Raw genomic sequence first — 114,007 nt, forward strand, 5'->3', positions numbered from 1 at the left:
TAAAGCCCTGCCCCGTTCAGCCGCTATCGGGGATAGGAGCGCCTGATACACAGCCGCGCTCAGTGCCATACCGAGGCGGCCGGGTCGCATCCACCCATGGAAGGAGTCGATATGGACCGAAAAGGAAGACGCGGGCCCGCGCGGGTGCGCCGGCTCGGACTATCGTTGTGGCTCGCGGCCGGCATTGCCGGCACCGCAGCCGCGCAATCCGGCACCATCAGATTCCAGGGGGCCATTACGGAGCCCTCCTGCGGGTTCCAACGGGGCGCACAGATGGTCCGCGCCACCTGTCTGTCGGCAACGGGGCAGCCCGTCAGCATCGATCTCGGCACCGCCAATGCCGGCAGTGAAGCGAGCACCAGGGTGGGTGCCGCCCTACTGAGGCTGGAGCCGGTTCCCGGCCGTCATGGCGCCGCAGACGCCTACGTCGTCTTAGCTACGTACATGTAAAGGCGCGTCGCAGGCTTGCGCCGGGGGCACGCGTGGCGGTCCCCGACGTGACTGGCTGCCCGCTAGCGGCTCGCCCGGATCAGGTCGGCCGCCTTCTCGGCGATCATGATCGCCGGCGCGTTGGTATTGCCCGCGACCAGCGTGGGCATGATGGAAGCGTCGACCACGCGCAGCGCCGGATCCACCACGGCCATCTCGTCCACCCCCATCTTGCAGGTGCCGACCGGATGGTAGACGCTGTCGGTACGCTCGCGCACAAAGGCCTCGATGACCTGCTGGCTGCCCTCGCCCGGACCGAAGTCGTCGGTGAACAGCTCGCGGCCGCCGGCACTGGCCAGCGCCTCCTGGGCAAAGATCCGGCGGATCGCGCGCACGCCTGCCACCATGCCGGTCATGTCCTCTTCATCGCTCAGGAAGCGCGGATCGATCAGCGGCGCCTCGCGCATGTCCCGCGAACGCAGGCGCACTTCACCGCGGCTCTTCGGACGCAGCACGCAGGCGTGGCACGAATAGCCGTGGCCCAGCTTCTTCCTGTCGCTGCCATGGTTGAGCAGTGCCGGAATGAAGTGCAGCTGGAGGTCCGGTACGACCAGGCCCGGCCGGCTCCGGACAAAGGCGCCGGCTTCCGCGAAGTTGCTGCTGGCCATGCCGGTACGCTTGCGGCGGTAGCGCAGCAGCTCCATCGAAAGCTTTGCAAAGCCGGGCAGCGAATGGCCGAACAGGTCCAGCGAATGCACCTGCTTGTTGAGAATGACGTCCGGATGGTCCTGCAGGTTCTTGCCCACGCCCGGCAGGTCGGCCACGACGCCGATGCCCAGTTCGCGCAGCTCCTGTGCCGGTCCCACGCCCGATGCGAGCAGGAGTTGCGGCGAGTTGAATGCGCCCGCGCTGACAACGACTTCACGCCGTGCCGCGAGCTTCTGTTCCACGCCGCCGCGCACCACGGTGAGGCCTGTCGCACGCGCGCCCTCGAAGTCGATGCGCAGCACCTGCGTCTCGACCAGCACCGTCAGGTTGCGCCGGCCACCGCTCAGGGTCTTGTCGCCGGCATTGCCCTGGTGCAGGTAGGCGCGCGCCGTGTTCCAGCGCTCGCCCCGGTGCTGCGTGACGTGGTACAGGCCCGCGCCCTCCTGCTCCGCCCCATTGAAGTCGCCGTTCGCCGGGTAGCCGGCCTGGATCGCGGCCTGGACAAAGCGGATCGAGAACGGATTGGGCGAGCGCAGGTTGCTGACCCGCAGCGGCCCCGAGCCGCCGTGCCAGCGGTTGTCGTCGCGGCCGCTGTAGTCCTCATGGTGTTCGCTGCGCCGGAAGTATGGCAGCACCTCTTCATAGCTCCAGCCGGTGCAGCCCAGACGCGCCCAGTCGTCAAAGTCGTTGCGGTGGCCACGGATATAGACCATGCCGTTGATCGACGAGCTGCCGCCCAGGCCCTTGCCGCGCGGCTGGTAGCCCTGGCGGCCGTTGAAGCCCGGCTGCGGCGCAGTGTAATAGCCGTAGTTGCGCGGCCCGGGATTGCGCACAGTGGATGCCATGCCGATGGGCATCCAGACGCTGATGTGGTGATCGCTCGGACCGGCCTCGATCAGGGCCACGGTCACGGCGGGATCCTCGGCCAGCCGCGCTGCAATGGCGCAGCCCGCCGAGCCCGCGCCCACCACCAGATAGTCAAAGGTTTCCATGTATGCGTTCACTCCCTCATGCATCCACGGCACAGCCGGCGACCGACTTGTACTCCAGGAACTCTGCCAGGCCATAGGCGCCAAATTCGCGGCCGTTGCCCGACGCCTTGTAGCCGCCGAACGGCGCGTTGAAGTCCATCCGGGCACCATTGATCTGCACCGAGCCCGCACGCAGCTCACCCGCCACGCGGCGCGCGCGCGCCGGGTCGCCCGACCAGACATAGGCGGCCAGTCCGTACGGCGTGTCGTTGGCAATGCGGATGGCCTCCGCCTCGTCGTCATAGGGAATCATGACCAGCACCGGCCCGAAGATCTCTTCGCGGGCAATGGTCATGTCGTTGTCGACGTCGGCGAACACGGTCGGGCGGTTGTAGTAGCCCTGCGCGAGCCCGTCAGGCCGGCCGGGACCGCCCGCGATGACACGCGCGCCCTCGCCGATACCTGCTTCGATCATGCGCTGCACACGTTCATACTGGGCCCGGTTCGAGCTGGGGCCCAGCTTGCTGTCCGGCGAGGCGGGGTCGCCCACCGTCAGCGCCTGCGCCGTCGCCTGCGCAATGGCGATGGCCGCCTGGTATTGCGCGCGCGGCACCAGCATGCGCGTGGGCGCCGTGCAGGTCTGGCCCGAGTTGAGCATGCAGCTCACCACGCCCGTCGACACCGCTGCCTTGAGATCGGCGTCATCCAGGATCACGTTGGGCGACTTGCCGCCAAGTTCCTGCGCCACGCGCTTGACCGTGGGCGCGGCCTGCACGGCTACGTCGACGCCGGCGCGCGTCGACCCCGTGATCGAGACCATATCCACGCCCGGATGCCGCGACAGTGCCGCGCCCACCGCGGGACCGGTCCCGAACAGCATGTTGAACACGCCTGCCGGCGCGCGGGCTTCATGCACGATCTCGGCAAAGATGCGCGCATCCAGCGGCGCGATCTCGGACGGCTTGAGCACCACCGTGCAGCCCGCCGCCAGCGCGGGTGCGACCTTGGCGGCGATCTGGTTGACCGGCCAGTTCCATGGCGTGATCAGCGCCGTCACGCCGACCGGCTCGCGCACCACCTGCGTGGTGCCGCTGGCGGTGACGAACTCAAAGGCTTCCAGCGCGGCGATGGCCGACTGCAGCTGCACCAGGCCCATCGGCGCCTGGTACTCGCGGCACAACCACAGCGGGGCACCGATCTCCGTGCTGATAGCCTCGGCGATCTCGCCAATGCGCGCCTTGTAGCCATCGGCAATGCGGCGCAGCAGCGCCAGGCGCTCCTCGCGGCTGGACCTGGACCACGACGGGAAGGCGTCGCGCGCGGCGGCCACGGCGCGGTCCACATCGGCCGCGCCGCCCATGGCGACCATGCCGATCACAGCCTCCGTCGCGGGGTTGACGATATCCGCCAGCGAGAAACCGTCGGCGGGAGTCACCCACTCGCCCCCGATATAGAACGTATTGAGATGGTGCATCGATCGTAGCTCCTGAAAGTGGGGGCGCTTCAGAAAGGTTTGTCGCCGATGATGGTCGCGCGCATCATGCGGCGCACCGCCGGGTAATAGTCCTGCACGGCGTAGTGCTGCGTCGAACGGTTGTCCCAGAACGCAATGATGTTGGGCCGCCACTTCAGGCGGACCTGGTATTCGGGCACCGCGGCCTGGCGGAACAGGTACTGCAGCAGGTCCAGCTCGCCGTAGCGGAAGTCGAAGCCCACGCGGAACTGCGCCTTCTCGCCGAAATTGGCGAGGTGCGTGACGAAGCCTTCGTTGACATAGAGGATCTTTTCGCCGCTCTCCGGGTGCGTGCGCACGACCGGGTGCGTGACCGCCGGGAACTTCTTGCGGTTGATCTCGCGCTCCTCGGGCGTCATGCGCGCGCCGAAGCCTGGCATGATGTCGTGCACGGCGTCGAGGCCTTCGATCCGTTCCTTGACCGCGTCCGGCAGCGCCGCATAGGCACGCGCCATGTCGACCCAGATCGTGTCGCCGCCGGACTCCGGGCATTCCACACAGCGCAGCATCGATGCCATCGACGGCACCTCGCGCCAGGAAACGTCGGAGTGGTAGATGTTCTCGCGGCCGCGCATGTCCTTGCTGCCGCCCAGCAGGACCAGTTCCGGATGATCGGCGTGGTGCGGGAACACCGGATGGACTTCGAGTTCCCCGAAGCGGCGCGCGAGCTGGACGTGCTGGGCCGGGGTGATGTCCTGGTCGCGGAAGAACAGCACCTTGTGGCGCACCAGCGCCTGGCGCAGCGAGGTAAGGGTCGCGTCGTCGAGCGGCTCGCGCAGGTCGATCCCGTCGACCTCGACACCGATCGTGGGCGTCATGCGGGTGACGGAGAACCCATGGTAGCCCGCGGCGGCGGGCTCTGCGGATACTTCCTTCCGCTGGATTGCAGCATTGCTATTGGTCATCTGGTCTCCTCGGATACTCGGATACTCGGATAAGGGTGCAGGACCGTGGCAAGGATATGCCGCGCCACGGCAGGGTTCCCGGCGGCCCTCGCGTCAGTCCAGGCGGATGTTCGAAGCACGGATCGCTTCGGCCCAGTACGTTTGCTCGGCCTTGACGACATCGGCAAAGGCCGCGGGCGTGCTGCCCTTCAGGACGATGCCCAGATCCACCATGCGCGCGCGGAAATCCGAGTTGGCGAGCGTGCGGTTGACATCCGCCGAGACCTTCTCGACGATCGCGCGCGGCGTCGCGGCCGGCGCGAACATGCCGACCCATCCCTGCCGCTCCAGCCCGCGCACGCCGGCTTCGGCGAATGTCGGCACATCGGGCAGCAAGGGCGAGCGCGCCGCGCCGGCCACGGCCAGCACACGCAGCTTGCCGGTGGCGGCATGCTGGCGCGCACTGACCGCGGCGATCATGCCGGCCGGAAGCTGCCCGCCCAGCAGGTCATTGATCAACGGCGCTTCCCCCTTGTAGGGCACATGCGTCAGCGCGACGTTCGTATTGCGCGCGAAGATCTCCATGTACAGATGGCCGCTGGAACCCAGTCCGTACGATCCATAGGCGAGCGGCTTGCCCTGCTTGCCGATATAGTCGATGAGCTGCTTCACGCTGTTCACGCCCAGCGAGGGCTGCACGACCAGCGCAAGGTTCGAGGTTGCCAGTTCCGAAATCGGCGCGAAGTCGCGCACCGGGTTGTACGGTGCCTTGCTGTACAGGCTTGGCGCCTGCACCATGCCGGTCAGCGTCAGCAGCAGCGTGTGGCCATCGGGCTCGGCCTTGGCCACCATGTCCGCGCCGATCATGCCGCCGGCGCCGGGCCGGTTATCGACGATCACCGGCTTGCCCCAGGACCTGGCGAGGCTTTCCGCAATCTGCCGCGCCACCACGTCGCCGGTACCCCCCGCCTGGTAGGGGTACACAACCCGCACCGCACGCGACGGGTAGCCCGCCCCATTCGCCTGCGCCCTGGCGCTGAAGCTGACCCCGCCGAGCGCAGCGCCCGCCAGTCCGAGTCCCAACTGCTGCAAAACCTTTCGTCTTTGCTGCTGCATCTTGGTGTCTCCACATTGTCGTTTGTTCTTCCGCGTGCCGGGCGGCACGGGTTCGACTGACTGCGCTGCGGCTGCAGCCGGCCTCTGGCGGGCCTGGTCGTGCAGCCACAGTCCTGCATACTGCGAAGGTCAGAGCGTGCGCGCGATGATCTCTTTCATGATCTCGTTCGAGCCGCCGTAGATCTTGCCCACACGGGCATTCACGTACATCCGTGCGATCGGATACTCCATCATGTAGCCGTAGCCGCCGTGCAGCTGCAGGCATTCGTCGATGATCTCGCAGCTGGTCTGTGTGCCCCACCACTTGGCCATGGCCGCCGTCTCGGGATCGAGTTCTTCGCGCAGGACCTTGGCCATGCAGTCGTCCACGAAAGCGCCCGCGATCACGGCCTTGGTCTTGCACTCGGCGAGCTTGAAGCGGGTGTTCTGCATGTCGAGCAGCGTGGCGCCGAACACCTTGCGTTCGCGCACATACTCGGTAGTCAGCTCGACCGCACGCTCCATCGCCGACAGCGCACCGAGCGCGATGATCATGCGTTCCTGGGGCAGCTGCTGCATGAGCTGGTAGAAACCCTTGCCCTCTTCCGTGCCGAGCAGGTTTGCGCATGGCACGCGCACGTCGTCGAAGAACAGCTCGGCGGTGTCCTGCCCCTTCTGGCCGATCTTCTCGAGGATGCGGCCGCGGCGGAAGCCGGGCAGGTTCTCGGTCTCGACCACCACGATCGACACGCCCTTGGCGCCCTTGTCCGGATCGGTCTTGCAGACCACCAGGATCAGGTCGGCCAGGAAGCCGTTGGTAATGAACGTCTTCGAGCCGTTGAGCACGTAGTGGTCGCCGTCGCGCACCGCCCGGGCCTTGATGCTCTTGAGGTCGGAGCCGGCGCCCGGCTCCGACATGGCAATGGCCGCGACCATCTCGCCGCTGGCCATCTTCGGCAGCCAGTGGCGCTTCTGCGCTTCGGTGCCATAGCGCAGGATGTAGTGCGCCACGATGCCGCTGTGGACGTTGGTGCCCAGGCTGCTCACGCCGGCGCGCGACTGCTCCAGCGTGATGATGGCCTCATGCGCGAAGTTGCCGCCGCCACCGCCGTACTCCTCGGGAATGCTCGCGCACAGCATGCCCATCTCGCCGGCCGTGCGCCAGACCTCGCGGTCCACGTGCTGCTGCTTCCACCAGCGGTCCTCGTGCGGAACCAGTTCGCGCTCGATGAACTTGCGGATGCCGTCCTGGAACATGGCCAGGTCGTCCGTGATCCAGGGTCGTTGATTGAATGCCATGATGTCGCTCCTGCCCGATCAGGGACGGCCGCCGCCGCAGATCAGCACCTGGCCGGTGATGTAGTTGGATTCCGGAATGCACAGCAGGTACACGGAGCCAGCCGCTTCGGCCGGGGTGCCGCCGCGGCCCAGCGGGATCATGGCTTCGATATTCTTCATCAGCTGCGGATTCACGCCGACCTTGATCTCGTTGCCGCCGATGTTCAGCGTCGAGGTATTGTCCGCCCCGGCGGTGGCCTCGGTGAGGCGGGTCTTGATCAGGCCGAAGGCCACGCTGTTGACGTTGACCTTGTAGCGGCCCCACTCCTTGGCGAGCGCCTTGGTCAGGCCGTTGATGGCGGCCTTGCCGGCCGAGTAGTTGGCCTGGCCGGCGTTGCCCATCACGCCCGAGACCGACGAGATATTGACCACCTTGCGGAACACTTCCTGGCCGGCCTCGGCTTCCTTCTTCGCGGCTTCGCGGAAGTAGTCGGCGGCCGCGCGCAGGATGCGGAACGGCGCGGTAACGTGCACGTCCATGATGGCCGACCATTGCTCGTCGGTCATCTTCTGGATCACGTTGTCCCACGTATAGCCGGCATTGTTGACGATGATGTCCAGCCGCCCGAAGGTCTGCAGCGCGGTACCCACGAAGCGGGTGCCGAAGTCGGCTTCGGTGACGCTGCCCACGCACGCCACTGCCTTGCCGCCGGCGGCGACGATTTCCTGCACCACGGCCTGCGCCGGCTCGGCGTCGAGGTCGTTGATGACCACGGCCGCGCCTTCGCTGGCGAGCTTCAGCGCGATCTCGCGGCCGATACCGCGGCCCGAACCCGAAACGATTGCGACCTTGTCGACAAGCTTGCTCATTTCCCAATGCTCCTTTGCTGATCTGTTGAATGTCCCGCCGGTGCGGCGCCGCGTCAGGCAGCCAGGGCGATCAGTGCCTCGCCCGACAGCTTGGTTTCGCCCGCCTGGTTGCGGGTCTGCAGTGCCACACGCACGGTGCGCGTGGCGTCGTCCTTCTCCACTACCTTGCCGGTGCAGGCGATTTCATCGCCGACATGCGTGATGGCGGCAAAGCGCACCGAGAAGCTGCGGATGGCCTCCTGCGGCACCCAGTTGGTCAGCAGGCGGCCGAGGTAGGCCATCGACAGCATGCCGTGCGCGAACACGTCGGGCATGCCGGCCTGCCGCGCGAAGTCGATATCGACGTGGATGGGGTTGTGGTCGCCCGAGGCGCCCGCATACAGCGCCAGCGTGAGCCGGCTCAGCGGCGGCGCGGTGAAGGACGGCAGCTCCGTGCCGACCGCGATCTCATCAAACCGGAGGGTCTGCATGGCTGTCTCCTTAGCTGTTGCGCACGACGATGGTGCTGCGCAGGTCGGCGACCGGTTCGCCCTTGGCATCGGTCACGCGGGTTTCGCGCACCACGAACTCCAGCGCGCCGCCCTTCTTGTCGTAGATGTCGGCCACGCGGGTCTCGAAGGTCAGGCGCTCGCCCGCATAGGCCATGCGGCGATACTCGAAATGCTGCTGGCCATGCAGGACCTTGCCGATGTCGATGTTCAGCCGCTCGATCATCGCGCGCGGATTGGGCGACTCCATCTCCAGGCAGAACAGGAACGTCGGCGGCACCGGCAGGCCCGGATAGCCCGCGGCCTCGGCTGCGGCGAGGTCGATGTAGCGCGCGTCGGTCTGCCCCGTCGCCCTGGCGAAGAAACGCAGGCGCCCGGCCTCCACGTCGACGGAGTGGCGCGAGATCACTGCGCCGATATGCATCTTGTCAATCATCTTGCGGCTTCCTTTCCTGCTTACTGCTGGCGTTCGTATAGCGTCACCACGCAGGCGCCGCCGAGGCCCAGGTTGTGCTGCAGCGCCAGGCGCGCGCCGTCGACCTGGCGGTCGCCGGCCTTGCCGCGCAGTTGCCAGACCAGTTCGGCGCATTGCGCGAGACCGGTGGCGCCGAGCGGATGGCCCTTGGACAGCAGGCCGCCGGACGGATTGGTGACCACGCGGCCGCCGTAGGTGTTGTCGCCGTCGACGATGAACTTCTCGGCGGTGCCGACCGGCGTCAGGCCAAGGCCTTCATAGGTGATCAGCTCGTTGGCCGTGAAGCAGTCGTGCAGTTCGACCACGTCGATGTCGGTCGGCGCCACGCCGGCCTTCTCGTACACGGCAGCCGCGGCGGCGGCGGTCATGTCGTAGCCCACCACCTTGCGCATGTCGCCTTCGTCGAAGGTGCTGTTGCGGTCCGTGGTCATGGCCTGCGCGGCGATCCTCGCGCGGGCGTCCAGGCCATGCTTGCGCGCGAACGCCTCCGAGCACAGGATCGCGGCGGCCGCGCCGCAGGTCGGCGGACAGCACTGCAGGCGCGTGAGCGGATCGAACACGGTCGGCGCCGCCATCACCTCTTCCAGCGTCACGGTGTTGCGGAACACCGCGAACGGATTGCGCGCGGCATGCTGGCGGGCCTTGACCGAAATGCGCGCGAAGGTGTCGGGGCGGATGCCGTATTCCTTCATGTACGCGCGGCCCGCACCGCCGAAGAACTGGGCCGCGCGCGGCGCCTGCTCGTCGAAGCCCTGGACCTGCGCCATGGTCTTCGCGAAACGCTCCATCGGACCCGGACGGTCGGTATAGGCGCCCTTGAGCGCGCCCGGCACCATCTGCTCGAAGCCGACCGCGATCGCGCATTCGATCGCGCCGCTTTCCACCGCCTGGCGTGCCAGGAACAGCGCGGTCGAGCCGGTGGCGCAATTGTTGTTGACGTTGATGACCGGGATACCCGTCAGGCCGACGCCGTAGATGGCTGCCTGGCCGGACGTGGAGTCGCCGAACACGTAGCCCACATAGGCCTGCTCGACCAGCGCGTAGTCGATGCCGGCGTCGGCCAGCGCGGCCTTGGCGGCGTTGGCGCCCATCACGCCATAGTCATCGCTGGCGCCCGGCTTGGTGAAGGGAATCATGCCGACGCCGGCTACTACCACTTTGTTGCTCATGTCGAGCTCCTGCTCAGAATGGAAATTGAAGGGAGGCGGCCGCTTCAGTTGACCTGCCGGGCGTTGTCTTGCCAGTAGGGAGCGCGCAGGTCGCGCTTGAGGATCTTGCCGGCCGCGGACAGCGGCATCTCGCCACGGAACTCGATGCTCTTCGGGCACTTGTAGCCGGCGATGAACTGGCGGCAGTGCTCGCGCAGCGCGGCTTCGTCCGCCTGCGCGCCGGGCTTGAGCACGACCACGGCGTGCACGGCTTCGCCCCAGCGCGCATCGGGCACGCCGATCACGGCGCACGACGCCACCGCCGGATGGCGCGAGAGCACGTTCTCGACTTCCGCCGAATAGACGTTCTCGCCCCCGCTGACGATCATGTCCTTGAGGCGGTCGACGATGAACAGGTAGCCGTTTTCATCCATGTAGGCGCCGTCGCCGGTGTGCAGCCAGCCGCCGCGCAAGGTCTCGGCTGTTTCGGCGGGCTTGTTCCAGTAGCCCTGCATGACATTGGGGCCGCGCACCACGATCTCGCCCACCGAATTGCGCGGGACTTCAATCCCCTGCTCGTCGACGATCTTCACGGTGACGCCGAAGCCGGGGCGGCCGGCCGAGCGGTACAGGCCGCTGGCGCGGCCTTCCGGGCCATGGTTGGCCGGCGGATTCACGGAGACCACCGGGGCAGCCTCGGTCAGGCCGTAGGCGTGATAGAACTGCACCTGCGGCAGCGCGGCCAGCGCCGCGTCGAGCAGGCCGGCGCTGATCGGCGAGGCGCCGTAGTTGATGCGCTGCAGGCCGCTCAGGTCATGGCTCGCGAAGTCGGGATGGGACAACACTGCCTGCAGCATGGTCGGCACCAGCAGGATCTCGTTGACCTTCTCGCTCACCATGGTCTCCAGCACTTCCCTGGCATCGAAGGCCGGGATCAGCGCGTGCGTGGCGCCGGCGATGAACAGCGTCACGGCCTTGGCCATGGCGGCGGTATGGAACAGCGGGCAGGCGTGGAGGGTGATGGTGTCTTCGGGGCACGGGTACTGGGCCATGCGCGAGATCGCCGATGACCACAGGTTCATGTGCGACTGCATCACGCCCTTGGGCTTGCCCGTGGTACCGCCGGTGTACATGATGGCGGCAAGGTCGTCGCCGCCGCGCAGCGCGTCATCGACCGGCGCGGCATCGGCCACCAGTTGCTCGTACGACAGCATGCCGTCCGGCGCCGGGCCGTCGCCGGCGTGGATCAGCAGCGGCTTGCGGCTGGCGCCGGCCACAATGCCCGCCACCAGGGGCAGGAAGTGGTCGTCGACGATCAGGATGCCGGTGTCGCAGTCGTCCAGCGAGTAGACGATCTCCGGCACGCTCCAGCGGGTATTGACGGGATTGAGCACGCCGCCGCCCCACCAGACGGACAGCATGTATTCGATGTAGCGGTCGGAGTTCAGCGCCAGCATGCTGACGCGGTCCCCTTCGGCCATGCCGAGCTGGCGCAGGGCGCCGGCCAGGCGCGCGACGCGGTCGCCAAGCTGGCGGAAGGTCTGGCGGCGGGTACGGAAAACGGTGGCGGTGCGATCGGGCGTTTGCTGCAGGCAGCGGTGCAGCCCCTGGGTCAGGTACATACTGCGAAGTCTCCGGTGGCGCGGTGGCGCGGTGTCGCGGTGTCGCGGCGGCGGACGTGGCGCCCCGCTGTAGTCGGCCACTTTAGGAGCCGCCGGATGGCCTGTCGTCGGCCGAAGGGAGGAAAATCCCGCCAGCCGCCAAATCGTCCGAAAGAACTACGACAGGCGTACATCACCGTGGAACAATCGCGTTTTTCCTGAGTCAGACACCTGAAATGCGTATGATTCATCACAAATCACGCAATATCGCAGGGCGACTCGCCGAATCAGCCATGCGCACAGGAGTAGAGGAGATTCCCTTGCCCGCCGACCCCGCCTCGACCGGAACCATCAGCGAACCTGGCCTGCCGGGGCTGGTGGCGTCCAAGCTGGTGCCTCCGGCCAGCGGCCCGGCGACGCTCGCGCGGCCGCAGCTGGTGCAGGGCATGCTCGATGCCAGCGCCGCACGCCTGATCCTGATCCGCGCGGCCGCCGGCTTTGGCAAGACCACGCTGATGCAGCAGTACGCCGCCCAGTGCGCGGCGCGCCAGCGCGGCACGGCATGGCTGCGCGTGGACGGCGGCGACAACGACCTGCAGCGTTTCCTGGTCCACCTGGACGCCGGCCTCCAGGCCCTGCATGGCAAGCGCAAGGCCGCGCGGCCCCCCGCTCCCGCCAGTGAGCCGGCCGGGCCGTGGCTGGCGCACCGCATCATCGAACAAGTCGCGGGCGCCGTGCTGCCGCTCAGCATCCTGCTCGACGACTTCGAGGCCGTGCAGAGCGCCTCGGTCCTCAATTTCGTGCAGCAGCTCATCGAGGCCATGCCGCCATGCGGGACGCTGGTGATCGCCTCGCGCGTGACTCCCGAGATCGGCCTGGGGCGCATCCGCGCGCGCGGGCACCTGCTCGAGATCCATCCGGCGCAACTGCGCTTTACGCTGGAGGAAGCCACCGCCCTGATCCGCGAACGCTGCCACCTGCCCCTGAGAGACAACGAGATCGCCACCTTGCATCGCTGCACCGAAGGCTGGGCCACGGCGATCTACCTGGCCACGCTGTCGCTGCAGACCCGCACGGACCACGCGGCTTTCGTCGCCTCGTTCTCGGGCACCAACCTCGAGCTGGCCGAATACCTGGCCGAGGACATCCTGGCGCAGCAAACCGAGGCCTGCCGCACCTTCCTGCTCGAGACCAGCGTGCTGGGCCAGCTCAGCGCGCCGTTATGCGACGCGGTCACGGGCCGGCAGGACAGCCGCGCGATGATCGACTATCTCGAGCGCGCCAACCTGCTGCTGTTCCCGCTGGACGGCGACCGGACCTGGTATCGCTATCACCAGCTTTTCGCCAGCTTCCTGCAGCACCGCCTGGACCTGCAGCAGCCCGGACGCGCCACGGCGCTGCACCGCGCCGCCGCACACTGGTATCTCGAGCAGAACCGGCCGGTGCCGGCGGTGGACCACCTGCTCCAGGACGGGCTGCACGAGGAAGCGCTGCCCGAGATCGCGCGCCATGCCGATGCGCTGCTCAACGCCGGGCGCGTGCGGCTGCTGGTGCGCTGGCTGGACCAGATTCCGCCGCAAGCGCTGGCGCGCTATCCGCGCCTGCGGCTGGCGCGTGCGTGGGCGCTGCTGCTCAACCGGCGCTACCCCGATGCCCAGCAGGCCATCGAATCCATCCAGGCGGAACTCGACGACAGCGCCGCCAGCCAGCGGCTCGCCGTGGAGGCGGAAACCATCCGCTGCGTACTGCTGGTCATGACCGACCAGGTGGAAGCCTGCCGCCAGGCCAGCATGGGCCAGATCAACCGGCTCGGGCCGGAGGACCTGTTCCAGTCCTGCATCCTGGCCAATTCGCTCGCGTACAGCCTGATCTGCACGCACCGCTACGACGACGCGCGCGGCGTGCTGTCGCGCGCGATCCAGCGCGGCGCCGATGAGCGCTCGGTATTCATGCGCAGCATCGCCGATTGCCTCGAGGGCATCATCGACCTGGTGCAGGGCCGCCTGGGCAACGCGCTGGCGCGCTTCCACACCGCCTCCACGCGCACCTGGGACGACGCGCGCGGCGACATCACCGGCGACAAGCCCGCCATCGACACCTCATGGGCGCTGGCCCTGTATGAGAACGACGCGCTCGACGAGATGGCCCGGCTGCTGGCCGACGCACTGCCCTACACCAAGGCCAACGGACCGCCCGACTCGGTCATCGGCTGCCACGTGATGAGCGCGCGCCTGGCGCTGCTGCGCGGCGACAAGGAGCAATGGCTGCGCGTGCTGGCGGAGCTGGAGCAGCTCGGCCAGCAGGTCAACGCCGAACGTTCGGTGTGCTCGGCATGGCTGGAGCGGGCCCGCGTGGCCACGCTCGAGGGCCGGCTCGAGGCCGCCGAGCAGGCGCTGCGCGCGGTCGATCTCTATGGCGGCTGGGAAGCGCTCGATACCGCCGGCCACGCCAGCGACATCGACCGGCCGTCGATCGCGCGGCGCCGGCTGGAGATCGCGCAGGGACAGCATGCCCAGGCACTCGCCGCGCTGGACGCGGCCATTGCCGCCGCCACGGCGCAGCAGCGCTACTGGCGCCTGATCAAGCTACGCATCCTGCGCGCCGCGGCGCTGGACGGCCTGGCGCGGCATGACGAAGCGCTGCAGGAGATCACCGAAGCGTTGCGCCTGGCGAGCCATGAAGGCTTCCTGCGCACGTTCCTGGATGAAGGCGACCGGGTGGCCGCGCTCGTGCGCAACTGGGCATCGGCACACCAGGCGCACGCAGCCAGCCTGGGCATCGCACCCCAGTTCGTCACCCGGCTGCTCGGCAAGCTGCCCGGCGCCTCCCCCGGCCACGACGCCGAGCCCGCGCTGGTGGCCGGCCTGTCGGACAGCCTCACGGCGCGCGAACTGGAGGTGCTGCAGATGCTGTCGGCGGGCCTGCGCAACCGCGCCATCGCGGAGCGGCTGTTCCTGTCCGAACTGACGGTCAAGTCACACCTGCGCAAGATCAATACGAAGCTCGGCGCACAGAACCGTACCGAAGCGGTTGCCATCGGCCGCGCGCGCGGGCTGATTCCCTGAGGGCAGGACGCCGGCCTGCGTACCGGTATGCTGAGCCCCGCGCGCACGCGCGCGCGGCGAACTTGCGCGCCGCCTGCTCGACGCAGGATATTCAGATCATCATCGGACAATCGGATGTGAAGCCATAACTGCTGCCCGCGCGTTGCGCGCACATTGCGCGGGCGGCGTTCCTGATTACGCTCATGTCCGACGAAGCACCATGCAGGTAGCCGTGGCAGTCGCCACCAGTTCCCCGTCCTGGCGCAGTTCCCCGACCACGTTGCAGACATTGCGGCCGCGCCGCTCCAGCCGCGCGCGCCCTTGCAGCGGGCCTGCCTGCGCGGGCCGCAGGAACGAGAGATTCAGGTTCAGCGTCGAGCAGAATTCGCCATCGGCCAGCGTCGCGGTGACGAGCATCGCGGTCACATCGTCCAGCATGGCGCCCAGCATGCCGCCCTGCACCTGGCCAGCCGGATTGAGGAAGGCCTCGGTGGCCACGTAGTCGGATTCGAGCGAGCCGCCCTCCGGATCGGCGCGGCGGACCACTCCCCCCAGCAGGCCGGCAACAGCCGGCAGCGGGGCTTCGCCGCGCAGCATCCTCGTGAAATAGTTGACGTTGCTCATCGTATGCATAGGGGTCAACGGCCGGTAAAGCGCGGCACGCGCTTTTCCCGCCATGCCAGTGCGCCTTCGCGCAGGTCGTCGGAAGCATCGGCCGCGGCGATGTCTTGCGCCAGCCCGTCGGTATCGAGCTCGCCGCGGGCAATGCGGTTCAGGTGCTTCTTCATGCCAAGCAGCGCCAGCGGCGCCATGCCCGCCAGTGCCTCGCTCCAGTGCGCCGTCAGTGCGCGCAGCGCTTCGGGACATTCTTCCAGCCGATCCAGGTACCCGCACGCCAGCATGGCGGCCGCGTCGAACTTGTCGGCCATCAGCAGGATGCGCTTGGCCGTGGCCAGGCCCAGCCGCGTGACATAGCGCTCCATGCCGCCGCGGTAGAACAGCAGGCCCAGGCGCGCGGCAGGCACGGAAATTTCCGTGCCGACCGCGCCGAAGCGGAAGTCGCACGCCAGCGCCAGGTCGGTGGCGCCGCCATAGACGCCGCCATGCAGCACGGCAATCGTGACCGGCCGCGCCTGTTCGAGCGCGTTGGCCAGTGCCTCGAAGCGGGCACTGGCATCGGCGCCGCCAAGGCGGCCGATATTGAACCCGCTGCAGAAATGCCGGCCCTGTCCCTCGATGCGCAGCACGCGTATGCGGCTGTCCGCGTCCACGGTCTGCAGGTACTGGCGCAACAGGTCAAGGTCCCCCGGCTCCAGCCGGTTCGCCACCTCGGGGCGGCGCAGGGTGATGACCGCGATATGGCCGTCGACGGCCAGTTCCGGCGGCTGTCCTTGCGGGGTCTCGCTCATGGCATCCGGCCTCGCTCAGTGAAAGCCGTAGATCCGCATGGTGGTCTCGCCCGCCTCCACCCGCCTGAGAATGGCGGCTTCGGTGGCCTCGCGGTCCTGTGCCTTGCGAACAACCTCCGCCGCGCGGCCGCGCGGCACCACCACCACGCCGTCACGGTCGCCCACGACCAGGTCACCCGCCTCCACACGAGCACCGCCGACCAGCACCGGCGCATTGAGCCAGCCGATCGCGCCGTAGTCCTTGCCGGTACCGCGGATGCACAGGCCGCGCGCGAACACCGGAAAGCCGATCTTCTCGAGCAGCACGCCGTCGCGCACGCAGCCGTCGATGACCAGCCCGCCGAGGTGCTTCACCTTGGCGGCAGTGGTCATGATCTCGCCCCAGTAGCCGTGCTCGTAGGCACCGCTCACATGCACCACCAGCACGTCGCCGGGCTGCGCGATGTCGATGGCGCGGTGCAGCCAAAGGTTGTCGCCGCCAGGCGAATGGACCGTCAGTGCCGGGCCGCAGATGCGGAACTCCGGTGCCACGGGCTTGATGGCCGGCGACACTACGCCGATCTTGCCGCCCGCTTCATGCAGCGTGGCGGTGGGCAGCGCGCGCGCATCGTTCACGATCCCGGCGCTGACCCGCTCGAATTCACGGATCATGGTGCTGCTTGCGTCGTGTTCCGCCATGGTCAGGCTCCCTTGGTCTGCAGCTGGTGGTAGCGGAACTGGCGGCGCGCCTCGTCCAGGCGCATGCCGCCACGCACGGCTTCGCGGATCGCGTTTTCGGCGTGCTCGATCTGCTCGGCGGTGTCGAGCACCGCGGCTTCGTGCTCGCGCGGGATGACCACCACGCCATCGGCGTCACCACGCAGGATGTCGCCGGGCTGCACGCGCGCATCGCCGATATTGACCACCACGTTGGTGGCTTCCACCTGCACGCGGTCCTTGCCCGTGCGCATCCAGTGGTCCTTGCTGAACACCGGGTAGCCGAGCTGGCGGCACAGCGCAACATCGCGGCACACACCGTCGATCACGGTGCCGGCAATGCCGCGGCGGTGCGCGATCTCGGTCAGGATGTCGCCCCAGACCGTGGCATTGTCGCGGCCGCCATTGTCGAGCACGAGGATGCTGCCCGGGGGCACGTCGTCTATGTAGTCGCCCACGGTGCCCGGCGGGTTCGATGTCGGGCCGTACAGCAGTGTGTAAGCGCGGCCAGCCGTGGCGAAGCCCTCGCCACGGGCCTTGATGCGGTAGCACTGGCCGGCGATGCCGTGCTTGTCCAGCGCGTCGCTCAGCGTGGCGGTATCCAGCTTCGCCGCGCGCGCGACGTTGATGTCCTGTGGTTCGCTCATCTCTCTCAACCCTTCAGCATGTGTTCGTAGTTGCCGCCCATGACTTCCCCGATGGGCGTGCCGCCCAGGATGGCCTTTGCCATCACGGACTCCTTGCGCACGATGGCTTCGGCCGTCTCCAGCACGCGCGCGATGTCACGGGCGGCGATGAAGATCACGGCACTGCGGTCGGCGACCACGTAATCGCCCTCTTCCACCGTCACGTTGCCGATCTGCACAGGCACGTTGGTGCCTTGCTCCACCACTCGGCTGCGCGCAGTGAACGCGGTCAATGCGCGGCTGAACACGGGGAAGTCGAAATCGAGCGCTTCATCGATATCGCGCACCGGGCCGTCCGCCACGACGCCGGCGACGCCGCGCGCCTTGGCCCCGAGCGACAGCAGCCCGCCCCAGCTTCCCGCCTCCACGCCGGTGCGCTGCTCGACGACGATGATGTTGTCCGGGCCCGCCTGTTCGATGGCCGTGCAGCCGAGATGGCGCGTCGGGCCGGGCGGCGGCGCGCCGGTGCCGAGCTTGACGGTGATGGCCCGGCCGGCAATGCGCCCCGCGCCGGAGCGCTGCGGCAGGCCCGTCACGGTGCCTGGCAGCTGGAGCTTGTCGAGCGCGTCGGATACCGCGCAGCAATCGAGCCGGCGCAGGCGTTGTACGTTGGATTCGGTTTCACTCATGGTCGTTGGTATGGCTTTGGTTCGGTTATTCAATCCAGCGTCTGCCAGGCCGCGAAGCACAGGCCCGTGCCGGTCAGCGCAGGCGTGCGGTAGCCCGGGACATAGGAAACCCATTCAAGGTCGAGGTCGCGCACGGCCTCGACGGCGATCAGCCAGTTGCGGATTTCGGAGCTGCCCGCCTGGAGCTGGCGCGGATCCAGCGAGGCGAGGAAGCCGGTGTCCTTGCGGCGGATGGCGTCGATGATCGCGTTGTCAAGCTCGGCATCGACCACGAAGTGGCTCAGGCCGCCCGAGGCCAGCACGCCCACGCGCAGGTCTTCGGGATAGGCGGCAATCAGCTCGCGCAGCGCGGCGCCAAGCTGGATGCAGCGGCGCGGCGTGGGCTGGTTGGGCGGGTCGAAGGTGTTGACGATGACCGGCACCACTGGCAATTCCAGCCCCTGCAGGTAGCGGCGGTGGATGAACGAGAACGCATGGCCTTCGAACTGGCCGCGCTCGAGCCCGTCCATCGCGGTGATGTCGAAATCGCGGTCGCACAGCGCGCGGATCAGCCAGCGGCCCATGTCGGCGTTGACCGGATAGTCGCGGTCGGCGTCGGGCTCCTGGCGAACCATGCGGGCCTTCTTGTACCAGCCGTCGGAGGCGCTTTCCTCGCGCTTCGCATTACGGATGGTGTCACCGTAGTAGATCGCGAAAGCCGGGTTGTTGGTCGTGCGGAACAGCTCGGTCTGGTCATCGCCAACCACCAGCAGCACGTCGAGCCGCGCGGCGCGGATGCGGTCGCGCAGCTCGTCCATGGCCGCTTCGGCCTGGTCGTAGCGCTCGCCCATGCGCTCGGGCGTCACCATGGACTCGGCATCGTCCGGGGCGATCGCGAGCAGCGCTTCATAGGTAGTCGGGTTGCCAGCGCGGTCGAAGTAGTGCGGGTTCTTCGGATCGACCTGGCGGAAGCCGTGTTGCCAGTCTTCACGCTGGCAAACCAGCATGATGCTGTGGGAAGAGCCGAATGCGGCGACGAGTCTTGCCATGGAAGTGTCCTTCGTTCAAACGATGTAGGCGGCGCGCAGCTCGCCCACCTGTGCCGCGCTGTAGCCAAGCTCGCGCAGGATGTCGTCGGTATTGGCGCCCTGCTCCGGCGCGGGCTGCGGCGGCAGGTCGCGCGGATAGCGCGACAGGCGCATCGGCTGGCCGACCAGCGCGACATCGCCAAGCTCGGCGTGCTGCATCGGCCAGGCCACGCCAAGGTGCTTCACCTGCGGATCGGCAAACACCTGGTCCACGCGATGGATCGGGCCGCATGGCACGCCGGCCTTCAGCAGCCGCTCGGTCCATTCGGCCGTGGTGCGCGTGCGCAGTGCGGCTTCGATCGCCGCGTTGACCCTGTCACGGTTGCGCACGCGTTCCGGATCGGAACCCAGGCCGGGCTCGTCGACAAGGTGCGGCACTTCCAGCGCCTCGCACAGGCGCTTCCACATGGTCTGGCCGATCGCGGCGATATTCAGGTAGCCGTCGCTGGTGGCGAACACGCCCGTGGGCACGGTCAGCGGATGTTCGTTGCCGGTCTGTTCGGGAATCTTGCGGTCGACCAGCCACTGCGCGGCCTGGAAGTCCAGCATGGCGATCTGCGCTTCCAGCAGCGAGGTCTGCACCCACTGCCCTTGGCCCGATGCCTCGCGCTCCAGCAGCGCCGTGAGGATGCCCATGGCGCAGAAATGGCCCGCGCACAGGTCCGCGAGCGGGATACCGACGCGCATCGGGCCTTCGCCCGGCTTGCCGGTCACGCTCATCAGCCCGCCCATGCCCTGCGCAATGGAGTCGAAGCCGGGCCAGCCCGCGTAAGGGCCATCCTGGCCGAAGCCGGAAATGCTGGCGTAGATCAGCCGCGGGTTCACCGCGCGCAGCGCGTCCGGGCCGATGCCGAGGCGGTGCTTCACGTCGGGGCGGTAGTTCTCGATAAAGACGTCGGCGCGGCTGACCAGCTCATGCAGGATCCGCACGCCCTCGGGCGTCTTCATGTTGAGCGTGAGGCTTTCCTTGTTGCGGTGCAGGTTCTCGTAGTCGGCGCGGTTATGGTCGCGTCCGCCGATCATGTCGTCGCCGCCCGGCGCGCCCGGCGGGATCTCCAGCTTGATCACGCGCGCGCCCATGTCGGCGAACAAGCGCACCGCGGTAGGGCCGGCACGCACGCGCGAGGCGTCGAGGATGGTGAAGCGGGACAGCGGGCCCTTGCGCTCGCCCGTGTCGTGTTCGTTGTGTCGGGTGTCAGCCATGGTCGTTGCCTCTGGTCTTTATGCCGGGGTGAACATCGGCACGGCGTAGCCGCCGTCGCTCGGCTTGAACACGACCTTCACGCGCTGGCCGATCTCGATCTCGCGCGGGTCGCAGTCCACCAGGTTGGTCATCATCGTCACGCCTTCGTCCAGCCGGACGTAGGCGAGCGTCCACGCGGCCTCGCCCTTGCCCATGGTGCTGAACGAGTAGACCGTGCCGAAGCCGCTGGCATCGCGCCATTCGGTGCGGTCGGACTGGCAGTGCGGGCAGATGTCGCGCGGGTAGTAGTGCGGTGCGTGGCAGTCCAGGCACGATTTCAGCAGCAGGCGGCCGGCGTCCGCGGCTTCCCAGAACGCCTGGCTTTCCGGCAGCGTGCGCGGCGCGGGGATCTTGCGCGGGCCGGCGGGCGGCGCCTTGGCCGCGGCGTTGGCCGGAGTGGCGGGTGTGTTCATGGTGTTCATTCCCTTTCAAGAATCAGCGTGGCCGCGGTATGGCGCGAAGCCAGCGCGCCGCCGATGCCGCTGGCCAGTGCCAGGTCGCAGTTGCCGACCTGCACCGCGGGATGCGCCTCGCCGCGCAGCTGGCGCACCGCCTCGATCACCTTGGTGACGCCGCCGCGGTTGGCCGGATGGTTGTTGCACAGGCCGCCGCCATCGGTGTTGAATGGCAGGCGTCCCACGCCGGAAATCAGGCCGCCGTCGGCAACGAACTTGCCGCCCTCGCCCTTCTTGCAGAAGCCCAGGTCTTCGAGCTGCATCAGCACGGTGATGGTGAAGCTGTCGTACAGCGACGCGTACTTGATGTCGGCGGGCGTGACACCGGCCTCGGCGAATGCGGCCGGGCCCGACCACGCGGCGGCAGACCACGTCAGGTCGATATGGCCGCCCATGGCGTGCTTGGGCGCTTCGCCGGTGCCGCGCACCTTCACCAGCGGGCGCTTGAGCTGGCGGGCGATCTCGGGGCGCGCCACGATCAGCGCCCCGCCGCCGTCGCTCATCACGCAGCAGTCCAGGCGGTGCAAGGGGTCGGCGACCATCGGTGAATTGACTACGTCTTCCACCGTCACCACGTTGCGCAGCATGGCGTACGGATTGTGCTGGGCGTGATGCGACGCGGCCACCTTGATCCACGCGAGCTGCTCGCTGGTGGTGCCGAACTCGTACATATGGCGTTTCGCCACCATCCCGTAGAGGTTCTGCGTGGCCGGGCCGAAGGGCAGCTCGAAGGCCACGTCGGGCGCGTCCGGGTCCGGCGCCCTCAGCGCCAGCGCGGCACCGGCTGCGCGGGGGCGCCCCGCCAGCGTGATCAGCGCGACGTTGCAGCGCCCCGCGGCGATGGCCTCGGCGGCATGCGCGACGTGCAGAATCGGCGCGGAACCGCCGCATTCGGTGGAATCCACGTGGCGCGGCTTCAGGCCGAGGTATTCCACGATCGTGGTGGTCCCGAGGCCGGGCGCATCGCCAGCGCAGAAGTAGCCGTCGACATCGGCGGCGGTGAGGCCGGCGTCGGCCAGCGCGCCGCGGGCCACATCGGCATGCAGTCGCGCGACCGACAGGTCATCGGCTTTGCGTGTGGGATGCTCGTACGCTCCCACGATGTAGGCGGATCCGTTCAGGGTCATGATGAGGCAGGTACTTGGGAAGAGATGCCGGGCGCCGTTCCGGGCGTCACTGGTCGGGGGTGAAGCCACTGGCCTTGATCACCGGCCCCCAATAGGCGAGTTCCTTGCGCTGGAGGCGGTCCAGCTCCGCGGCCGGCCGGAAGTCGGGGTGCAGCGTGGCGCGCGTCTGCAGCGTGGCGCGCACGTCAGGCATGGCAAGGACCTTGCCGAGCGCCGCCTGCATGCGGTCCAGTTCTGCCTTGGGCGTGCGAGCCGGAGCCCAGATGCCGGCCCAGGCTTCGCCGCTGTCGACCGCCACGCCCTGCTCCGTCGCCGTGGGCACGCCCGGCAGCAGCGGCGAGCGCGCCGCGCCGAATACGGCAATGATGCGAACCTTGCCGCTCTTGGCATGCGGCAGGATGTCCCCCGCGGTCATCACGGCCGATGAAAGCTGCCCGCCGAGCAGGTCGGTGACGAGCGGGCCGTTACCCTTGTAAGGCACGACGTTCATCGGGACACCAATGGCCTTGCCAAACTGCAGGCCGGTGAAGTGCGTCTGCCCGCCCAGGCCGGCGGTGCCAAACATGGCCTTGCCGGGGTGCGCCTTCACCCATTCCACGAAGCCCTTCATGTCGGTGACGCCCGTCTGGCTGCTGACCACCAGCGCCAACGGATAGGAAATCACCACCGCGACGGGCGTCAGGTCAGCCAGCAGGTCGTACTTGAGCGTGGCGGGCGGGTACAGCAGCGTGGGGAAAATGGCGGTGGCATTCGGCGCGACCATATAGGTCAATCCGTCCGGCGCGCTGTGCTTGAGCATGCCGGTCGCCACGCGGCCACCCGCGCCGGGACGGTTGTCGACGATCACGGTCTGGCCGAGTTCGCCCTGCAGCTTCTCGGCCAGCACGCGCGCGACGGTATCGGTGGAGCCGCCTGGCGGGAAGCCGACCAGGAACTTGATTGGCTGCTTCTCCTGCGCCTGCGCGCCGCAGGCGAATGCCAGGCCGAGTGCCAGCACACCGCAAGCTGACCTTAGGGTATGGATGAGGGCCATCGTCTTTGTCTCCTGTGTGTATTTTTTGAACCGGCCAGGCGCCGCTTAGCTTTGCCTGGCCTGCCTGGCGAAACTCGCCAGGTGGTACCCGGCATCGCCGAACAGCTGGTTGATGACCATCAGGCGCTTGGCGTAGTGGCCGACGCGGCATTCGTCGGTCATGCCCATGGCGCCGTGCATCTGGATTGCCCACTGCCCGACCTGCCGGCTCGCCTGGCAGATCACCGTCTTGGCCGCCGAGACCAGCCGGCGGCGCTGCACCGGATCGCCGTCGGCGACCGCCATGGCGGCCACGCAGGCCATCGACTTGCACTGTTCGAGCGCGATCAGCATGTCCGCGACACGGTGCTGCAGCACCTGGAACTTCGCCAGCAGCGAACCGAACTGCTTGCGCGTTTTCAGTTGCTCCGCGGTCAGGTCCAGCAGGGCTTCGAGCGCGCCGACGGCCTCCGCGCATAGCACGGCATTCGCGCGGTCAGCGGCGGCAACGATCACCGGCAGCGCGGCGCCAGCCTGGCCCAGTACCGCGTCGGCACCGGCGCCGACTTCGCGCAGCGTGAGGTGCGCGGCGCTGCGGCCATCCAGCGTGCGGAACTCGCGCACGGCCAGGCCTGGCGCGTCGGCCGGCACCAGGAAAAGCGTCACACCCTGCTCGTCGGCGGCATCGCCGGCGGTGCGCGCCGCCACGATGAAGGCATCGGCCTGCGCGCCATCGAGCACGAGCGACTTGGCACCGTCGAGAACCCAGCCGTCGCCATCAGGGCGCGCCAGCGTGCTGACGCGCGACAGCTCATAGCGGGCGTCTGCCTCGCCAATGGCCAGGGCCAACCGTGCCTCGCCCTCTGCCAGGGCCGGCAGCCACTGCTGCCGCTGCGTTGGCGTGCCGGCCTCGTCGAGCAGTTGCCCGGCCAGCACCACGCTTGACAGCCACGCACCGCCACCAAGCGCCCGGCCTAGTTCCTGCGCCACGAGCATCATTTCGGTCGGCCCCTGCTCGCTGCCGCCCATGTCTGCCGCGAGCGGCAAGCCGAGCAGGCCAAGGTCGGCCATGGCGGCCCAGCGCGCGGCGGCCTCCTCGGCGGTCTCGGCGTCGCCACGTCGATGCGCGGGGTACTCGCCGTCGCAGAAGCGGCGCACCGCATCGCGCAGCGCGATATGTTCGTCGTTGAGTGAAAAATCCATGGTCTCGGTACGGTGTCAGGCCGCGAGGAAGGCCTTGCTGATCAGGTTGCGCTGCACTTCGTTGACGCCGCCATAGATCGACAGCTTGCGCGCGTCGAGGTAGTTGGCCGCCAGCGCCGACAGTTCGAGCGGGCTGGCGGGTTCGTCCAGCTCGCCGCGCAGCGCCGACTCCTCGAAGGGCACGGCATGCGGGCCCGCCACTTCCACGAGCAGTTCGTAGATGGCCTGGCGCAGCTCGGTGCCGCGCACCTTGAGCATCGACGCCTCCACCGCCGGCACCCGGCTCTGCTGGTTGGCGCTGAGCAGGCGCAGCGCGGTGAATTCCAGCGCCAGCAGTTCGATCTCGAACTGCGCCAGGCGCGACTGCAGCACCGGATCGCCGTCCAGCCCCTCGCTGGCCGCGAGCGCTCGGGCGCGTTGCAATTGCTGCTTGCACGAGCCGATGCCCGCGATGCCGGTGCGCTCATGGCCCAGCAGGTATTTGCCATAGGACCAGCCCTTGTTCAGCTCGCCCACCAGGTTCTCCACCGGCACCCGCACATTGTCGAGGTAGCACTCATTCAGGTCGGTGCCGCCTTCGAGCATGCGGATGGGCCGGACCTCAACGCCCGGGGTATTCATGTCGATCAGCAGGAACGAGATGCCCTCCTGCGGCTTGGCCGCGTTCGGGTCGGTGCGCACCAGCGCGAACATCATCGAGCACCAGTGCGCATATGAGGTCCACACCTTGTGGCCATTGACCACGAAATGCTTGCCGTCCGGTTCCAGCACCGCGGTGGTCCGCACCGCCGCCAGGTCGGAGCCGGCGCCGGGCTCGGAAAAGCCCTGCGCCCACCACGTATTGCTCTGGCGGATGTCCGGCAGGTACTTCGCCTTCTGCTCGGGCGTGCCGAAGGCGATCAGCACAGGCCCCAGCATCTGGATGCCGCTGGCGATGATGCGCGGCGCGCCGCCCAGCATCGTTTCCTCGTCGAAGATATAGCGCTGCACGTGGCTCCAGCCCGGTCCGCCATGTTCCACGGGCCAGCCCGGCGTCAGCCAGCCGCGCGCTTCGAGGATGCGGAACCAGGTCACATAGTCGGCGTGTTCCAGCCGCAGGCCGAGTTCGACCTTGCGCCGGATGTCCGCGGGCAGCTTTGCCTTGACGAAGTCGCGCACCTCCTGTCGGAACGCTTCGTCAGCGGGGGAAAAAGTCAGCTTCATAGTGTGTGTGCCGGGGGTTCAGGCTTGCGGGGCGCAGACGACCAGCGCATCGAGCGCGAGCACGCGGTCGGGATAGGCCACCAGCGGGTTGACATCGATCTCGGTGATCGCGGGGTTCGCGCGCATCTGCGCGCCGATCAGCGTCACGGCCCGCGCAATGGCCGCCACGTCGACTGCCGCCGCGCCGCGGATGCCACGCAACAGGGACGCCGCCTTGAGCCGGCCCAGTTCCGCGATCACATCAGCTTCAGCGAGATCCGCCGGAATCAGCCGCACATCCTTCAGCGCCTCGATCCACACACCGCCCAGGCCCACCAGTACGACCGGCCCCCAGCCTTCATCGCGTCGTGCGCCAACCACCAACTCCAGCCCGCGCGGGCCCATCGCCTCGACCAGCACACCGTCGAGCGTCAGCCCTGGACGGTGGGTGGCGATGTTTTCCTGCAGGCGGCTCCAGCCGGCACGCAGCGCAGCTTCATCGGTCAGGCCGACGATCACGCCGCCCACATCGCTCTTGTGCGGCAGCTCGCTTGCCTGCGCCTTGATCACCACCGGGTAGCCGATGCGCGCGGCAATCGCCGCCGCTTCGTCGGCACTCGTTGCCAATGCACCTTCGGGCACAGTCAACCCGGCTGCGGCCAGCCACGCCTTGCCCTGATATTCCGCGAACACGCCCGAAGGCGGAACCGTGCCGGGCAACCGCACCGCCGCGGGAAGCGACTGGCTGGCCCGATCGGCGCGCTGCAGCGCTTCGCCATAGGCCGACACCCGGGCAAGCGCGCGCAGCGCGCGGTCGGGCGAACGGAAGAACGGCACGCCGCTGGCGCGGATGGCGTCGACAAAGAAAGGCTCGATCGGGCCGCTGTCGCCGGTCACGACCAGCACTGCCGGCTTGCCGGCGCGGGCCAGCGCCGGGACGATGTGCTCGGCCTTGTCGCGCTGCGCTACTTCGGGCCCTGCGGGAATGCTGAGCACGATGCTGCCCACGGCCGCGTCGGACAGCATGGTCAGCAGCACTTCGCCGACCAGGCCGGGGTTGCGCACGCCGATGGTGGTGTAGTCGAGCGGGTTCTCGGCCACCGCGTAGTCCGGCAGCATGGCCTTGAGGCGTGCCGTCGTCTCCTCGCCGAGGGGCGGCAACTCCAGTCCCAGCCCGTCGCAGAAGTCCAGCGCGACGTTCTTCATCGCGCCGGACCCGGTCATAAAAGCCGGGCCGCCGGCAGGCGGCACCGGGAAACGCAGCAGGATCGCTGCAGCGTCGACAAGCTCGTCAGGGGTGTCGACGAGCACGACCGCCTCGCGCGCGAGCGCCACGCAGGCGGTGGCGTGATCGCCGGCCAGCGCGCCAGTGTGGGACTGCGCCGCTTCGCGCGCCTTCTCGCTGCGGCCCGGCATCAGCATCACGATGGGCTTGCCGGCCTGGCGGGCCTTGCGCGCCAGCGAGAGGAAGGTACGAGGGCGCCGCACCTGTTCGGCGTACACGGCCAGCACACGGGTCTGCGGGTCGTCGATGTAGTGGGCAACGAAATCCTCTACGCCGAGCGACGCCTCATTCCCCGTGGAGACCACGGCGGTCAGCGGCAGTGCGCGCCCGACGAAGGCGTCGCGCATGTTCGCCGCCATCGCCCCGCTTTGCGCCACCACGCCGATACCCGGGCGACCGCCGCACGGATAGGGCTGGACGGCCTCGAAGGTCACGGGCACGCCGGCCTCGAAATTCGTGAAGCCCATGCAGTTCGGCCCGAGCAGCAGCATGCCGGCGTCGTGCGCCGCGGCGGCCAGCTGGTCCTGCCGCTCACGGCCGGCCTCGCCGGTCTCCGCATAGCCGGACGCGAACAGGACCGCCGCGCGGGTGCCCTTCGCGGCCAGGCTGCGCACGGCATCGAGCACGCCCGCCTCGGGAATCGCCAGCACGGCCAGGTCGATCCCGGCGGGAAGTTCATCCACCGTTTTCACACAGGCGCGGACGTTGATCTCGGTACTGCTGCGGCTGACCAGGTGAATGGCGCCGGCGTAGCCGAAGCGCTCGAGGTTAGCCAGCACGAACCCGCCAAACGACCGCGGGTCCGCCGAAGCGCCGACGATACAAACGGAGGCCGGACTGAGGACGCTGGTCACGGCGGCCACCGTGGCTTGCGCCGCCGGTCGAGGCCGTCCGGCCTGCGGAAAATCAGAGGTCTTCATGGGTTGAGTCTTCCTGGAAAGGGCGTTTGCCTTGCGTTGAAAGAATTCTGGCATACCATAACCGTAGTTTCAATACACCAGAAAACACTTCATCTCGAACAATCATAGGGAGTTTCCCTTAGACGGGCGGTATCTCCAGCCTTTTAAAAGCAAGCGGGGAAGTCGGTGACACCGCTACCGAAAGGCCCTTAAAGCCCCTTTCTCCGCTGCTCTGCATCGGGCTGGAATCCATATCTGGCGCCGGATTTCGGAAAATCTCCAGCCTCGCGCGGGGAGACCGAAGGCACTGTCCCGCTCTTCAGCATAGGGAACAAACGGCGCACGATCGCGAACGCCACTCACCGGCACCATTGATCACGTCTTTGCATACCAGTATTTTTTTGTTGTATATTTTGACGCGACAACGAGATGCTTATACGCATTTTTCCGTATGCAACCGACCCTTCCGATGCCCACACCCACGCCTGCCATCCGCCCGAGCCGGGCAGAGGACATCCGTGCCACGCTGGAGGCCGAGATCGAAGCCGGTGTCCTGTGTCCCGGCGCGCCGCTTGACGAGCGCGAACTGGCGCAGCGCTTCGGTGTATCGCGCACGCCGGTGCGTGAAGCGCTGCAGCAGCTGGCCGCGCACGAACTGGTCAGCATTACCCCGCGCCAGGGCGCGGCGGTCGCGCGCCTGTCCGTCGGCAAGGTACGGGCAATGCTGGAATACGTGGGCGAGCTGGAATCCCTGGCAGCGCGGCTGGCCGCCCGCCGCGGCGACCAAGCGCTGCATGCTGCGCTCGACGCCGGCCTGTCGCTGTGCCGGCGCGTCGCGGCGACACCCGGTGCAATCGGCTACGCCGCCGCGAATGCGGCCTTTCACGAAGCCATCTACCAGGGCTGCCGCAACGAAATCCTCGCCGGCCATATCCGCGTGGCGCGGCGGTGCCTGCAACGCTATCGCATGCGCGACTTCGCCTCCGGGCAGCAGGTGGCGAAGTCCCTGGAAGACCACCAGCGCATCGCCGATGCGATCCGCGCCGGCGACGAGCAGCAGGCTGCCGCCGCCATGGCCTTCCATGTGCCCGCGGGCACCACCGGCTTTGCCGAATTCCTGGCGACCGTGCCGGCCCATTTCTTCGAAGGCGGCCATGCCGCCGCGTCCTGACCACAGTCCCCCAATACCCCAGGCATCCCATGACCAGACCTCTCCGCTCGCTCGATGTGCCCGGCCTTGCGCACAACGCTCCCATTCCCACCGGCGCCCGCGTGGGCAATGTCATCTGCACCTCCGCCATCTCGGGCAAGGATGCGGCCACCGGTGAACTGCCCGCCGGAGCGGACGCACAGGCCGCGCACGCGTTCCGCAATCTCGCCGGCGTGCTGGCGGCCGGCGGCGGCAGCGTGGCGGACGTGGTGAAGCTCACTGTCTACGTGAAGGACAACAGCGTGCGCGACGCCATCAATGCCGAATGGCTGCAGTGCTTCCCCAACCCCGAAGACCGCCCCGCGCGGCACATCGTCGTGCATGACCTGCAGCACGGCATGCTCCTGCAACTCGAATGCCTGGCCGTCCTGGCCGGTGCCAACCAAGGCTGAACACCATGATCATCGATTCCCACGCCCACGTCGTCATGCCCCCGGAGAGCTTCCGCTACATGGCGGAACTCATCGGCGGACGCGCCAATCCGTCCACCACGCCGAAGATTCCGGATGCCTCCGTACGCAAGGCGGCCGAAGAACTGGTGCGCAGCATGGACGCCGTCGGCACCGACGTGCAGTTCATTTCTCCGCGCCCCTACCTGCAGATGCATTCGGTCAAGCCGGGCCGCGTGACGGAGCTGTGGTCGCGCCACTGCAACGACATCATCGCGCGCTTCGTCGCCATGTTCCCGGACCGCTTCCGCGGCGTGGCCGGCCTGCCGCAGCACATGCTGGAATCGCCGGCCGAGCGCGCCGTGCCGGAACTGGAACGCTGCGTGAATGAACTGGGCTTCGTCGGCTGCCTGATCAATCCGGATCCGACCGAGAGCGAAGGCCCGACGCCGCCGGGTCTTGGCGATCCGTTCTGGTATCCGCTCTACGAGGCCATGACGCGCCTGGACGTGCCGGGCCTGATCCATTCCGCCGGCAGCTGCAGCGCGCGCGAGTCGTACACGCTCAAGTTCATCAACGAGGAAAGCATCGCCGTCATCTCGCTGCTGAATTCGAAGGTATTCCAGGACTTCCCGACCCTGAAGATCGTGGTGGCGCACGGCGGTGGCGCGATTCCCTACCAGATGGGCCGCTTCCGCTCGTGGTCGGTGCGCAAGGGCGAAACCGTCACGTTCGACGAGCAACTTCGCAAGCTGTACTTCGACACCTGCAACTACTCGACCGAAGCGATCGACCTGCTGCTGAAGGTGGCCGGCACCGACAACGTGCTGTTCGGCACCGAGAAGCCCGGCACCGGCAGCGCGCGCGACCCGCTGACCGACCGCGACTATGACGACATGAAGCCGGTGATCGAAGGCATCTCGTGGCTGACCGATGCGCAGCGCAAGAACATCTTCGAATGCAATTGCAGGCGCCTGTACTCGCGCGCCTTCCGCACCGACGAGGAGTGCTGACATGCCACTGACCCGCGAAGACAACGACCTGCTCACGCGCGTGGAGAATGGCGCGCCGATGGGCGAGATGATCCGCCAGCATTACTGGATTCCGGCCGTGCCCTCGGCCAAGCTGGTGGCCGACGGCGCGCCGGTGCGCGTACGCCTGCTGGGCAGCAACTACGTGGCGTTTCGCCGCACTGACGGCGCGGTGGGCGTGCTCGACGAACTATGCCCGCACCGCAAGACCTCGCTGCTGATGGCGCGCAACGAGGACAACGGCCTGCGCTGCATCTTCCACGGCTGGAAGCTCGACACCAGCGGCGAGGTCATCGAGGCGCCGAACCACGTCGGCGACCAGGCGCAGTTCTGCAAGCACGTGCGCGTGAACCGCTACGGCGTGCAGGAGCGCGGCGGCATCGTGTGGGTATGGCTGGGCAAGGGCGAGACGCCGCCGAAGTTCCCGGACCTGCCCTTCACTTCGCTGCCCGAGGACCAGCGGTCGGTCACCAGCCAGGAAGTGCCGACCAACTGGGTGCAGGGCGTGGAAGCGTCGATGGATTCGTCCCACGTCGGCGTGCTGCATGAATCCACCACGCAGATCACCGCGGGCTCTGGCAACCAGCGCCTGCACATGACGAAGGCACTCGCGCCGCGCCTGGAATTCGAAGACCGCCCTTACGGCTACCGCTATGCCGCGTTGCGGCCGCTGCCCGACGACCAGTTCTATGCGCGCGTGAACAACTTCGTCATGCCGTGGTACGGCATCATCTGCGCGCCCGATGAAAAGGGTCCGAGCACGGTGTTCTTCTCGACGCCGGTGGACGATGTCACGCACCGCGCTTGGTTCGTGCATTTCAATCCGCACCGCCCGCTCGGCATGACCGTCATGTCGGCCACGCCTGATGTGTGGAACTTCCCGCCGCTGCCGCCGGGCACGCCCGCCGACAACTGGGGCCAGAACCGCGACCTGATGCGCCGCGGCCACGCCACCGGGTTTCCGCAGCACCTGGGCACCGAGGACTTCGCCATGTTCATCGGACAAGGGCCGATTGCCGACCGCACCACCGAGCAGCTCTGCTCGGCCGACGGCGCGGTGCTGCGCGTGCGCCAGGCGCTGTTGAAGTCGGTCCGCGAGTTCGTGGCCGGCAAGACCCCGATGCTCGCCGACAACCCGGACCTCGACTACAGCCGGATCGTCTCGGTCGGCGGCGTGCTGCCCGCGGGCGAAGACTGGCGTTCGCTGACCACGGCGCCCTGAGCGGCCGGCGCAAGACTGAAAAGAAGACGGAGACAACAATGACCAGCCCCCGCTTCCGCTCGCGCCGCCAGCTGTTGCTGGCGGCGTGCGCAGGACTCGCCGCGCCCGCGGCTTCGTTCGCACAGTTGCGCGGCAAACCCGCCATCCGCATCCTGTTGGGCCTGCCGCCCGGTGGCGGCACCGATGCCATCGCGCGGTTCTTTGCTGATTCGCTGCCTGCGCTGCTCGATCAGCCGGTGATCATTGAGAACCGTGTTGGTGCTGGTGGCAGGCTGGCAGCCGATGCGCTGAAAACAGCCCAGCCGGACGGTCTCACCTACATGATCGCGCCCAATGCGACACCGACCTTCCAGACGCTGGTATTCGGCAAACAACTCAAATGGGATCTGTGGAAGGACTTCGAGCCGGTGGCAGGACTTGTCTCCTTCCCATGTGGCATGGCGGCCGGCACCAGGACGCAGGCGAGCAATGCTGCAGGCTTTGTACGCTGGGCCAAGGCCAATCCGGACAAGGCCAACTTCGGTGTGCCCGGACTCGGAGGCCAGAACCATTTCCTTGGCATCCAGTTCGCCAGGAGCGCGGGAATTGACCTGCCAGTGGCTCCATACAAGGGTACGCCTCCGATGATTACCGATCTCCTCGGAGACCACATCGCTAGCGCTATCACACTGCTGGAGGATTTGCGCAAGTACCACCAATCGGGGCGCGTCCGGCTGCTCGGCATTTTCAGCGACAAACGTTCCGTGTTGGCGCCAGACATCCCCACGATGGCCGAACAAGGCTTCGACGTTACCCAAGGTGACGGCTGGACTGCGATGTGGGCGCCGGCCCGCACGCCGGCAAGGGAGATCGCGCGCATACAGACGGCGCTGCGCACCATCCTGTCTTCGCCGCAATCGCGCGATTTTCTGATGAAGCAGCTTGCGGTCGTACCAGACTACCTGGATGGCCAGCAGATGGCTCGCCGCCAGCGCGCCGAACTTGAAACCTGGGCGCCTGTCATCAAGGCCTCCGGCTTCCGCGCAGAGCTCTAGAGGCAAGAGGGACACGATATGCTGAGCGAGGAAAAGAATCGCCTCTTGACCAATGTCGGCGCGGGTACACCCATGGGCGAGGTGCTGCGTCGCCACTGGCACCCGATCGCGGGCATCGATGAACTGGAGCGCGAGCCGATCAAGCCTGTTCGGCTGATGGGCGAGGACTTGGTGCTCTACAAGGACCTGAGCGGTAACTACGGCTTGGTGGACAGGCACTGCGCCCATCGCCGGGCCGATCTGGCCTATGGTTACGTGGAAACTGACGGCTTGCGCTGCAACTACCATGGCTGGTGTTACGACCATCGCGGCCGCTGCGTCGAGCAGCCCTTCGAGCAAGTGGTCGATCCGGCGGGCAGGCTACTGGACCGCGTGCGCCTCAAGGCCTATCGCGTTGCCGCCAAGGCCGGCATGCTGTGGGCGTATCTGGGGCCGGACCCGGCTCCGCAACTGCCGGACTGGGAGCCCTTCAGCTGGGCCAATGGCTTCGTCCAGGTGGTATTTGCCGAGGTCCCCTGCAACTGGCTGCAGGCGCAGGAAAACTCCATCGACCCCGTGCACTTCGAGTGGATGCATGCGAACTGGGGACGGCGGCTGCGCGGCGACCTGGGACAGCGGGCGCCGCGGCATCTGCGGCTCGCCTTCGAAGAGTTCGAGCACGGCTTCCTCTACAAGCGCATCAGCGAGGATACCGACGAGCGCCACCCGCTGTGGACCATCGGACGCGTCTGCCTGTGGCCGAACGGCTTCTTCCTCGGCGACCACTTCGAATGGCGCGTGCCGGTCGACGACACCAACACGCTGAGCGTCACCTGGTCCTTCATCCGTGTCCCGCGTGAAGCGGAGCCCTTCGTGCAGCGGGAGATTCCAAGCTGGACGAGCCCCACCCATGATCCGGCCACGGGGCGCTGGATCTCCAGCCACGTCATCAACCAGGACATCATCGCCTGGGTCGGGCAAGGACCGGTGACGGACCGCACGCGCGAGAACCTGGGCGCCAGCGACAAGGGCATCGCCATGATCCGCCGGCGGCTGCTCGACGATATCGACTCGGTAGCGCAAGGGCGCGACCCCAAGGGCGTCATCCGCGACGCGCAGGCCAACCACCGTCTGGTGCTGCCGTGCGATTCACGCGACTTCTTCCTCAACGGGCTGCCCCGCGCCGAATACGAGTGCCATCCGAAGTGGAACAAGCTGCTACGCCACTTCATCTTCCACGCCGGACAGCCGGAAGCCGTCCGGCGTGCCTACGAGGCCGCCACTGGCGTCGCGATCGAGGACATCGACGTCGTGGATATCTGAGTGCCGGCACCTGCCCCGCTGCGATGCCCATGGCCGCTGGTGCCAAGCCTGGAGAGAATCAATGAACCCTACCGAAACCCTGCAACTGCGCGTCAGGTCGATTACCTGGGAGGCCGATGGCATCCTCAGCTACGAACTGCGCGCCGAGCCGCCGCTCAAGGAACTGCCAGTCTTCGACGCCGGCGCCCACATCGACCTGCACCTGCCCAACGGGCTGATCCGCAGCTACTCACTGCTGAACAGGCCCGACGAGCGGCACCGCTACGTCATTGGCGTCAACAAGGATCCCCAGAGCCGCGGTGGCTCGCGCTACCTGCACGAAACGCTACGCCCCGGCGACATCCTCACCGTCTCCCCGCCACGCAACAACTTCCCGCTGGAAGAAGGCGCGCCGCTGAGCGTGTTCATCGCGGGCGGCATCGGCATCACCCCGATCTTCGGCATGATCCAGCGCCTGCGCACGCTCGGCCGGCCCTGGCGCCTGCACTACGCGGCGCGCACGCGCAAGCAGGCTGCCTTCATCGACGCGCTGGAGGCCATGAATGGCCGCGACTGCGCCAACGTGCACGTCGCCTTCGACCGCGAGGCGGGGGGCAAGATGCTGGACATCCCTTCCATTGCAGCCGACCTGCCAGGCAACGCCCACATCTATTGCTGCGGCCCGGTGCCAATGCTCGACGCCTTCGAGGCGGCAACCCAGGCGCTTCCACCAGCGCGCGTACACCGCGAGTACTTCGCCGCGCGCGAGGCCGCCGCCACCGAGGGGGGCTTCGTCGTGGAACTGGCGCGCAGCAAGCGCAGCCTCGAAGTGCCAAGCGGAAAGACCATTCTGGACTGCCTGCTCAGCGAGGGCATCGAACCACCCTACTCGTGTCAGGAAGGCGTATGCGGCACCTGCGAGGTGCGCGTGCTGGAAGGTGTGCCGGATCACCGCGACCTCGTGCTGAGCGAAGCCGAGCGCGCCACCAACCAGCGCATGATGATCTGCTGCTCCGGCGCCAAGAGCCGCAAGCTCGTGCTGGATCTCTGAGCGGTGCGCGGCAGCCCCCATATTCAAGAAGGAAGCAAGACCATGAGCAATGAACTGGTGACTTATGAACTCGACGGCAACGTCGCCCTGATCGGCCTTAACCGCCCCGACAAGCGCAATGCCATCAACGAAGACGTGGTGTGGGCCCTGCACGATGCCGTCGTGCGTGCCGGCGAGGAAGCCGACGTGGGCGTGCTGTTCGGCCACGGCAGCAACTTCTGCGCGGGACTGGACCTGAAGGAAGCGCTGGCGCGCGCCTCGGGCGAGCAGCCGCGTCCGCGCAAGCGCACGCGCCATTCCTGGCATACCGTGTTCGACGGCATTGCGCGCGGGCCTATCCCGTTCGTCGCGGCGCTGCACGGCGCAGTGGTGGGCGGCGGGCTGGAACTTGCCACGGCCGCGCATATCCGCGTCGCGGACGAATCGGCGCTGTTCGGCCTGCCGGAAGGACAGCGCGGCATCTTTGTCGGCGGCGGGGGCACCGTGCGCATCCAGCGCGTGGTGGGCTACACCGTCATGGCCGACATGATGCTGACCGGCCGCCTGCTCAATGCGCAGGAAGGCGAGCGCGAACACATCGTGCGCTACGTGGTGCCGCAGGGCCAGGCGCTGGCCAAGGCGCGCGAACTGGCCGCGCTGGCCGCACGCAATACCGCCGACACGAACTGGCGCATCACCAACGTGCTGCCGCGCATCAACGACCTGTCGCACGACGACGGGCTGTTCGTCGAGTACCTGACCTCGAACATCCCGCGCCCGCCAGAGGCGGCCGAACGCCTGCGCGACTTCGTCGAAGGCCGTGCCAAACCCCTCGCCGGCCCCGGCGCGAAATCAGAATGAGCCAAGCAACGCCATGACGACCACCACGATTCCATCGAGCGCCGATGCCGTAGCACAGGCCACGGCAGACTATGTCCGCTTCGCCCAGGCTGAAGCGGCCCATATCCCGGACTTCCCGCAGGACCTGCCGCTGCGCCCCGTCAACCACGTTGCCGTGATTGGCGCAGGCACCATGGGCGGCGGCATTGCGATGGCGCTGGCCAATATCGGCATTCCGGTCACGCTGATCGACAGCAGCCAGCAAGGACTGGATACCGGCCTGCGCCGCGTGCGCGACAACTACGCCGGCAGCGTCTCGCGCGGCAAGCTGGAAGCGTCAGCCATGGAAGCCAGGCTTTCGCTCATCAAAGGCTCCATTACCCTGGTCGATGCCGCGTCCGCCGACATGGTGATCGAAGCCGTCTTCGAGGACATGTCGCTGAAGCAGCAGGTGTTCCGCGAACTCGACGCGCGGTGCAAGCCTGGCGCCATCCTGGCGACCAATACCTCCGGGCTGGACGTCGATGCCATCGCGGCGGTCACGCGCCGCCCGCAAGACGTGGTCGGCGCCCATTTCTTCAGCCCGGCACACGTGATGCGCCTGCTCGAAGTGGTGCGTGCCCGCGACACCGCGCCGGACGTGATCGCCACGCTGATGGATCTGGGACGGCGCATGGGAAAGACCGCCGTGCTGGCCCGTGTCTACCCCGGCTTCATCGGCAATGCGCTGTTCCGCAACTACACGCGCGAAGCGCATTTCCTGCTCGAGGAGGGAGCGCTTCCTCATGAGGTCGACCAGGCCCTCACCGGTTTCGGCTATGCCATGGGCATCTTCGCCGTGCACGACATGGCCGGCAATGACGTGGGCTACCAGACCCGCAAGGCGCAGATGGCGACACGGCCGCAGGACCGGCGCTGGAACGACCTGATCCTCAAGCTGACCGAACTTGGGCGCCTGGGACAGAAAAGCGGCAAAGGCTGGTACCGCTATGAACCCGGCAGCCGCCAGCCGCTGCGCGATCCGGAGGTCGAAGCCTTCATCGAACAGGAATCCGCGCGGCTCGGCATCGCACGGCGCCCCATCGGCGCCGGGGAGATCATCAAGCGCTGCGTCTACGGCATGGTCAACGAGGGCGCGAAGCTGCTCGAAGCCGGCGTGGCGCTGCGGCCCAGCGACATCGACACCGTCTACCTGACCGGCTACGGCTTTCCCGCGCGCCATGGCGGCCCGATGTACTACGCCGACCGCATCGGGCTGCGCGAGGTGTACGCCGACATCGAGCGCTTCCACGCGCAGCACGGCTACTGGTGGGAACCGGCACCGCTGCTGGCCCGGCTGGCGCGCGCAGGGAAGACTTTCGCCGACTACCAGCGCGGTCACGCGTGAGGCCGCGGGCAGCCATTTTCACGGCCTGGTCCCGCACTCCCGTTGCATTCCTAATACGGATTAACGTATACCACTATTTTTTATAAACATACCAGTAAGCGATAGTTCTGCCACTTCCCGAATCGCGGAAATGACAGCCAAAACATGGAGGAGAACAGCATGAAAAGAAACCTGGTCGGCCTTGCCTGCGTCATCGCCAGCGCCACCGCGGCCGCGCAGACGTCGGGCGTCACGCTGTACGGTGTGGCCGATGCCAACATCGAATACACCAACAACAACCTGGGAACGGGCCCGGACGGGCATTCCAGGGTTGGCGTGAACTCGGGCGGCCTGTCCCCGAGCCGCTGGGGCCTGCGCGGCACGGAAGACCTGGGGGGTGGCAAGCAGGCAATCTTCGCACTGGAAAGCGGCTTCACCCTGGATAACGGCGTTTCCACGCAAGGCGGGCGCCTGTTCGGCCGCCAGGCGTGGGTCGGCCTGCGCAGCGCCACGCAGCAACTGACGCTGGGCCGGCAATATACTTCGCTGTTCCTGATGATGGCCAACTACTCGCCCACGGCGTATGCCACCACGTATGAACCCGTGGTGGGCATTGCCGGCTCGAACCTGCGCGAAGACAACATGGTGAAATACCATGTCGACCTGGGCCCGCTGACGGCCGAAGCACACTGGGCCTTTGGCGAGCAGCCCGGAACGGTCACGGGTTCGTCGGCCTTCGGCGGCGGCTTCGACTACCGTTTCGGCTCGTTCGGCATTGCCGGTGCCTATGACAGCCTCAACAGCGCCAAGACCGCCGATTACACCCGCACGCAGAAGGCAGCGCTGGGCCTGCGCTACCAGATCACGCCGGCGCTGCTGGCCCAGGCGGCGTACCGGTACAACAACAACGGAACGCGCGCGGCCAACACCGCTGCGCGCGACGACCTGTGGTGGTTTGCGCTGAACTACCAGGCAACCGGGGCGCTGCTGCTCACGGGTGCGTTCTACTACGACAACGTCAAGTCGCAGTACACAGCAACCAGCCAGACCAATCCGAGCAACCCGTGGCAGGTCACCTTCATCGCGGATTACTCATTGTCCAAGCGCACCGATGTCTACCTCAGCACGGCATACACCAAGAATGCGTCGCTGAACTTCGAAAGCCTGAATGGCGCCGCAGCCGCCTACCAGATCGCACCTAACGAGCACAACCAGTTCGGCGTCGCCGTGGGTATGCGGCACAAGTTCTGAGTTGCCGCCCGCGTGGCGGATCAGGCCGCCCGCGGGGCGGCGGGCTTGCGGCCACGCCTGGCGCCGCCGCGGGGTGCGGCGCTCTTGGCGGTGGTCGCCTCGCCGCCGCCCTCGCCCTCGAGGTAGCTGGCCGGCAAGGTAGAAAGGAACTCCGAGAATCCGGTCGTGCCAACCGGCGCGTGTTCAAGCATGGCCGCGTGCGCGGCGGCTTCATCGCCGCTCAGGATGGCCTCGGCAAGCCGCTGGTGGTCTTCCAGCACGCGCTGCCGGCGCGCCGGCGTTTGGAAGATGCGCGGGCGGTAGCGCTGCATCAGCCGGCGGATACCCTGGATCTGCGCCACCAGGTATTCGTTGTGGCTACCCGCATAGACCGTGTCATGGAACTCCGCATTGGCCTTGGCAAAGCGCTTGCCATCGTCTTCGGCATGCGCCTGCTCGCATTCGGCGCGGGCCGCCTTCAGGCTGGCGCGCTGATCATCGTCCATGCGGCGCGCGGCCAGCTTCGCCGCCACGGCTTCCAGCTCGCCAAGCAGCTCCAGGGTTTCGCGCAACTGCGTGATCGACAGGCGCGACACGAATACGCCCACGCGCGGCACGATGCGGACCATGTTCTGCACGGACAGCTGCTGCAGCGCCTCCCGCACCGGCGTGCGGGAAACGCCGAAGCGCTCGGCCAGCATGCGTTCGTCCAGCGGGGTACCGGGCGGCATGTCGCCATCCTCGATCTCGCGCTGGATCGTGGCCTTGATCTCGCCGGCCATGCTCTTCTTCTCGGACTGTGTCATCTGGTCTGGGGGTAAGCCGTCTTTGCTGCACAGTATACCGAAACAGGATACTGGCATGCCATCCGGCGCCGAAAAGAAACAGACGAAACAGACATGACATGCCCCGCGTGCTGGTCCCGACCGCCTCACCCTGCACGTTTGTGCATCACGCCTGGCGCAGGTTCTCCAGCATGTCCCGGACCATTTCCTCCAGCCCGTATTGCCGTGCCCAGCCCCAGTCGGTGCGCGCCACCGAATCATCGATCGAATCCGGCCAGCCCTGCGCGATCGCCTGCCGGTAGTCCGGTTCGTAGCGCACCTCGAACCCCGGCACCTGCTTGCGAATCGCCGCGGCAATCTCGGCCGGCGTGAAGCTGACGCCGGCAATGTTGTAGCTGCCGCGTTCGGTGAGCTTGTCCGCCGGCGCCTCCATCAGTTCGATGGTCGCGCGGATGGCGTCGGGCATGTACATCATCGGCAGCCGCTCGTCTTCGCGCAGGAAGCAGGTATAGGGCTCGCCTTTCACGGCCGAGTGGAAGATGTCCACGGCATAGTCGGTGGTGCCGCCGCCTGGCGGCGTCTTGTGCGAGATCAGGCCCGGATAGCGCAGGCTGCGCACGTCCACGCCATGGTTGTCGTGATACCAGCGGCACCAGCCCTCGCCCGCCTGCTTGGAAATGCCATAGACGGTCGTCGGCTCCATCACGGTCTTCTGCGGCGTGTGCTCGCGCGGCGTGGTGGGACCGAAGGCGGCAATGGAACTCGGCCAGAACACGCGCTCGATGCCGAACTGCCGCGCGTGCTCGAGCACGTTCAGCAGGCTGGTCATGTTGAGGTTCCACGCCCATTGCGGCGCCTTCTCGCCGGTGGCCGACAAGGCTGCCGCGAGCAGGTAGATCTGCGTGATGCCATGGCGTTCGACGATCGTCGCCAGCCCGCCGCGGTCGGTGGCGTTGAGCATCTCGTGCGTCAGGTGCACATGGCGCCCGGTCGGCACCACGTCGGACGTGATGACGCTGGTCCTGCCATAACGCTCGGCCAGCGCCAGCGCAAGCTCGGAGCCGATCTGCCCGTTCGCGCCGACGATCAGGATTTTCGGTGCCGCGTCGCTCATCGGACCAGCCCCAGTTCACGGCCGGCCTGGCCGAACGCATCGAGCGCGGCCTGCAATGCCGCTTCGTCGTGCAGCGCGCTCATCTGCACGCGGATGCGCGCCTGCCCCTTCGGCACCACGGGATAGAAGAAGCCCACCACGTACACACCCAGCTCCAGCAGCCGTTGCGCGAGTTTCTGGGCCTTTTCCGCGTCGTAGACCATGATCGGGATGATCGGGTGCTCGCCCGGCTTCACGTCGAAGCCCAGCGTTGCCAGGCCCTTGCGGAAGAACGCGGTGTTGCGCTCCAGCCGGTCGCGCAGTTCCGTGCTGCCTTCCAGGATGTCGAGCACGGCGATCGACGCGCCCACGATGGCCGGCGCGACGGTATTCGAGAACAGGTACGGCCGCGAGCGCTGGCGCAGCAGCGCGACCACTTCCTTGCGCGCGCTGGTGAAGCCGCCGGACGCGCCGCCGAGCGCCTTGCCCAGCGTGCCGGTGATGATGTCGATCTTGCCGAACAGGCCGCGCAGTTCATGCGTGCCGCGCCCGCGCGCGCCCAGGAAACCCGTGGCATGGCATTCGTCGATGCCGAGCAGCGCGCCATGCGCGTCGCAGAGGGTGCGCATCTTGTCCAGGCGCGCAATGGTGCCGTCCATGGAGAACACGCCGTCGGTAAACACCAGTTTGTAGCGCACGCCATCGGCCTCGGCCTGCGCCAGTTGCGCGCGCAGATCGTCCATGTCGTTGTGCTTGTAGCGGTAGCGGCGTGCCTTGCTCAGGCGGATGCCGTCGATGATGGAGGCGTGGTTGAGTTCGTCGCTGATGATGGCGTCTTCCGCGCCCAGCAGGGTTTCGAACAGCCCGCCGTTGGCATCGAACGCGGAGCCGTAGAGGATGGTGTCCTCTGTGCCGAGGAAACTGGCCAGCCTGGCTTCCAGCGTCTTGTGCAGGTCCTGCGTGCCGCAGATGAAGCGCACCGAACTCAGGCCGAAGCCGTGCGTGCGCAGCGCCTCGTGCGCGGCCTCGATCACGCGCGGATGCGAGGACAGGCCAAGGTAGTTGTTGGCACACAGGTTGATGACCTCGCGGCCGTCAACGGTGCGCACGCGCGCGCCCTGCGGCGTGGCGATGACGCGCTCTTCCTTGTACAGCCCGGCCTGGCGGATGGCATCAAGCTCGGCACGCACGGATGCGTAGAATGCCTCGGCACTCGACATGGTTTGGCTCCCGATGCTAGGATCTGATCGATAAATCGAACACGTTCGTCATAAAGAACGTTTTGTGCAATATAACGAACGACACGCCGTGACGCAACCCCCCGTCCAGAATTCGCAGGCCGATGGGCCGCCCGCCGTTGGCGCCGCACTGCAGGCGCTGCGCCAGCAGCAGCAGCTTTCGCTCGACGACCTGTCGCGCCGGGCCGGCGTGTCCAAGTCGATGCTGTCGCAAATCGAACGCAACCTGACCAACCCGACCGTGGCGGTGCTGTGGCGCCTGGCGAACGCGCTGGGCATCAACCTCGCGGAGCTGCTGTCCGCCGACGCGGGCGGCCGTGCGGCAAGCGGTATCGCGCTGGTGCAGCCGCACGCCATCCCCTCGCTCAAGAGCCCCGACGGGCACTGCGAACTGAAGATTCTCGGCCCGATCGAACTGGCCGGGCGCTTCGAGTGGTACGAGCTGACGATCCAGGCCGGCGGCGTACTGGCGTCCGAGGCCCACGAGGCCGGTACGCAGGAGCATCTTTCGGTGCTGAGTGGCGCCATGTCGGTGCAGGCCGGAACGGAAGAAAAGAAGCTGCGGCATGGTGAAACGGCACGCTATGCGGCTGACGTGCCACACGCGATCCGCAACGGCGGCAAGGCGACATCGACCGCTTTATTGGTTGTAGTGCACCCGGCTTAACTGCGGCAAGCCCGGAACGTCATCACATGCGGAACCGGGCCACTGTCCCGGCGTCAAACGGCTTAGTCCTCGGAAACGTGCCGACGCGCCCGCAGCATCGCGCCGCATCGGTGCATGACGCAGGCATGCGTCTTGCGTAATCCCCGTGGCTTCGAACGCGCGGCACTCCGCCGCGCCAGTCCCCAGCAAAGCGACCCCCTGCATCCAAGGAGACGAACGTGCTGAGCCCGCATGAACTCGCGACACTGCTGCTGATCAGCGGCGGCCCCGAATCCCTCGATACCACTGACTCCCGGCAGATCGACCCGGTCGACCTCCACGCACTTGTAGACAAGGAACTCGTCCAGCTCGAGATCCTGCATGGCCACAGGCAGAGTCCGCGCCTGACGAGCAACGGCCATTCGATGCTGCGCGCCATGGGTTGTGGCCGCTGAGCCACTCGCGCTCCAGTCCGCAGAAGGGCGCCCGGCGCGGCGCCGACCTCGCCAGTCCGCCCGCGCCGGCTCATATCACCGAACGCCTATACTGACCCGCATCGGCCCACGCATGGGTGCGTGCGGGTCTGGCTTCGGATCCCGACATTTCAACGCGAGGTAGTTCCTACTCTTCCCCGAGCGGCTCGCAGACCGGCATTCCTGCCCGGCTGGACTGCCTGCCCTGGTCCCGCTGGCACTGGCGCGTCGTGCTGGCGCTGGGCATCGCGTGGGTCCTCGATGGCCTCGAGGTCACGCTGGTCGGCTCGGTCGGTGCCGTGCTCGAACGGCGCGACACGCTGGCGCTGAGCGCGACCGAAGTCGGCTGGACGGGTTCGCTCTATGTCGGCGGCGCCGTGCTTGGCGCGCTGGTGTTCGGCCGCATGGCCGACCGGCTTGGCCGCAAACGCCTGTTCCTGGCCACGCTGCTCGTATACATGGTGGCGACGCTGGCCACGGCTTTCTCACCCGGCTTCGCCATGTTCGCGCTGTGCCGCTTCTTCACCGGCCTCGGCATCGGAGGCGAATATGCCGCCATCAATTCCGCCATCGACGAACTGATTCCCGCGCGCGTGCGCGGCCGCGTCAACCTGGCCATCAATGGCAGCTTCTGGCTGGGCGCGGCGCTTGGCGCCGGGCTCAGCCTGGTGCTGCTCGACCCGCGCTTGCTGGGACCGGTGTGGGGCTGGCGCGCCTGCTTCGCGCTGGGCGCGGTGCTGGCCTTCGCCATCATGCTGGTGCGCCGGCGCGTGCCGGAAAGCCCGCGCTGGCTGGCCACGCATGGCCGGCTGGCCGAGGCGGAGCAGATCATTGCCAGCATCGAGGCGCAGGTGTACGCGACGCGGCAAGCGCACACGCTCGCGTCCATGGCGCCTTCCGGCCCGGTGCCCCACGCGTCGGTGCATCCCTCCGTGGGCGACGTGCTCCGGCTGCTGATGCTGCGCTACCGGCAGCGCAGCCTGATCACGCTGGCGCTCATGCTGGCGCAAGCCTTCTTCTATAACGCCATCTTCTTCACCTATGCGCTCGTGCTCACGCGCTTCTACGCCGTGCCGGACAGCCGCGTGGCGCTATACCTGTTCCCGTTCGCGCTCGGCAACGCCGCCGGGCCGCTGGTGCTGGGGCCGCTCTTCGACCGGGTCGGCCGGCGCAGGATGATCGCGATCACCTATGTGCTGTCGGGACTCGGACTGGCAGCAACCGGATGGGCCTTCACGCAGGGCTGGCTCGACGCGACCGGCCAGGCGCTGTGCTGGTCCGCGGTGTTCTTCCTGGCCTCGGCCGCGGCCAGCTCGGCCTACCTGACGGCCAGTGAAGTCTTTCCGCTGGAAATGCGGGCGCTGGCCATCTCGGTCTTCTACGCGGTGGGCACGGGCATGGGCGGCTTCGTCGCGCCGGTCTTGCTTGGCGCGCTGATCGAGCGCGGCAGCCGCGCAGCCGTGGCGGCGGGCTACGGACTCGGGGCCGCGCTGGTGATCATCGCCGGGCTTCTGGCCTTGCGCTATGGTGTGAACGCGGAGCGGCGGCCGCTCGAAGACGTGGCGCGGCCATTGGGTAGTGACTGGAGAAACAGACCGGACTGAGCGCTAGGTCTCCGACCCGCCGCACTCCGAAATTCGAGAATTCGACCCCGGCTCATTGACCCGTTAATATATAAAAAATCGAAATATCGATGATATTTTCGAACAGACTGATCCATAACCTCAAAGATGAAGATCACACTGGACGCGCTTCAGGTAGTCGAATCCATTGCACGCTGCGGCACGTTCGGACTTGCCGGCAAGGAGCTGCACAAGGCTCCCTCTTCGCTGAGCTATGTCGTGCAGAAGCTGGAAAGCGACCTGGGCGTCACGGTGTTCGATCGCAGTGCACACCGCGTACGCCTGACGACCGCAGGCGAAGTCCTGCTCGATGAAGGCCGCCGCCTGCTGCGCGCCGCGAACGACCTTGAGGAACGGGTCAGGCGCGCGGAAGCCGGCTGGGAGGCCGAACTCAAGATCGCCACCGACGCGCTGGTTCCGTTCGATGCTGTGCTGCCATTCATCTCGGCATTCCAGGCGGAAAACAGCTACACCCGCCTGTTGTTCTCGCAGGAAATGCTCGGCAACAACTGGAAGGCGCTGGCATCGAACAGCGTCGACCTGCTGATTGGCGCCGTGGGCGATCCGCCCGCGGTCCAGGGCCTGTTCTCCGTGCCGGCCGGAAGCGTGCGATCTGTCTTCGTGGTCGCGCCCGGGCATCCGCTGGCGGCAGCCGATGAGCCGATAGACTGCGCCGAGCTGTGGCAGCACCAGTTCGTGGAAGTCAGCCTGCCCCAGGAGAGCGCTGCCGATACGGTCAAGCCGCTCGTGGACGGACAAAAACACATCAGCGTGCCGACGCTCGATGCCAAGCTGTCGGTGCTGCTGTCCGGCCTGGCGTGCGGCTACCTGCCGGCCTGCGCGGCCCAGCCGTACCTTGACAAGGGGCTGCTCGTGGACAGGCGCCTCGGCGAGGAACGCCCGCCGCAGATGCTGCATATCGCGTGGCGCAGCAAGGACCCGGGCCGGGCAATCGGCTGGTGGATCGAGCGCAAGGACGCCCTGGCCGCAACCCTGCGGGAACGCCTGGGGCTGCAGGCCTCAGCGTGACGCAGCGGCAGCGGCGGCCTGGCTACGTGTCGCGCAGGTCGTGCCAGGCGACCAGCAGGAACCCGCCCACCAGCCCGAGGTGTTCGAAAAATGAGTTCTCCATCATGAAGCGCGCGTCGCCGGAGACTTCCCAGAAGCGATTGGCCAGGAACGTGGCCATCAGCGTAAAGCCGGCCAGGCCGAGCGCGCCGAGCCAGCGGTAGAAGCCCGTCAGAATCATGGCCGACGCGCCCAGTTCCAGCGCGATGGTCGCGGCCGCCAGCGGCCCTGCCGGGGCCAGGCCGAAATGCTGCATCTCCGCGATGGCGGCGGGAAAGTCCAGTGCCTTGTTCAGCCCGCCCTGCAGGTAGGCGGCGCACAGTCCCAGCAATGCCACCCAGCGAACGGCCGGTGTGGCGAACCGGGATAGCCGGGTGCCGGTCCCGCGCGAGGTGATACGGCCGTGCTCGATCATCGAAGATTCCCCCTTGCGCGTAGCGCCTGCACCAGGCATGGACCGCGATGCCCGGTAAAGCGATTCATCTTAATTCATCATCGCTCGAATATCAGAATCAATTTTTCATCACAGTTTCATTATCCGCATCGCTGCAAACAGCAAGAAATAGAAGCGCCCTCTTCAATCCATTTCTTCGAATAGTCTGTTCGAAACAATCCGTTATACCCGCCACGATTGTCTCGATATACTTTCGCCGCTCGACAAGGACGGTCCGGGAAGCGCCCGGTACTGTTCGTCCGGCGTGCCACTGTATGAGTCACGCAGATATCGCTGCCGACGCGCAGCCACGAGTGCGCTGCCGTCGGTGCCCAACTATGCATCCCCCCATGTCACCGCGCAGGCCAGCGTGCCGATCCGGAGACATGGCTGTCCTTCCCTTCCCTTCCAGGAGAAAACCGTGAGCAATCCCAAGCTTGAAGTCCTGACCCCGCAGAACTGCCAGTTGATCTTCATCGACCAGCAGCCACAGATGGCATTCGGCGTGCAGTCGATCGACCGGCAAGTCCTGAAGAACAATGTAGTCGGACTGGCGAAGGCCGCGAAGATCTTCAACATTCCGACCACGATCACCACCGTGGAAAGCGAGAGTTTCTCCGGCTTCACCTATCCCGAACTGCTCGACGTATTTCCCGACCACAAGCTGCTGGAACGCACCTCGATGAATTCGTGGGACGACCAGAAGGTGCGTGACGCATTGGCAGCGGCGGGCCGCAAGAAAGTCGTGGTCTCCGGCCTGTGGACCGAGGTCTGCAATAACACCTTCGCGCTGAGCGCCATGCTTGAGGGCAACTACGAGATCTACATGGTTGCCGATGCATCGGGTGGCACGTCGAAGGAAGCGCACGAGTATTCCATGCAGCGTATGATCCAGGCCGGCGTCGTGCCCGTTACCTGGCAGCAGGTCCTGCTCGAGTGGCAGCGCGACTGGGCGCGCCGCGACACCTATGACGCCGTGATGGCGCTGGTCAAGGAGCATTCGGGTGCCTATGGCATGGGTGTGGACTATGCGTACACGATGGTGCACAAGGCGCCGCAACGCACGGCGACCAAGCACGAGGCCATTCCTGCCGTTCCTGCGCGCTGATACTTTCACTGGCTGAGCCCGGGCGCTGCGGGAATGCTGCGGTGCCCGCCCGAAAGCTGCCAACGCGCCCCCGGCGCCCTCGCCGCCGGGGGCATGCCGCGACTGACCGGTTCGCCATTCCCGCCCGTTTTCCACCAGACAGAAATGCCCAGCGAGAACGATAATACGGACCGCAACGTCCCGCCCATGACCCGTCGCCAGTTCATTGCCGGAGCCGCAGCGCTCGGCGCGGCGGCCGCCTCCAGGAGTTTCGCCATGAATGCTTCGACCGCCCCGGACCTGATTCTCGTCAATGGCAAGTTCACCACGCTGGACCGCGCCAATCCACAAGCCGAAGCCGTCGCCATCCGCGATGGCCGCTTTGCCGCTGTCGGCACGAAGCAGGAGGTCATGCAGACCGCCGCCGCCAACACCCGCGTGATCGATCTCGGCGGACGCCGCGTGATCCCCGGGCTGATCGACAGCCACATGCACATCATCCGCGGTGGCCTGAACTACAACATGGAGCTGCGCTGGGATGGCGTACGCTCGCTGGCCGACGCCATGCGCATGCTGCGCGACCAAGTGGCGCGCACGCCGGCGCCGCAGTGGGTGCGCGTGGTCGGCGGCTTTACCGAGCACCAGTTCGCCGAGAAGCGCCTGCCGACCATCGAGGAACTGAACGCGGCGGCGCCGGACACGCCGGTGTTCATCCTGCACCTGTATGACCGCGCCATCCTGAACGGCGCAGCGCTGCGTGCGGTCGGCTACACCAAGGACACGCCGAACCCGCCGGGCGGCGAAATCGTGCGCGACGCGCGCGGCAATCCCACCGGCCTGCTGCTGGCCAAGCCCAATGCCACCATCCTCTACGCCACGCTGGCCAAGGGGCCGAAGCTGCCGGCCGAGTACCAGAAGAACTCCACGCGCCATTTCATGCGCGAGGTGAACCGCCTGGGCGTGACCGGCGTGATCGATGCCGGCGGCGGCTACCAGAACTACCCCGAGGACTACGGCATCATCGAAGAGCTGCACAAGGAAGGCCAGCTTACCGTGCGGCTCGCGTACAACCTGTTCACGCAGAAGCCGAAAGACGAACTGAATGACTTCCGCACCTGGGCCGGCAAGGTCAAGCCAGGCCAGGGCGACGACCTGTACCGGCACAACGGCGCCGGCGAGATGCTGGTCTATACCGCGGCGGACTTCGAGGACTTCCGCGTCGAGCGGCCCGAGATGCCGCCGTCGATGGAAGGCGACCTGGAACCGGTGATCCGCCTGCTGGTGGAAAACCGCTGGCCCTGGCGCCTGCATGCCACCTATGACGAGACCATCTCGCGCGCGCTCGACGTCTACGAGAAAGTGGCGCGCGACATGCCCTTCGACGGCCTGCACTGGTTCTTCGACCATGCCGAGACCATCACCGACCGCAATATCGACCGCATCGCGGCGCTGGGCGGCGGTATTGCCGTGCAGCACCGCATGGCCTACCAGGGCGAGTACTTCGTCGAACGCTATGGCGCGAAGCCGGCCGAGCATACCCCGCCGGTGAAGAAGATGCTGGAACGCGGCGTCAAGGTCGGCGCGGGCACCGATGCCACGCGCGTGGCCTCCTACAATCCCTGGGTGTCGCTGTACTGGCTCACCACCGGCAAGACCGTGGGCGGCATGTCGATGTACCCGCAGGCCAACCTGCTCGACCGCGAGACCGCGCTGCGCCTGTGGACGGAAGCCAATACGTGGTTCTCGAACGAGGAAGGCAAGAAGGGGCAGCTCGCCGTCGGCCAGCTTGCGGATCTCGCGGTTCTTTCCCAAGATTACTTCACGGTGCCCGGCGACGATATCCAGGACATCACTGCCGTGATGACCGTGCTCGGCGGCAAGGTGGTCCATGGCGACGGCGAGTTCGGCAAGCACGCGCCGGACCTGCCGCCGCCTATGCCGGACTGGTCGCCGGTGCGGCATGTGGGCGGCTACCAGCCGCGCCCGACGGCGCAGGCCCGCGCGCAGGCGCTCGCCACCGCATGCAGCTGCGCCAGCGCCTGCGGCGTGCATGGGCACTCGCATGCCAGGGCGTGGACGTCCAATATGCCGGTCTCGGACGAAGGCACATTCTGGGGCGCGCTCGGCTGTTCGTGCTGGGCGTTCTGATCTGGCCCTGTCACAACCTGAAGCGGTCCGCACCGACAGGAGGAAAATGATGAAGCTCTATGTGGTTTCACTCGCGGCCGGCGTGCTCGTCGGCATCATCTACGCGCTGTTGCAGGTGCGCTCGCCCGCGCCGCCGGCGATCGCGCTGATCGGCCTGCTCGGCATGCTGATCGGCGAGCAGGTCGTGCCGACGGTGAAGCGGCTGGTCGCCGGCGAGCCCGTCACCGCCGCCTGGTTCCGCAGCGAATGCGTGCCCAAGATCACGGGCGCGCCGCCCAAGGCGGATGGCGCCGCCGACGCACCCGTCACGCTTGCGGCGCGTAGCAAGGACGGCGGGCAATGAGGCTGCGGCCGTACGGTTGGCACGGGCATCGGTGATGGCCCGCACCGATCGCGTTGCGGCGCCCCGGTGCCTTGGCCGCGTCGTGGCAGCACTGTGCGCCATGGCCGCGGCGCCCGTGTACGCCGACAATGCCGTGACCGTCTATGGCCGGCTCAACACGGCCGCGGAGTATGTGACCGTGACCACGGCCACCGACGGCACCAAGCCAGGCGGGCTGTCGCGCCTCACCAATAACCGTTCGGTATTCGGCCTGCGCGGCGAAGAAGATCTCGGCTACGGACTCAAGGCGATCTGGCAGGTCGAGAGCACGCTGTCGATCGACACCGGTGCCGGCCAGATCGCCGCGCGCGATACGCGGCTCGGCCTGCAGAGTCGCTACGGCACGCTGTTCATGGGCAACTGGGACACGCCCTATACCAGCTCGACCAAGGGCTACGATCCGTACTATCCGACCACGGCCGGCTATATGGCGCTGATGGGCAACGGCGCCGCGGCCACCACCGACAACGTCGAGAACACCAGCTCGTTCGACCGGCGCCAGAAGAACTCGCTGCACTACCAGACCCCGAAATGGAATGGCCTCGGTGGTGCCTTCGCGTGGGGGCTCCCTGAAGAACGGAACACCGTGCCGCGCAACCCCGCGCTGTATTCGTTCGCGGCGGCCTATGACCGCGGCCCGCTCAACCTGACCCTGGCCTACGAGATCCACCACGCCTACCAGACCGCCGGCCGCAACGACGATGCGATCAAGGCCGGCGTGTCCTACCAGTTTCCCTCCACGCGCATCAGTGCCGCTTACGAGCGGCTGCACTACCGCACCGCCACCGGCGACCTGACGCGCAACAGCTACTACCTCGCGCTGGTGCAGCAGGCGGGGACCGGCAGCGTGCGAGCGGGCTTCACCTTCGCGTCCGACGGCGCGGGCAGCGCCACCGAGACCATCGGCTCGGTGCGCAGCGGCGCGCAGACCGGCGCGTTCCAGGTGACGGTCGGCTATGACTACCCGCTGTCCAAGCGCACCGCCGTCTATGCTTACTACAGCCGCATCAACAACCGCAGCAACGCTTCCTATGACTTTGCCATCAACAGCGTGGGCGTCCACGCGGGCGCGGATCCGCAGACCTTCGCGCTCGGCATGCGCCACAACTTCTGACGGATGTACCGCGCGACGGAGACCGCATTGAGCACCGTACAGCCGCCCGCCAGTGCCGCCGCCTCACCGGGACCCGCTACCGGCTGCATCCTCGCGTTTGTCGCGGGCTTTGTGGATGTGGTCGGGTTCATCTCGCTGTTCGGCCTGTTCACGGCGCATGTCACGGGCAACTTCATCATGATCGGCGTGGATGTCACGGGCAATGCCCCGGGCCTGCTGTCCAAGCTGCTCGCGCTGCCGGCCTTCGTTCTGGCCGTCGCGGCGACGCGGCTGGCTGAAGTGCGCATCGCCAGGACCGGCCGTTCCCCGGTCGCCCCGCTGCTGCTGACCGAAGCCGCGCTGCTGGCGCTGTTCATGGCCGCCAGCCTGCATGCCGCGCCGGTCACCGATCCGTCCGCCCCAGCGGCAATTGTGGCCGGCATGCTGGCCGTCGTGGCCATGGGCCTCCAGAACGCGATGTCGCGCACGTCGCTCAGCGAGCTTGGCCCGACCACGATCATGACGGGCAATACGACGCAGATCGTCATTGACCTCGTCGACCTGCCGTCCGCTTCCGGAACGCAGCGCGACGCGATCCGGCGCCGGCTCCGCAAGATGGGGCCGGCCCTGGCCGCTTTCGCGCTCGGCGCCATCCTCGGTGCGCTCGGCTATGCCTGGCTTTCGGTCTGGTGCGTGCTGCTGCCGACCGTGCTGCTCGTCACGGTCGGCATTCCCGCCTGGCGGCGCGGCCAGGCATCCGCGGCAGGCTGAACGGCGGGCAGCGAGCCCTGGGGCAAGCCAGGTGCCAGACAACCGCACCGCGATCCTCTTCGGCGCCTTTGACCGCCATAACTTCGGCGACCTGCTGCTGGCGCATATCGCGGCGCACGGATTGACGGGGCGCCCCTTGCATTATTGCGGCCTGGCGGAGCGAGACCTGTCGGCCTGCGGCGGCCACAAGGTGCAGGCACTGGCGCGGGTGGCCGAGCGCTTGGGTGGCACGCCGGTCGATATCGTCCACGTCGGCGGCGAGATCCTGACCTGCAGCGCATGGGAGGCCGCCGTGATGCTGCTGCCCGCAAGCCAGGCCCCCGCAGTGGTCGCGCGGCTCGATGCCGATCCGGCCGGGCGCGCGGCCTGGGCGCAAGCGCGGCTCGGACTGCCGGACCTTGCGCCCTACCTGCTACCCGGCGGCCTGTTCGCCAATGCCGCGAAGGTGAGCTACCGCGCCGTCGGCGGCATCGACCTCGATCGGCTGGAACCTGCCATGCGCGGCGAAGTGGTGGCCAAGCTGAAGGCCGCCGCGCGCGTCGGCGTGCGCGACCGGCAAACCCACGCCATGCTGGAATCCGCGGGTATCCATTGCGGCCTGGAGCCTGACCCGGCGGTGATGGTGGCCGAGCTGTTCGCGCCGCGCATCCGCCAGCACGCCCGGCATGGCGAACCGGCCGGCGTGATCGCCGCATTTCCGCGCGGCTACCTGGCCGTGCAATGCAGCGCCGACTTCGGCGACGACGACACGTTGGCGGCGCTCGCCCGTCAACTCGAACAACTGGCCCGCGCGCAGGATCTCGGCATCGTACTGTTCCGCGCGGGCGCCGCGCCCTGGCATGACGACCTCGACGTCTACCGGCGGCTGGCGGCGCGCATGCCCCGCACGCGTGTCGCCATCTTTGCCTCGCTCAACCTGTGGGACATCTGCGCGCTGCTTGCCCACGGCCGCGGCTTCGCCGGCAGCAGCCTGCATGGCGGCATTGTCGCCACCGCCCTGGCATTGCCGCACGTGGGCCTGCTGCGCCCGGGACAATCGCTCGCGTCAAGCAAGCAGGCTGCCTTCGGCGCGACCTGGGGCACTGCCGGCGCACCGGCGGCAGTGCCGGTCGACGCGCTTGCGTCCGGCATGGCTCAAGCCATGGCTACCGAACCGGCACGGCGCGAGGCACTGGCCCGGACCCTGGTGCAGGCCGGCCGGGCGAGCCTCGCGGCGGGCCAGTGATACACCAGCCGTCACACGCGCTCGACACGCACGAAGAACTCCACGCCCTCCTCGGTGCTGTCCATCGACTGGCCGAACGTGATCCAGCCGTGACTGCGCAGCATGACGTCGTCGCGACGCAGGATGAAACCCTCTTCGCCATCGATGGTGACATAGGTGCCGTTCGAACTCCGGTCGACCAGCACATAGCGGCCCCCGCGCGTCTCCACGGTGGCCTGGAAACGCGAGGCTCGCCGGTCCGACACCACGATCGTCATGCTGCTGTCACGACCGATGGTGACCGGCGGCGAGGCAAGACTCATTTCCACCACCACCGAGCGGTAGCGCAGTGTGAGGAATACCGTGCAGGCGGTCCTGGGGCTTTCGGTGTCGATCAGGGTCAGGTCGGTGGCCTGCTGCCAGATCGCCTCGAACAACTCGACCGGCTGCTCGCGGCCGCGCACCTGTGTCGGGTACAGGTAGCGCGTGGTCTGGCGCAGCCAGTCCGGAAGCTGCTCCACGGATTCCGCGCTGGTGATGATCTGTCCGCGCGACGCCAGCTTGCATAATCGCGCGGCAAGGTTGACGGTATCGCCGAACACGTCGCCCGATGCATCGGCAAGCACCGGGCCATGGTGGAAGCCGATATGGATCGACATCGGCACACCGGACACCGGCGGCAGCTGGGACACTGCAAGCTGCATGTCGAGCGCGGCCTGCAGGGCGCGCTCCGCCGCCGGGAACAGCACCATGATCTCGTCACCGATGGTCTTCACGATGCGCCCGCCGGCGTCCTCGGAGCAGGACCGCATGACGCCGAGGCATCGCGCGACCGCGGCCATGGCCGCCGCATTGCCGGCCACCTCGTACAGCCTGGTGCTGCCGCTGAGGTCGGCGAACATTACCGACCCATCCGACACCTCATTAAGCGGTTCCCGGTCCATATGCGCCCCGGCTTGCCCGTCCGTGGCGGCGGGCCGGGTCCTCATTGCAGTCACGCGATCGCGCAATGCTGGAATTCTGGCACCGCGGCCGGCGATGCTCAACCTGAATGGCATGCCCCGGCGCGCGCGCAGCCATGGCCGGGTTCCGCCAGCCTGCTCGGCTAACCCCGTCAGCTAAACCGTCAGCTCAACCCGTCCAGCACGAGATGCTGCCCATGCACCGACGCCGCCGCATCGGAAGCCAGCATCGACACCATCCGCGCCGCGGACCCGGTCGACACCCAGCGCGCAGGATCCGCATCCGGCATGTCGCGCCGGTTGGCCGGCGTATCGAGCACGCTCGGTGCAATGCTATTGACGTTGATGCCGGCACCGCGCACCTCGCGCGACAAGCTCTCGACCAGACGCTGCAGTGCGCTCTTCGATGCGCAATACGCGCCCATGGCGGCGACGCCCGCCGAAGCACTGCGTGCCGTGACGGCGACGACCTTGCCGCTGCCCCGCGCCAGCATGCCAGGAATGAACGGACGCGTCACGGCAATGAATGACCACGCGTTCAGGTCCATCATCCGCATCCACGTTTCACGGCTGATGTCTTGCGTGGCTTCGCCCATCTCGAAGCCGCCGGCTACGTGGACCACGACGTCCACGGCGCCGAACGTGCCGAGGATGTCCGCGCCGACCTGCGCCATGGCGGTCTCGGACGTGACATCGGCCTCGCGCAGCAGCATGCCGCCATCACCATCAGGGTGCGCGAAGACGCTTTGCAGGTGCTGCAGCTTGTGGTCGATCAGGGCCAGGCGGCAGCCCTCCCCTGCGAAACGGCTGGCCACTGCGCGGCCCAGCGCCCCCGCGGCCCCGGTGATCACGACATGACGAACGGCGGCTTCCATGTTCCGGCTCCCCTGGCAATGGACTGACTCCACCATAGTCGGGCAGCGCGGAAAGGGAAATCCGGATGTCGCCCGAACTGTACAGAACGGAATCCTTGCACCCGTCTATGGCGCCCGGCGCGCGCATGGCGCAAGATGCGGCTGCATCACTCCAACAGGATCTCCAATTGCCCCTGAACCGCCTGCGGCAACGCGCCACCCTTCTCGCCGTCGTGGCACTGACCGGCTCGATGGCCTCCCTGTGCATCGGCACCTCGTTTGCCAAGTCGCTGTTCTCCGCGCTCGGGGCGCAGGGCACCACCGCGTTGCGCGTGAGCTTTTCGGCGCTGATCCTGCTGGCCGTCTGGCGCCCGTGGCGGATTCCGCTTTCGGCCGCCAATGCGCGGGCCATCGCCCTGTATGGTGCCGCGCTGGGCGCGACCAACCTGCTGTTCTATATGTCGCTGCGCACCATTCCGCTCGGGCTGGCGATTGCCATCGAATTCACCGGCCCGCTCGCCGTGGCGGTGCTGTCGTCGCGGCGCGCCATCGATTTCCTGTGGATCGCGTTTGCCGTCACCGGGCTGCTGTTGCTGCTGCCGCTAGGCGAGGCCGCTACCCACCTGGACCCCGTCGGCATCGGCTTTGCGCTGGCGGCGGGCGTCGGCTGGGCGCTCTATATCATCTTCGGCCAGCGCGCCGGCAACGCGCACGGCGGCCAGGCCACCTCGCTCGGGCTGACCATGGCGGCGCTGGTGGTGCTGCCGTTCGGCCTGGCCCACGCCGGCACGGCCATGTTCAGCCCGCCGCTACTGCTCGCGGGGCTGGCCGTGGGCGTGCTGTCCAGCGCCATTCCCTATTCGCTCGAAATGGTGGCGCTCAAGCGCCTGCCGCGGCGCACCTTCGGCATCCTGCTCAGCATGGAACCCGCCATGGGCGCGCTGGCCGGCCTGGTGTTCCTCCATGAGCAGCTCAGCATGATCCAGTGGCTCGCGATTGCCAGCATCATCGTGGCTTCGATCGGCTGCACGGCCACTGCGCGCGGCAAGACTGCCGGCTGAAGATTTCCGGCGCGTCGAGTAGCGGCGCCGGCCCGGCTCAGCGGGCGCCGAACCAGTCGGCCGGCAGCCGCTGGCCGGCTTCCGCGCCCGCGGTCCCGAACGCAAGCGTGGCCTCATGCAGCAAGCTGTCTTCGGGATTGCGCCGGCAGCTGAAGCCCAGACCGCGCAGGATGGCCAGCATGCGCCGGTTCTCGCTGAGCACATCGCCACGCATGCAGCGCAGCCCCGCTGCCCGTGCCAGTTGCAGCAGCCTGCCGATCAGGCGGCGGCCAAGGCCCTGACCTTGCCAGGCATCGGCCACGAGCACGGCGAATTCCGCCGTGCCATGGCTGGTCACCACGAACTGGCCGTTAGCGATCACCGCTTCGGCGCCACCGTCAGCGCTCGGCGCCGTCACCACAAGGGCCACGCCACCCGCGCCAGCCGTGACCAGCCCCTCTACAATCCCATCGGCCACGCGGCCGCCCGTCAGGAAGCGGAAGTAGCGGCTTTCGCGCGACAGGCCTTCGACCATGCCGCGTACCGCCGCACCGTCCTCAGCCTTGGCCACGCGCAACGTCACCTGCTCGCCGCGCCGCAGCTTCCAGTTCTCATTGACCACTGGCTGTGACGCCCGCGCCGCCATCCCTGCCCATGTTCCGACCATTGCCGCCACCCTGACTTCATGATTTGTAGTCAGAGTATAGGCAAACAGCTGACTTTTGCAAATGAAGTCAGCATGCTATGCTCAGTGCATCATGAAAGCCGCCACCCCTGACCTTCGCGATTGTTCGATCGCCTCCACGCTGTCGCTGATCGGCGAAAAGTGGACGATCCTGATCCTGCGCGACGTCTTCCATGGCGTGAACCGCTTTGATGACTTCCTGCGCCGGCTGGAATGTTCGCCCGCCGTCCTCTCCGCCCGCCTGAAGACGCTGACCGAGGCCGGTTTGCTGCGCCGGGTCGGCTACAAGGAGCCGGGCGAGCGCGAGCGCTTCGAGTACCGGCCGACCCGCGCCGCTGTGGAACTGCTGCCGGTGCTGGTCGGGCTGATGCAATGGGGCGACCGCCACCTGGCGGCCAACGGCACCGGGCCGGTGGAAATCCGCTCGCGCCGCAATGGCCAGCGTGTCAGTGCGGCACTGGTCGACGAAGAAGGCCAGCCCGTGTCTCCGTCCGACATGACCGTCATTCGGCTCACGCCACCAGGCACGCCCCAGGACTGATTCCCGGCCAGCACCGCGGCGACACATTGCAGCGCACCATCACTGTGCCGCGCCGGCGGCTACGCCCCATCGGGGCGCACCAGCACGGTCCGTACCCTGCCCATTTGCCGCGAAATACCCCGTTCATCATCACTTCGCCCCTGGCACAGCGCTTGCGTAAATGACGCGGGCGGATCAACGGCGATCCGCCCACCCCACAAGCGCGGCGGCTATCCCATGTAGCCGCTGTCTGGACAACGGCGTCCCCTGAACCGGCCTCACCCCGGTTTGCGGGACGCCATTTGTTTTTGGGCGGTGCGCACGCACCGCTCCTCGGAGCGAGAACGATGATTGGCAAAGCCACCCGCATCCACCTGCTGAGCCTCGGCACGCCGCAGATGCGCGCCTTCCACCTGACCTGGATGGCGTTCTTCGTCTGCTTCTTCGCGTGGTTTGCCTGCGCGCCGCTGATGCCGGTGATCAAGGGCGAGTTCGGCCTCACGCCGGCGCAGATCGCCAATATCAATATCGCCGCGGTGGCGGTGACCATTCTCGTACGGCTCGTGATCGGCCCGATGTGCGACCGCTTCGGCCCGCGCAAGACTTACACCGGCCTGCTGGCGCTCGGTGCGCTGCCGGTGCTGGGCGTGGCGTTCGCGCAGAGTTACGAGACCTTCCTCGTGTTCCGCCTGCTGATCGGCGCGGTTGGCGCCAGCTTCGTCATCACGCAGTACCACACCTCGGTCATGTTCGCGCCCAACGTCGTCGGCACCGCCAACGCCGCGGCAGCCGGCTGGGGCAATGCCGGCGGCGGCGCCGCGCAGGCGCTGATGCCGATGCTGCTGGGCGCCGTGCTGATGCTGGGCGTGGACCAAACCATGGGCTGGCGCGTGGCGCTGCTGGTACCGGGCGTGCTGATGCTGGCAATGGCCGTCATCTACTGGTGCTTCACGCAGGACTGCCCGGAAGGCAACTACTCCGACATGCGCGCGCGCGGCCAGGCCATCACCGGCAGCGGCAAGGGCGGCGGCTGGGAAAGCTTCCGTGCCGCCAGCGCCAACTACCGCGTGTGGCTGCTGTTCATTACCTACGGTGCCTGCTTCGGCATCGAGATCTTCATCCATAACATCGCCGCCACGTTCTACGTGGACCGCTTCGGCCTGAGCCTGAAGGCCGCCGGCCTGGCGGCCGGCAGCTTCGGTCTGCTGGCACTGTTTGCCCGCGCGCTGGGCGGCTGGCTGTCGGACAAGGCAGCGCGCCGCCGTGGCCTGGATGCGCGCTCGACGCTGCTGTTCGTGCTGATCCTCGGCGAAGGCCTGGGCCTGCTGTGGTTTGCGCAGGCCGGCAATGTGACGCTGGCTGTGGTTGCCATGCTGCTGTTCGGCCTGTTCACCCACATGGCCTGCGGCGCCACCTATGCACTGGTGCCGTTCATCGACCGCAAGGCGCTCGGCGGCGTGGCCGGCATCATCGGCGCCGGCGGCAACGTGGGCGCGGTGGCCGCCGGCTTCCTGCTCAAGGGCCTGGGCGACCTGCAGCAGACGCTGACCGTGCTGGGCGTGCTGGCGGCACTGTCTGCGTTGTGCGCCATCGCCATCCGCTTCAGCGCCGAGCACAAGGCGCAGGAACAGGCGCTGTACGACGGCGCGCTGGCCAACTGAATTCCCCGCATCTCCACATAACAGCATCCAGAGCAGCTCTGACTGACTACCGGACAAGGAACGCATCATGAAACTGATCATCGTCGGCCACGGCATGGTGGGTCACAAATTCCTCGAATCCCTGGCGGACGCCGGCGCGCAGAACCTGGAAGTGACCGTGCTGTGCGAAGAACCGCGTCCCGCCTACGATCGCGTGCACCTGTCCGAGTTCTTCGCCGGCAAGTCGGCCGATGATCTCTCGCTGGTGCCGGCAGGCTTCTTCGAGCAGAACAACAACATGCTGCTGCGCCTGAATGCCCGTGCGGTGTCGATCGACCGCGACGCGCGCACTGTGGCGGTGTCGACCGGCGAGACGCTGTCCTATGACAAGCTGATCCTCGCCACCGGCTCCTATCCCTTCGTGCCGCCGGTGCCCGGCAAGGACCGCAAGGACTGCTTTGTCTATCGCACCATCGAAGACCTGGAAGCCATGCGCGAATGCGGCGCGCGCTCCAGGACCGGCGTGGTGATCGGCGGCGGCCTGCTGGGCCTGGAATGCGCCAAGGCACTGCGCGACATGAACCTGCAGACCCATGTGGTGGAGTTCGCGCCGCGCCTGATGGCGGTACAGGTCGACGAAGGCGGCGGCCGCATGCTGCGCCAGAAGATCGAAGGCCTGGGCGTGACCGCCCACACCGGCAAGAACACCGTCGAGATCGTCGACGGCGAAGACGGCACCCACCGCATGGTGTTTGCCGACGGCACGCACCTCGACACCGACATGATCGTGTTCTCGGCCGGCATCCGCCCGCGCGACGAACTGGCCCGTGCGAGCGGCCTGACGGTGGGCGAGCGCGGTGGCATCTCGGTGGACAACCATTGCCGCACCTCCGACCCGGACATCTACGCCATCGGCGAATGCGCGCTGTGGCAAGGCAAGATCTACGGCCTGGTCGCGCCGGGCTATGACATGGCGCGCGTAGCTGCCCGCCACCTGCGCGGCGAAGCCGTGGAGTTCGGCGGCGCCGACATGAGCACCAAGCTCAAGCTGATGGGCGTGGACGTCGCCAGCATCGGCGATCCGCACGGCGCCGTGCCGGGCGCCCGCATCTACCAGTTCAGCGATGACCGCAAGGAGATCTACAAGAAGCTGGTGGTCTCGGACTGCGGCAAGTACCTGCTGGGCGGCGTGCTGATCGGCGATGCCAGCGAATACGGCACGCTGCTGCAGATGATGCTGAACAAGATCGAGCTGCCGGAATCGCCCGAGTTCCTGATCCTGCCCGACAGCAGCGGCAAGGCCAAGCCTGCGCTGGGCGCCGACGCGCTGCCCGACACCGCCCAGATCTGCTCGTGCAACAACGTCTCCAAGGGCGAGATCTGCGGCGCCGTTTGCGACGGCGCGACCAGCATCGGCGCGCTCAAGACCTGCACCAAGGCCGGTACGGCGTGCGGCGGCTGCGTGCCGCTGGTCACGCAGATCATGAAGGCCGAAATGAAGAAGCAGGGCATGGCCGTCAACAACCATCTCTGCGAACACTTCCCGTACTCGCGCCAGGAGCTCTACCACCTGGTGCGCGTGGGCAAGTTCAAGACCTTTGAAGCGCTGCTCGAAGCGCATGGCAACGGCATGGGCTGCGATATCTGCAAGCCGACCGTGGGCAGCATCCTGGCTTCGTGCTGGAACGAGTTCGTGCTGAAGGAGGAACACGCCAGCCTGCAGGACTCCAACGACTACTATCTCGCCAATATCCAGAAGGACGGCACCTACTCCGTGGTGCCGCGCATGCCGGGCGGCGAAGTCACGCCCGAAGGGCTGATCGCCGTGGGCCAGGTGGCCAAGAAGTATGGCCTCTACACCAAGATCACCGGCGGGCAGCGCGTGGACCTGTTTGGTGCACGCGTCGAGGAACTGCCTTATATCTGGGAAGAACTGATCGCGGCAGGCTTTGAATCGGGCCATGCCTACGGCAAGGCGCTGCGCACGGTGAAATCTTGCGTCGGCTCCACGTGGTGCCGCTATGGCGTGGACGACTCGGTCGGCCTCGCCGTCGAACTGGAGAACCGCTACAAGGGCCTGCGCGCCCCGCACAAGATCAAGTTCGGCGTGTCGGGTTGCACGCGCGAATGCGCCGAGGCGCAAGGCAAGGACGTCGGCGTGATCGCCACCGAAAAGGGCTGGAACCTCTACGTATGCGGCAACGGCGGCATGAAGCCGCGCCACGCCGAGCTGCTGGCCGGCGACCTGGACCGCGAGACGCTGATTCGCTACATCGACCGCTTCCTGATGTTTTATGTGCGCACCGCCGACCGCCTGCAGCGCACCAGCGTGTGGCGCGACAACCTGGAAGGCGGCCTGGACTACCTGAAGGACGTCGTCCTCGACGACAAGCTCGGCATCGCCGCCGACATGGAAGCGGAGATGCAGCACGTGGTCGACACCTACGAAGACGAGTGGAAGAAGGCTGTCACCGATCCCGAGACGCGCAAGCGCTTCCGCCACTTCGTCAACAGCGATCGCCGCGACGAGAACATCGTCTTCATCGAGGAGCGCGGGCAGATCCGCCCGGCCACGGCCGAGGAACGGAACTTGCGACGTTCCCGCCTGAGCCACATTCCCGTGGTGGCCGTGCCCGCAAAAGCGGCCTGAATGCAGCCTGAAAGCAGCCCGAATCCAACGAAAGCGAAGGAGAACGTGATGAGCCATTCCCACCATCCCGAAACCTGGACCGCGATCTGCACCTTGCGCGATATCGCGCCCAATACTGGTGTCTGCGCCCTGGTCGACGACCAGCAAGTGGCCGTGTTCCGCATCGGCCGCGGCGAAGAGGTCTACGCGATCGACAATTTCGACCCGAACTCGCAGGCGGCGGTACTGTCGCGCGGGCTGGTCGGCAACCTGGGCGAGCGCCTGGTGGTGGCTTCGCCGATCTACAAGCAGCACTTCGACCTGCGCACCGGCGAATGCCTGGAAGCGCCGGAGCACTCGGTCAACGCCTACCCGGCACGCGTCTATGACGGCAAGGTCTGGGTCGCCGCCGACGTGACCGTGAACGAAGTCGAGGAAGAGCTGGCAGCCTGACACCCATGTTCCTGACGGAGACCCTGCGCATGACGCCATCCGCCCCCTCGCAACCCCGGCCCCGGCTGGTCGTCGTCGGCAACGGCATGGCCGGCATGCGCACGGTCGAGGAACTGCTCAAGCTGGCCCCGGACCTGTACGACATCACCGTGTTCGGCGCCGAGCCGCACGGCAACTACAACCGGATCCTGCTGTCGCCGGTGCTGGCCGGCGAGAAGACCGTCGATGACATCATGCTCAATACGCGCGACTGGTACGCGCAGAACGGCATCGAACTGCTGGCCGGCGACCCGGTGGTGGCCATCGACCGTCCGCGCCGCACAGTGCGCGCGCAGTCCGGGCGCGAGGTGCGCTATGACCGGCTGCTGCTCGCGACCGGCTCCAAGCCCTTCATCCTGCCGGTGCCCGGCCACCAGCTCGAGGGCGTGATTGCGTTTCGCGATATCCAGGATGTCGAGACCATGCTGCACGCCGCGCGCAACCATCGCCACGCCGTGGTGATCGGTGGCGGCCTGCTCGGGCTGGAAGCCGCCAACGGCCTGCTGCGCCAGGGCATGGACGTGACCGTCGTGCACCTGTGCGACAGCCTGATGGAGCGGCAGCTCGACAAGCCCGCCGCGACCCTGCTCAAGGGCGCGCTGGAACGCAAGGGCCTGCGCTTCATGCTGGGCGCGCAGACCGGCGAGATTCTCGGGGACACGCGCGTGACCGGCGTGCGTTTCAAGGATGGCAGCGAAATCCCGGCCGACCTGGTGGTGATGACCGCCGGCGTGCGCCCGAACACCGAACTCGCGGCCGGCGCCGGCCTGCGCTGCGAACGCGCCATCGTGGTCGATGACACGCTGCAGACCTATGACCCGCGCATCTACGCCGTCGGCGAATGCGTGCAGCACCGCCAGGCCACCTTCGGCCTGGTCGCGCCGATCTGGGACCAGGCGCGTGTGTGCGCCGCGCACCTGGCCGGCTCGGGCCATCGCCGCTACATCCAGCAAGCCACGGCGACCAAGCTCAAGGTGACTGGCGTCGACCTGTATTCGGCCGGCGACTTCGTCGGCAGCGAAGGCAGCGAAGACCTCGTACTGCGCGACGCGCGGCGCGGTGTCTACAAGCGGCTGGTGCTGCAGGACGGCTGCCTGGTCGGCGCCGTACTGTACGGCGACGTGCAGGATGGTCCGTGGTACTTCGAGCTGATCCAGCAACGCGCACCGGTCGCGTCATTGCGCCAGCGCCTGCTGTTCGGCAAGGCCCAGTGCGAGGCGCTTGCCGCCTGAGATCCCCCGCTGACAACGACATCGCCCCACGGAGAAAGCGTGAATCTGTCCGACATCCCGGTGGTATCCGCCACCCCGACCACTACCACCGCCACCACCTGCCCCTACTGCGGCGTCGGCTGCGGCGTGCGCGCCACGGTACGCGCCGACGGGCAGGTCGAGATTGCCGGGGATGCGGAGCATCCATCCAATCGAGGCAGGCTGTGTGTCAAGGGCTCCGCCCTTGGCGAGACGGTGGACCTGCAAGGCCGCCTGCTGCATCCGAAGGTGCGCGGCGCGGACGGCACGCTCGAACAGGTCTCGTGGGACCACGCGCTCGACACCGTCGCGCAAGGGTTCTCGCGCATCGTCCGCGAACATGGCCCCGATGCCGTCGCCCTCTATGTCTCCGGGCAGTTGCTGACCGAGGACTACTACGTCGCCAACAAGCTGATGAAGGGCTTCATCGGCACCGCCAATATCGACACCAACTCGCGCCTGTGCATGTCATCGGCCGTGGCCGGCCACAAGCGCGCGTTCGGTGAAGACCTGGTGCCGGGCAACTACGAAGACCTGGAACTGGCCGACCTGGTGGTACTGGTCGGGTCCAACACGGCCTGGTGCCATCCGATCGTGTTCCAGCGCCTGGTCAAGGCCAAGGAGGCGCGGCCGGAAATGAAGATCGTCGCCATCGACCCGCGCCGCACGGCCACCTGCGAGCTGGCCGACCTGCACCTGGCGGTACGGCCCGGCACCGATGTCTGGCTCTTCAACGGGCTGCTGAGCTACCTCGCGCGAGAAGGCAAGGCCGACACCGCCTTCGTCGGAGCCAGCACGTCTGGGCTCGATGATGCGCTGAAGGCCACCGTCGACTGCGATGACGCCAAGGCTGTTGCGCGCGCCTGCAAGCTCGATGTCGAGGACGTGCTGGCCTTCTATCGCCTGTTCGCCGATACCGAGAAGGTCGTCACGGCCTTCTCGCAAGGCGTCAACCAGTCGTCCGCCGGCACCGACAAGGTCAACAGCATCATCAACTGCCACCTGCTGACCGGCCGCATCGGCCGCGCGGGCATGGGCCCGTTTTCGCTGACCGGGCAGCCGAATGCGATGGGCGGCCGCGAGGTCGGCGGCCTGGCCAATATGCTGGCCGCGCATATGGAGCTGGCCAACCCGCTGCATCGGGGCATCGTGCAGGACCTGTGGCAATCGCCGGTCATGGCCGACCGCGCGGGCCTCAAGGCGGTGGAACTGTTCAATGCGATCGAGCAAGGCCGGGTCAAGGCCGTATGGGTGATCGCCACCAATCCCGTGGTCAGCCTGCCCGATGCCGACCAGGTGCGCCGCGCACTGGCCAAGTGTGAATTGGTGGTCAGTTCCGACATCATCGAGCGCACCGACACCAATGACGCCGCCCACGTGCTGCTGCCGGCGCTAGGCTGGGGCGAGAAGGACGGCACGGTCACCAATTCGGAGCGCCGCATCTCGCGCCAGCGCGCTTTCCTGCCAGCGCCGGGCGAGGCGCGCGCCGACTGGCGCATCCTGTGCGACGTGGCCCGGCGCATGGGCTTTGCCGGCTTCGACTACGCCGGACCGCACGAGATCTTCGACGAGCATGCGCGCCTGAGCGCCTGGCGCAATGACGAGGCGCCGCGCGCATTCGATATCGGCGGCATGGCCGGCATGGACAAGGAAAGCTATGACACCTTCGAACCCGTGCAATGGCCGGTGGTGGCGGGTTCGCCCGCGGGGACGCGCCGGCTGTTCGAGGATGGGCGATTCGCCCATGCCGATGGACTGGCGCACTTCGTCGCCACGCCGACGCGTGCGCCGGCAAACGCGCCGGATGGTGACTATCCGCTGATCCTCAACACTGGCCGCGTACGCGACCAGTGGCACACCATGACACGCACCGGCAAGTCGGCCCGCCTTGCGGACCACCTGCCCGAGCCCTTCGTCGACATGCATCCGCAGGATGCGTTGCTGTGCGGCCTGGGCGAAGGCAAGCTCGCGCGTGTCTCCACGCGCTGGGGCGCCATGGTGGCACGCGTGCGGCACGGCGGCGGCATTCCGCGCGGCAGCGTGTTCGTGCCGATCCACTGGAACGGGCAGTTCAGCTCCGATGCGCGCGTCGGCGCGCTCGTGAACCCGGTGGTCGACCCGATGTCCGGCGAACCCGAGTTCAAGCACACGCCGGTGTGCGTGGAGCCGTTCGGCGTCAACTGGCACGGCTTCGTGCTGAGCCGCAAGGAACTGCCAGCCGATACCCTCACCTACTGGACGCGCGTGCAGGGGCACCGGTTCCAGCGCTACGAATTTGCCGGGCGCGAAGCCATTGCCGACCGTGCCGCATGGGCGCGCAGCCTGCTCGGCGTGACCGACCCGGATGCAGACTGGCTTGAGTACGAAGACCGAAGCGCGGGCACCTATCACGCGGGCTATGTCGTCAACGACAGGCTGGAAGCGTGCGTCTACATTGCCACCCGGCCGGAACTACCCTCGCGCTCCTGGCTGGCGGAGCTGTTCGGACGCGAACGGCTGGAGGACACGGACCGCATCGGCCTGCTGATGGGGCAACCGATGCAGAAGGGCGCCGATGCCGGCCCCACGGTGTGCTCATGCTTCGGCGTGGGCCGCAACACCATTTGCGACGCGGTGCGCAAGCACGGCCTGACCACCCCGGCCGAGATTACGGCCTGCGTCAAGGCCGGCGGCAACTGCGGCTCGTGCGTGCCGGAGTTGAAGAAGCTGCTGGTGGAGGTACGGGTGGCGGAGGCTGCCTGATTCCCGAACGAGCGGCCTCGCCGCTCGTTGTCTGTGTCTTTGTCTGTGTCTGTTGCGATTCCCCAACGCATTGTGAACATCTGTGATATCTGACCTCCGGCGTGTGGTTCGCATCCGCACCACGCCATAAAGTCCATCGTCGGATAGACAGGATCGTGTCGACATCAACGCCTCAAGACTGCGTTTTTCGACGTCTGAGGCAGACAATGCGCCCCCTACCCGAGCGCTTCTTGCCGCGCGGCACGCTGGTTCAAGCGATCGCCGCCGACTGTCCAATTTGAAGAACGCGGCGAATATCCGGTCACATCCGCCGAGTCTCTTCGCATAAATTGGCTTAGAGTCCCGACTGTCTCCAACTTCTTCAGGCATCGATCCCCCGTTGGAGCTGGGGCATGAACCTGGTTTTTGACTCTCGGAAGGAAATCACATGAAGAAACTGACTGCCGTATCCCTGGTGGCCGCGGGCGGGCTGCTCGCTATGCTCGGCGGCTGCGCCACGGAGTCGTCCACCGCGCTGCCCGTGCAGAAGGTCGAAAGCGCCAGCCGCCCCTACAACGGCGTGCGCACGCCGATTGCCGTGGGCAAGTTCGACAATCGCTCGAACTACATGCGCGGCGTCTTCTCGGATGGCATTGACCGGCTCAGCGGCCAGGCCAAGACGAGCCTGGTCACCCACCTCCAGCAAACCAACCGCTTCAATGTGCTCGAGCGTGAAAACCTCGACGAGATCAAGCGCGAGGCCGCGATCAAGAACCAGGCGCAGCGCCTGAAGGGCGCCGACTACGTGGTGACGGGCGACATCACCGAATTTGGCCGCAAGGAAGTGGGCGACGTGCAGCTGTTCGGCATTCTCGGCCGGGGGCGCGAGCAGGTGGCCTATGCCAAGGTCAACCTGAACATCGTCAACATCAGCACCTCGGAGGTCGTGTACTCGACGCAGGGCGCCGGCGAATACAAGCTGTCGAACCGCGAGGTGATCGGCTTCGGCGGCACGGCCAGCTATGACTCAACGCTCAACGGCAAGGTAATGGACCTCGCCATGCGCGAGGCTGTCAACAGCCTGGTGGCCGCCATCGAAAGCGGCGCCTGGAAACCGGCCCAGTAACTTCCGCAGTCTGAACATCCACGAGAAAAAAAACGATGATGAACACGGTCACGCTGCGCAGCGCAGCGTTCTTGTCGGCAGCAGGCAGTCTCCTGCTTGCCGGCTGCGCGGGCCCACAGCCTATGTATCAATGGGAAGGCTATCAGGTCCAGGTCTACGAATACTTCAAGGGCGAGTCGAAGGAGGCGCAGATCACCGCGCTCGAAGCGGGTCTGCAGAAGATCCAGGCAAAGGGTGGTGCGGTGCCGCCGGGCTACCATGCCCAGCTCGGCATGCTCTACCTGAACACCGGCAAGGGCGATCAGATGGTCAAGGAGTTCCAGACCGAGAAGACGCTCTTCCCCGAAGCCACGCCCTACATGGACTTCCTGCTGAGGAACGTCAAGACGGACACCCGGACCGATACGAAGGTCAGTACCGCCGTCGAGCCCAAGGCCAACACCACAGCAGGGAGCAGCAAATGATGCGCCGACTTCTGACCTATGTCGCGAGCCTGGGCGTCGTCCTGCTCTTCGCAGGCTGTGCCGTGCCGAACAAGCAGGTGGACTACGCCGCGTTCAAGGCAAGCCGGCCGCGTTCCATCCTGGTGTTACCGCCGCTGAACGAGTCGCCCGACATCAAGGCAACCTACGGCATGCTCTCGCAAGCGACTGCGCCGCTGGCGGAATCCGGCTACTACGTGCTGCCGGTGGCGCTGGTTGACGAGACGTTCCGCCAGAACGGCCTGACGGTCCCCGGCGACATCCATGCCACGCCGGTCGCCAAGCTGCGCCAGATCTTTGGTGCCGATGCCGCGTTGTACGTGACCGTGGCCGAGTATGGTTCGAAGTACCAGGTCATCAGCAGCGTGACCCGCGTGGCCGCAAGCGCCAAGCTCGTCGACCTGAAGACCGGCGACGTGCTGTGGAACGGCACGGCCTCGGCGGCGACCGACAGCTCCAGCAGCGGCGGCGGCCTGATCGGCATGCTGGTCAATGCGGCCATCACGCAGGCGATCAACCACTCCACAGACGCCAGCTACAAGGTCGCGGCGACAACGAGCTACCGCCTGCTGTCGGCCGGCCAGCCGGGCGGCATCCTGTACGGACCGCGCTCGCCGAAGTACCAGTCGGACTGAGATCCGGCGTACCAGGCCGCCGGACGTCCGCGTCGGCGACCTGGGTTCAGACGAAGTCCCCTCCGCCCTTTCCCTCCGCCCTTTCCCTCCGCCCTTTCCCTCCGCCCGCCTCCGCAAGTCCTGACGGCAGGCAGTCAAGACAGGCACCCTGTCGCTCGCACCCGACACACTACAAACAAGTGTGATATGCGGTTGCCACCTGTTCCTGCCGTACTACTTCTCTTCGCCCTATTCCGATCGGACCAATCGGACGCGGATTGAACTGGATCGTTCCCGCTTCTGGCCCGCTTCAGAGAATTGCGGAAGATTCTGCCGTGCATCTTCGAATCCTCCCATTTCATATCGACGCCGGTTTCGCCAGTCTCCACATGACGCGCTGCGCAAGCCTTTGCAAGTTCTTGCGCCAACCATTTCGCTCGGTATCACGTCATGAACAGGAACGCCTTTCGGATCTTCAGTGTCGTTCGCGGCAAGCTGGTGGCGGTACAGGAAAGTGCGGTAGGACCCGGCAAGGGCCGCCATGGTTGCGCGAAGCGTCAGGACGCAGGCATGACGTTCGCACCGGTATTGTGGCTGACTGCGCTGGCCGCCTCGATGATGGGCATTCCCGTGGTGCTGGAGCGGACCGCCCACGCACAGACACTGCCCATCCAGGTGGACAGGAACGCGCCGGGTGCGCACCCATACGTCAATACCCCTGCGAATGGCACGCCGGTCGTGAATATCGCGCCAGCCTCGCGTCCGGGCGGAACCAGCGTCAATAACTTCACCCAGTACAGCGTCGGGCCTTCCGGCGTCGTGCTGAACAATTCCGGGCAGAACTCGCAGACGCAAATTGCCGGTTGGGTTGAAGGCAACATGCAACTGGGCAATAACAGCGCCAGCGTCATTGTGAACCAGGTCACCGCCCCCAATCCCTCGCGACTGCTGGGCATGCAGGAAGTCGCCGGCAACCGCGCGGCCGTGGTGATCGCCAACCCTGCGGGCATCACCTTTTCGGGCTGCGGCGTGATCAACGCGGATCGATTCACGCTCAGTACGGGCCGCCCGGTCTTCGGTGCCGACGGCAACCTGTCGGGCTTTGATGTCCGCACGGGGCATATTGCCATCGACAGCCAGGGTCTATCCAGCCCGCAAGCACAAGTAGATTTGCTGGCGCGCTCGATCTCGGTCAATGCCGAACTCTGGGCCAGGCATCTCAATGCCGTGACCGGTGCCAACCAGGTCGATTTTCAGAGCCTGAATGCCATCGCCCAGGCAGGCGGCGGTTCCGCGCCCCAGTTCGCGCTCGATGCTTCCGCGTTGGGCTCGATGTTCGCGAATGGCGCGATCCGCCTGATTGGCACCGAAAAGGGCGTCGGCTTCAACCTGGGCGGTGTGGTCAACGCGCGCGGTGGCGATATCACGGTGGACAACAATGGCAATGTCCGCGAGCTGGCAAGCGGCCGCGTGCAGGCAGAAGGCGGCGCCATAGTGGCTGGCACGAATCTCGACAACGCCGGGACCCTCACCACGCGCGGCAGCATCACGGCCTCGACGCCCGGCCAGTTGACCAACAGTGGCACGCTGGCTGCCGGGACCGACCTGCTGGCGCAGGCGGACCGCATTGCCAACTCGGGGACCATCGGCGCGGGCGTGGATGCCAATGCCAATGTCACTGGTACCGGGACCGCCAACCTGGCAGCGAAATCGGCGATTCAATCCAGCGGCGCCATTGTCGCCGGAGCGGATGCCAACCTCTCCGCTGCGACGCTCGACCTCTCCAACGGCTCGGTGGTATCGCACGGCACCGCCAACCTGTCGGCGTCTGGCGATGTCCTGAACCGGAACGCCCGCGTCGAAGGCGCGGCGCTACAGGTCGTGACGGGCGGTGCCGTGGACAACCAGGGCGGTGCGCTGGTGGCAGGCGCCAACGGTGGCACGATCCAGGCCGCCAACCTGCTGAACCAGGGCGATTCTGTCACCAGCGGCGGCACGCTCGACGTCGCGGCTTCGCAAGCTGCGGACAACACCGGCGGCACCGTTGCCGGTACCGGCACCACCGCCTTTTCCGCTCCCAGCCTGGTCAACCGTGGCGGCATCATCGGTTCCGTCGATGACAAGCTGCTCGTTACCGGCACGCTCGACAACACCTCCGGCAAGGCACTGGCTGCCACTGACCTGACGGTGGCAGGCGGCAAGATCACCAATGACCATGGCCAGTTCTCGGCAGGCCGGAACCTGAGCCTGGATACCGCCGGGCACGACCTGATCAACACCTCGGGCATCATCGCTGGTGGCAGTGTCGATACCGATTCAGCTCGCTTCGACAACCGCGGCGGCATCGTGCAATCCACCGGCCTCCTGGTGGCCGACACGCACGGCCAGACCTACGACAACAGCCAGGGCGGGCTAACCGTGGCCAACGGCGCCATGGGTCTCACCACCGGCGTTTTCAACAACCAGGGCGGTACTGTGTCGGGGCAGCAGGCTGTCATCGTGACCGGCACCGCGCTGGACAACATGGGCGGCAAGATCGCATCCGGAGGACCGTTGACCGTGAACGGCGACAGCCTCGCCAACACGGGCGGCCAGGTGGCATCGAACGCCGACACCATCCTGCGCATTGCCAATACCTTCGATAACACGGCCGGCCATACCCACGCCGGAGGCACGCTCGATGCGAATGCCGGGACGATCCTCAACGGCAATACCCTTGGGGGTACGGACGCCAATCCGCTGGGCATCGAAGGCGGCTCGGTTCGGGTCGTGGCCGGTTCGCTCGGCAACATCGACGGCGCGCTGCGCGCCGATACGTCGCTGACCGTGGGCGCCAACGCACTGGACAATACGCGAGGGGAAGTCACGTCGGGCGGCACCGCTCGACTGAACGCGGGCGCCATCACGAACACGGATGGTTTGCTGTCGGCCAATACCAAGCTTGACATCAATGCAGACAGTCTCACTGGGGATGGCACGCTGCAATCCAGCGCTGGCGACATCACCGCGACGCTCAGGAGCAATTTCCACAATACGAAGACCATCGCCGCAGCGGGAGAGCTTAAGGTATTGATCGAGAATGCCCAAGGTCAAGCAGTCGGCAGCATCGTCAATGACGGCTCGATGCTGGCAGGCCGCAACGCCGACTTCCACGGCATTGACGTGACTAACAATGGCGAACTGTACGGGAAGGTCTCGAACACCGTGAGCGCCGACGCCGCCGTGCTGAACCAGGGACTGATCGATGGCGGCGCAGTGCGTGTGCAGGCCGGAACCACGGTGACGAACTATGACCGCATCTATGGCGACTCAGTGTCCGTCGGTGCCGGCCAGCAGATCCTGAACGACGTGAACCCGGCCACCGGCCAGGGCGCGGTCATTGCCTCGCGCATGGGCGATGTGAATCTCGGCGCGCCCGATATCGTCAACCGCGCGCACAGCCTGATCTATTCGGCCCAGGATCTGAACGTCGGCGGCGCACTGGATGCCAACGGGACGGCCACCGGCCAGGCCGGTTCACTCCTGAACGCATCGGCCACCATCGACGTGGTGCGCGACGCCAATGTCAACGTCGCCTCGGTCAACAACCGCAACGACCACTTCAGTACCGAGCGGATCGACACCGGCACGGTACACAGTCAGGGATACCGGCTCAATGGCTCGGATCAGGAATTCAGTCCCAAGGACGTGATCCTCTATCAGGTCGACAACAGCACGTGGGCACCGGGCACCGATCCGGGCTTCCTCGGTGACGACGACAAAAAGGTTCTGGTGCTGCCTTCGGCCCAGTACCCCTTCTCGCAGTTCGGCCCGCCGTTCGACTGGTCACGCAACGCCACGGGGGGCTTCGGCGCAGTCGGTGGCGGGCCGGTCGGCGCCGCCTACCTGCCACCGTCGTACAACTATGACGACGGCACCCTGAATCCGGAGGTGTTTGTCTATCAGCCCGGCGACGCGATCTGGAACAAGCTCGGCGTCCAGGCGCCGACCGCTGTTCCGCCCGTGCCGGCGCCCTGTGGCGACGCTCCGGCATCGGCCTGCCAGGCGAAGTTCGATGCCGACACGGCCACCTACAACGCATGGCGCGACACGAACAAGCCGCTTTACGATCAATTGAACAACCGGATCAACGCCTTCAACGGCGACTTCAACAGCCGCCAGGTCAGGGAGTTCTTCATTGTCAATCGCGATACGAACATCCAGGAAGAGAAGGTCAGGACGACCGACCCGGCCAGGATCCTGGTCGGGCGCCATGCCACCTTCCCGGGCGATGTCACCAACGACAAGAGCCAGATCCTGGTGGGCGGCGACCTGAAGATCGACGCCCAACGCCTGCGCAACCTGGACTATGACGGGACCCGGATCGAGACCACGAGCGGCACGCAGGACTGGACGTTCATCAAGTCGCACGCGTTCAAGGGCGACGATCGCCGTTACACCACCTCCGCGCTCGACACCATTGTCACTCCGGTTCCGCAGAAGCTCGCCTCAGCCGTCACCGAGCGCAATCTGGGCACCATCGGGCATGATGGCAGCGCACCCGCCCAGGGCGCGGCGCTTGGCCCCATCGCCAGCGCCCCGGTACTGAAGGAGCTGCCCCTGCCAGACCAGGCCGGCAGCGGTGGTCGCCTGGGTGGTGCAGTGATCCGCCAGGTCACGCCGGCGCTGGCGATGCCCAACAACGCGCTGTTCCGCACTCACCCGGAGCCCGGCGCGCGCTACCTGATCGAGACCGACCCGCGCTTCACCAACCAGCGGCAGTGGCTCTCCAGCGACTTCATGCTGACCCAGTTCAACCTGGACCCGAACAACGTCCTCAAGCGCCTGGGCGACGGCTACTACGAGGCCCGCCTGGTCGCCGACGCCGTGATGCTGGCGACCGGCCAGCGCTTCGTGGGCGACTACACCGACAACGAGCAACAGTACCTTGCCCTGATGAAGGCGGGCGTGACCTTCGCCCAGCAGTTCCACCTGAACGTCGGCAGCGAACTGACCGCCGGGCAGATGGCGGCGCTGACCACCGACCTGGTGTGGCTGGTGGAGAAGACCGTGGCCCTGCCCGATGGCAGCACGCAGCGCGTGCTGGTGCCGCAGGTCTACCTGACGAGCCGCGTGGGCGACCTCAAGGGCAACGGCGCCCTGATCTCGGCCAGCAATACGTCGATCAAGACCCAGGAGGATGTGGTCAACACCGGCACCATCTCCGGCCGGAATGTGACCCTCATCAACGCCCGGAACATCCAGAACGACGGCGGCACGCTCAACGGCGGTACGCTGGCGCTCCACGCCCAGCAGGACATCAACAGCCTCGCCGGCAAGATCTCGGGCAATGCCGTGCTGGCCTACGCCGGGCGCGACATCAACCTCGCCAGCACCACGGCCAGCGGCACCGGCAAGGCCGGCAGCGGCAATACCGTGCTGGCGGGCGTGTCGTCGGTGGATGCCGACACGGCGACGCTGGTGGCCGGGCGCGATCTCAATGCCAGGGCGGCCAATCTCCAGACGACCGGAGATCTCGCCCTGGGCGCCGGACGCGATGTCAACCTCGGCACGGTCGCGGTGGCCCGGACCGAGCACTACGAGCATGACGCCAGGAACAAGAGCGACCTCTCGCGCAGCACCGAGATCGGGAGCCAGGTCAGTCGCGCTACAAGCAGACCGTGGCGGGCTTCGAGGAAGACATCGTCTACGGCGGGCGCACCACGCAGATCGAGGCGGGCCTGGGCTACGTGCCCTTTCGCAATGCCTCGGGCAAGACCAGCCTATACGGCAAGTTCTTCCGCAAGACCGCGCACACCACCATCAATGGCCAGGACATCCCCGTGCAATCCCGGGACTTTGTCGGCGTCGAAGTCGGCGCCGCGCACCGCCAATACTTCGGTGCGAATGTGGTCGATCTCGGCGTCGGCTGGCGTACTTCGCTGCCGAGCCACTCCAAGGCGCCGGGCTTCGTCCTGGGGGAACCAAGCTGGGACGGCAAGTCCGAGATCCTGCTGGCCAATGCCGGCCTGATGGTGCCATTCCAGGTCTCCGGCCAACGCCTGCGCTACCAAGGCAACGTGCGCGCGCAGTACGCCCGCACCCGCATCCTTCTGTCCGACTATTTCGTGATCGGCAACCGTTACTCGGTGCGAGGCTTCGATGAGCAGCTCACGCTCGCCGCCGAGAACGGCGTAACCCTGCGCAATGACCTAGCGTGGCAGCTCGGCAACTCCGGGCAGGAGGCCTTCGTCGGCTTCGACATGGGCCACGTCAGCGGACCGTCCGCCGCATTCCTGGCGGGCCGGACGCTGATGGGCGCGGTGATAGGGGCACGGGGCCGCTGGGCTGCCAGCCGCTACGCCGCGCTGACCTGCGAGGTCACGCTGGGCTGGCCGGTCAAGAAGCCCGATCTCTTCCGCACGCCCTCACCCAACATCGCCGCCCAGATCGGCCTCGAATTCTGAACGCCCCCGCCCCGCTCGCCTCGAGCGAGATCCACCAACCTTAAGGAGAAATGCAATGAAGAAGAACATGCTATTGGCCGCCCTGCTCGGGATTGCGGCGATGGCCGTGCACGCTGCCGAGCCCAAATGTCAAAGCCAGACCCTGGGCAGCCACACCAGCAAGCTCTGCATCAGCCAGGCACCTTTCCAGCATGACTACTACAAGCTGTGGGTCGATGGCGCACCGATCTTCACGCTACCGGATGACTATGTCGAGGACATCGCCCTTGCACACAAGATCCCCGAAGATGCTGCCATTGAGTTCCCGCTGCCCAACCAAGGCATGCCCGTCGTGAAGATTTCTGGCGGCTGCGCTCCCATCAGTGAGAAGAAAGAGTTGGGAGGCAAGATGGTAGGCATAGAGGTTGGCAGAAGTTGCTCGTTCAAATGGGGCAACGTAGAGGTGATGAAGGAACTCCGTGTCTCCTTTGAATAGGACACCTTCAGTCTGAGTGGCAACGGGACGGCCCGGGAATTCCAGCGTCCGCAATCTGATCCCGGACGTCCCCACCCCTCCCTACCCCTCCGCCCGCTCCGTCCGATGCGCCACCGCCCGCGCCTCGTGCGGCGACAACTGCATGAAGATCCACGCCGACGCACACGTGATCAGCCCCATGCAGACAAAGGTGGCATGAAACGCCGGCAGTACCCCCGACGGCCCTTTGCCAAATCCCTGCTCGAACGTCGCCAGCAGCGCCCCCGCCGATGTGACGGCCAGGCTCATCGACAGCATCTGCACCATCGACAGCATGCTGTTGCCGCCGCTGGCACTGGTGCCGCTCAGGTCTTTTAGCGTGACGGTGTTCATCGCCGTGAACTGGATCGAGTTGACCATGCCGAACAGCGCCAGCAGCGGGATGACCATCCACAGCGGCCGCTGCGGCGTGATCAGCGCGAACGCGGCCATCACGACGCCAACCGCAAACGTGTTGGCCACCAGCACGCGGCGGTAGCCGTGCTGCTCGATCAGATGGGTGGCCAGGCGCTTGGACGCCATGCCAGCAGCGGTGACGGGCAGCATCATCAGGCCGGCGTTGAACGGCGAGTAGCCCAGGCTCACCTGCAAGGTCAGCGGGATCAGGAACGGCATCGAGCCATTGCCGATGCGCGCGAACAGGTTGCCGAGCAAACCCACGCTGAAGCTGTGGATGCGGAACAGCCGCAGCGTGAAGAGCGGCTGGCGCCGGCGCCCGGCGTGCAGCACGTAGGCCGTCAGCGCGGCCATGCTGGCGATCAGCAGCATCAGCACGGTCGCGTGCTGGAAGCCCAGTTCGGCCAGCCCGTCCAGCGAAAACGACAACGCCAGCATCGCGACGGCAAGCAGCACATAGCCGGCGACGTCGAAGCGGCCGATGCCGACCTGGCGCGCGTTCGGCATGTAGCGGATCGTCGCCAGCGCGCCGAGGATGCCGACGGGGACGTTGATCAGGAAGATCCAGTGCCAGGACAACGCCTGCGTGAGCCAGCCGCCCAGCGTCGGGCCGATCAGCGGACCGATCATGCCCGGGATGGCGACAAAGCTGAGCGCCTGCAGGTACTGGTCGCGCGGAAACGTGCGCAGGACCGAGAGCCGGCCCACCGGCAGCAGCATGGCGCCGCCAACGCCCTGCACCACGCGCGCCGCTACCAGGAACGGCAGCGTGCCGGCATACGCGCACAGCAGCGAGCCGAGCACGAACAACGCGATGGCGGTCTGGAAAATGGTGCGCGTGCCAAAGCGGTCCGCCAGCCAGCCCGACGCGGGGATGATCACGGCCATCGTGAGCGAATAGGCGATCACGACCGACTGCATGCGCAGCGGGCTTTCCCCCAGGCTGCGCGCCATGGACGGCAGCGCGGTGTTGACGATGGTGGAATCCAGCGTCTGCATGAAAAAGCCGACCGCCACCACCCACAGCATGATGCGGCGGGTGCGGTCGTCAGGCATGGGCGTGGTCATGGCTGCGTACTCCGGTGCTGGCCGGGGTCCCGGCCAAAGCCGCAACCTTAGGCCGGCGAAGGGTGATGTGGCAAGTCCGCGCGTGTCTTACATCGCCGCGCGCAGGCCGACGAAGAAGCGCCGCCCCGGCGCCGGCTCGAAATAGCGGCCGTTGGCTTCGTTGACGATCACCGAGCCGATGTACTTGCGGTCCGTGATGTTGTCGACGCGGCCGAACGCGAACAGCTTCGTCTTGCCGATTCGGAATTCGTAGCCCGCGCGCAGGTTGAAGGTGGCATAGCCGGGCGCGGCCTGGGTGTTCAGGTCATCCGCATAGATCAGGCTGTCCACGTGCATTTCCGCGCCAAGCACGAGCGGCGGCAGCGGCCTCCATGCGACATCCAGGTTCAGGCTGTGGCGCGCCGTGCCGGGCAGACGGTTGCCGGCCCTGACGGTCTGTCCCTGCGCATTGAGAAACGATTCGCCGAAGTAGGCGGACAGGTAGGTGTAGGCCAGGCCGGCCTCGAACCGGCTGCCCGCGGTGCCGTCGGCCGATGAACCCACCTGCGCGCCAAAGCCGCCGCGCCAGGCCAGCTCCAGGCCGCGGCGGTGTACGCCATTGACGTTCTGGTAGACGGTGCGGCCGGCGTTGTTGGACAAGGGCACGACTTCGTCGTGGCTGTCGGCGCCGAACAACGCCGCTTCCAGCCGCTGGCGCTGCTGCTGCCACTTGACGCCGATCTCGCCCTGGTGGCTGGTGGACGCCTGCAGGCCGAGGTTGCTGCCGACGCCGCCCGGGCCGTAGGCCACCTCGGTTAGCGTCGGCGACTCGAAGCCCTTGCCGAGATTGGCGTAGACGTTCAGCGTATCGAGCGCATGCCAGACCATGCCCAGCACCGGGCTGACGTTGTTGTAGGTGGTGGAGCCGCTGTCGTCCGGGCTCGCGGCGGTAATGAAATGATCGTCGATGCTCAGCTTCACGCGGCTGGCACGCACGCCGCCCACGAGTTCCCAGGACGGATGGAAGGTCCAGTCGAACTGCGCGAACGCGCCGACGTCGCTGGCCTTGTCGGTTTCGTCGCGGCGCAGCGCGCCCTGGGTGCCGTTGTTGTTGACGAATCCAGTGCGGCCGTCGCGCATGCCGTTGGCCTCGACACCGGCGGTCCATTGCAAAGGCAGGCCGCCGGCGGTGGTACGCCGGGTCCATGACAGCGCCGCGCCGCCATAGGTGCGGTCAAGGTCGACGATGCCGCCGGATGAACTCGCGGCAATACCGCTCATGCCGAGCCGCTGGTTGAGCTGGCGCGTGCCGGCATAGAGCCGGCCCTGCAGGCTGTCCGCCTCTGTCAGCTTGTGATCCACGACCACGCCGGCCTGGGTCTGTTCGACGGTCTTGCCGGTGTCGAACTGCGTGGCGGCCGGCACTGCCTGGCGCGGATTGGCATCGGCCTGTGCGCGCGTCAGGCCCAGCGGGTCTTGCGCCAGCGGCTGGTTGAAGTAATTGAACTGGCCGGTCACGCGCGTCGCGTCGGTCGGCTGGGCCACGACCTTGGCATTGAGCTGATAGCGGCGCGCGGCACTGTGGTCGCGGTAGCCGTCGGTCTGGTAAGTCCAGGCGTCCAGCGTGCCGCCCAGTTTGTCGTTGCCGCCACCAAGCGCCACGCCGGCCTGCCACTGGCCATCGGAGCCGAATCCGGTCGAAGCGCGGCCGGTGAAGCCGTCCTTGGGCGGATCGGGCGTGAATACCTGCACCACGCCGCCCGAGGCATTGCCATACATCTGCGCGAACGGGCCGCGCAGCACCTCCACGCGGCTGGCGTTGGCAAGGTCGGCGGTGGCGGTCTGGCCCTGCCCGTCGGGCATGGTCGCCGGAATACCATCAACATACATCCGCACGCCGCGCACGCCGAAGGTCGAGCGCGTGCCGAAGCCGCGCACGGAGAGCTGCAGGTCTTGCGAATAATTCTGGCGGTCGCGTATCGCCACGCCGGGCACGCCGGCCAGCACTTCCGACAGGTTCACGAGCGGCGAGGCCGCGCGCAGCGGATCGACCGGGACGCTGTCCACCGCGGCAGGGGCGTCGAACCGGCGCTGCTCGCTGCGCGATGCGCTGACCACGACATCCGGCAGCGCCACATCCGGCTCGCTGGCCAACGCCTTGCCGCTGGCTGCCATGCCGGCCAGTACGCAGATCGCAGACGCCGCTGTATGCCGCGCCATGCGGTGCCGCATTGCCAGGTTCTGCTTGCCGCCTGTTGTCATCGTTTGAGAGCGGTTGCGGGCTGGCGCGGTCGTGGAATCCATCCGGCGCCGGCTTGGGTGGATGCGGGATAACTTTATATGGTCCGCGCCGGATTTGCCATGCCGCGAAGGGACGTGAAGGCCCTTTTCCCGATCCGGCCACAGTTCATCAAATATTTTCAATAATTCCTTTCCATCTGATCCACCATAGGCCTTCGCCACGTGCCTAGACTTCTCTCAACGGCAGCATACAGTTTGCAACATCGCCGTCAAATCAGATTCAATCCATTTGTTTATTGAGTGAGGCAAGACACCATGAGCATCGATCAAACCCGCGTCGCCATCGTCTATCACAGCGGCTATGGCCACACCGCCAAGCAGGCCCAGGCTGTTGCGCGCGGCGCCGGCAGCGTGGAAGGCGTGGAAAGCCTGCTGATCAGCGTCGATGAGATCGACCAGCACTGGGATACGCTTGAGCAGGTCGACGGCATCATCTTCGGCGCGCCGACCTACATGGGCAGCGCCTCGGCCCAGTTCAAGGGCTTCATGGACGCAACCTCGCGCAATGTCTTTGCCAAGGGCGGCAAGTGGGCGAACAAGGTGGCGGCCGGATTTACCAATGCGGCATCGCGTTCGGGCGACAAGCTCGCCACGCTGCAGCAGATCTCGATTTTTGCCGCCCAGCACGGCATGCACTGGGTGAATCTGGGCCTGCCTCCGGGCCACAACAACTCCAAGTCGACCGAGGATTCGCTGAATCGCCACGGCTTCTTCCTCGGCGCTGCGGCGCAGTCCAACGCCGATGAGAGCGCCGACGTGGTGCCGCCGCTGGCAGACCTGCGTACCGCCGAGCAACTGGGCGCACGCGTTGCCGAAGTGGCACAGCAACTTGCCGCGGGCCGGCGCGCGCTCGCCACGCTGAAGCTAGCGGCCTGATGAGATACAAAGCGCAACCATCTGGTTGCGCTTTGTCCTTTGGTTCCCTAATATGCAACCATGCAGTTGCATGTAACCTCATTCAGGGGACCAGACATGACATCCTCCACGTCCTCCACGGACCGAATCGAACGCAGCATTCTGATCAAGGCACCTGTCGCCCGCATCTGGCATGCGCTTGCCGACGCCGAAACCTTTGGTAGCTGGTTTGGCGTGAAGTTTGACAGCGGCGTCGTCTTCGCACCCGGCACGCGCGCGCTGGGCCATGTGACCTACCCCGGATACGAGCACGTCCCCTTCGACATCCAGATCGAGCAGATGGAACCGCAGCGGCTGCTGTCATGGCGCTGGCATCCCGCGGCCGTCGAACCCGGCCGTGACTACTCGAACGAGCCCACCACGCTCGTGGTATTCGAACTGAAGCCTGCGGAGAACGGCACACGGCTGACTGTCGTCGAATCCGGTTTCGACCAGATCCCGCCACAACGGCGCCTGGAAGCGTTCCGCATGAACAGCGGCGGCTGGGACGAGCAGATGCGCAACATTGCCAGCCATGTCGACAACGCCGCTTGAGGCCCTGCCCGACTTGCGGGTGCGCGCCTCGATCTTTGCCGCGCTCGGCGATGAAACCCGCCTGAGGCTGGTCGTGGCGCTGGGCGGGGGCGGGGCGATGTCCATTGCCCAGCTCACCGCGGGCAGTGCCATGACTCGGCAGGCGGTCACCAAACACTTGCTCGTACTGGCCGAAGCCGGCCTGGTGCATGACGTCAAGGTGGGACGCGAACGGCTCTGGCAAGTCGAGCCTGCGCAAGTTGAGCTGGCGCGCCGCTCGCTCGAAGTCATCGCGAAGCAGTGGGACCATGCCCTGCTGGAACTGAAGACCGCGGTCGAAGTGCCATCAGCGGCGTGACTTATCGTTCTGCGGTAGGAACCTGCCCGGAACGGCCCGGGACGCGTGGCATGCCCGGCCACCCCCGGAGGCCTGCGCGTTGTGGCGAGCAGATATGAAGGCTTTATGACGCAATGGCCACAATGCCGAACTAACAGTGCCCTGAACTTCGCTTTTCTATCAGGCACCTCGATGCGAGCCGTAACGTTTTGGTAGGATTCAGTCTTTTCGAAGACCGGTGTTCCGAGTGCCCTGCGCTGTCCTGTGCCCCCGCCTTGCGATGATCGTGGTTGCGTCATGAGGCTGGACAAGATCAAGTCCCTGCTCGTCCCGCCGCTTGCCCAGGCCTGGGCTCGATTGCAACCGGTGCAGCGCCTCAAGTCCCTGCCATCGCTGCGGCGCCCCACCCGCCGGCAGGCGCTGCTTGGCGTGGCCGCCTTGCCGGCGGCGTTCCTGCTCTATGTACTGGTGCTGATCCCGTTCACGCCGGGCATCAGCGATATCCGCAAGGCCAGGTTCGAACGTCCCGCGCAGGTGCTGTCTTCGGACGGCAAGGAACTGGCCGTCTTCAAGTGGGCCAACCGCGAGTGGGTGAAGCTGTCGGAGATCTCGCCCTCGGTGGTCGACGCCCTGATCGCCACCGAAGACCACCGCTTCTACCAGCACCATGGGCTGGACTGGCGGCGTACCGCCTCGGCGGCGCTGCACACCTTCTCCGGCGACCGCCAGGGCGGTTCCACCATCACGCAGCAGCTCGCGCGCAACCTGTACCCGGACGAGATCGGCCGCGCGCCGACCATGACGCGCAAGCTCAAGGAAGCGATCACTGCATTCAAGATCGAGGCCCTGTACACCAAGGACCAGATCCTCGAGACCTACCTGAACACCGTGCCGTTCCTGTACAACGCGTACGGCATCGAGATGGCCGCGCGCACGTACTTCGACAAGTCGGCCCGCTCGCTCGACGTGTTGCAGAGCGCCACGCTGATCGGCATGCTCAAGGGCAACAGCTACTACAACCCGGTGCTGAACCCCGAGCGCGCGCTCGAGCGGCGCAACACGGTGCTGGCGCAGATGGTCAAGCGCGGCCGGCTCGACGCCGTACGCTTCGAGCAGTTGAAGAAGCGGCCGCTGCGCATCGACTTCGAACGTCAGACCGAGCCGCCGGGCCCGGCGCCGCACTTTGCCCAGCAGCTGCGCAAGTGGCTGATCGGCTGGGCCGACCGCAACGGCTATGACATCTATGCCGATGGCCTGGTCGTGCACACCACCATCGACGCACGCCTGCAGGCGCTGGCCACGCAGGCCGTCACCGCGCAGGGCAACCGGCTGCAGTCGATCGCCAATGCCGCCTGGGCGCCGCGCGCCGGCTGGGCCGCCAGCAAGGATCTGGTCCAGGCCTTCGTGCGCGAAACGCCCGAGTACCGCACCGCCGTGGCCGCCGGCGCGCCGCCCGAAGACGCGCTCAGGCACCTGCTTGCCGATGCGTCGTTCATGCATGCGCTGCGCCAGCAGAAGACGCGCATCCAGGCCGGCTTCATCGCCATCGATCCGCGCAGCGGGCAGATCCGCGCCTGGGTCGGCAGCCGCGACTACACGCAGGACGCGTTCGACCACGTGCAGAGCGCGCGCCGCCAGCCGGGCTCCACGTTCAAGCCCTTTGTCTATGGCGCCGCTTTCGAGCAGGGCAAGACGCCCGACGACACGCTGGTGGACCAGCCAGTCGAGATCCAGCTCGCCGGCGGCGAAGTCTGGCGCCCGACCGACGAAGGCCGCCCGAGCGGCCGCGCCATGACGCTGCGCGACGGCCTGGTCTATTCGCGCAACACCATCACGGCCCAGCTCATGCAGGAAGTCGGCCCTGCGCGCGTGGCCAGGCTAGCGCGCGCGATGGGTGTGCGCGACAGCAAGCTCGACACGGTGCCGTCACTGGCGCTGGGCACGAGCCCGGTCACCCTCAAGGAAATGGTGGCGTCCTACGCCACCATCGCCAACGCGGGCGAATACATCGCGCCCACCATGGTGACGCGCATCGAAGACCGCGACGGCAAGATCCTGCAGGAATTCCAGCCGGCGCGGGCAGAGCGCGCCCTGCCCGCGGCCACCACGCAGACCCTGCTCGACGTGATGCGCGACGTGATCGACCGCGGCACCGGGGCCAGCATCCGCTCGCGCTTCGGCATCCGCGCCGACGTAGCCGGCAAGACCGGCACCACGCAAGACAATGCCGACGGCTGGTTCATCCTGATGCACCCCGAACTGGTGGCCGGCGCATGGGTCGGCTTCAACGACAGCCGCGTCACGCTGCGCAGCGACTACTGGGGACAGGGCGCCCATAGCGCCCTGCCGATCATCGGGGACTTCTATCAGCGCTCGCTGCGCACGCGCATCATCGATGGCCGCGCGCGCTTCGCCGAGGAGCAGGAGTCCAGCATCTTCAGTGCACTGGCCACGCAGGTGCGCGGATGGTTCACGCGCCTGTTCGGCGGGACAGCGTCGCCCGACACACGCCCCGCGCCGCGCCGCCCGGCGCTGCCGCCGCCGGAAGCGGACGTCACGCCGCAGCCACCGGCGCAAGCGGCCGCGGCCATGGAAGCCTCGGACGCCGCGGCCGGCATGGCGCTCGATCGCGGCGAAGTCGTCGTCGCCGCACCGGAACAGGCGCCCCCGGAGTCGCCCGACCCAGCGACCGTCACGGCACCCGCACCTTCCGCCGCGCCGGCCCAGCCCCCTGCGGCACCGCCGGCAGCGGCACCGGCCGCTCCTGCCCCTCCCGCCACCCCCGGCTGAACATCCATGCGGCGGCGCGCGTCGGAGATGTCACCCCGGATGGTGACCCCGGATGTGAACCGAACGCGGCTCGCCGTTTCCGCTGCCCGCCCCGGAGGCAGACCCGCCCTGGCAACAGCGCCCTTCGCTGCCTACATTGAATCCATCGTTGTTCGCGGGAGGGCACGGCCATGTCCAGACATCTTGCCGTGATGATGGTGCTGCTGGCGGCCAGCGGCGTGGCGCAGGCTGTCACCAAATGCCAGAACGGCAGCGAAACGCTCTACACATCGGCGTCCTGCCCGGCGGGCTACCGCAATGTCACGGGCACCATGCGATCGCATGTGATGACGGTCCCCGGCATCGCGAAGAACCAGAAGGCCGACCGCGCAGCGTCGGACATGCGCATGCAAGCGGCCGCCCAGAGCCAGGCCTGGCGCGAACGGGAGGAGGAGATGGACCTGCGCAGCCAGAACGCGTTCTGGAACCAGTGCCTCGTCATCGACTACCGCGTACGGGCAACTGAGCGCGCCATGCAGACCACCGAGTACTGGAGCTACGCCGACCGCTACCGCGAGCACGCAGATGCGTTGCGTGCGCTGCAGTACGGCATGGGCTGCCTGGGCTGAGACTGGCTTACCGGGCGTGCGTAGACGCCTTGCGCATGGCGTGTGCGAAAACAGACGGTCAGCGCGGACGAACTTCTGCGTCATAGCACCTGTGGCCCGATCGTGGCCACCAGGCACCCCTGCCGTTGCAGGGATGCGTGAGATCCACATGACGAGGGGGCCCGAACATGAAGATCCGCCTAGCCTGCCTGGCCGCACTATCGGTGCTGCCTGTCACCGCCCATGCGCAAGCCAGCACCACGCCGTACAGCATCCTCGATGCCGGTATGGAGCACGTAGCCAGCGTGCCCGCCACCGGCGCGGGCGGCCGCTACGTCATGCGCGAATATTCGACAGACCTCCCGGCCGCGCGCTGGGGCTTGCGCGATGGAAAAGAACCTGGCACCGGCCTGAAGACCTACGTCGCGATGGAAAGCGGCACCTATGCCGACTTAGGCAACACGACTCAGGCCAACCGCGCCAGCGTCGGCGCAGCCTATGCACTGGGCCCGGCCCGGGCCGTCGCCGGCTACCGCTGGTCGTATGACAGCTTCAGCACCGTTGCGCTGCGCAGCAACCTGTACTGGCTTGGCGTGCAATACCAGGTCACGCCGGCGATCCAGCTGGGCGGCGCGGCCTACTACAACGATGCCGCCGGCAATTCGGGCGATCCGTACAGTTTCATGCTGACCGGGTCCTATGCCTGGTCCAAGCGCACCGATGTCTATACCGTGCTTGGCTTCGCCCGCAGCCGCAACGGCCCGGCCATGGGACTGACGGGCTTCGGCCCGTCACTGAATCCGTATGCGACGGCGCTGTCGGGGCCAACCGAGCAAGTCGGCGCCAGGGAGAACCAGATTGGCGCGGTGATCGGGCTGCGCCACAGGTTCTGACGCGACGATCGCCACAGCACCGTGGGGCGCTGTGGCTTTCCGGCCTTGCCGGCGCGGATGACTAGACCCCTAGAACCGCACCACGACCAGCATGCCGTAGAACAGGACAGCCAGGAACAGCGTCTCCAGCACCATCAGCGCCACCGGCTTCCAGCCTACGGACAGGATGTCCTTGAGGTGCGTCTTCATGCCGATGGATACCATGGCCATGACCAGGCACCATTGCGAGGCGAACTGTCCCGCCTTGACCAGTGCCGCCGGCAACCAGCCGGTGCTGTTGATCGCCACCAGCACCGCAAACGCCACCGCGAACCACGGCAGCAACGGCGGGCGCTTGCCCGTGCCGGCTTCCCCCTGTGCGCGCTGATGCCGCTGCGACAGCCAGGCTGCCAACGCAATCACGGGCAGCAGCATGGCCACGCGCATCAGCTTGATCAGCGTGGCCGCGTCGCCGGCTTCGTGCGAGATGCTGTAACCGGCACCCACGACCTGCGCCACATCATGGATGGTGCCCCCGATAAAGGCACCGGCCTGCAATGCCGGCAGCGCCAGCACTTGCGCAAGCATCGGGTAAAGCACCATGGCTACCGTCGATAGCGTGCTGACCGAGATCACCGTGAACAGCGTCGCGCGCTCCTTCAACGGATGCTGCGGCATGGCCGCGGCGAGGGCCAGCGCCGCGGAGGCGCCGCAGATGGCAACGGCCCCGCCGGTGAGCAAGCCGAAGAAGGTCTGGAACCCCATCAGCCGCGCCAGCACGATGCCGCACAGGATGGTCAGGCCGACCGCAAGCACCACCATGGCAACGGAGTGCCAGCCGAGCGCGGCGACCTGCGAGGCGGTGATGCGCAATCCCAGCAAAGCCACGCCCAGCCGAAGCACCTGCTTGGCACTGAAGTCAATGCCGGCAGCGCTGGATGGCTCCTTGGACAGGAAATTCAGCGCCATGCCCAGCAGCAACGCGAACAGCATCACCGGCGCGTGGTAATGGTCGGCAAGCGACATGGCTGCGATGGTCACTACTGCGCTGATGACCATGCCTGGCAGATAGCCGCGCAATGTGTTCAGCGAGGTCGGATTCAGAAATCTTGCGGACATGGCTGTCTCTCCGGTACATCGGTGTGGGGCGGCCTGTCCTTGCGGGAGGCTTCCGGTTGAATTTGCCGAAGCTGACCTTCCGGCATGATTGCAAGCGGGGGCAATGACATCCGGCTACCAAAGCGTCCGGCACGACCGGATGGCGGCCTCGGCAAATTCCCGGTCGCTTCGCGGTGTCCCCATCCCGGCGAGCGGTGCGTTCGCCGCCCGCCTTGTTGCCTTGCCATGCCGGTGGTGAAGCCACTGGCGCAAGCAACAGGGGATCTTGACGCGCAGTGCCGACAAGATCTCGCGGGCCACGACTAGGGATTTGCGCATGCTCGGGTCTTTCCTGAATCACCTGGCGTGCGCGATCGGGTCGATCGGCCGGGATCCAGGTCAAATTGCTTGCTGTGCCGTCAATGTAGGCAAGAATTCGCCACTGCGCTTTGCATTGCCTGCGGCAAGCTTGACATTTGGCGCCAGCGATCTCGCCGGCAATGACTCACAGCGGTCCAGGAAGTGTTTTCAGGCCGACCCACAGCACACCGATCACCACATTGACCGGCACGATGAGCACGCCGGGCACGTAGAAGATCGCTGACAGGCCAGGGGCGCTCAGCATCTGTTCGACCGCTCCGCCCATGGCAAAGAAGAAAATCCCGCACCAGAACCAGCGCCGCATATAGGTCAGCAGCCAGTGCGCGTGCCTCTGGTTGAAGCGCCAGGCGGCGGAGCGTTCCAGCAGATTGCCACTGCTGGCGTCCTTGTACAGCCAGTCAAAGAAGAAGTAACGGTACAGCAGGGTGCGAAAAAGAAGTTCTCGCATAATTACCGAGTCTAGCAACTGCGTATTACCTGGGCGCGAGGCGGGACGGCAGTGGAGGCTTTTACGCCATGCCCAATGCGTTCGGGCAAGGCATGCGCCGCTTCGTTGACCGTCCGCCGCCCTGGAACTAACCCATGATATTCACCCCGCCATCGACATACAACGTCTCGCCCGACAGCCGGCGGGCATAGGGGGTGGCAAGAAATGCGCAGGTGAATCCGACATCCATGATGTCGACCAGCTCGCCCAACGGTGCGCGCTGCGCAGCATCGGCGAGCATCAGGTCAAAATCCTTCAGGCCCGATGCGGCCCGGGTCTTGAGCGGGCCGGGCGATATCGCATGCACACGTATTCCCTGGGGCCCCAGTTCATAAGCCAGGTAGCGCGAGGCCGCCTCAAGCGCAGCTTTCACCGGCCCCATGACGTTGTAGTTGGGCACGACCTTGTTGGCACCGTAGTAGCTCATCGTGAACATCGTGCCGCCGTCCCGCATCAGCGGCGCAGCCAGCCGCGCCATCCGGACGAAGGAATGGCAGGAAACATCCATCGCCTTGGCGAACCCTTCGGCTGAACAATTAAGCAGTCCCCCCTGGAGGTCGTCTTTCGGCGCCCAGGCTACCGAGTGCAACAGGATGTCCAGCTTGCCCCACTTGTCCTCGATCTCCTTGAACAGCGCTTCCATCTCGGCCTCGCTGGAAACGTCGAGCGGCAGGAAGATCGGCGCCTCGAGCTCCTGCGCCACGGGCTCCACATACTGCCTGGTCTTGTCATTGGCATAGGTGATCGCAACTTCGGCGCCCAGGTCGTGAAAGGCCTTGGCACAGCCGTAGGCGATGGAGTGCTCATTCGCGATGCCGCAAACCAGGGCCTTTTTGTCGGCCAGGACCGGCTGTTGTATCTGGACTGTCATCTCGCCCCCCTTTGAAGATAGATGGTCTTCATCACGCCCCCGCGTCGATCAATGCCTTCGTATGCCTGGCAATCATCAATTCTTCATCCGTCGGGATCACCCATACCGCAACCCGTCCGGATGCCTCGCTGATGCGCGTGGCGCCACTGTCATTGGCCGCAGGATCGACTGTTACCCCCAGCCAGGCCGCCTGACGGCACACGCGTTCGCGGATCAGGGCGGCATGCTCGCCAATCCCCGCGGTGAAGACCAGTGCATCGAGCCCCTGCGCGGCCGCGGCCAGCGACCCAAGCTCGCGTCCGATCCGGTACGTATACAGCTCTACGGCAAGGCGCGCGCGCGCATCGTCGCTGGCGAGCAGCACGCGCATATCGCTCGAGATGCCGGAGACGCCGAGCAGGCCGGACTTGCGGTAGACGAGGTCCTCGATGTCGCGAGCGTCCATGCCGAGCTCGCTGATCAGGTACAGGATCACGCCCGGATCGAGGCTGCCGCAACGCGTGCCCATCGGCAAGCCGTCGACCGCCGTGAACCCCATCGTGCTGGCCACGCTGCGTCCGGCCACGAGTGCGCACATGCTGCTGCCATTGCCAAGGTGGGCCACTACGGTGCGGCCGGCCCCAGCCCGGGCGTCAATACCGGGGAGGACGCTGGCGATGTACTCGTAGGAAAGACCGTGAAAGCCGTAGCGACGAATGCCGCGCTCGGTCATCGAAGCCGGCAGCGCAAAGGCCTGGGCGATTTCTGGCTGCGCCCGGTGGAACGCGGTGTCGAAGCAGGCCACCTGCGGCAGTTCCGGGCGCCGTTCGGCGAGAATCCGGATCGGCTTGAGGTTGTGCGGCTGGTGCAGGGGTGCCAGGGGGCAAAGCGTATCCAGCTCTGACAGGAGTTCTGCGCTTACTTTTTCCGGCTGCGCGAAGCGTACGCCGCCGTGCACCACGCGGTGCCCGACCCCAACCAGCGTATGGCCTTCTCCGTGACCTCGCAGGAAGTCCGCGAGGAAGGCAACGGCACCGCCATGTCCCAGCTCGGTCCCGTCGCCCCACTGCCTGGCCTCGACTTCCGTGCCCGAGGCGTCCGAGGCGCGAAAGCTCGGCGATGTGTAAAGGCCGTCGAGACTGCCGCGCAGTACCAGCTTGAGTGCGGCACCCTGCGCATCATATGCGCAGTACTTCAGGCTCGACGAACCTGCGTTCAGTACAAGGATCACATCGGCCATGTCGTCACCCCTGTACCTGACCGGATTCCCGGCGCGCTTTCGCCACCAGCGCCGCCACCGCGCATGACGCCAGGCGCGTCATGACTGCATCGGCGCGGCTGGTCAGGATGATGGGTACCCGCGCGCCCAGCACGATGCCCGCGGCATCGGCACCGGCCAGGAATGTCAGGCTCTTGGCGAGCATATTGCCGGCATCCAGGTCCGGTACCAGCAGCACGTTGGCGCGCCCGGCCACCGGTGAGTCGATCTTCTTGATGCGCGCGGCGTCCAGGTTGATGGCGTTGTCCAGCGCAAGCGGCCCGTCGACCACCGCACCGGTTATCTGGTGTCGGTCGACCATCTTGCACAGCGCGGCCGCCTCGATGGTGGACGGTACCTTGGGATTGACCGTTTCCATGGCCGACAGGATCGCAACCCGTACTTCGCCGACCTGAAGCGCATGCGCCAGGTCAATAGCGTTCTGGAGGATATCCGCCTTCTCCTCCAGCGTCGGTGCGATGTTGACCGCGGCGTCAGTGATGATCAACGCGTCCTCGTGGCCGGGCACATCCATCACGAAGCAGTGGCTGATCCGCCGGGCCGTGCGCAAGCCGCTGTCACTCCTGACCACGGCCCCCATCAGTTCGTCGGTATGCAGGCTGCCCTTCATCAGGGCCTCGGCCTTGCCTTCGCGAACCAGGCGCACCGCGGCGGCAGCGGCGGCGTGGCTGTGCTCGGCATCGACGAGGGGATACGGGCTGATATCGATCTCGCTGGCACCGGCGGCCTCCTCGATGCGCTCGCGAGGCCCGACCAGGATCGGCGCAATCAGGCCCAGGCGCGCCGCCTCGACCGCGCCCTCCAGCGAACTCCGGTCGCAAGGATGGGCGACCGCGGTGGGTGTGGGCGGAAGAGACTTGCAGTAGTCGATCAGACGCTGGTACTTCTCGTGTTTGGCATTCACGGTCTTTCTCCTGTGTCACCAGGTTGCTGCGGGTTTCCTGTCAAGGGCCGGTACACGGCATTAGGACGCCCGCGCCAGTGGCACCGCGTTGCGGCGCGGGCGCTCGGGCTTGACCGACAGGACCGAACGGATACGCTCGAGCATCGCGGCCTGTTCGGGGGTCGGCTGGCTGCCGAGCACCCGCTCGTCAGCCCTGAGCTTCTCGGCGAGTGCCTGCAGGCGCTCGCGATCGGCGCTGTCGCGCAGAAGGAGCGGCAGCGTCTGAAGCGCCTGCTCCGGTGCGTACAAGGTGATGAGCTCCTGCTGGCCACGAATCCGGCGCCATGCTTCTGGCAGTAATTCCGGCAGCAGTTCCGCGTAGTCCGTCACCAGCTCCTTGCGCAACTCGAGCCTCGACAGCGGCAACGGCTCGCCCTGCCGTTTGAGCAGGCAGGCCATCCGGGCAAGTGCCTCGGCGTAGCCGCCCTGCTCGATCGATGCGAGCGCTGCCTTGACCTCCGGCAGTTCCCGTGGCTCGGTAACCGCTGGCCGACCGGCATGCGACGTCTTCTCCTGCGGAATCAACGAGAGCATGTTCGCGTACAGATTGAAGAAGGTGGCTTCCGTCATGGCATCGCGCACGGCACGATAGGCGTCGAGGCCCGCGCTGAGCATCTCCGCGCCGGCCTGCTCACGCTTGCGCAGCGGATGGTCGGCGTCCAGCGCCTGCCGGTTCGCCTTGACCGCATTGGCGGCGGTACCCAGCCAGGCCATCCACGGGTTCATGTCCGAGAACGCCCAGTTCTGCATCCGCAGCGGATGGAACTCGCGCAGCATCCGTGCCGTCGCCTCGTTCGACATGGCCTGCACGAACGGCTGGGCGAAGAGTTCATAGGCACGCTGGTTGAATTCGGACAGCGCAGCGACGGCTTCGAACGGCTTCTCGTCAGCGCGCTCGAAGCGGTTGAGCCTTTGCGCGATCTCTTCGAGCGAATGTTCGCGGAACTCGACCTCATACTCGACGCCGCCATTGGACTTGCGCTCGTGGATCACCATGCCGTAGAGCCCCGGAGGCAACAACTCGATGCTTCGCAGCACGGAAACAATCTGCGCATGCTCCTTCTGCGCGACCTTACCGGAGACGAAGATGCCGAGGTGGCCGATGTCCTGGTGCATCATCCCGACGATGACCTGCCCCCGGGCCTTGATCTCTTCAGTGCTGCCATAGACATCCACCACCCAGTTGAATGCCTGTTGCGGCGGAGTGATGTTGTCCCCCATCGAGGCAAACAGCACGATGGGAGCCTTGATGTCGCGCAGATCGAAGCCCTTTCCGCCGGCATCCTTGACGTCCCCGCTCCACAGCTTGTTGCCCACGAAGAGGTTGCGCGTGATCCATTCGATCTCTTCGCGGTTCATCAGGTAGTAGCCGCCCCACCAGTGTTCGAACTCCAGGAAGCGCGGCGGCTCGGTATCGGCCTTGCGGTACAGGTTGTAGTACTTGTCCCACAAGCTGTTGGCCGGATTCAGGTTCTCGAAATTCTGCACCAGCCAGGCACCATCGAACTTGCCGTTGCCCAGGTCAGCCGTCAGGGACGACAGCCAGGTCCCGCCGAGCAGGCCACCCGAGTAGCGCATCGGGTTGTCACCTTCGCCTTCGCTCCAGGCGCCGCCCCAGTAAGACATCGGCGCGCCGTTGATGACAATGGGCCCGGTGTCGTCCGGATCCGATGCGGCGAGCATCATGGCGGCCCAGCCTCCCTGGCAATTGCCGATGATGGCGGGCTTTTCACTATCAGGATGCAATGCACGCACCTTCCTGATGAATTGCTGCTCGGCCTCGCATACGTCCAGCAGCGTTTGCCCCGGCTCCGGGTCACGAAAGAAGATGACAAAGTAGACCGGGTGGCCCGCGCGCAATGCCACGCCGACCTGGGAGTCATCCTTGAAGCCGCCGATTCCCGGGCCGTGGCCGGCACGCGGATCGATGATGACGTAGGGACGGCGGCCGTTGTCGATGGTAACGCCCGCTGGCGGTGTAATCCTCAGCAGCGCATAGTTGACCGGGCGGGCGAAGCTGCGGCCATCCAGCACGGTTTCGTAATCGAAGTGCAGGACCGGCTTGAGGCCCTGGACCGCATTCTCGACAAAGTTGTTGCCACGCTGCCTGATCGTGTCCCAGAACAGGATGGCACGCTGCATGCTGTCGACCGCGTAGGCATAGCAGTTCATCGGATCCGCGGGAGCGATCCAGGCAGCGGGCGTCGTCGCCTCTGCGGCCATCGCTTCCTGCACGCGATGACTGAACGCCTCCTGCGCATGCTTCAGGCGCTTTTGCAGCACCACGCCCGTCTTGACGCCCACTTCACGGGCGTGAGCCAACTTCTTTCCTGCGTCCATGCTGCCCTCCGCTAGAGAAGAACTGCTGCAAAACTCGGTTCAGAAAAGTCCATTCAGGAACACTGCGGCGACGCCGTGACCTGAGGTCTCTGCGGCAGACACCAGGACCGGCACCGACGCGCCTGTTCCTGTCGGCAAACCATGCGACATCCGCCAACAGATCGGCTGTAAAGCCCGTGGGGCAGACATACACTGCTCCCCAGCGGACGAGAACGATTGGGATGAAAAGAGGTCTCGGCGGGTAAATCGATCACGCGGCGCCGGCGACGCCAGACGCTTTCACATCGGGCGCCATGTGACGTTGCTTTATTCCGTCCGAGTACACAACTCTATCCGGAACCTCCGGGCACCCCGACATGAAATCTTTCCTTGGCCGAGATAAGAAAAACTTTCTCGGGGAATGAGCCGGGCCGAGCACATCAGGCGAAACGCCCTTCAGGAACCGCGGAGAAGTCTCTCCCAAACGGTGCGGCCACTGCGGAGGCTAAATAGATGCAGAGCCCGAACCGGTAGATGGAATAAATCCGGCCTTTCAACTGTCTATAAGATGAGGGCGCAAGCCCCACCGGCCGGGCGCGGACGGGGTCGGAGATACGTTGTACGGGGTATTCAGGCAATCAGACGACACAGAAGTGACGGGCGGTACGGGGCCCGCGTGACCCGGCCGTCCGGCAGCGGTGCGGGGAAACATCATGGACGGACGCCGGTTTTACAAGATCGCCCTGGCATTCGTGGCAGGGGCGGCGATGGCCGCCGGCGGTCAGACGCTGGCCGCCGGCCGTGGTGGTGGTGGTGGCGGCATGCACGGGGGTATGCGCGGGGGTATGCGTGGCGGCAGCTTTCACGGTCACGATGGCTTCCACCATGATGGCTTTCACCATGGGCATGGCCACGCCTTCTTCGTGGTAGGCGCCGGCTGGCCGGGCTGGTGGGGATACCCGTACTATGGCGGCTGGCCATACCCCGACTACTACGGTTACTACGCGCCCCCCGCGCAGTACATCGAAAAGGGCGATGTGTCAGACGGTGCATCGGCGAACGCGTGGTGGTATCGCTGCGACCAGCCAAGTGGCTATTACCCGTATGTCAAGACTTGCCCGGGCGGCTGGCAGACGGTGCCTGCCCAGCCCTCGTCCTGACGCCGGGGTACCGATGACGCCGCGTTCCGTTCCTCTCGTGACGGCGGCCATGCTGCTTGTGGCCGCCTGTACGGTAATGCCGTCGGGCCCCAGCGTGGTAGCGCTCCCTGGCAGCAACAAGACGCTTGCCCAATTTGTCGAGGATGACCACAACTGCCGCCAGTTCGCGCTGGGCCAGGTCGGAGGCGTGGGTTCGCATCCAGCCTCAGGCGCGGCGGCAGCGAACAGTTCAGCGGTCAGTACCGGCTATTCGGGCGGCTCAGGCGACAGTGCGCAGCACCTGTACGACGTTGCCTATATTCAGTGCATGTACGCCAGCGGACACCGGGTCCCGGTCTACGGGCCGACGCTCGCGGCGCCGCCCGCGACGCCACCGGCCGACTACAAGCCCACTTCCCCGCCGCCAGGGCCGCAAGGGAACACCCGCTGAGCGTTCTGGCGAACCGGGATTCCGCGGGGTGATCCACCCACCTTGTCTGCCTGGAGGACTTCGCCATGAAACCTGGCATCGACATGAAGGCAAAGCTCCTCTTCGCGGCGTGCCTGCTTGTCGCGACGATCGCCGCAGCCACCTGGTACTTGCTCTCCAGCAGCCGATACGCGACTTACCATGTCTATACCCGGGAGCCCGTCTCCGGGCTCATGGCCGACGCGCCAGTTGAATTCCACGGCATCGAAGTGGGGAAAGTCGATAGCGTCAAGCTCGTCAACGCGCAGACAGTGGACATCCTCGTATCCCTCGACAAGACCGCCCCGGTGACTGCGGCGACCGTGGCTACGATTACTTCGCGCGGACTGGCAACACGAGGATTCACCGGATACGTGTTCATTGCGCTCGAAAACGTCGGCGCCGATTCCGGGCAAGCGGTCGCACGACCCGGCGACCGTTATCCCGCCATCCCGGCGGCGCCGTCGAAAGTCGTGACGCTCGATACAGCCATCAGCCAGGTCAACGACAATTTCCAGGCCGTTACCGCGCTGCTCACATCGATTCTCGACGAGCGGACCATCGCATCGCTGAAGCAATCCGCCGATAGTCTGCAGAAAATCACTCAGGCGATGGCGGAAGATACCAGGAAGCTCGATGCCATCGTGGCCAATACCGAGCGTGCCAGCCATCGGATCGGGCCGCTCATGGAATCGACCCAACAAACGGTGCTGACGCTTCAGGGGCAGGTTCTGCCCGAATCCTACAGGGTGCTCGCCGACCTCGATAACCTGTCGAATTCCCTCACGGCCGTCACGAACCGGATCAACCGCGACCCGTCAATCCTGATCCGCGGCACGGCGCCGTCGCCCGGGCCGGGAGAGAAGCGATGACGCGGGCCGCGGCAATTGCCGCACTGTGCATCGCTTCACTTTCCGGATGCACCTTGTTCACGCCGGTAGACATCGACACAAAAAAATACGCCGTGAGCACCATCCCGGATGACCTTCCCGCCGAGCGGACGCATCCCGCGACGCTATTGGTGCTCGCTCCGGAGGCCGCACCGGCCTATGCCACGTCCCGCATGGCCTATACCACCCGGAAGTATCAGATCGCCTACTTCAGCCAGAACGAATGGGTAGACACACCTGCGCAGATGATGCAGCCGTTGATCATGGAAACACTTCGGCGCACCCACTACTTCAGCGCGGTCCTGTCTCCTCCCCATTCGGGTCGGCATACCTTCGTGCTTCACACAGAGATCGTCGAACTGGATCAGGATTTCACATCGGATCCCGCGGTGCTGCGGCTCACGGCGCGCTTCGATCTCCGGCAGGAGGCGACCAACCGGCTCATCACGGCAAAAGAGCTTTCGGTGCAGGTGCCACTCGCCGAACGAACGCCCTACGCGGGAGTCGTGGCGGCGAATGAGGCGATGGGAAGACTGTTGCGGGAGCTTTCCAGACTCGTGATCGAGAATGCGCACTGACAACCGGGACCCCGGTTCTAAGGGAGCATTCTGCGCAGGGTGTCATCCTTGAACACGATATGGTGCCGCAGGGCGGCACCCATATGGACGGCTAGCAAGAGAACGAGCGCGTATCCCAGCCATTTGTGGAGTTCGATGAACAGGCCGAACAGATGGTCGTTGCGGTGAATGAAATCGGGCAGTGTAAAAAGCCCAAAGAACGAAACCGGGATGCCGGCGGCCGACGACATCAGCCAGCCTGTCATCGGCATGGCGAACATCAGGCCATAGAAGCAAAGATGGACAAAGCGGGCGGCTACCATTTGCCATTCGGGCAGATGCTCGACGAGCTTCGGGAGCACCTGGGTGACACGCCAGCCCAGGCGCAATGCGAAGATGACGAAGGCCAGCAGTCCGAACTCCTTGTGATAGAGAATCAGCGTGATCTTCTTCGTGTCGAAGCCCGCATCCGGAAGTGCGGCCATGTAAAACCCCAGGGCCGCAAGCCCGATCATCAGAAGGGCCATTGACCAGTGAAGCACGATGGCGACAAGACCATAGCGGTCTTCGGTGTTAGCGATCGGGGCCATTGCTCGCATTCCACTCACCAATAGCATCGCCAGCTCTGACGAGTCTTGCCGTGCCGGCCAGCTCAACCGGATGATCGCACGTCGCAGGACGGTCGGCCAGATCGCGTCCTGTCAGGCGAACGCCGCGCTAAACCAGCCCAAGATCCGCCGTCCCTCCCCCGGGAAACACCTGCGCCAACCGCGCATCGTCCAGGCCGTACAGCCGGCGGAATATCCCACCCAGCATGGCGCGGTACTCATTGAGCACCGGGTAGTCGCGATTCTGGTTGAGCGTGCCCGGCTCAACGGCCACCTGTTCGCCGGCGATGCGGCCGCCGCGCACGGCGCCGCCGGCGACCCAGTAGACCGTACCGTGGCCGTGGTCGGTGCCACGCGACCCGTTCTCGCGAAACGTGCGGCCGAATTCCGACACCACCACCACGGTGGTCTTGCCCCACGTCGGCCCCATCTCCTGTGCAAACCCGGCAAGCCCGCGTCCGAGATTGTCGAGCAGGTTCGCCAGCTGGCCCTGCGCGGCCCCCTGACCGGAGTGCGTATCCCAGCCACCGACGTCGACGAAGCCGAGGTTGAACTTGTCGCGCATCAGCCCCGCCATGCGGCGCGCCTCGACCTCGAAGCCACGCGCGCTCAGGGAACGGCGGTTGGCCGCCTGCATGTCCTGCATGCGCGCGGCCGCGCTGTCCATCGCGCCCGCCACGACGGCGCGGGCCTGCATCGCCTGCGCCTGCTCGGCTACGGTCTGGCGCAGTTCGAATCCTTCGTCGATCAGCGACTCGAAGCGCGTGCCGCGGTACATCTGCGCGAGCGCGTGTGTCTGCCGCGCGTCGAACGGCGTACGGCCCGTCCCCTTGAGCGAGACATTGGGCACGTCCTGGCTGCCGGACAGCACCAGGGGCAAGCCATCGGTGAAGGCCACCGGCGCCGCGCGCCCGCCCATCGACTGCGCCAGCCGGTTCAGGAAGCCACTGCCGCGCAGCGACGCCCGCTGTGACGCCGCTTCATGGCGGTCATCGCCGGTGCCCGACGCGCCGGATTCGATGCTGTCCTGGGTCTCGAAGTGGCTGCGCGACATGTCGTGGGTGCCGGCAAACGGCACAAAGGCGAGCTGCTGCTGGTTCCACAGTGGCAGCACGGTGTCGGCCAGGGCCGGGTGCAGCGCCCAGTCGCCGATGCCGCGGCGGCCACTATCGGCCGCAAAGGCCGGCGCCAGCGCGATGGCCGCCGCGGGATCGCGTTCGGCACCAGCGGGCACCGGCCGCCGGATGGCGATATTGGGCCGCGAGGCGTAGTAGAAATCGCTGCCGGCGGGCACCAGCACGCTGGCGGCGTCATAGGCGCCGCGCAGGAACACCAGCAGGAAGCGCGCGTCCGCCTGCGCCGGCAGCGCATAGACGCGCGACACCACCGCGGGCAAGGCCAGCGCCAGGCCGGCACTGCCCATTGTCTTGAGCCATTCCCGACGTTTCATCTCGAAGTCCTCGCGTCGTGTGCGTCGCCCCGATGGATCAGCGTTGCATCCATTCGGGCGAGCTGAGCAGCAGCGTGTTCCATTCGGCCTGTGTTTCCGCCTGCGCAAGCGACGCGCGCGTCTGCGGACCCAATGTCGCCTCGATGGTGTCGTAGTAGGCCTTGCCGGCAACCACGGGAAAGCGCGCGGGCCCCGGCGGGATATTGGCATCGCCCGCAAACAGCCCCGCCGGGCCCGAGCCGATGGCGCGCGCGATCTCGAAGCGCTTGACCATCTGCCCGGAACTCGCCCAGGCGCTTTCCGCCGCCGGGTAGCCGTCCGGCGTGACATGCCCGTAGAGCGGCTCGCCAAGCTGGTTCAGCCAGTTCATGACCGGCCGCAGGTTGCTGACGGTGCGGCCGTCGTAGGCCAGCCGCATCGACGCCATCACGAAGGCCATCGGGTCCCGGAACTTGCGGCCTGGCGCGTCCAGCACGCGGTCGAGCTCGGGCGACAGGAACATCGTCGTCAGCACCGCGGCAATGTCGCCATCGGTACGCCTGAAGGTGGCGGCCATGCGATCGACCAGCGAGGCCGGCGGGTTGTCCGCCACGAAATAGGCGGCAAGCTTCGCGCTGATGAAGCGGGCCGTGGCCGGCTCGCGCGTCAGGATCGCGACGGCGCGCGCGGCCTCGTCAAACCCGGCCGGCTCGATGCGCTGGCCGAGCAGCGTCTTGGCTCCAAAGTCGTGCCGGTTCGGGTTGAATTCGAACAGCCCGTCGCCGCGGTACAGCCCCGCGCGCGCCGGAGCGAGCCGCGGCGGCTCGCCGCGCGCGTTGATGCCGAAGCCCGTCAGCACGCGCGCCAGCTCCTGCACGTCCTGCTGGGTGTAGCGCGAGCCGCTGGGCCCGCCCGACACGCCCAGCGTATGCAGCTCCATCAGCTCGCGTGCGTAGTTTTCGTTGACGCGGTTGACACTGCTCTGCGTGTTGTCCAGGTACTCCAGCATGGCCGGCGCGGTCACGGTGGCCAGCACCAGGTCGCTGAACCTGCCAAGCGCGCGCGGCCGGATGGTACGTTCTTCATAGTCGGGCAAAGACCAGCGCACCTGCCCCTTGGCACCATAGACGCTGAAGTGGTTCATCCAGAACCAGGTCATCTGTTCGCGCAGCTGGGCCGGCGAATACAGCGCGCGCAGCAGGTGCCGGCGGCTGGTGTCGGCGATCGCCTCGCGCCCCTGCCGGTTGAGCGCTTCGCGGGCCTGCTGCCTGGCCATCTCGTCGGACAGGTCGGCGATGCGCTGGCGTTCCTCGCGCGCCGCGCGCGTACGCTCGGCAGCGGTGCCCTGCAGGTTTGGCAGCGCGGCAACGGCGGTGGCCACCGCGGGCGGGTCGGCGGCCGGCATGCGCAGTTGCTCTTCGAGGTAGCGCTTGCGGCCCAGCTCGCGCAGCCGGGCGATGCTGGCCTGGTCGGCACCAAAGCTCACGGTATTAAGCCAATGGAGGTCCGCCGCGCCGAGCGGGCCCGACGTGGCCGCAGGCTGCTGCGCGCAGGACACCAGCGCCAGCATGCCGGCCGCGGCCAGCAGCGTGGCCAGCACGCCGCGGATGCCGGCTCTGGCAGGAATCGTCTGCCGCCCAGGGATCATGCCTGGCTCCTTGTCTTGCGATGCAGGGACATGGCCATCTTACGTGGCGGGCGGGATGCCGGTTGACAGCAGCGCACCTGCGGCATGGTTACGAAAACTTTCACGCGGCCTGTCCGCGCGGCATATCATGCGCCGCCTGAAGCACACGGATGGCCAGGCCGATTGCCGGAATCGCCAAGACTTCCGCCACCTCGTCGCGTTACTTTCCGGGCATGCCGGCACCGCGGACCTTGTGCCGCCCGGCTCCGTCGACCCGATACCGGCCTCCGGGCCGCCTGCCCCTATGTCTCACCCCCAAGCTTCCAGCGGCTGGCTGCCCGGCCTTGCCTTTGTCCTGATCTGGTCCACCGGCTTTATCGTCGGCAAGGCCATCGTGCCGCTCGCCGACACCAGCCTGTTCCTGCTGGCGCGCTTTGCGCTGGCTGCGCTGATGTTCTGCATCGCCGCGCTGGCAGCGCGCGCCGCCTGGCCGGCGTGGCGCGAGGTGCCGCGCCACCTGCTGCCCGGGGCGCTGATGCAGGGCCTGTACCTGTGTAGCGCCTTCGGCGCGGTGGCGCACGGCCTGCCGCCCGCCGTGATGGCGCTGCTGGGCGCGTTGCAGCCACTGCTGACGGCACTGCTTGCCATTCCCCTGCTGCACGAGCTACCTTCCAGACGCACCTGGCAAGGCCTGGCGACCGGCGCTGCCGGCGTGGCGCTGGTGGTGGTGCCGGTCATGCAGGCCGGCGCCGGCCAGTCCCAGTCCGTATCACCCTGGGTCCTGCTGGCCGGGGCGCTGGCCATTGTCTCGATCACCATGGGAACCCTGCTGCAGAAAATGTCGATTGCCGCCTCGGACCTGCGCACCAGCGCTGCGTGGCAGAACGCCGGCGCCATGCTGGTGGCCGGCGTGGCCGTGTGGCTATCGCCCACGCCGCACTGGCAGCCGGAGCCGGTCCTGTGGATGGCGCTCGGCTGGGCGGCGCTGGGGATATCGGGCGCCGGCAGCTGGCTGCTGCTCGGCATCGTGCGGCGCGGGCAGGCGGCCAGCGCCGCGGCGCTGATGTTCCTGGCACCGCCGCTGGCGGCGGTGCAGGCATGGCTGCTGTTCGGCGACCGCCTGGGTCCGCTGCAGTGGCTGGGCATGGCCGTCGCCGGCGCGGGGGTCTGGCTGTGCCAGACGCGGGAAAGGCCGAGGCATGCCCCAGCCCGCTGAGCCGGCGCACGCTGGCCCCGTCCGCACCGCGAGTCCGCTGGTGGAGCCGCGCCGCTACCACCCGTGGCCCGCGGGGCACGCGCACGACCATCACCAGCTGCTGTTTGGGCTGGATGGCGCCACCGAACTGGAGATCGACGGACATCTGTATCGGGTCGACCGCCACAACGGGCTGATCGTGCCGGCCGGCAGCCATCACGAATTCCTTGGGCTGGCGGGCAACCTGCAGGTGGTCGCGGATTTTCCCGGCGCATCGGTCGCACTGCCGGCGCGGCTGATGGAGCGGCCGCGCGCATTTGCGCTGGACGGCGCGCTTGGCACGCGCGTCCAGGCACTGGCGACCTGGCGCCCGGGTGGTGCCCGGGCAACGCATCGGAACTGGACGATCGCGGCCACGCTGGCCGGCGACCTTGCGGACGCCCTTGGCACGGCGAACGGACAAGGGGCCGCGAGCGCGTTCCCGGTCATGGCTATCGATGCCTACCTGCGTGCCAACCTGTCGTCGGCCTTGCATGCGGACCATCTGGCCGCGCGCTTCGGCTGGAGCGTACGCCGCTTCCACACGCTGTTCGCCGAAGCCTTCGGCGACACGCCCCACCGCTATCAGACGCGCTTGCGGCTGGACCGTGCGGTGCAACTGCTGGCTTGCAGCGGGCTGCCGCTGGCAGAGGTGGCGCTGGCTTCGGGCTATCCCGACCAGACCACCTTCACGCGCAGCTTCACGCGCCGCTTCGGCCAGCCGCCGGGGGCATGGCGCGCATCGGCGGGCAGCTTCAGTCCTCCGACGCCAGGGCGCGGTTGATGCGCAGCGCGAGCAGCGTGCAGACCGCCCCGGACAACAGGTAGGCACTGACCGCAACCAGCCCGAACTTGACCGACAGCCCCAGCGCCACCAGCGGCGCGAAGGCCGCGCCGAACAGCCACGCGAAATCCGTGGTCAGCGCGGCGCCGGTATAGCGGTAGCGGCGTTCGAAGTTGGACGTGAGCGCGCCCGCCGCCTGGCCGTAGGACAGACCGAGCAGGCCGAAACCGATCAGGATGAACAGGTCCTGCGCCACCGGCCCTCCGCCCATCAGCAGCGGCGCGAACAGTGCGAACACGCCGATCAGCGCCGCCATGGTCCCAAGCGTCGTGCGGCGCCCGATACGGTCGGCGATGCGGCCCGAGGCAATGGTGCCGACGATGCCGATGAACGCGCCGGCCACCTGCACGCTCAGCACGTCGGTGATCGGCTGCGTCTGGTGCAGCTCCACCCAGGACAGCGGGAATACCGTGACCAGGTGGAACAGCGCAAAGCTGGCCAGCGCGGCGAAAGCGCCAAGGAAGATGTTGTAGTCCTGCTTGCTGATGAGCTCCACGGTGCTGATCGGCTCAAGCTCGTCCTCGTCCATCAGCTGGGTGTACTCGTGCGTCACCACCAGCCGCAGCCGCGCGAACAGTGCCACCACGTTGATGGCGAAAGCGACGTAGAACGGATAGCGCCAGCCCCACTCCAGGAATTCGCCGCGGTCCAGGCTCAGGTTCAGGAACAGGAACAGCGAGCCGGCGACGATGAAGCCCGTGGGCGCGCCGAGCTGCCCCATCATCGCGTACCAGCCGCGCCGCTCGGGCGGCGCATTCAGCGCGAGCAGCGACGGCAGTCCGTCCCACGAACCGCCGAAGGCGATGCCCTGCAGCGAACGGAACACGGCCAGCAGCACGATCGCGGTATGGCCCAGCGTGGCATAGCCGGGCAGGAAGGCAATGCCCACCGTGGCCGTGCCCAGCAGGAACAGCGCCGCCGTCAGCTTGATGCCGCGCCCCCACCGGCGCTGGATGCGCATGAACAGCGCCGTGCCGAACGGCCGCGCGACAAAGGCCAGCGCAAACACCGAGAACGCATAGAGCAGGCCTTCGAGCCGGTCCGCGAACGGGAAGTACACCGTCGGGAAGACCAGCACCGACGCGATGCCATAGACGAAGAAATCGAAGTACTCGGACGCCCTGCCGATCACGACGCCGGTCGCGATCTCCGCCGGCGCGACATGCGCGGCCCCTGGCGCGGGAGGTGCAGAAGGAGACGCACGATGCTGATGGGTCAGGCTGGCCATCCGTATACCTCCATGGGAGTAACGGGGCTAGTGAGGAATTTGCTCCCTGGCGATTAGCCCCTGAGCGCCTAAACTGCCATAGTTGCTCAGAACAGTCTAAGTCACGTACGCTTCAGCGTACAGGATGGCAACAGAGGACCCAAGCCTATGCGATCCGACCGTTCGACTCAGGCACTACCGCGCGCACCGCGCTGGATCCTGCTGGCTCCGGCAGCGGCCGCCCTGTGTGGATGCAGCATGGTGCTGATGTCGCCGAACGGCGACCTCGCGCTCCAGCAGCGCAACCTGATCCTCATCTCGACCGGGCTCATGCTGCTGATCATCGTGCCCGTGATCGTGCTGACGCTGCTGTTCGCCTGGCGCTACCGGGCCTCGAACACCGAAGCGCCATACAACCCCGACTGGGACCACTCCACGGTGCTGGAGCTGCTGATCTGGTCGGCGCCGCTGCTGATCATCATCGCGCTGGGCGCGGTGACCTGGGTCAGCACCCACAAGCTCGACCCGTACCGGCCGCTGCAGCGCCTCGATGCGCAGCGGCCGCTGCCAGCCGATGTGCAACCGCTAACGGTCGAGGTGGTTGCACTCGACTGGAAGTGGCTCTTCCTTTACCCCGAGCAGGGCATTGCCAGCGTCAACGAAGTCGCCGCGCCGGTGGACCGGCCCATCCGCTTCCGCATCACGGCCTCCAGCGTGATGAACTCCTTCTTCATTCCGTCGCTGGCCGGCCAGGTCTATGCGATGCCAGGCATGGAAACCAAGCTGCATGCGGTGATGAACCAGCCCGGCGACTATGAAGGTTTCTCCGCCAACTACAGCGGCGCGGGTTTCTCGCACATGCGTTTCCGCTTCCACGGCCTGAGCCACGACGACTTCGACCGCTGGGTCCAGCGCGTAAAGAACAGCGGCACGCCGCTTTCGCGCGACGGCTACCTGCAACTGGAACAGCCCAGCGAGCGCGATCCCGTGCGCCACTACGCCAGTGTCGCGCCCGACCTGTTCGATGCCATCCTGAACCGCTGCGTGCGCGCCGGACAGGTGTGCACGAAGGACATGATGGCCATGGACGCACGCCGCCAGCAGGGCGGCGCGCTGGGCGCCGTCTGCACGGCCAGCAATACGCCGAAGGCGCCGTTCGACCCGGCCGCCCCGTACAGCGAGCGCAGCGCGGTGGCGCTGCGGTAGCACAGCCGGGACGCAAGCGCCCCGAAAGACCTTCACCTTCACCCTGGCCCTGGAGGACAACATGCAGGAGCGATCCGAACTCGCCACGCTCATCTTCGGCCGCCTGAGCTGGGAGGCCATACCGCTGCACGAGCCGATCCTGCTGGGCACCTTCCTCGTCGTGATCCTCGGCGGACTGGCGCTGCTGGGCGCGGTGACCTACTTCGGTCTGTGGGGCTATCTGTGGCGCGAGTGGTTCACGAGCATCGACCACAAGCGGATCGGCATCATGTACATGATCCTCGGGATCATCATGCTGCTGCGCGGCTTTGCCGACGCCGTGATGATGCGCCTGCAGCAGGCCGTCGCGTTCGGCGACAACCTTGGCTACCTGCCGCCGCACCACTACGACCAGATCTTCACCGCGCACGGCATGATCATGATCTTCTTCGTGGCGATGCCGCTCGTGACCGGGCTCATGAACTTCGTGATGCCGTTGCAGATCGGCGCGCGCGACGTCGCCTTCCCCTTCCTCAACAACTTCAGCTTCTGGATGACCACCGGCGGCGCGGTGCTGGTGATGATGTCGCTGTTCGTCGGCGAGTTCGCGCGCACCGGCTGGCTGGCCTATCCGCCGCTGTCCGGCATCGTCCACAGCCCTGACGTAGGGGTGGACTACTACATATGGTCCTTGCAGGTGGCGGGGGTGGGGACGGTGCTTTCGGGCATCAACCTGCTGGTGACCATCGTCAAGATGCGCGCGCCGGGCATGACGCTGATGCGCATGCCGGTCTTCACCTGGACCGCGCTGTGCGCCAACGTGCTGATCATCGCCGCGTTCCCCGTGCTGACCGCGGCGCTGGCCATGCTGGCGCTGGACCGCTACCTGGGCATGAACTTCTTCACGGCCGACCAGGGCGGCAGCGCCATGATGTACGTGAACCTGATCTGGATCTGGGGCCACCCCGAGGTCTACATCCTGGTGCTGCCCGTGTTCGGGGTATTCTCCGAGGTGGTGGCGACGTTCAGCCAGAAGCGGCTGTTCGGCTACGCGTCGATGGTTTACGCCACGGTCGTGATCACGGTGCTGTCCTACCTGGTCTGGCTGCACCACTTCTTCACGATGGGATCCGGGGCGAGCGTCAACTCGTTCTTCGGCATCACCACCATGATCATCTCGATCCCGACCGGGGCCAAGCTGTTCAACTGGCTGTTCACCATGTACCACGGGCGCATCCGCTTCGAGGTGCCGATGCTGTGGACGGTCGGCTTCATGGTCACCTTCGTGATCGGGGGCATGACTGGCGTGCTGCTGGCGGTGCCGCCCGCCGATTTTTCGCTGCACAACAGCTTGTTCCTGATCGCCCACTTCCACAACGTGATCATCGGCGGCGTGCTGTTCGGGCTGATGGCCGGCATCACGTACTGGTTTCCCAAGGCCTTCGGCTACCGGCTGGAGCCGTTCTGGGGCAAGTGCTCATTCTGGTTCTGGCTGGTCGGCTTCTACTTTGCGTTCATGCCGCTGTATGTGCTCGGCATGATGGGCGTGACCCGCCGCATGAGCCATTTCGAGGACCCCTCGCTGCGGATCTGGTTCCTGCTCGCGGCATTCGGCGCGCTGCTAATCGCGCTCGGCATCGGCTGTTTCCTGGTCCAGCTCGTGGTGAGCTTCATGCGCCGCGAATCGCTGCGCGACGTTACCGGCGATCCGTGGAATGGCCGCACGCTCGAATGGTCGACCTCGTCGCCGCCACCCGCCTACAACTTCGCCTTCACGCCGATCGTCCATGACAGCGACGCCTGGTGGCAGATGAAGACGCACGGTTTCCAGCGGCCAATGCACGGCTACATACCGATCCACATGCCGAAGAACACGAGCGCGGGCATCATCCTGGCGGGTCTCAGCACAGTCTGCGGCTTTGCGCTGATCTGGCACATCTGGTGGCTGGTGGTGGTGTCGTTTGCGGCGCTCATCATCAGCGCGATCGTGCACACCTTCAACTACAAGCGCGACTACTACATCCCGGCCGATACGGTCGGCAACACGGAGGCGGCGCGCTCGGCGCTGCTGGCCCGCCATGCCTGATACTACTGCCCCGTTCCCCGCCGGCCGCGCGCAGGCCACGCCGCCCGCCCCGCCGCACGCCGTGCAGTCCGGCCCTGGCACCGAGGAGGGCGAACTGCGCTTCTACATGACCAGCGAGCATCACGTGCCCAACGGCACCTTGCTGGGGTTCTGGGTGTACCTGATGAGCGATTGCCTCATCTTCGCGTGCCTGTTCGCGGCCTACGGCGTGCTCGGCCGCAGCTACGCGGGCGGGCCGACCGGCGCCGAGCTGTTCGACTTGCCGCTGGTGGCGCTGAATACGTCGTTCCTGCTGCTGTCGTCTATTACCTATGGCTTTGCCATGCTGCAGATGCAGCAGGGCCGCGTCGGCGGCACGCAGGGGTGGCTGGCCATCACCGGCCTGCTGGGTGCAGCCTTCCTTGGTGTGGAAATCTTTGAGTTCGTCCATCTGGTCAGCGAAGGCGCCGGCCCGTGGCGCAGCGGCTTCCTGACTTCGTTCTTCTCGCTGGTCAGCACGCACGGACTGCACGTGACTGTCGGCACCATCTGGCTCATCACGCTGATGGTGCAGGTCCGACTGCACGGGCTGATTCCCGAGAACCGCCGCCGGCTGATGTGCCTGTCGATGTTCTGGCACTTCCTGGATGTGGTCTGGATCGGCGTCTTCACCTTTGTCTACCTGATGGGAGTGCTGCCATGAGTGCACCGGACCAAACGCTCGGCAACGATGGCCACGACGCGCACGGCCATGACGACGGCCACATCCACATCTCGTTGACCGGCTACGCGACCGGCTTCGTGCTGTCAGTGATCCTGACCATGATTCCATTCTGGCTGGTCATGGGCAAGGTGTTCGAGAAGTCCAGCACCACCGCAATGGTGCTGCTGTTGCTGGGCGCCGTGCAGATCGTCGTGCACATGATCTACTTCCTGCACATGAACGCCAGGTCGGAGGGCGGCTGGAACATGCTGGCGCTGATCTTCACGCTGGTGCTGGTGGTGATCACGCTGAGCGGCACGCTATGGGTGATGTTCCACCTGAACTCGAACATGATGCCCGCGATGGTGGACACCGGGAAACTTCCCTGACCGGCACGGACCAGGCCGATGCACCACGAACACCCGAAGGACAACCACGCCGCGCACGATCACGACGACGGCAGCCCCTTGTCCGACATCGAATTGCGCGTGCGCGCGCTGGAATCGCTGCTGGTCGAAAAAGGCTATATCGATCCAACGGCCCTGGATGTCCTCATCGAGACCTACGAACACCAGGTCGGGCCCCGCAATGGCGCACGCGTGGTAGCAAAGGCGTGGTCGGATCCGGACTACAAGGCATGGCTGCTGGAAGACGCGACGGCAGCAATCGCCTCCCTTGGCTACAGCGGCAGGCAGGGCGAGCACATGGTCGCGCTGGAAAACACCGCTGCCCTGCACAATATGGTGGTCTGCACGCTGTGCTCGTGCTATCCGTGGCCGGTGCTCGGCTTGCCGCCGGTCTGGTACAAGTCGGCGCCGTATCGCGCGCGCGCCGTGATCGATCCGCGCGGGGTGCTCAGGGATTTCGGCGTAGCGCTCGCCGACGAGGTGCAGATCCGGGTGTGGGACTCCACGGCCGAGATCCGCTACCTGGTGTTGCCCATGCGTCCGCCGTCGACCGACGGCTGGAGCGAAGACGCGCTCGCCGAACTGGTGACGCGCGACTCCATGATCGGCACCGGCCTCGCAAAGACACCTGCCTCGCCGGGAGGGGCGTCACGATGAACGGCGCGCAGGACATGGGCGGCATGCAATCGTTCGGGCCGGTTCGGCCCGAGCCGGACGAGCCCCCGTTCCATGCCGGCTGGGAGCGTCGCGTGCTGGCGCTGAACCTGGCCATGAACGCCGTCGGCAAGTGGAACATCGACATCCAGCGCGCCGCCCGTGAAAGCCTGCCGCCGGCGCAATACCTGGCCAGCAGCTACTATGAGATCTGGTTCGAGGGGTTGAAAAAGGTGCTGCTGGGCGCGGGCCTGGTCACGGCCGCGGAAATCGAACAAGGCACGATGGCCATCGCTGGCGAGCCGGTCGACCGTGTCCTGAAGGCGGAAGAGGTGGCCGCCTCGCTGCTGCGCGGCAGCCCCAGTGCCCGTCCGGCAGCGGCGCCGGCACGCTTTGCGGTCGGCGACGTGGTCCGGACTCGCCTGCTCAATCCGGCGACGCATACACGCCTGCCCCGCTATTGCCGCGGCAGGCAAGGGCAAATTGTCCGGGTGCACGGCGCCCATGTCTTCCCGGATGCCAGTGCGCTGCGGCTTGGCGACCAGCCGCAATGGCTGTACACGGTGTGTTTTGACGCCATTGACCTCTGGGGTCCCGACACAACGGCGGCCTCTGTCTGCGTGGATTGCTGGGAGTCTTATTTCGAGGAACTGGCATGAGTGCGGCGGCCCTCCCTGTACGCGAACTGCGCCATGCCCTTCCCGATCTGCCCTGCGACGACGCCGGACCGGTCTTCAGGGCACCGTGGGAAGCGCAGGCATTCGCCATGGTGCTGGCCCTGCATGAGCGCGGCGTCTTCACGTGGACCGAATGGGCCGGACAACTGGCGCAGTCGATCCGCGATGCCCAGCGCGCGGGCGACCCTGACACCGGCGAAACCTACTACCAGCACTGGCTCGCGGCATTGGAAAAGATCAGCGCAGCGAAGGGCCTGGTCACGGAACCCCTGCTTGCCCAGCGCAAGGGCGAATGGGATGAGGCGGCGCGGCACACGCCGCATGGCCGTCCAATCGAACTGGGCCGCCGCTAGTTCAATGGCAAGCTGAGATTCACGTTATCAGTCGCCTTCCCGCCTTCGACGGCCTCATGGCCAGCTCGACGCAAACGCGCATCATTCGTCACAAACACAATCCATCGAACAATTACGCTCAAATTGAGCAACAAATGCCAAGCCTTTGTCATTAATCTTCGGGCTCTTTTTCGTTCCGGTCCGCCAATTGCCAGCATGGGATAGCGCCCCTGAAGGCTTTTGCGCGATGCCATTGCGCGCCCTGCCACGACCTGAGCAGAAGCGTGCGATGCAGACCGTGAACGATCCATCTGCACCCGCCATCCCCACAAGGGCCAGCGGGGCATTCCATTGAACGGAGACAACGACAAATGAGTGCAAGTACGGAGCATTTGCAGCGCGGGCTGGGCGAGCGCCACATCCGCCTGATGGCGCTGGGGTCGGCCATCGGCGTAGGGCTGTTCCTCGGGTCGGCCAATGCCATCAGGATGGCGGGGCCGGCGATCATGCTGGCTTACCTGATCGGCGGCGCCATGATCTTCCTGATCATGCGCGCACTCGGCGAAATGGCTGTCCACAACCCGGTGGCAGGCTCCTTCTGCCGCTATGCGCAGGACCATATGGGCCCGCTGGCCGGCTACCTGACCGGCTGGAACTACTGGTTCCTGTGGCTGGTGACCTGCGTGGCCGAGATCACGGCCGTGGCCATCTACATGGGCGTCTGGTTCCCGGACGTGCCGCGCTGGATCTGGGCGCTTGCGGCACTGGGCGCGATGGGCTCGGTCAACCTGCTGGCAGTCAAGGCCTATGGCGAGTTCGAGTTCTGGTTCGCCATGATCAAGATCGTGACCATCGTGCTGATGCTGTTCGGCGGCGGCGCCATGATCGTGTTCGGCCTGGGCAACGGCGGCGCGGCCACCGGCATCGGCAACCTGTGGGCGCATGGCGGCTTCCTGCCCAATGGCGCCAGCGGCGTGCTGATGTCGCTGCAGATGGTGATGTTCGCCTACCTCGGCGTGGAGATGATCGGCCTGACCGCCGGCGAAGCGAAGAACCCGCGCAAGTCGATCCCGGACGCGATCAACTCGGTGTTCTGGCGCATCCTGATCTTCTACGTCGGCGCGCTGTTCGTGATCCTCTCGCTCTATCCGTGGAACGAGATCGGCGCGCAGGGCAGCCCGTTCGTGATGACCTTCGAGCGCCTGGGCATCAAGACCGCCGCCGGCATCATCAACTTCGTGGTGCTGACCGCGGCGCTGTCGTCGTGCAACGGCGGCATCTTCAGCACGGGCCGCATGCTCTACAACCTGGCGCAGCAAGGCCAGGCGCCCGCCGCCTTTGCCAAGGTGGACAGCAACGGCGTGCCGCGCCGCGCGCTGCTGGTGTCGATCGGCGCGCTGCTGTGCGGCGTGCTGCTGAATTACCTGGTGCCGGAGAAGGTGTTCGTGTGGGTGACGTCGATCTCCACCTTCGGCGCGATCTGGACCTGGGCCATCATCCTGGTCACGCAGATGCAGTTCCGCAAGAACCTGTCGCCGGCCGAACGCGGCCAGCTGGCCTTCCGCATGCCGTTCTGGCCGTATGGCTCGTGGATCGCGCTGGCCTTCCTGGCGCTGGTGATCGCGCTGATGGCCTACTTCCCGGACACGCGCGTGGCGCTGTACGTGGGCCCGGCCTGGCTGGTGCTGCTGACGGTGCTTTACTACCGCCTGGGCGTCCAGGCCCGCGGCCCGGTGACCTACCAGGCCTGACCGGCGCTGGCGGCGGGGTGCGCCAGCGGGCGCCAGCCGCTACAATGGCCCCCGGGCAATCCAATGCCAGGGGGCCAGATGTCCGAACTTTACGCCGCACCACCGCGCCACGACGGGGCGGCCGACGCACACACCGATCGCGCTGATCCTGCCGGCCACGCCGGCGTTAGCGCCAATTCAGCCGAAGATGCCGTGGCGCGTGCCGCCGCCGTGGCCGATACGGTCGCGCGCACCGCGGTCGAGCAGGCGGATCACGCCATGCGCCACTGGACCGACCCGGCGCCGGGCCCGGTGCGCATCGGCTCCGCGCAGCACTTGCGCTTGTTCTGCAACATGCTGCTGCAGACCCACAATCCTTACAAGCCGGCCGTGATCGAATGGCCGCAGCTGTCGCCCGATGCGCTGCAGCGCGTCACCTCCCTGCCGATCTGGGACATTGCCGTGCAGACCGAGGGCCGTGCCTCGATCCGCGTGAAGACCTTTGCCGAGACCGTCACCGACCCGCTGCTGCGCAGCGCGCTGGACATGGACGGCGGCGAGGAAGCGCGCCACAAGGTCGTACTGTCCAAGCTGGTGGAGGCCTACGGCATCCCGCTCGCGCCGGAGCCCGACTACCCGCCCCCGGACGACCCGGAGTGGGGCTGGCTCGTGACCGGCTACAGCGAGTGCATCGACAGCTTCTTCGCCTTTGGCCTGTTCACCATGGCCAAGCGCTCCGGCTACTTCCCGGCGGAACTCGTAGATACCTTCGAGCCCGTGATCCAGGAGGAAGGCCGGCACATCCTCTTCTTCGTCAACTGGGCCGCGTGGTACCGCCGCAACCTGCCCTGGTGGCGCCGGCCGCTGTTCGCGCTGAAGGTGGCGCGGGTGTGGGCCTTCCTGATCTGGGAGCGCATCGGCATCGCGCGCGGCATCGACGCCGATGGCGCGGCGCAGGACGCCAACTTCACCATGAACGGCTCCGAAGCGCTTGGCGATTCGCTGTCGCCGGGTGCGATGATCGACCTGTGCCTGGCCGAGAACGACCGCCGCATGGCTGGCTACGACAAGCGATTGTTGCGGCCTGAGACCGTGCCGCGCCTGGCGCGGATCGCACGCCGCTTTCTGAAGTGACCATGACTGCCGCGTTCGTGCTGTCCCTGCTGTCGCTGGCCATCTGGTGCGTACTGCTGTTCGGCCGCGCGGGGTTCTGGCGCGTGCGCAAGCCGGCAGCGGCCCCGGCGCCCGAGGCATGGCCCGAGGTGGTGGCGATTGTCCCGGCCCGCAACGAAGCCGACGTCATCGGCCGATGCGTGGCGGGCGTGCTCGGCCAGGCGTACCCGGGAAAGCTGTCGCTGGTCGTGGTCGATGACCACAGCCATGACGGCACCGCGGAGGTAGCGGCCAGCGCGGCAGCCGGCATTGCGCGGCCCGGCGCCCTGGCGGTAGTGCCGGCCCGCGACCTGCCGGCTGGCTGGAGCGGCAAGGTCTGGGCGCAGTCCGAAGGGTTGGCATGCGCAGACCGCGTAGCGCCGGACGCCGCCTATGTCTGGCTGACCGATGCCGACATCTGGCACGGCCCCGGCGTGCTGGCCGGGCTGGTCGCCCGCGCCGTGCACGAGCGGCGCGACCTGGTGTCGCTGATGGTGCGGTTGCGCTGCGTGTCGGCCTGGGAGCGGCTGATCGTACCGGCCTTTGTCTTCTTCTTTGCCAAGCTCTACCCGTTCGAGCGCGTACGCGACCCGCGCCATGGCGTGGCCGCCGCCGCGGGCGGCTGCATGCTGGCGAGCCGTACGGCGCTGTCGCGCATCGGCGGATTCGCCGCGATCCGGGGCGAGTTGATCGACGATTGCAGCCTGGCCGCGAAGATCAAGCCGGGTGGCCCGATCAGCCTGGACCTTGCCGACGACAGCGTGTCGCTACGGCCGTATGACGACTGGCGCAGCCTGTGGGACATGATTGCGCGCAGTGCCTACACCCAGCTGCGCTACTCGCCGCTGCTGCTGGCCGGCACGGTGGCGGCCATGACCGTGACCTACCTGGCGCCACCGCTGCTGGCGCTGGCCGGCGGCGCCCGGCTGTGGCCGGCATGGCTCGCCTGGACGGCCATGGCGCTGGCCTACCGGCCGATGCTGCGCGAGTACCGCCAGCCCGCGTGGCTGGCGCCGCTGCTGCCGCTGACGGCACTGTTCTACCTCGGCGCCACGCTGGACTCGGCGCGGCGCTACTGGCTGCGCCGCGGCGGACAGTGGAAGGGCCGCAGCCAGGCGCCCGTGCGCTCGTGACGCTTCAGTCCTGACGCTTCAGCGCAGGTACCCCGCCTCGCGGAACCAGTCCAGCGCATCGCGCAGGCCTTCTATATAGGGGCGCGGCTGGTAGCCCAGTTCGCGCCGGGCCTTGTCGGAACGGAAGAACATGCGGTACTTCGACATATTGAGCCCGTCCACGGTCACGAACGGCTCCTTGCGCGTCACGCGCGCCACGGCCTCGGCCGCATGGGCGAGCGGGTACAGCGGCCAGCGCGGCAGTTGCAATGTCGGCGGACGACGGCCGCACAAGCCGGCGATATCCCGCAGCATCTGCTGCAACATGACGTCATCGCCGCCCAAAATGTAGCGTTCACCGGTCCGGCCGCGCTCGAGCGCCTGGAAATGGCCCGCGGCTACGTCATCCACGTGCACCAGGTTGAGCCCGGTCTCGACAAAGGCGGGAATCTTGCCGGTGGCGGCCTCGACAATGATGCGGCCGGTCGGCGTGGGCCGTACATCGCGCGGGCCGATTGGCGTGGACGGGTTGACGATCACCGCTGGCAGGCCGCGTTCGGCTACCATGCGCTCGACCAAGCGCTCGGCCAGCACCTTGCTGCGCTTGTACGCGCCGATGGCCTCATGCGGGGCCAGCGGCGCCGTTTCGTCGACGGGCCCGCTCGCCCCTGCCACGCGCAGCGTGGCCACGCTGCTGGTATAGACCACGCGCTCCACGCCGGCCTGTTGCGCAGCCTCCATGACCGCCATGGTGCCGTCGACATTGGTGCGGACGATCTCCTCGGGGTCAGGCGCCCACAGCCGGTAATCGGCCGCCACATGGAACAGGTAACGCACGCCCTGCATGGCCGCCGCGACCGCGGCCGGATCACGCATGTCCCCCTGCACGACCTCCACCGGCAAGTCCGCAAGGTTGGCGCGCGGGCTCGACGCGCGCGCCAGCGCACGCACGCGCCATCCGCGCGCCAGTGCCTGCCGCAACACCGCGGATCCGAGAAAACCCGATGCACCCGTCACCAGGACGTAATCGTTTACTGTCATAAACCCGTTTCTCGATGAGATGGGAAAGTCGCTATCTGGTCGCGATTAGGTCGCGATTAGGTCGCTACCAGGAAATGGCTGTCCGACATTTCCGGCGCGACCGGTATATAGTAACCACCATGTGTCGGAAATGTGATTTCTGTACACCTTCCCAATCACTGAAACCCATTAGAGGGTCCGGGGGGCCTACCGTATGCAGGTGATTCTTGCTCAACCCCGAGGCTTTTGTGCCGGTGTCGTGCGTGCGATCGAGATTGTCGACCGCGCGCTCGTCAAGCACGGAGCCCCGGTGTTCGTGCGACACGAAATCGTGCACAACAAGCATGTTGTGGAGGGATTGAAGAACAAGGGCGCGCGTTTCGTCGAAGAACTCGACGAGGTCCCCGCGGGCGCCGTCACGATTTTCAGCGCGCACGGTGTTTCTCGCGCGGTAGTGGCAGATGCCGGGCAGCGCCAGTTGCACGCGATCGACGCGACCTGCCCGCTTGTGATCAAGGTGCATAACCAGGGCCGGCAGTACGCGGCCAGCGGCCGTACCGTGATCCTGATCGGCCATGCCGGCCACCCCGAGGTCGAAGGCACCATGGGCCAGATCCCCGGCAAGGTGATCCTGGTGCAGAACGAGGCGCAGGTGGAGAATCTCGACCTGCCCGCCGACACCCCGGTGGCCTACGTCACCCAGACCACGCTCAGCGTGGACGACACCCGCAATATCATCGCCGCGCTGGGACGCCGTTTCAGCAATCTGGTCGGGCCCGACACGCGCGACATCTGCTATGCCACGCAGAACCGGCAGAGCGCGGTGCGGGACCTGTGCAAGCTCGCCGATGTCATCCTCGTCATCGGCGCCACCAACAGCTCCAATTCCAACCGGCTGCGCGAGATCGGCACCGAAAGCGGCGTGCCGAGCTACCTGATCGCCGACGGCAGCGAACTCGACCCGGCCTGGGTCGCAGGCGCTAATATTGTCGGCATCACGGCCGGCGCCTCCGCGCCCGAAGAAATGGTCGAAGACGTGATTGCCACGTTGCGCCGCCTGGGCCCCGTGGAAGTCTCGACCATGGAAGGCCGCGAGGAGCATGCCGAGTTCCGCCTGCCCGCGGAGCTGGCCGATGTCCGCTCCACGGCGGCCACGCCCGACCCCGAGCCCGTCGAGAAGGTCGCCGGCTGAACCCCATCAAAGAAGAAGGAAGTCCCCTTGGCTATTCCGTTCCTGCAGGTCGCCCGCGTGGGCGCCTACATTGTCGGCAAGCATCTGGCGCGCCAGAAGCGCTATCCGCTCGCGCTCATGCTGGAACCGTTGTTCCGCTGCAACCTTGCCTGCAATGGCTGCGGCAAGATCGACTACCCGGACCCGATCCTCAACCAGCGCCTGTCCGTCGAGGAGTGCCTGGGCGCAGTCGATGAATGCGGCGCGCCGGTGGTGTCGATCGCCGGCGGCGAGCCGCTGCTGCACAAGGACATGCCCGAGATCGTGCGCGGCATCGTCGCGCGGCGCAAGTTCGTCTACCTGTGCACCAATGCGCTGCTGATGGAAAAGAAGCTGGACCAGTACGAGCCCAGCCCCTACTTCGTCTGGTCCGTTCACCTGGACGGCGACCGCGAGATGCACGACCACTCGGTCAGCCAGGAAGGTGTCTACGACCGCGCTGTCGAGGCCATCCGTGCCGCCAAGGCGCGCGGCTTCCGCGTCAACATCAACTGCACGCTGTTCAACGATGCCAGGCCCGAACGCGTGGCCGCGTTCTTCGATACGGTCAAGGCGATGGGCGTGGACGGCAT

Annotated in this window: 100 protein-coding genes and 1 pseudogene (1 of these 101 running past the window's edge); 58 read left to right on the forward strand and 43 right to left on the reverse strand. The window is 66.7% G+C overall.

The window, feature by feature from the left end; translation table 11 throughout:
* Nucleotides 1–512 precede the first annotated feature (512 nt).
* The 10 genes from CupriaWKF_RS18130 to CupriaWKF_RS18175 form a co-directional block, all read right to left on the reverse strand.
* The gene (locus CupriaWKF_RS18130) at nt 513–2,129 is read right to left on the reverse strand and encodes a GMC family oxidoreductase N-terminal domain-containing protein (RefSeq protein ID WP_276102153.1); all 1,617 of its coding nucleotides are present in this window, start codon (nt 2,127–2,129) and stop codon (nt 513–515) included.
* A gap of 16 nt (nt 2,130–2,145) precedes the next feature.
* Nucleotides 2,146–3,582 (reverse strand): aldehyde dehydrogenase family protein, encoded by a 1,437-nt coding sequence (locus CupriaWKF_RS18135; protein WP_276102154.1) that lies wholly within the window; start codon nt 3,580–3,582, stop codon nt 2,146–2,148.
* 29 nt (nt 3,583–3,611) lie between these two features.
* On the reverse strand, nt 3,612–4,526 hold the full coding sequence (locus CupriaWKF_RS18140; RefSeq protein WP_276102155.1) for a TauD/TfdA family dioxygenase: 915 nt from the start codon (nt 4,524–4,526) through the stop codon (nt 3,612–3,614).
* Nucleotides 4,527–4,619: 93 nt separating this feature from the next.
* Nucleotides 4,620–5,621 carry a tripartite tricarboxylate transporter substrate binding protein gene (locus tag CupriaWKF_RS18145; protein WP_276102156.1) on the reverse strand — a complete coding sequence of 334 codons (1,002 nt, stop codon included), beginning with the start codon at nt 5,619–5,621 and terminating at the stop codon, nt 4,620–4,622.
* A gap of 129 nt (nt 5,622–5,750) precedes the next feature.
* Nucleotides 5,751–6,899, reverse strand: coding sequence for an acyl-CoA dehydrogenase family protein (locus CupriaWKF_RS18150; protein ID WP_276102157.1), 1,149 nt, complete (start codon nt 6,897–6,899; stop codon nt 5,751–5,753).
* A gap of 18 nt (nt 6,900–6,917) precedes the next feature.
* Nucleotides 6,918–7,748 carry an SDR family oxidoreductase gene (locus CupriaWKF_RS18155; RefSeq protein WP_276102158.1) on the reverse strand — a complete coding sequence of 277 codons (831 nt, stop codon included), beginning with the start codon at nt 7,746–7,748 and terminating at the stop codon, nt 6,918–6,920.
* A 53-nt stretch (nt 7,749–7,801) separates the two neighbouring features.
* Nucleotides 7,802–8,218, reverse strand: coding sequence for a MaoC family dehydratase (locus tag CupriaWKF_RS18160; protein WP_276102159.1), 417 nt, complete (start codon nt 8,216–8,218; stop codon nt 7,802–7,804).
* Between the two features lie 10 nt (nt 8,219–8,228).
* Nucleotides 8,229–8,672, reverse strand: a complete 444-nt coding sequence (locus tag CupriaWKF_RS18165) for a MaoC family dehydratase N-terminal domain-containing protein (RefSeq protein WP_276102160.1) — start codon at nt 8,670–8,672, stop codon at nt 8,229–8,231.
* A gap of 20 nt (nt 8,673–8,692) precedes the next feature.
* Entirely contained in the window at nt 8,693–9,880 is a 1,188-nt protein-coding gene (locus CupriaWKF_RS18170) for a lipid-transfer protein (RefSeq protein WP_276102161.1), read from the reverse strand.
* 44 nt (nt 9,881–9,924) lie between these two features.
* Nucleotides 9,925–11,481 carry a long-chain-fatty-acid--CoA ligase gene (locus CupriaWKF_RS18175; protein ID WP_276102162.1) on the reverse strand — a complete coding sequence of 519 codons (1,557 nt, stop codon included), beginning with the start codon at nt 11,479–11,481 and terminating at the stop codon, nt 9,925–9,927.
* Nucleotides 11,482–11,780: 299 nt separating this feature from the next.
* Here CupriaWKF_RS18175 and CupriaWKF_RS18180 point away from each other — a divergent pair, with 299 nt between their 5' ends.
* Nucleotides 11,781–14,525 carry a LuxR C-terminal-related transcriptional regulator gene (locus CupriaWKF_RS18180; protein ID WP_276102163.1) on the forward strand — a complete coding sequence of 915 codons (2,745 nt, stop codon included), beginning with the start codon at nt 11,781–11,783 and terminating at the stop codon, nt 14,523–14,525.
* A 180-nt stretch (nt 14,526–14,705) separates the two neighbouring features.
* Here CupriaWKF_RS18180 and CupriaWKF_RS18185 read toward each other — a convergent pair whose 3' ends face one another.
* Genes CupriaWKF_RS18185 through CupriaWKF_RS18245 form a run of 13 tightly spaced genes read right to left on the reverse strand, consistent with a single transcriptional unit; the run spans nt 14,706 to nt 27,418 of the window.
* Complete coding sequence (locus tag CupriaWKF_RS18185) at nt 14,706–15,128, reverse strand: PaaI family thioesterase (protein ID WP_276102164.1); 423 nt, start codon at nt 15,126–15,128, stop codon at nt 14,706–14,708.
* 14 nt (nt 15,129–15,142) lie between these two features.
* Complete coding sequence (locus CupriaWKF_RS18190; protein WP_276102165.1) at nt 15,143–15,913, reverse strand: enoyl-CoA hydratase/isomerase family protein; 771 nt, start codon at nt 15,911–15,913, stop codon at nt 15,143–15,145.
* A 15-nt stretch (nt 15,914–15,928) separates the two neighbouring features.
* Nucleotides 15,929–16,591, reverse strand: coding sequence for a 4-carboxy-4-hydroxy-2-oxoadipate aldolase/oxaloacetate decarboxylase (locus tag CupriaWKF_RS18195; RefSeq protein ID WP_276102166.1), 663 nt, complete (start codon nt 16,589–16,591; stop codon nt 15,929–15,931).
* A gap of 2 nt (nt 16,592–16,593) precedes the next feature.
* Nucleotides 16,594–17,256, reverse strand: coding sequence for an RraA family protein (locus CupriaWKF_RS18200; protein ID WP_276102167.1), 663 nt, complete (start codon nt 17,254–17,256; stop codon nt 16,594–16,596).
* Nucleotides 17,257–17,261: 5 nt separating this feature from the next.
* Nucleotides 17,262–17,924: an RraA family protein gene (locus CupriaWKF_RS18205; protein ID WP_276102168.1), complete on the reverse strand. Its 663-nt coding sequence runs from the start codon at nt 17,922–17,924 to the stop codon at nt 17,262–17,264.
* A 29-nt stretch (nt 17,925–17,953) separates the two neighbouring features.
* Nucleotides 17,954–18,952, reverse strand: a complete 999-nt coding sequence (locus tag CupriaWKF_RS18210) for a protocatechuate 3,4-dioxygenase (protein WP_276102169.1) — start codon at nt 18,950–18,952, stop codon at nt 17,954–17,956.
* Between the two features lie 15 nt (nt 18,953–18,967).
* The gene (locus CupriaWKF_RS18215) at nt 18,968–20,194 is read right to left on the reverse strand and encodes a CaiB/BaiF CoA-transferase family protein (protein WP_276102170.1); all 1,227 of its coding nucleotides are present in this window, start codon (nt 20,192–20,194) and stop codon (nt 18,968–18,970) included.
* A gap of 18 nt (nt 20,195–20,212) precedes the next feature.
* Nucleotides 20,213–20,647: an OB-fold domain-containing protein gene (locus CupriaWKF_RS18220; RefSeq protein WP_276102171.1), complete on the reverse strand. Its 435-nt coding sequence runs from the start codon at nt 20,645–20,647 to the stop codon at nt 20,213–20,215.
* A 5-nt stretch (nt 20,648–20,652) separates the two neighbouring features.
* Nucleotides 20,653–21,816, reverse strand: coding sequence for a thiolase domain-containing protein (locus tag CupriaWKF_RS18225; protein WP_276102172.1), 1,164 nt, complete (start codon nt 21,814–21,816; stop codon nt 20,653–20,655).
* Nucleotides 21,817–21,862: 46 nt separating this feature from the next.
* Nucleotides 21,863–22,849 carry a Bug family tripartite tricarboxylate transporter substrate binding protein gene (locus CupriaWKF_RS18230; RefSeq protein ID WP_276102173.1) on the reverse strand — a complete coding sequence of 329 codons (987 nt, stop codon included), beginning with the start codon at nt 22,847–22,849 and terminating at the stop codon, nt 21,863–21,865.
* Nucleotides 22,850–22,894: 45 nt separating this feature from the next.
* The gene (locus CupriaWKF_RS18235) at nt 22,895–24,031 is read right to left on the reverse strand and encodes an acyl-CoA dehydrogenase family protein (protein ID WP_276102174.1); all 1,137 of its coding nucleotides are present in this window, start codon (nt 24,029–24,031) and stop codon (nt 22,895–22,897) included.
* A 15-nt stretch (nt 24,032–24,046) separates the two neighbouring features.
* A complete protein-coding gene (locus CupriaWKF_RS18240) occupies nt 24,047–25,234 on the reverse strand; it encodes an acyl-CoA dehydrogenase family protein (protein ID WP_276102175.1) in 1,188 nt (395 codons plus the stop codon).
* An 18-nt stretch (nt 25,235–25,252) separates the two neighbouring features.
* Nucleotides 25,253–27,418: an acetate--CoA ligase family protein gene (locus CupriaWKF_RS18245; RefSeq protein ID WP_276102176.1), complete on the reverse strand. Its 2,166-nt coding sequence runs from the start codon at nt 27,416–27,418 to the stop codon at nt 25,253–25,255.
* A 430-nt stretch (nt 27,419–27,848) separates the two neighbouring features.
* Between CupriaWKF_RS18245 and CupriaWKF_RS18250 the strand changes: the two genes are divergently transcribed.
* The 10 genes from CupriaWKF_RS18250 to CupriaWKF_RS18295 all read left to right on the forward strand — a co-directional run bounded on the left by CupriaWKF_RS18250 (nt 27,849) and on the right by CupriaWKF_RS18295 (nt 38,051).
* The gene (locus CupriaWKF_RS18250; protein ID WP_276102177.1) at nt 27,849–28,568 is read left to right on the forward strand and encodes a GntR family transcriptional regulator; all 720 of its coding nucleotides are present in this window, start codon (nt 27,849–27,851) and stop codon (nt 28,566–28,568) included.
* Between the two features lie 29 nt (nt 28,569–28,597).
* Entirely contained in the window at nt 28,598–28,999 is a 402-nt protein-coding gene (locus CupriaWKF_RS18255; RefSeq protein ID WP_276102178.1) for a RidA family protein, read from the forward strand.
* Between the two features lie 5 nt (nt 29,000–29,004).
* Nucleotides 29,005–30,009, forward strand: coding sequence for an amidohydrolase family protein (locus CupriaWKF_RS18260; RefSeq protein WP_276102180.1), 1,005 nt, complete (start codon nt 29,005–29,007; stop codon nt 30,007–30,009).
* Between the two features lies 1 nt (nt 30,010).
* Complete coding sequence (locus tag CupriaWKF_RS18265; RefSeq protein ID WP_276102181.1) at nt 30,011–31,249, forward strand: Rieske 2Fe-2S domain-containing protein; 1,239 nt, start codon at nt 30,011–30,013, stop codon at nt 31,247–31,249.
* 38 nt (nt 31,250–31,287) lie between these two features.
* Nucleotides 31,288–32,283, forward strand: a complete 996-nt coding sequence (locus tag CupriaWKF_RS18270; RefSeq protein WP_276102182.1) for a tripartite tricarboxylate transporter substrate-binding protein — start codon at nt 31,288–31,290, stop codon at nt 32,281–32,283.
* 18 nt (nt 32,284–32,301) lie between these two features.
* Nucleotides 32,302–33,585: an aromatic ring-hydroxylating dioxygenase subunit alpha gene (locus tag CupriaWKF_RS18275; RefSeq protein ID WP_276102183.1), complete on the forward strand. Its 1,284-nt coding sequence runs from the start codon at nt 32,302–32,304 to the stop codon at nt 33,583–33,585.
* A 61-nt stretch (nt 33,586–33,646) separates the two neighbouring features.
* Nucleotides 33,647–34,615, forward strand: coding sequence for a PDR/VanB family oxidoreductase (locus tag CupriaWKF_RS18280; RefSeq protein WP_276102184.1), 969 nt, complete (start codon nt 33,647–33,649; stop codon nt 34,613–34,615).
* A gap of 42 nt (nt 34,616–34,657) precedes the next feature.
* Nucleotides 34,658–35,455, forward strand: coding sequence for a crotonase/enoyl-CoA hydratase family protein (locus CupriaWKF_RS18285; RefSeq protein WP_276102185.1), 798 nt, complete (start codon nt 34,658–34,660; stop codon nt 35,453–35,455).
* A gap of 13 nt (nt 35,456–35,468) precedes the next feature.
* On the forward strand, nt 35,469–36,821 hold the full coding sequence (locus CupriaWKF_RS18290) for a 3-hydroxyacyl-CoA dehydrogenase (protein ID WP_276102186.1): 1,353 nt from the start codon (nt 35,469–35,471) through the stop codon (nt 36,819–36,821).
* Between the two features lie 159 nt (nt 36,822–36,980).
* Nucleotides 36,981–38,051, forward strand: a complete 1,071-nt coding sequence (locus tag CupriaWKF_RS18295) for a porin (protein WP_276102187.1) — start codon at nt 36,981–36,983, stop codon at nt 38,049–38,051.
* Nucleotides 38,052–38,071: 20 nt separating this feature from the next.
* On the opposite strand, the gene CupriaWKF_RS18300 is transcribed toward CupriaWKF_RS18295, so the two are convergent.
* The 3 genes from CupriaWKF_RS18300 to kbl form a co-directional block, all read right to left on the reverse strand.
* Entirely contained in the window at nt 38,072–38,836 is a 765-nt protein-coding gene (locus CupriaWKF_RS18300) for a GntR family transcriptional regulator (RefSeq protein WP_276102188.1), read from the reverse strand.
* A 145-nt stretch (nt 38,837–38,981) separates the two neighbouring features.
* Nucleotides 38,982–39,929 (reverse strand): L-threonine 3-dehydrogenase, encoded by a 948-nt coding sequence (locus CupriaWKF_RS18305; RefSeq protein ID WP_276102189.1) that lies wholly within the window; start codon nt 39,927–39,929, stop codon nt 38,982–38,984.
* The gene (kbl, locus tag CupriaWKF_RS18310) at nt 39,926–41,128 is read right to left on the reverse strand and encodes a glycine C-acetyltransferase (protein ID WP_276102190.1); all 1,203 of its coding nucleotides are present in this window, start codon (nt 41,126–41,128) and stop codon (nt 39,926–39,928) included. Before kbl ends, CupriaWKF_RS18305 begins: the two co-directional genes overlap by 4 nt.
* Before the next feature lie 88 nt (nt 41,129–41,216).
* On the opposite strand from kbl, the gene CupriaWKF_RS18315 reads away from it, so the two are divergent.
* The 4 genes from CupriaWKF_RS18315 (at nt 41,217) to CupriaWKF_RS18330 (ending at nt 44,916) form a co-directional block, all read left to right on the forward strand.
* Entirely contained in the window at nt 41,217–41,813 is a 597-nt protein-coding gene (locus CupriaWKF_RS18315; RefSeq protein WP_276102191.1) for an XRE family transcriptional regulator, read from the forward strand.
* 218 nt (nt 41,814–42,031) lie between these two features.
* Nucleotides 42,032–42,247, forward strand: coding sequence for a hypothetical protein (locus tag CupriaWKF_RS18320; RefSeq protein WP_276102192.1), 216 nt, complete (start codon nt 42,032–42,034; stop codon nt 42,245–42,247).
* Nucleotides 42,248–42,393: 146 nt separating this feature from the next.
* Nucleotides 42,394–43,869 (forward strand): MFS transporter, encoded by a 1,476-nt coding sequence (locus CupriaWKF_RS18325; protein ID WP_276103305.1) that lies wholly within the window; start codon nt 42,394–42,396, stop codon nt 43,867–43,869.
* Between the two features lie 126 nt (nt 43,870–43,995).
* On the forward strand, nt 43,996–44,916 hold the full coding sequence (locus CupriaWKF_RS18330) for a LysR family transcriptional regulator (RefSeq protein WP_276102193.1): 921 nt from the start codon (nt 43,996–43,998) through the stop codon (nt 44,914–44,916).
* Between the two features lie 22 nt (nt 44,917–44,938).
* Here the strand turns inward: CupriaWKF_RS18330 and CupriaWKF_RS18335 are convergent, their stop codons facing one another.
* Nucleotides 44,939–45,370, reverse strand: a complete 432-nt coding sequence (locus CupriaWKF_RS18335) for a DoxX family protein (protein WP_276102194.1) — start codon at nt 45,368–45,370, stop codon at nt 44,939–44,941.
* A gap of 439 nt (nt 45,371–45,809) precedes the next feature.
* On the opposite strand from CupriaWKF_RS18335, the gene CupriaWKF_RS18340 reads away from it, so the two are divergent.
* The 6 genes from CupriaWKF_RS18340 to CupriaWKF_RS18365 all read left to right on the forward strand — a co-directional run bounded on the left by CupriaWKF_RS18340 (nt 45,810) and on the right by CupriaWKF_RS18365 (nt 52,094).
* On the forward strand, nt 45,810–46,496 hold the full coding sequence (locus tag CupriaWKF_RS18340; protein ID WP_276102195.1) for a hydrolase: 687 nt from the start codon (nt 45,810–45,812) through the stop codon (nt 46,494–46,496).
* A gap of 255 nt (nt 46,497–46,751) precedes the next feature.
* Nucleotides 46,752–48,623, forward strand: coding sequence for an amidohydrolase (locus tag CupriaWKF_RS18345; protein ID WP_276102196.1), 1,872 nt, complete (start codon nt 46,752–46,754; stop codon nt 48,621–48,623).
* 49 nt (nt 48,624–48,672) lie between these two features.
* Nucleotides 48,673–48,966 (forward strand): XapX domain-containing protein, encoded by a 294-nt coding sequence (locus tag CupriaWKF_RS18350; RefSeq protein ID WP_276103306.1) that lies wholly within the window; start codon nt 48,673–48,675, stop codon nt 48,964–48,966.
* Between the two features lie 100 nt (nt 48,967–49,066).
* Nucleotides 49,067–50,119 (forward strand): porin, encoded by a 1,053-nt coding sequence (locus CupriaWKF_RS18355; RefSeq protein ID WP_276103307.1) that lies wholly within the window; start codon nt 49,067–49,069, stop codon nt 50,117–50,119.
* Nucleotides 50,120–50,146: 27 nt separating this feature from the next.
* Nucleotides 50,147–50,869 carry a YoaK family protein gene (locus CupriaWKF_RS18360; RefSeq protein ID WP_276102197.1) on the forward strand — a complete coding sequence of 241 codons (723 nt, stop codon included), beginning with the start codon at nt 50,147–50,149 and terminating at the stop codon, nt 50,867–50,869.
* A gap of 31 nt (nt 50,870–50,900) precedes the next feature.
* Nucleotides 50,901–52,094: a polysaccharide pyruvyl transferase family protein gene (locus CupriaWKF_RS18365; RefSeq protein WP_276102198.1), complete on the forward strand. Its 1,194-nt coding sequence runs from the start codon at nt 50,901–50,903 to the stop codon at nt 52,092–52,094.
* Between the two features lie 11 nt (nt 52,095–52,105).
* Here the strand turns inward: CupriaWKF_RS18365 and CupriaWKF_RS18370 are convergent, their stop codons facing one another.
* Together CupriaWKF_RS18370 and CupriaWKF_RS18375 are read right to left on the reverse strand one after the other, a co-directional pair.
* Nucleotides 52,106–52,975 carry an adenylate/guanylate cyclase domain-containing protein gene (locus CupriaWKF_RS18370; RefSeq protein WP_276102199.1) on the reverse strand — a complete coding sequence of 290 codons (870 nt, stop codon included), beginning with the start codon at nt 52,973–52,975 and terminating at the stop codon, nt 52,106–52,108.
* A gap of 224 nt (nt 52,976–53,199) precedes the next feature.
* A complete protein-coding gene (locus tag CupriaWKF_RS18375; protein WP_276102200.1) occupies nt 53,200–53,910 on the reverse strand; it encodes an SDR family oxidoreductase in 711 nt (236 codons plus the stop codon).
* A gap of 167 nt (nt 53,911–54,077) precedes the next feature.
* On the opposite strand from CupriaWKF_RS18375, the gene CupriaWKF_RS18380 reads away from it, so the two are divergent.
* On the forward strand, nt 54,078–54,950 hold the full coding sequence (locus CupriaWKF_RS18380) for a DMT family transporter (RefSeq protein ID WP_276102201.1): 873 nt from the start codon (nt 54,078–54,080) through the stop codon (nt 54,948–54,950).
* Nucleotides 54,951–54,987: 37 nt separating this feature from the next.
* Here the strand turns inward: CupriaWKF_RS18380 and CupriaWKF_RS18385 are convergent, their stop codons facing one another.
* A complete protein-coding gene (locus CupriaWKF_RS18385; protein ID WP_276102202.1) occupies nt 54,988–55,596 on the reverse strand; it encodes a GNAT family N-acetyltransferase in 609 nt (202 codons plus the stop codon).
* 91 nt (nt 55,597–55,687) lie between these two features.
* Here CupriaWKF_RS18385 and CupriaWKF_RS18390 point away from each other — a divergent pair, with 91 nt between their 5' ends.
* The 12 genes and pseudogenes from CupriaWKF_RS18390 to CupriaWKF_RS18445 all read left to right on the forward strand — a co-directional run bounded on the left by CupriaWKF_RS18390 (nt 55,688) and on the right by CupriaWKF_RS18445 (nt 74,009).
* Entirely contained in the window at nt 55,688–56,155 is a 468-nt protein-coding gene (locus CupriaWKF_RS18390; RefSeq protein ID WP_276102203.1) for a helix-turn-helix domain-containing protein, read from the forward strand.
* Nucleotides 56,156–56,481: 326 nt separating this feature from the next.
* On the forward strand, nt 56,482–57,795 hold the full coding sequence (locus CupriaWKF_RS18395) for an MFS transporter (RefSeq protein ID WP_276102204.1): 1,314 nt from the start codon (nt 56,482–56,484) through the stop codon (nt 57,793–57,795).
* A gap of 67 nt (nt 57,796–57,862) precedes the next feature.
* On the forward strand, nt 57,863–60,424 hold the full coding sequence (gene nirB / locus CupriaWKF_RS18400; RefSeq protein ID WP_276102205.1) for a nitrite reductase large subunit NirB: 2,562 nt from the start codon (nt 57,863–57,865) through the stop codon (nt 60,422–60,424).
* Nucleotides 60,425–60,472: 48 nt separating this feature from the next.
* The gene (gene nirD / locus CupriaWKF_RS18405; protein ID WP_276102206.1) at nt 60,473–60,856 is read left to right on the forward strand and encodes a nitrite reductase small subunit NirD; all 384 of its coding nucleotides are present in this window, start codon (nt 60,473–60,475) and stop codon (nt 60,854–60,856) included.
* 29 nt (nt 60,857–60,885) lie between these two features.
* Entirely contained in the window at nt 60,886–62,127 is a 1,242-nt protein-coding gene (locus tag CupriaWKF_RS18410) for an FAD-dependent oxidoreductase (RefSeq protein ID WP_276102207.1), read from the forward strand.
* A 39-nt stretch (nt 62,128–62,166) separates the two neighbouring features.
* Complete coding sequence (locus tag CupriaWKF_RS18415; protein ID WP_276102208.1) at nt 62,167–64,887, forward strand: nitrate reductase; 2,721 nt, start codon at nt 62,167–62,169, stop codon at nt 64,885–64,887.
* A gap of 427 nt (nt 64,888–65,314) precedes the next feature.
* Complete coding sequence (locus CupriaWKF_RS18420; protein WP_276102209.1) at nt 65,315–65,992, forward strand: CsgG/HfaB family protein; 678 nt, start codon at nt 65,315–65,317, stop codon at nt 65,990–65,992.
* A gap of 35 nt (nt 65,993–66,027) precedes the next feature.
* Nucleotides 66,028–66,456, forward strand: a complete 429-nt coding sequence (locus CupriaWKF_RS18425) for a DUF4810 domain-containing protein (protein WP_276102210.1) — start codon at nt 66,028–66,030, stop codon at nt 66,454–66,456.
* Nucleotides 66,453–67,109, forward strand: coding sequence for a DUF799 domain-containing protein (locus CupriaWKF_RS18430; protein ID WP_276102211.1), 657 nt, complete (start codon nt 66,453–66,455; stop codon nt 67,107–67,109). The genes CupriaWKF_RS18425 and CupriaWKF_RS18430 overlap by 4 nt, the downstream gene beginning before the upstream one ends.
* Before the next feature lie 597 nt (nt 67,110–67,706).
* Nucleotides 67,707–69,946, forward strand: a pseudogene (locus tag CupriaWKF_RS18435) (filamentous hemagglutinin N-terminal domain-containing protein); the annotation flags it as partial.
* A gap of 2,802 nt (nt 69,947–72,748) precedes the next feature.
* Complete coding sequence (locus CupriaWKF_RS18440; RefSeq protein ID WP_276102212.1) at nt 72,749–73,534, forward strand: ShlB/FhaC/HecB family hemolysin secretion/activation protein; 786 nt, start codon at nt 72,749–72,751, stop codon at nt 73,532–73,534.
* 55 nt (nt 73,535–73,589) lie between these two features.
* Complete coding sequence (locus CupriaWKF_RS18445) at nt 73,590–74,009, forward strand: hypothetical protein (protein WP_276102213.1); 420 nt, start codon at nt 73,590–73,592, stop codon at nt 74,007–74,009.
* An 81-nt stretch (nt 74,010–74,090) separates the two neighbouring features.
* On the opposite strand, the gene mdtD is transcribed toward CupriaWKF_RS18445, so the two are convergent.
* Both mdtD and CupriaWKF_RS18455 read right to left on the reverse strand, forming a co-directional pair.
* Complete coding sequence (gene mdtD / locus CupriaWKF_RS18450; RefSeq protein WP_276102214.1) at nt 74,091–75,512, reverse strand: multidrug transporter subunit MdtD; 1,422 nt, start codon at nt 75,510–75,512, stop codon at nt 74,091–74,093.
* Between the two features lie 87 nt (nt 75,513–75,599).
* A complete protein-coding gene (locus CupriaWKF_RS18455) occupies nt 75,600–77,753 on the reverse strand; it encodes a TonB-dependent receptor (RefSeq protein WP_276103308.1) in 2,154 nt (717 codons plus the stop codon).
* Nucleotides 77,754–78,047: 294 nt separating this feature from the next.
* On the opposite strand from CupriaWKF_RS18455, the gene CupriaWKF_RS18460 reads away from it, so the two are divergent.
* The 6 genes from CupriaWKF_RS18460 to CupriaWKF_RS18485 all read left to right on the forward strand — a co-directional run bounded on the left by CupriaWKF_RS18460 (nt 78,048) and on the right by CupriaWKF_RS18485 (nt 83,827).
* Complete coding sequence (locus CupriaWKF_RS18460; RefSeq protein ID WP_276102215.1) at nt 78,048–78,668, forward strand: flavodoxin family protein; 621 nt, start codon at nt 78,048–78,050, stop codon at nt 78,666–78,668.
* A 96-nt stretch (nt 78,669–78,764) separates the two neighbouring features.
* A complete protein-coding gene (locus tag CupriaWKF_RS18465; RefSeq protein ID WP_276102216.1) occupies nt 78,765–79,241 on the forward strand; it encodes an SRPBCC family protein in 477 nt (158 codons plus the stop codon).
* Nucleotides 79,222–79,578: a metalloregulator ArsR/SmtB family transcription factor gene (locus tag CupriaWKF_RS18470; RefSeq protein ID WP_276102217.1), complete on the forward strand. Its 357-nt coding sequence runs from the start codon at nt 79,222–79,224 to the stop codon at nt 79,576–79,578. Before CupriaWKF_RS18465 ends, CupriaWKF_RS18470 begins: the two co-directional genes overlap by 20 nt.
* A gap of 276 nt (nt 79,579–79,854) precedes the next feature.
* Nucleotides 79,855–82,347 carry a transglycosylase domain-containing protein gene (locus tag CupriaWKF_RS18475; RefSeq protein ID WP_276102218.1) on the forward strand — a complete coding sequence of 831 codons (2,493 nt, stop codon included), beginning with the start codon at nt 79,855–79,857 and terminating at the stop codon, nt 82,345–82,347.
* Between the two features lie 170 nt (nt 82,348–82,517).
* A complete protein-coding gene (locus CupriaWKF_RS18480) occupies nt 82,518–82,955 on the forward strand; it encodes a hypothetical protein (RefSeq protein ID WP_276102219.1) in 438 nt (145 codons plus the stop codon).
* A gap of 167 nt (nt 82,956–83,122) precedes the next feature.
* Entirely contained in the window at nt 83,123–83,827 is a 705-nt protein-coding gene (locus CupriaWKF_RS18485) for a porin (protein WP_276102220.1), read from the forward strand.
* Between the two features lie 69 nt (nt 83,828–83,896).
* On the opposite strand, the gene CupriaWKF_RS18490 is transcribed toward CupriaWKF_RS18485, so the two are convergent.
* The 6 genes from CupriaWKF_RS18490 to CupriaWKF_RS18515 all read right to left on the reverse strand — a co-directional run bounded on the left by CupriaWKF_RS18490 (nt 83,897) and on the right by CupriaWKF_RS18515 (nt 91,184).
* Nucleotides 83,897–84,925, reverse strand: coding sequence for a YeiH family protein (locus tag CupriaWKF_RS18490; protein WP_276102221.1), 1,029 nt, complete (start codon nt 84,923–84,925; stop codon nt 83,897–83,899).
* A gap of 484 nt (nt 84,926–85,409) precedes the next feature.
* Complete coding sequence (locus tag CupriaWKF_RS18495; protein WP_276103309.1) at nt 85,410–85,733, reverse strand: hypothetical protein; 324 nt, start codon at nt 85,731–85,733, stop codon at nt 85,410–85,412.
* A gap of 127 nt (nt 85,734–85,860) precedes the next feature.
* Nucleotides 85,861–86,643 (reverse strand): enoyl-ACP reductase FabI, encoded by a 783-nt coding sequence (fabI, locus tag CupriaWKF_RS18500; protein WP_276102223.1) that lies wholly within the window; start codon nt 86,641–86,643, stop codon nt 85,861–85,863.
* Between the two features lie 31 nt (nt 86,644–86,674).
* On the reverse strand, nt 86,675–87,862 hold the full coding sequence (locus CupriaWKF_RS18505; RefSeq protein ID WP_276102224.1) for an acetate/propionate family kinase: 1,188 nt from the start codon (nt 87,860–87,862) through the stop codon (nt 86,675–86,677).
* 4 nt (nt 87,863–87,866) lie between these two features.
* Nucleotides 87,867–88,805 (reverse strand): phosphate acetyltransferase, encoded by a 939-nt coding sequence (locus CupriaWKF_RS18510; protein ID WP_276102225.1) that lies wholly within the window; start codon nt 88,803–88,805, stop codon nt 87,867–87,869.
* A 60-nt stretch (nt 88,806–88,865) separates the two neighbouring features.
* On the reverse strand, nt 88,866–91,184 hold the full coding sequence (locus CupriaWKF_RS18515; RefSeq protein ID WP_276102226.1) for a DUF3141 domain-containing protein: 2,319 nt from the start codon (nt 91,182–91,184) through the stop codon (nt 88,866–88,868).
* 692 nt (nt 91,185–91,876) lie between these two features.
* Between CupriaWKF_RS18515 and CupriaWKF_RS18520 the strand changes: the two genes are divergently transcribed.
* The 4 genes from CupriaWKF_RS18520 (at nt 91,877) to CupriaWKF_RS18535 (ending at nt 94,239) form a co-directional block, all read left to right on the forward strand.
* A complete protein-coding gene (locus tag CupriaWKF_RS18520; protein ID WP_276102227.1) occupies nt 91,877–92,323 on the forward strand; it encodes a hypothetical protein in 447 nt (148 codons plus the stop codon).
* A gap of 13 nt (nt 92,324–92,336) precedes the next feature.
* The gene (locus tag CupriaWKF_RS18525) at nt 92,337–92,753 is read left to right on the forward strand and encodes a glycine zipper family protein (protein WP_276102228.1); all 417 of its coding nucleotides are present in this window, start codon (nt 92,337–92,339) and stop codon (nt 92,751–92,753) included.
* A 65-nt stretch (nt 92,754–92,818) separates the two neighbouring features.
* Entirely contained in the window at nt 92,819–93,643 is an 825-nt protein-coding gene (locus tag CupriaWKF_RS18530) for an MlaD family protein (protein WP_276102229.1), read from the forward strand.
* A complete protein-coding gene (locus CupriaWKF_RS18535; protein WP_276102230.1) occupies nt 93,640–94,239 on the forward strand; it encodes an ABC-type transport auxiliary lipoprotein family protein in 600 nt (199 codons plus the stop codon). The genes CupriaWKF_RS18530 and CupriaWKF_RS18535 overlap by 4 nt, the downstream gene beginning before the upstream one ends.
* A 17-nt stretch (nt 94,240–94,256) precedes the next feature.
* Here CupriaWKF_RS18535 and CupriaWKF_RS18540 read toward each other — a convergent pair whose 3' ends face one another.
* The 3 genes from CupriaWKF_RS18540 to CupriaWKF_RS18550 form a co-directional block, all read right to left on the reverse strand.
* Nucleotides 94,257–94,808, reverse strand: a complete 552-nt coding sequence (locus tag CupriaWKF_RS18540) for a cytochrome b (RefSeq protein WP_276102231.1) — start codon at nt 94,806–94,808, stop codon at nt 94,257–94,259.
* A gap of 127 nt (nt 94,809–94,935) precedes the next feature.
* A complete protein-coding gene (locus tag CupriaWKF_RS18545) occupies nt 94,936–96,276 on the reverse strand; it encodes a DUF1501 domain-containing protein (protein ID WP_276102232.1) in 1,341 nt (446 codons plus the stop codon).
* Nucleotides 96,277–96,313: 37 nt separating this feature from the next.
* On the reverse strand, nt 96,314–97,825 hold the full coding sequence (locus CupriaWKF_RS18550; RefSeq protein WP_276103310.1) for a DUF1800 domain-containing protein: 1,512 nt from the start codon (nt 97,823–97,825) through the stop codon (nt 96,314–96,316).
* 361 nt (nt 97,826–98,186) lie between these two features.
* Between CupriaWKF_RS18550 and CupriaWKF_RS18555 the strand changes: the two genes are divergently transcribed.
* Both CupriaWKF_RS18555 and CupriaWKF_RS18560 read left to right on the forward strand, forming a co-directional pair.
* Nucleotides 98,187–99,098, forward strand: a complete 912-nt coding sequence (locus CupriaWKF_RS18555) for a DMT family transporter (protein WP_276102233.1) — start codon at nt 98,187–98,189, stop codon at nt 99,096–99,098.
* The gene (locus CupriaWKF_RS18560; RefSeq protein WP_276102234.1) at nt 99,082–99,900 is read left to right on the forward strand and encodes an AraC family transcriptional regulator; all 819 of its coding nucleotides are present in this window, start codon (nt 99,082–99,084) and stop codon (nt 99,898–99,900) included. The genes CupriaWKF_RS18555 and CupriaWKF_RS18560 overlap by 17 nt, the downstream gene beginning before the upstream one ends.
* Here CupriaWKF_RS18560 and CupriaWKF_RS18565 read toward each other — a convergent pair.
* On the reverse strand, nt 99,872–101,188 hold the full coding sequence (locus CupriaWKF_RS18565) for an MFS transporter (protein WP_276102235.1): 1,317 nt from the start codon (nt 101,186–101,188) through the stop codon (nt 99,872–99,874). The genes CupriaWKF_RS18560 and CupriaWKF_RS18565 overlap by 29 nt on opposite strands.
* Nucleotides 101,189–101,425: 237 nt before the next feature.
* On the opposite strand from CupriaWKF_RS18565, the gene cyoA reads away from it, so the two are divergent.
* The 10 genes from cyoA to CupriaWKF_RS18615 all read left to right on the forward strand — a co-directional run bounded on the left by cyoA (nt 101,426) and on the right by CupriaWKF_RS18615 (nt 111,205).
* Nucleotides 101,426–102,373 (forward strand): ubiquinol oxidase subunit II, encoded by a 948-nt coding sequence (gene cyoA, locus CupriaWKF_RS18570; protein WP_276103311.1) that lies wholly within the window; start codon nt 101,426–101,428, stop codon nt 102,371–102,373.
* A 61-nt stretch (nt 102,374–102,434) separates the two neighbouring features.
* Nucleotides 102,435–104,438, forward strand: a complete 2,004-nt coding sequence (gene cyoB / locus CupriaWKF_RS18575; protein ID WP_276102236.1) for a cytochrome o ubiquinol oxidase subunit I — start codon at nt 102,435–102,437, stop codon at nt 104,436–104,438.
* 106 nt (nt 104,439–104,544) lie between these two features.
* On the forward strand, nt 104,545–105,120 hold the full coding sequence (gene cyoC / locus CupriaWKF_RS18580; protein ID WP_276103312.1) for a cytochrome o ubiquinol oxidase subunit III: 576 nt from the start codon (nt 104,545–104,547) through the stop codon (nt 105,118–105,120).
* Nucleotides 105,117–105,509 carry a cytochrome o ubiquinol oxidase subunit IV gene (gene cyoD / locus CupriaWKF_RS18585; protein ID WP_276102237.1) on the forward strand — a complete coding sequence of 131 codons (393 nt, stop codon included), beginning with the start codon at nt 105,117–105,119 and terminating at the stop codon, nt 105,507–105,509. The genes cyoC and cyoD overlap by 4 nt, the downstream gene beginning before the upstream one ends.
* A gap of 18 nt (nt 105,510–105,527) precedes the next feature.
* Nucleotides 105,528–106,184: a nitrile hydratase subunit alpha gene (gene nthA, locus CupriaWKF_RS18590; protein ID WP_276102238.1), complete on the forward strand. Its 657-nt coding sequence runs from the start codon at nt 105,528–105,530 to the stop codon at nt 106,182–106,184.
* Complete coding sequence (gene nthB / locus CupriaWKF_RS18595; protein ID WP_276102239.1) at nt 106,181–106,840, forward strand: nitrile hydratase subunit beta; 660 nt, start codon at nt 106,181–106,183, stop codon at nt 106,838–106,840. Before nthA ends, nthB begins: the two co-directional genes overlap by 4 nt.
* Nucleotides 106,837–107,211: a nitrile hydratase accessory protein gene (locus CupriaWKF_RS18600; protein ID WP_276102240.1), complete on the forward strand. Its 375-nt coding sequence runs from the start codon at nt 106,837–106,839 to the stop codon at nt 107,209–107,211. The genes nthB and CupriaWKF_RS18600 overlap by 4 nt, the downstream gene beginning before the upstream one ends.
* Nucleotides 107,212–107,561: 350 nt before the next feature.
* Nucleotides 107,562–108,941 (forward strand): amino acid permease, encoded by a 1,380-nt coding sequence (locus CupriaWKF_RS18605; RefSeq protein WP_276102241.1) that lies wholly within the window; start codon nt 107,562–107,564, stop codon nt 108,939–108,941.
* 258 nt (nt 108,942–109,199) lie between these two features.
* Nucleotides 109,200–110,054 carry a ferritin-like domain-containing protein gene (locus CupriaWKF_RS18610; protein ID WP_276103313.1) on the forward strand — a complete coding sequence of 285 codons (855 nt, stop codon included), beginning with the start codon at nt 109,200–109,202 and terminating at the stop codon, nt 110,052–110,054.
* On the forward strand, nt 110,051–111,205 hold the full coding sequence (locus CupriaWKF_RS18615; protein WP_276102242.1) for a glycosyltransferase: 1,155 nt from the start codon (nt 110,051–110,053) through the stop codon (nt 111,203–111,205). The genes CupriaWKF_RS18610 and CupriaWKF_RS18615 overlap by 4 nt, the downstream gene beginning before the upstream one ends.
* 18 nt (nt 111,206–111,223) lie before the next feature.
* Here the strand turns inward: CupriaWKF_RS18615 and hpnA are convergent, their stop codons facing one another.
* Nucleotides 111,224–112,225, reverse strand: a complete 1,002-nt coding sequence (gene hpnA, locus CupriaWKF_RS18620; RefSeq protein WP_276102243.1) for a hopanoid-associated sugar epimerase — start codon at nt 112,223–112,225, stop codon at nt 111,224–111,226.
* Between the two features lie 193 nt (nt 112,226–112,418).
* On the opposite strand from hpnA, the gene ispH reads away from it, so the two are divergent.
* Complete coding sequence (gene ispH, locus CupriaWKF_RS18625) at nt 112,419–113,396, forward strand: 4-hydroxy-3-methylbut-2-enyl diphosphate reductase (RefSeq protein ID WP_276102244.1); 978 nt, start codon at nt 112,419–112,421, stop codon at nt 113,394–113,396.
* Between the two features lie 27 nt (nt 113,397–113,423).
* Nucleotides 113,424–114,007, forward strand: partial view of an adenosyl-hopene transferase HpnH gene (hpnH, locus tag CupriaWKF_RS18630; RefSeq protein ID WP_276102245.1) — the 5' portion only. Its footprint extends 577 nt past the window's final position; 584 of the gene's 1,161 nt are visible here — the first part of the coding sequence; it begins with the start codon at nt 113,424–113,426; its stop codon lies beyond the right edge, outside the window.

The sequence above is a fragment of the Cupriavidus sp. WKF15 genome, assembly GCF_029278605.1.
Classification (GTDB): Bacteria; Pseudomonadota; Gammaproteobacteria; order Burkholderiales; family Burkholderiaceae; genus Cupriavidus.

Excerpts from the sequence above, each read along its gene's own strand:
- CupriaWKF_RS18150 (WP_276102157.1), bottom strand. The coding sequence starts at position 6,899 with ATGGCATTCAATCAACGACCCTGGATCACGGACGACCTGGCCATGTTC.
- ispH (WP_276102244.1), top strand. The coding sequence starts at position 112,419 with ATGCAGGTGATTCTTGCTCAACCCCGAGGCTTTTGTGCCGGTGTCGTG.
- CupriaWKF_RS18155 (WP_276102158.1), bottom strand. The coding sequence starts at position 7,748 with ATGAGCAAGCTTGTCGACAAGGTCGCAATCGTTTCGGGTTCGGGCCGC.
- CupriaWKF_RS18330 (WP_276102193.1), top strand. The coding sequence starts at position 43,996 with ATGAAGATCACACTGGACGCGCTTCAGGTAGTCGAATCCATTGCACGC.
- CupriaWKF_RS18140 (WP_276102155.1), bottom strand. The coding sequence starts at position 4,526 with ATGACCAATAGCAATGCTGCAATCCAGCGGAAGGAAGTATCCGCAGAG.
- CupriaWKF_RS18240 (WP_276102175.1), bottom strand. The coding sequence starts at position 25,234 with ATGAAGCTGACTTTTTCCCCCGCTGACGAAGCGTTCCGACAGGAGGTG.
- CupriaWKF_RS18445 (WP_276102213.1), top strand. The coding sequence starts at position 73,590 with ATGAAGAAGAACATGCTATTGGCCGCCCTGCTCGGGATTGCGGCGATG.
- CupriaWKF_RS18205 (WP_276102168.1), bottom strand. The coding sequence starts at position 17,924 with ATGAGTGAAACCGAATCCAACGTACAACGCCTGCGCCGGCTCGATTGC.
- fabI (WP_276102223.1), bottom strand. The coding sequence starts at position 86,643 with ATGACAGTCCAGATACAACAGCCGGTCCTGGCCGACAAAAAGGCCCTG.
- CupriaWKF_RS18545 (WP_276102232.1), bottom strand. The coding sequence starts at position 96,276 with ATGAAACGTCGGGAATGGCTCAAGACAATGGGCAGTGCCGGCCTGGCG.
- CupriaWKF_RS18185 (WP_276102164.1), bottom strand. The coding sequence starts at position 15,128 with ATGAGCAACGTCAACTATTTCACGAGGATGCTGCGCGGCGAAGCCCCG.
- CupriaWKF_RS18130 (WP_276102153.1), bottom strand. The coding sequence starts at position 2,129 with ATGGAAACCTTTGACTATCTGGTGGTGGGCGCGGGCTCGGCGGGCTGC.
- CupriaWKF_RS18555 (WP_276102233.1), top strand. The coding sequence starts at position 98,187 with ATGTCTCACCCCCAAGCTTCCAGCGGCTGGCTGCCCGGCCTTGCCTTT.
- CupriaWKF_RS18375 (WP_276102200.1), bottom strand. The coding sequence starts at position 53,910 with ATGGAAGCCGCCGTTCGTCATGTCGTGATCACCGGGGCCGCGGGGGCG.
- CupriaWKF_RS18170 (WP_276102161.1), bottom strand. The coding sequence starts at position 9,880 with ATGAGCAACAAAGTGGTAGTAGCCGGCGTCGGCATGATTCCCTTCACC.
- CupriaWKF_RS18345 (WP_276102196.1), top strand. The coding sequence starts at position 46,752 with ATGAATGCTTCGACCGCCCCGGACCTGATTCTCGTCAATGGCAAGTTC.
- CupriaWKF_RS18520 (WP_276102227.1), top strand. The coding sequence starts at position 91,877 with ATGGACGGACGCCGGTTTTACAAGATCGCCCTGGCATTCGTGGCAGGG.
- CupriaWKF_RS18505 (WP_276102224.1), bottom strand. The coding sequence starts at position 87,862 with ATGGCCGATGTGATCCTTGTACTGAACGCAGGTTCGTCGAGCCTGAAG.
- CupriaWKF_RS18425 (WP_276102210.1), top strand. The coding sequence starts at position 66,028 with ATGATGAACACGGTCACGCTGCGCAGCGCAGCGTTCTTGTCGGCAGCA.
- CupriaWKF_RS18550 (WP_276103310.1), bottom strand. The coding sequence starts at position 97,825 with ATGCTGGCGCTGGTGTCCTGCGCGCAGCAGCCTGCGGCCACGTCGGGC.
- CupriaWKF_RS18295 (WP_276102187.1), top strand. The coding sequence starts at position 36,981 with ATGAAAAGAAACCTGGTCGGCCTTGCCTGCGTCATCGCCAGCGCCACC.
- CupriaWKF_RS18260 (WP_276102180.1), top strand. The coding sequence starts at position 29,005 with ATGATCATCGATTCCCACGCCCACGTCGTCATGCCCCCGGAGAGCTTC.
- CupriaWKF_RS18200 (WP_276102167.1), bottom strand. The coding sequence starts at position 17,256 with ATGAGCGAACCACAGGACATCAACGTCGCGCGCGCGGCGAAGCTGGAT.
- CupriaWKF_RS18270 (WP_276102182.1), top strand. The coding sequence starts at position 31,288 with ATGACCAGCCCCCGCTTCCGCTCGCGCCGCCAGCTGTTGCTGGCGGCG.
- kbl (WP_276102190.1), bottom strand. The coding sequence starts at position 41,128 with ATGTCGAGTGCCGAGGCATTCTACGCATCCGTGCGTGCCGAGCTTGAT.
- CupriaWKF_RS18280 (WP_276102184.1), top strand. The coding sequence starts at position 33,647 with ATGAACCCTACCGAAACCCTGCAACTGCGCGTCAGGTCGATTACCTGG.
- CupriaWKF_RS18335 (WP_276102194.1), bottom strand. The coding sequence starts at position 45,370 with ATGATCGAGCACGGCCGTATCACCTCGCGCGGGACCGGCACCCGGCTA.
- CupriaWKF_RS18160 (WP_276102159.1), bottom strand. The coding sequence starts at position 8,218 with ATGCAGACCCTCCGGTTTGATGAGATCGCGGTCGGCACGGAGCTGCCG.
- CupriaWKF_RS18540 (WP_276102231.1), bottom strand. The coding sequence starts at position 94,808 with ATGGCCCCGATCGCTAACACCGAAGACCGCTATGGTCTTGTCGCCATC.
- CupriaWKF_RS18165 (WP_276102160.1), bottom strand. The coding sequence starts at position 8,672 with ATGATTGACAAGATGCATATCGGCGCAGTGATCTCGCGCCACTCCGTC.
- CupriaWKF_RS18485 (WP_276102220.1), top strand. The coding sequence starts at position 83,123 with ATGAAGATCCGCCTAGCCTGCCTGGCCGCACTATCGGTGCTGCCTGTC.
- cyoD (WP_276102237.1), top strand. The coding sequence starts at position 105,117 with ATGAGTGCACCGGACCAAACGCTCGGCAACGATGGCCACGACGCGCAC.
- CupriaWKF_RS18220 (WP_276102171.1), bottom strand. The coding sequence starts at position 20,647 with ATGAACACACCCGCCACTCCGGCCAACGCCGCGGCCAAGGCGCCGCCC.
- CupriaWKF_RS18290 (WP_276102186.1), top strand. The coding sequence starts at position 35,469 with ATGACGACCACCACGATTCCATCGAGCGCCGATGCCGTAGCACAGGCC.
- CupriaWKF_RS18175 (WP_276102162.1), bottom strand. The coding sequence starts at position 11,481 with ATGTACCTGACCCAGGGGCTGCACCGCTGCCTGCAGCAAACGCCCGAT.
- CupriaWKF_RS18530 (WP_276102229.1), top strand. The coding sequence starts at position 92,819 with ATGAAACCTGGCATCGACATGAAGGCAAAGCTCCTCTTCGCGGCGTGC.
- CupriaWKF_RS18265 (WP_276102181.1), top strand. The coding sequence starts at position 30,011 with ATGCCACTGACCCGCGAAGACAACGACCTGCTCACGCGCGTGGAGAAT.
- CupriaWKF_RS18455 (WP_276103308.1), bottom strand. The coding sequence starts at position 77,753 with ATGACAACAGGCGGCAAGCAGAACCTGGCAATGCGGCACCGCATGGCG.
- nirD (WP_276102206.1), top strand. The coding sequence starts at position 60,473 with ATGAGCCATTCCCACCATCCCGAAACCTGGACCGCGATCTGCACCTTG.
- nirB (WP_276102205.1), top strand. The coding sequence starts at position 57,863 with ATGAAACTGATCATCGTCGGCCACGGCATGGTGGGTCACAAATTCCTC.
- CupriaWKF_RS18370 (WP_276102199.1), bottom strand. The coding sequence starts at position 52,975 with ATGTTCGCCGACCTCAGCGGCAGCACCAGGCTGTACGAGGTGGCCGGC.
- CupriaWKF_RS18225 (WP_276102172.1), bottom strand. The coding sequence starts at position 21,816 with ATGACCCTGAACGGATCCGCCTACATCGTGGGAGCGTACGAGCATCCC.
- CupriaWKF_RS18275 (WP_276102183.1), top strand. The coding sequence starts at position 32,302 with ATGCTGAGCGAGGAAAAGAATCGCCTCTTGACCAATGTCGGCGCGGGT.
- CupriaWKF_RS18515 (WP_276102226.1), bottom strand. The coding sequence starts at position 91,184 with ATGGACGCAGGAAAGAAGTTGGCTCACGCCCGTGAAGTGGGCGTCAAG.
- CupriaWKF_RS18410 (WP_276102207.1), top strand. The coding sequence starts at position 60,886 with ATGACGCCATCCGCCCCCTCGCAACCCCGGCCCCGGCTGGTCGTCGTC.
- CupriaWKF_RS18390 (WP_276102203.1), top strand. The coding sequence starts at position 55,688 with ATGAAAGCCGCCACCCCTGACCTTCGCGATTGTTCGATCGCCTCCACG.
- CupriaWKF_RS18460 (WP_276102215.1), top strand. The coding sequence starts at position 78,048 with ATGAGCATCGATCAAACCCGCGTCGCCATCGTCTATCACAGCGGCTAT.
- CupriaWKF_RS18135 (WP_276102154.1), bottom strand. The coding sequence starts at position 3,582 with ATGCACCATCTCAATACGTTCTATATCGGGGGCGAGTGGGTGACTCCC.
- CupriaWKF_RS18475 (WP_276102218.1), top strand. The coding sequence starts at position 79,855 with ATGAGGCTGGACAAGATCAAGTCCCTGCTCGTCCCGCCGCTTGCCCAG.
- CupriaWKF_RS18420 (WP_276102209.1), top strand. The coding sequence starts at position 65,315 with ATGAAGAAACTGACTGCCGTATCCCTGGTGGCCGCGGGCGGGCTGCTC.
- CupriaWKF_RS18565 (WP_276102235.1), bottom strand. The coding sequence starts at position 101,188 with ATGGCCAGCCTGACCCATCAGCATCGTGCGTCTCCTTCTGCACCTCCC.
- cyoC (WP_276103312.1), top strand. The coding sequence starts at position 104,545 with ATGACCAGCGAGCATCACGTGCCCAACGGCACCTTGCTGGGGTTCTGG.
- CupriaWKF_RS18215 (WP_276102170.1), bottom strand. The coding sequence starts at position 20,194 with ATGGCTGACACCCGACACAACGAACACGACACGGGCGAGCGCAAGGGC.
- CupriaWKF_RS18560 (WP_276102234.1), top strand. The coding sequence starts at position 99,082 with ATGCCCCAGCCCGCTGAGCCGGCGCACGCTGGCCCCGTCCGCACCGCG.
- CupriaWKF_RS18395 (WP_276102204.1), top strand. The coding sequence starts at position 56,482 with ATGATTGGCAAAGCCACCCGCATCCACCTGCTGAGCCTCGGCACGCCG.
- cyoA (WP_276103311.1), top strand. The coding sequence starts at position 101,426 with ATGGTGCTGATGTCGCCGAACGGCGACCTCGCGCTCCAGCAGCGCAAC.
- CupriaWKF_RS18285 (WP_276102185.1), top strand. The coding sequence starts at position 34,658 with ATGAGCAATGAACTGGTGACTTATGAACTCGACGGCAACGTCGCCCTG.
- CupriaWKF_RS18355 (WP_276103307.1), top strand. The coding sequence starts at position 49,067 with ATGGCCGCGGCGCCCGTGTACGCCGACAATGCCGTGACCGTCTATGGC.
- CupriaWKF_RS18195 (WP_276102166.1), bottom strand. The coding sequence starts at position 16,591 with ATGGCGGAACACGACGCAAGCAGCACCATGATCCGTGAATTCGAGCGG.
- CupriaWKF_RS18300 (WP_276102188.1), bottom strand. The coding sequence starts at position 38,836 with ATGACACAGTCCGAGAAGAAGAGCATGGCCGGCGAGATCAAGGCCACG.
- CupriaWKF_RS18490 (WP_276102221.1), bottom strand. The coding sequence starts at position 84,925 with ATGTCCGCAAGATTTCTGAATCCGACCTCGCTGAACACATTGCGCGGC.
- CupriaWKF_RS18235 (WP_276102174.1), bottom strand. The coding sequence starts at position 24,031 with ATGGATTTTTCACTCAACGACGAACATATCGCGCTGCGCGATGCGGTG.
- CupriaWKF_RS18190 (WP_276102165.1), bottom strand. The coding sequence starts at position 15,913 with ATGAGCGAGACCCCGCAAGGACAGCCGCCGGAACTGGCCGTCGACGGC.
- CupriaWKF_RS18230 (WP_276102173.1), bottom strand. The coding sequence starts at position 22,849 with ATGGCCCTCATCCATACCCTAAGGTCAGCTTGCGGTGTGCTGGCACTC.
- CupriaWKF_RS18600 (WP_276102240.1), top strand. The coding sequence starts at position 106,837 with ATGAGTGCGGCGGCCCTCCCTGTACGCGAACTGCGCCATGCCCTTCCC.
- CupriaWKF_RS18465 (WP_276102216.1), top strand. The coding sequence starts at position 78,765 with ATGACATCCTCCACGTCCTCCACGGACCGAATCGAACGCAGCATTCTG.
- CupriaWKF_RS18605 (WP_276102241.1), top strand. The coding sequence starts at position 107,562 with ATGAGTGCAAGTACGGAGCATTTGCAGCGCGGGCTGGGCGAGCGCCAC.
- nthB (WP_276102239.1), top strand. The coding sequence starts at position 106,181 with ATGAACGGCGCGCAGGACATGGGCGGCATGCAATCGTTCGGGCCGGTT.
- CupriaWKF_RS18535 (WP_276102230.1), top strand. The coding sequence starts at position 93,640 with ATGACGCGGGCCGCGGCAATTGCCGCACTGTGCATCGCTTCACTTTCC.
- CupriaWKF_RS18430 (WP_276102211.1), top strand. The coding sequence starts at position 66,453 with ATGATGCGCCGACTTCTGACCTATGTCGCGAGCCTGGGCGTCGTCCTG.
- nthA (WP_276102238.1), top strand. The coding sequence starts at position 105,528 with ATGCACCACGAACACCCGAAGGACAACCACGCCGCGCACGATCACGAC.
- CupriaWKF_RS18145 (WP_276102156.1), bottom strand. The coding sequence starts at position 5,621 with ATGCAGCAGCAAAGACGAAAGGTTTTGCAGCAGTTGGGACTCGGACTG.
- CupriaWKF_RS18245 (WP_276102176.1), bottom strand. The coding sequence starts at position 27,418 with ATGAAGACCTCTGATTTTCCGCAGGCCGGACGGCCTCGACCGGCGGCG.
- hpnA (WP_276102243.1), bottom strand. The coding sequence starts at position 112,225 with ATGACAGTAAACGATTACGTCCTGGTGACGGGTGCATCGGGTTTTCTC.
- CupriaWKF_RS18480 (WP_276102219.1), top strand. The coding sequence starts at position 82,518 with ATGTCCAGACATCTTGCCGTGATGATGGTGCTGCTGGCGGCCAGCGGC.
- CupriaWKF_RS18385 (WP_276102202.1), bottom strand. The coding sequence starts at position 55,596 with ATGGTCGGAACATGGGCAGGGATGGCGGCGCGGGCGTCACAGCCAGTG.
- cyoB (WP_276102236.1), top strand. The coding sequence starts at position 102,435 with ATGCAGGAGCGATCCGAACTCGCCACGCTCATCTTCGGCCGCCTGAGC.
- CupriaWKF_RS18525 (WP_276102228.1), top strand. The coding sequence starts at position 92,337 with ATGACGCCGCGTTCCGTTCCTCTCGTGACGGCGGCCATGCTGCTTGTG.
- CupriaWKF_RS18350 (WP_276103306.1), top strand. The coding sequence starts at position 48,673 with ATGAAGCTCTATGTGGTTTCACTCGCGGCCGGCGTGCTCGTCGGCATC.
- CupriaWKF_RS18495 (WP_276103309.1), bottom strand. The coding sequence starts at position 85,733 with ATGCGAGAACTTCTTTTTCGCACCCTGCTGTACCGTTACTTCTTCTTT.
- CupriaWKF_RS18470 (WP_276102217.1), top strand. The coding sequence starts at position 79,222 with ATGTCGACAACGCCGCTTGAGGCCCTGCCCGACTTGCGGGTGCGCGCC.
- CupriaWKF_RS18255 (WP_276102178.1), top strand. The coding sequence starts at position 28,598 with ATGACCAGACCTCTCCGCTCGCTCGATGTGCCCGGCCTTGCGCACAAC.
- mdtD (WP_276102214.1), bottom strand. The coding sequence starts at position 75,512 with ATGACCACGCCCATGCCTGACGACCGCACCCGCCGCATCATGCTGTGG.
- CupriaWKF_RS18610 (WP_276103313.1), top strand. The coding sequence starts at position 109,200 with ATGCGCCACTGGACCGACCCGGCGCCGGGCCCGGTGCGCATCGGCTCC.
- CupriaWKF_RS18250 (WP_276102177.1), top strand. The coding sequence starts at position 27,849 with ATGCAACCGACCCTTCCGATGCCCACACCCACGCCTGCCATCCGCCCG.
- CupriaWKF_RS18210 (WP_276102169.1), bottom strand. The coding sequence starts at position 18,952 with ATGGCAAGACTCGTCGCCGCATTCGGCTCTTCCCACAGCATCATGCTG.
- CupriaWKF_RS18305 (WP_276102189.1), bottom strand. The coding sequence starts at position 39,929 with ATGAGCGACGCGGCACCGAAAATCCTGATCGTCGGCGCGAACGGGCAG.